The organism is Nonomuraea sp. NPDC049714, assembly GCF_044465295.1.
Classification (GTDB): Bacteria; Actinomycetota; Actinomycetes; order Streptosporangiales; family Streptosporangiaceae; genus Nonomuraea.
Window position 1 is genome coordinate 1 of sequence record NZ_JBITLM010000006.1, and the last position, 110,741, is coordinate 110,741.

General features: G+C 69.9%; 117 protein-coding genes (1 of these 117 running past the window's edge). 81 read left to right on the forward strand and 36 right to left on the reverse strand.

Features of this window, described 5'->3' with window-relative positions:
- The first annotated feature begins 124 nt into the window (after positions 1-124).
- From ACIBQX_RS23490 to truA, 38 genes are all read left to right on the forward strand, one after another.
- On the forward strand, positions 125-4,000 hold the full coding sequence (locus ACIBQX_RS23490; protein ID WP_397007853.1) for a DNA-directed RNA polymerase subunit beta': 3,876 nt from the start codon (positions 125-127) through the stop codon (positions 3,998-4,000).
- Between the two features lie 575 nt (positions 4,001-4,575).
- Positions 4,576-4,950, forward strand: coding sequence for a 30S ribosomal protein S12 (gene rpsL, locus ACIBQX_RS23495; protein ID WP_336212852.1), 375 nt, complete (start codon positions 4,576-4,578; stop codon positions 4,948-4,950).
- Between the two features lie 2 nt (positions 4,951-4,952).
- Positions 4,953-5,423, forward strand: a complete 471-nt coding sequence (gene rpsG / locus ACIBQX_RS23500; RefSeq protein WP_043623423.1) for a 30S ribosomal protein S7 — start codon at positions 4,953-4,955, stop codon at positions 5,421-5,423.
- Between the two features lie 89 nt (positions 5,424-5,512).
- On the forward strand, positions 5,513-7,561 hold the full coding sequence (gene fusA, locus ACIBQX_RS23505; RefSeq protein WP_397008821.1) for an elongation factor G: 2,049 nt from the start codon (positions 5,513-5,515) through the stop codon (positions 7,559-7,561).
- Positions 7,562-7,672: 111 nt separating this feature from the next.
- The gene (tuf, locus tag ACIBQX_RS23510) at positions 7,673-8,866 is read left to right on the forward strand and encodes an elongation factor Tu (protein WP_327108822.1); all 1,194 of its coding nucleotides are present in this window, start codon (positions 7,673-7,675) and stop codon (positions 8,864-8,866) included.
- Between the two features lie 275 nt (positions 8,867-9,141).
- The gene (gene rpsJ, locus ACIBQX_RS23515; protein WP_012887830.1) at positions 9,142-9,450 is read left to right on the forward strand and encodes a 30S ribosomal protein S10; all 309 of its coding nucleotides are present in this window, start codon (positions 9,142-9,144) and stop codon (positions 9,448-9,450) included.
- 14 nt (positions 9,451-9,464) lie between these two features.
- The gene (gene rplC, locus ACIBQX_RS23520) at positions 9,465-10,118 is read left to right on the forward strand and encodes a 50S ribosomal protein L3 (protein ID WP_397007856.1); all 654 of its coding nucleotides are present in this window, start codon (positions 9,465-9,467) and stop codon (positions 10,116-10,118) included.
- On the forward strand, positions 10,115-10,762 hold the full coding sequence (gene rplD / locus ACIBQX_RS23525) for a 50S ribosomal protein L4 (protein ID WP_397007858.1): 648 nt from the start codon (positions 10,115-10,117) through the stop codon (positions 10,760-10,762). Before rplC ends, rplD begins: the two co-directional genes overlap by 4 nt.
- Positions 10,762-11,124, forward strand: coding sequence for a 50S ribosomal protein L23 (gene rplW, locus ACIBQX_RS23530; protein ID WP_397007860.1), 363 nt, complete (start codon positions 10,762-10,764; stop codon positions 11,122-11,124). The genes rplD and rplW overlap by 1 nt, the downstream gene beginning before the upstream one ends.
- A gap of 133 nt (positions 11,125-11,257) precedes the next feature.
- Positions 11,258-12,091, forward strand: coding sequence for a 50S ribosomal protein L2 (gene rplB, locus ACIBQX_RS23535; RefSeq protein ID WP_327108824.1), 834 nt, complete (start codon positions 11,258-11,260; stop codon positions 12,089-12,091).
- Between the two features lie 11 nt (positions 12,092-12,102).
- Positions 12,103-12,381 carry a 30S ribosomal protein S19 gene (gene rpsS, locus ACIBQX_RS23540; RefSeq protein ID WP_397007862.1) on the forward strand — a complete coding sequence of 93 codons (279 nt, stop codon included), beginning with the start codon at positions 12,103-12,105 and terminating at the stop codon, positions 12,379-12,381.
- 28 nt (positions 12,382-12,409) lie between these two features.
- On the forward strand, positions 12,410-12,763 hold the full coding sequence (gene rplV, locus ACIBQX_RS23545; RefSeq protein WP_189141238.1) for a 50S ribosomal protein L22: 354 nt from the start codon (positions 12,410-12,412) through the stop codon (positions 12,761-12,763).
- Positions 12,763-13,614, forward strand: coding sequence for a 30S ribosomal protein S3 (gene rpsC, locus ACIBQX_RS23550; protein WP_397007865.1), 852 nt, complete (start codon positions 12,763-12,765; stop codon positions 13,612-13,614). The genes rplV and rpsC overlap by 1 nt, the downstream gene beginning before the upstream one ends.
- A 2-nt stretch (positions 13,615-13,616) precedes the next feature.
- On the forward strand, positions 13,617-14,036 hold the full coding sequence (gene rplP / locus ACIBQX_RS23555) for a 50S ribosomal protein L16 (protein ID WP_397007867.1): 420 nt from the start codon (positions 13,617-13,619) through the stop codon (positions 14,034-14,036).
- Entirely contained in the window at positions 14,036-14,272 is a 237-nt protein-coding gene (rpmC, locus tag ACIBQX_RS23560; RefSeq protein ID WP_397007869.1) for a 50S ribosomal protein L29, read from the forward strand. Before rplP ends, rpmC begins: the two co-directional genes overlap by 1 nt.
- On the forward strand, positions 14,265-14,558 hold the full coding sequence (gene rpsQ, locus ACIBQX_RS23565) for a 30S ribosomal protein S17 (RefSeq protein WP_397007871.1): 294 nt from the start codon (positions 14,265-14,267) through the stop codon (positions 14,556-14,558). The genes rpmC and rpsQ overlap by 8 nt, the downstream gene beginning before the upstream one ends.
- Before the next feature lie 259 nt (positions 14,559-14,817).
- On the forward strand, positions 14,818-15,189 hold the full coding sequence (rplN, locus tag ACIBQX_RS23570) for a 50S ribosomal protein L14 (protein ID WP_026214151.1): 372 nt from the start codon (positions 14,818-14,820) through the stop codon (positions 15,187-15,189).
- Between the two features lie 8 nt (positions 15,190-15,197).
- The gene (gene rplX / locus ACIBQX_RS23575) at positions 15,198-15,494 is read left to right on the forward strand and encodes a 50S ribosomal protein L24 (protein ID WP_189141446.1); all 297 of its coding nucleotides are present in this window, start codon (positions 15,198-15,200) and stop codon (positions 15,492-15,494) included.
- Positions 15,494-16,069, forward strand: coding sequence for a 50S ribosomal protein L5 (gene rplE / locus ACIBQX_RS23580; RefSeq protein WP_189141233.1), 576 nt, complete (start codon positions 15,494-15,496; stop codon positions 16,067-16,069). The genes rplX and rplE overlap by 1 nt, the downstream gene beginning before the upstream one ends.
- Position 16,070: 1 nt before the next feature.
- Entirely contained in the window at positions 16,071-16,256 is a 186-nt protein-coding gene (locus tag ACIBQX_RS23585; RefSeq protein WP_327108828.1) for a type Z 30S ribosomal protein S14, read from the forward strand.
- Positions 16,257-16,451: 195 nt separating this feature from the next.
- Positions 16,452-16,850, forward strand: coding sequence for a 30S ribosomal protein S8 (rpsH, locus tag ACIBQX_RS23590; RefSeq protein ID WP_397007874.1), 399 nt, complete (start codon positions 16,452-16,454; stop codon positions 16,848-16,850).
- Between the two features lie 16 nt (positions 16,851-16,866).
- Positions 16,867-17,409 carry a 50S ribosomal protein L6 gene (rplF, locus tag ACIBQX_RS23595; RefSeq protein WP_397007876.1) on the forward strand — a complete coding sequence of 181 codons (543 nt, stop codon included), beginning with the start codon at positions 16,867-16,869 and terminating at the stop codon, positions 17,407-17,409.
- A 2-nt stretch (positions 17,410-17,411) separates the two neighbouring features.
- A complete protein-coding gene (gene rplR / locus ACIBQX_RS23600; RefSeq protein ID WP_397007878.1) occupies positions 17,412-17,795 on the forward strand; it encodes a 50S ribosomal protein L18 in 384 nt (127 codons plus the stop codon).
- Between the two features lie 52 nt (positions 17,796-17,847).
- Entirely contained in the window at positions 17,848-18,477 is a 630-nt protein-coding gene (gene rpsE / locus ACIBQX_RS23605; RefSeq protein ID WP_189141228.1) for a 30S ribosomal protein S5, read from the forward strand.
- Between the two features lie 3 nt (positions 18,478-18,480).
- Positions 18,481-18,663 carry a 50S ribosomal protein L30 gene (gene rpmD, locus ACIBQX_RS23610; RefSeq protein ID WP_189141227.1) on the forward strand — a complete coding sequence of 61 codons (183 nt, stop codon included), beginning with the start codon at positions 18,481-18,483 and terminating at the stop codon, positions 18,661-18,663.
- Between the two features lie 2 nt (positions 18,664-18,665).
- Positions 18,666-19,121 (forward strand): 50S ribosomal protein L15, encoded by a 456-nt coding sequence (rplO, locus tag ACIBQX_RS23615; RefSeq protein WP_397007881.1) that lies wholly within the window; start codon positions 18,666-18,668, stop codon positions 19,119-19,121.
- Between the two features lie 168 nt (positions 19,122-19,289).
- The gene (gene secY / locus ACIBQX_RS23620) at positions 19,290-20,600 is read left to right on the forward strand and encodes a preprotein translocase subunit SecY (RefSeq protein WP_397007883.1); all 1,311 of its coding nucleotides are present in this window, start codon (positions 19,290-19,292) and stop codon (positions 20,598-20,600) included.
- Positions 20,600-21,250 carry an adenylate kinase gene (locus ACIBQX_RS23625; protein ID WP_397007885.1) on the forward strand — a complete coding sequence of 217 codons (651 nt, stop codon included), beginning with the start codon at positions 20,600-20,602 and terminating at the stop codon, positions 21,248-21,250. The genes secY and ACIBQX_RS23625 overlap by 1 nt, the downstream gene beginning before the upstream one ends.
- 111 nt (positions 21,251-21,361) lie before the next feature.
- Positions 21,362-22,165 carry a type I methionyl aminopeptidase gene (gene map / locus ACIBQX_RS23630; protein ID WP_397007887.1) on the forward strand — a complete coding sequence of 268 codons (804 nt, stop codon included), beginning with the start codon at positions 21,362-21,364 and terminating at the stop codon, positions 22,163-22,165.
- A 20-nt stretch (positions 22,166-22,185) separates the two neighbouring features.
- Entirely contained in the window at positions 22,186-22,620 is a 435-nt protein-coding gene (locus ACIBQX_RS23635; protein ID WP_397007889.1) for a DUF1707 domain-containing protein, read from the forward strand.
- A gap of 283 nt (positions 22,621-22,903) precedes the next feature.
- The gene (gene infA / locus ACIBQX_RS23640; protein ID WP_012887858.1) at positions 22,904-23,125 is read left to right on the forward strand and encodes a translation initiation factor IF-1; all 222 of its coding nucleotides are present in this window, start codon (positions 22,904-22,906) and stop codon (positions 23,123-23,125) included.
- A 21-nt stretch (positions 23,126-23,146) separates the two neighbouring features.
- Positions 23,147-23,260: a 50S ribosomal protein L36 gene (gene rpmJ, locus ACIBQX_RS23645; RefSeq protein WP_003956441.1), complete on the forward strand. Its 114-nt coding sequence runs from the start codon at positions 23,147-23,149 to the stop codon at positions 23,258-23,260.
- Positions 23,261-23,476: 216 nt separating this feature from the next.
- Positions 23,477-23,857 carry a 30S ribosomal protein S13 gene (rpsM, locus tag ACIBQX_RS23650; RefSeq protein ID WP_189141220.1) on the forward strand — a complete coding sequence of 127 codons (381 nt, stop codon included), beginning with the start codon at positions 23,477-23,479 and terminating at the stop codon, positions 23,855-23,857.
- 42 nt (positions 23,858-23,899) lie between these two features.
- Positions 23,900-24,304, forward strand: a complete 405-nt coding sequence (gene rpsK, locus ACIBQX_RS23655; protein WP_020542285.1) for a 30S ribosomal protein S11 — start codon at positions 23,900-23,902, stop codon at positions 24,302-24,304.
- Between the two features lie 20 nt (positions 24,305-24,324).
- Positions 24,325-24,951: a 30S ribosomal protein S4 gene (gene rpsD, locus ACIBQX_RS23660; RefSeq protein ID WP_397007891.1), complete on the forward strand. Its 627-nt coding sequence runs from the start codon at positions 24,325-24,327 to the stop codon at positions 24,949-24,951.
- Between the two features lie 104 nt (positions 24,952-25,055).
- Complete coding sequence (locus ACIBQX_RS23665) at positions 25,056-26,072, forward strand: DNA-directed RNA polymerase subunit alpha (protein WP_219469300.1); 1,017 nt, start codon at positions 25,056-25,058, stop codon at positions 26,070-26,072.
- A gap of 147 nt (positions 26,073-26,219) precedes the next feature.
- Complete coding sequence (gene rplQ / locus ACIBQX_RS23670) at positions 26,220-26,762, forward strand: 50S ribosomal protein L17 (RefSeq protein ID WP_397007894.1); 543 nt, start codon at positions 26,220-26,222, stop codon at positions 26,760-26,762.
- 112 nt (positions 26,763-26,874) lie between these two features.
- Positions 26,875-27,786, forward strand: coding sequence for a tRNA pseudouridine(38-40) synthase TruA (gene truA / locus ACIBQX_RS23675; protein ID WP_397007896.1), 912 nt, complete (start codon positions 26,875-26,877; stop codon positions 27,784-27,786).
- On the opposite strand, the gene ACIBQX_RS23680 is transcribed toward truA, so the two are convergent.
- The 3 genes from ACIBQX_RS23680 to ACIBQX_RS23690 all read right to left on the reverse strand — a co-directional run bounded on the left by ACIBQX_RS23680 (position 27,751) and on the right by ACIBQX_RS23690 (position 32,333).
- Complete coding sequence (locus ACIBQX_RS23680; protein ID WP_397007898.1) at positions 27,751-30,291, reverse strand: hypothetical protein; 2,541 nt, start codon at positions 30,289-30,291, stop codon at positions 27,751-27,753. The genes truA and ACIBQX_RS23680 overlap by 36 nt on opposite strands.
- 102 nt (positions 30,292-30,393) lie before the next feature.
- Positions 30,394-31,467, reverse strand: a complete 1,074-nt coding sequence (locus tag ACIBQX_RS23685; RefSeq protein WP_397007900.1) for a hypothetical protein — start codon at positions 31,465-31,467, stop codon at positions 30,394-30,396.
- A gap of 119 nt (positions 31,468-31,586) precedes the next feature.
- Positions 31,587-32,333, reverse strand: coding sequence for a CAP domain-containing protein (locus ACIBQX_RS23690; RefSeq protein ID WP_397007902.1), 747 nt, complete (start codon positions 32,331-32,333; stop codon positions 31,587-31,589).
- Between the two features lie 309 nt (positions 32,334-32,642).
- On the opposite strand from ACIBQX_RS23690, the gene rplM reads away from it, so the two are divergent.
- From rplM to glmM, 3 genes are read left to right on the forward strand one after another with little or no spacing between them, the layout of a single operon-like run.
- On the forward strand, positions 32,643-33,086 hold the full coding sequence (rplM, locus tag ACIBQX_RS23695) for a 50S ribosomal protein L13 (protein ID WP_397007904.1): 444 nt from the start codon (positions 32,643-32,645) through the stop codon (positions 33,084-33,086).
- A gap of 28 nt (positions 33,087-33,114) precedes the next feature.
- Positions 33,115-33,636 (forward strand): 30S ribosomal protein S9, encoded by a 522-nt coding sequence (gene rpsI, locus ACIBQX_RS23700; protein WP_189141211.1) that lies wholly within the window; start codon positions 33,115-33,117, stop codon positions 33,634-33,636.
- A 1-nt stretch (position 33,637) separates the two neighbouring features.
- Positions 33,638-34,999, forward strand: coding sequence for a phosphoglucosamine mutase (gene glmM / locus ACIBQX_RS23705; RefSeq protein WP_397007906.1), 1,362 nt, complete (start codon positions 33,638-33,640; stop codon positions 34,997-34,999).
- A gap of 35 nt (positions 35,000-35,034) precedes the next feature.
- Here the strand turns inward: glmM and ACIBQX_RS23710 are convergent, their stop codons facing one another.
- The 6 genes from ACIBQX_RS23710 to ACIBQX_RS23735 are packed head-to-tail and all read right to left on the reverse strand — an operon-like array spanning position 35,035 to position 40,280.
- Positions 35,035-35,487, reverse strand: coding sequence for a hypothetical protein (locus ACIBQX_RS23710; RefSeq protein ID WP_397007908.1), 453 nt, complete (start codon positions 35,485-35,487; stop codon positions 35,035-35,037).
- A gap of 13 nt (positions 35,488-35,500) precedes the next feature.
- Positions 35,501-36,856 (reverse strand): AAA family ATPase, encoded by a 1,356-nt coding sequence (locus ACIBQX_RS23715; RefSeq protein WP_397007910.1) that lies wholly within the window; start codon positions 36,854-36,856, stop codon positions 35,501-35,503.
- A 38-nt stretch (positions 36,857-36,894) separates the two neighbouring features.
- Positions 36,895-37,611 carry an ABC transporter permease subunit gene (locus ACIBQX_RS23720; protein ID WP_397007912.1) on the reverse strand — a complete coding sequence of 239 codons (717 nt, stop codon included), beginning with the start codon at positions 37,609-37,611 and terminating at the stop codon, positions 36,895-36,897.
- Positions 37,611-38,525, reverse strand: a complete 915-nt coding sequence (locus ACIBQX_RS23725; protein ID WP_397007914.1) for an ABC transporter ATP-binding protein — start codon at positions 38,523-38,525, stop codon at positions 37,611-37,613. The genes ACIBQX_RS23720 and ACIBQX_RS23725 overlap by 1 nt, the downstream gene beginning before the upstream one ends.
- Positions 38,522-39,379 (reverse strand): ABC transporter permease, encoded by an 858-nt coding sequence (locus ACIBQX_RS23730; protein WP_397007916.1) that lies wholly within the window; start codon positions 39,377-39,379, stop codon positions 38,522-38,524. The genes ACIBQX_RS23725 and ACIBQX_RS23730 overlap by 4 nt, the downstream gene beginning before the upstream one ends.
- Positions 39,372-40,280, reverse strand: coding sequence for an ABC transporter ATP-binding protein (locus tag ACIBQX_RS23735; protein WP_397007918.1), 909 nt, complete (start codon positions 40,278-40,280; stop codon positions 39,372-39,374). The genes ACIBQX_RS23730 and ACIBQX_RS23735 overlap by 8 nt, the downstream gene beginning before the upstream one ends.
- Before the next feature lie 161 nt (positions 40,281-40,441).
- Between ACIBQX_RS23735 and ACIBQX_RS23740 the strand changes: the two genes are divergently transcribed.
- Positions 40,442-40,576, forward strand: coding sequence for a hypothetical protein (locus tag ACIBQX_RS23740; RefSeq protein WP_397007920.1), 135 nt, complete (start codon positions 40,442-40,444; stop codon positions 40,574-40,576).
- Here the strand turns inward: ACIBQX_RS23740 and coaA are convergent.
- Entirely contained in the window at positions 40,548-41,465 is a 918-nt protein-coding gene (gene coaA / locus ACIBQX_RS23745; RefSeq protein WP_397007922.1) for a type I pantothenate kinase, read from the reverse strand. The genes ACIBQX_RS23740 and coaA overlap by 29 nt on opposite strands.
- Before the next feature lie 187 nt (positions 41,466-41,652).
- On the opposite strand from coaA, the gene ACIBQX_RS23750 reads away from it, so the two are divergent.
- The 12 genes from ACIBQX_RS23750 (at position 41,653) to tsaD (ending at position 52,083) form a co-directional block, all read left to right on the forward strand.
- Positions 41,653-43,068 carry a PhoX family protein gene (locus ACIBQX_RS23750; protein WP_397007924.1) on the forward strand — a complete coding sequence of 472 codons (1,416 nt, stop codon included), beginning with the start codon at positions 41,653-41,655 and terminating at the stop codon, positions 43,066-43,068.
- A 17-nt stretch (positions 43,069-43,085) separates the two neighbouring features.
- Complete coding sequence (locus ACIBQX_RS23755) at positions 43,086-43,436, forward strand: holo-ACP synthase (RefSeq protein ID WP_397007926.1); 351 nt, start codon at positions 43,086-43,088, stop codon at positions 43,434-43,436.
- Between the two features lie 10 nt (positions 43,437-43,446).
- Positions 43,447-44,928, forward strand: coding sequence for an NAD(P)H-hydrate dehydratase (locus tag ACIBQX_RS23760; protein ID WP_397008823.1), 1,482 nt, complete (start codon positions 43,447-43,449; stop codon positions 44,926-44,928).
- 14 nt (positions 44,929-44,942) lie between these two features.
- Positions 44,943-46,073 carry an alanine racemase gene (gene alr / locus ACIBQX_RS23765; protein WP_397008825.1) on the forward strand — a complete coding sequence of 377 codons (1,131 nt, stop codon included), beginning with the start codon at positions 44,943-44,945 and terminating at the stop codon, positions 46,071-46,073.
- Positions 46,070-47,122: an alpha/beta fold hydrolase gene (locus tag ACIBQX_RS23770; protein ID WP_397007928.1), complete on the forward strand. Its 1,053-nt coding sequence runs from the start codon at positions 46,070-46,072 to the stop codon at positions 47,120-47,122. The genes alr and ACIBQX_RS23770 overlap by 4 nt, the downstream gene beginning before the upstream one ends.
- Positions 47,119-47,586, forward strand: a complete 468-nt coding sequence (tsaE, locus tag ACIBQX_RS23775; protein WP_397007930.1) for a tRNA (adenosine(37)-N6)-threonylcarbamoyltransferase complex ATPase subunit type 1 TsaE — start codon at positions 47,119-47,121, stop codon at positions 47,584-47,586. The genes ACIBQX_RS23770 and tsaE overlap by 4 nt, the downstream gene beginning before the upstream one ends.
- Positions 47,587-47,758: 172 nt before the next feature.
- On the forward strand, positions 47,759-48,445 hold the full coding sequence (locus tag ACIBQX_RS23780; RefSeq protein WP_397007932.1) for a hypothetical protein: 687 nt from the start codon (positions 47,759-47,761) through the stop codon (positions 48,443-48,445).
- A 2-nt stretch (positions 48,446-48,447) separates the two neighbouring features.
- Entirely contained in the window at positions 48,448-48,981 is a 534-nt protein-coding gene (locus ACIBQX_RS23785; RefSeq protein WP_397007934.1) for a class F sortase, read from the forward strand.
- Between the two features lie 33 nt (positions 48,982-49,014).
- Positions 49,015-49,944, forward strand: coding sequence for a phosphotransferase (locus tag ACIBQX_RS23790; protein WP_397007936.1), 930 nt, complete (start codon positions 49,015-49,017; stop codon positions 49,942-49,944).
- Positions 49,945-49,971: 27 nt separating this feature from the next.
- The gene (gene tsaB / locus ACIBQX_RS23795; RefSeq protein WP_397007938.1) at positions 49,972-50,616 is read left to right on the forward strand and encodes a tRNA (adenosine(37)-N6)-threonylcarbamoyltransferase complex dimerization subunit type 1 TsaB; all 645 of its coding nucleotides are present in this window, start codon (positions 49,972-49,974) and stop codon (positions 50,614-50,616) included.
- Entirely contained in the window at positions 50,613-51,059 is a 447-nt protein-coding gene (rimI, locus tag ACIBQX_RS23800; RefSeq protein WP_397007940.1) for a ribosomal protein S18-alanine N-acetyltransferase, read from the forward strand. Before tsaB ends, rimI begins: the two co-directional genes overlap by 4 nt.
- Positions 51,052-52,083, forward strand: coding sequence for a tRNA (adenosine(37)-N6)-threonylcarbamoyltransferase complex transferase subunit TsaD (gene tsaD / locus ACIBQX_RS23805; protein ID WP_397007942.1), 1,032 nt, complete (start codon positions 51,052-51,054; stop codon positions 52,081-52,083). Before rimI ends, tsaD begins: the two co-directional genes overlap by 8 nt.
- 47 nt (positions 52,084-52,130) lie before the next feature.
- On the opposite strand, the gene ACIBQX_RS23810 is transcribed toward tsaD, so the two are convergent.
- A complete protein-coding gene (locus ACIBQX_RS23810; protein ID WP_397007944.1) occupies positions 52,131-53,735 on the reverse strand; it encodes a hypothetical protein in 1,605 nt (534 codons plus the stop codon).
- 186 nt (positions 53,736-53,921) lie between these two features.
- A complete protein-coding gene (locus ACIBQX_RS23815; RefSeq protein WP_397007946.1) occupies positions 53,922-55,196 on the reverse strand; it encodes a methyltransferase domain-containing protein in 1,275 nt (424 codons plus the stop codon).
- A 347-nt stretch (positions 55,197-55,543) separates the two neighbouring features.
- On the opposite strand from ACIBQX_RS23815, the gene groES reads away from it, so the two are divergent.
- The 4 genes from groES (at position 55,544) to ACIBQX_RS23835 (ending at position 59,060) form a co-directional block, all read left to right on the forward strand.
- Positions 55,544-55,858, forward strand: coding sequence for a co-chaperone GroES (gene groES, locus ACIBQX_RS23820; RefSeq protein WP_197093639.1), 315 nt, complete (start codon positions 55,544-55,546; stop codon positions 55,856-55,858).
- Positions 55,859-55,930: 72 nt separating this feature from the next.
- Positions 55,931-57,550 carry a chaperonin GroEL gene (gene groL, locus ACIBQX_RS23825; RefSeq protein WP_397007948.1) on the forward strand — a complete coding sequence of 540 codons (1,620 nt, stop codon included), beginning with the start codon at positions 55,931-55,933 and terminating at the stop codon, positions 57,548-57,550.
- Between the two features lie 641 nt (positions 57,551-58,191).
- Positions 58,192-58,827: a sigma-70 family RNA polymerase sigma factor gene (locus ACIBQX_RS23830; RefSeq protein WP_189141441.1), complete on the forward strand. Its 636-nt coding sequence runs from the start codon at positions 58,192-58,194 to the stop codon at positions 58,825-58,827.
- Positions 58,824-59,060: a hypothetical protein gene (locus ACIBQX_RS23835; RefSeq protein ID WP_397007950.1), complete on the forward strand. Its 237-nt coding sequence runs from the start codon at positions 58,824-58,826 to the stop codon at positions 59,058-59,060. Before ACIBQX_RS23830 ends, ACIBQX_RS23835 begins: the two co-directional genes overlap by 4 nt.
- On the opposite strand, the gene ACIBQX_RS23840 is transcribed toward ACIBQX_RS23835, so the two are convergent.
- A complete protein-coding gene (locus ACIBQX_RS23840) occupies positions 59,021-59,398 on the reverse strand; it encodes a DUF5319 family protein (RefSeq protein ID WP_397007952.1) in 378 nt (125 codons plus the stop codon). The two genes, ACIBQX_RS23835 and ACIBQX_RS23840, sit on opposite strands and share 40 nt — an antisense overlap.
- A 36-nt stretch (positions 59,399-59,434) precedes the next feature.
- Positions 59,435-60,457 carry a LuxR C-terminal-related transcriptional regulator gene (locus tag ACIBQX_RS23845; RefSeq protein WP_397007954.1) on the reverse strand — a complete coding sequence of 341 codons (1,023 nt, stop codon included), beginning with the start codon at positions 60,455-60,457 and terminating at the stop codon, positions 59,435-59,437.
- 415 nt (positions 60,458-60,872) lie between these two features.
- On the opposite strand from ACIBQX_RS23845, the gene guaB reads away from it, so the two are divergent.
- The 3 genes from guaB (at position 60,873) to ACIBQX_RS23860 (ending at position 64,301) form a co-directional block, all read left to right on the forward strand.
- Complete coding sequence (guaB, locus tag ACIBQX_RS23850; RefSeq protein ID WP_397007956.1) at positions 60,873-62,354, forward strand: IMP dehydrogenase; 1,482 nt, start codon at positions 60,873-60,875, stop codon at positions 62,352-62,354.
- 3 nt (positions 62,355-62,357) lie between these two features.
- Positions 62,358-63,479, forward strand: coding sequence for a GuaB3 family IMP dehydrogenase-related protein (locus ACIBQX_RS23855; RefSeq protein WP_397007958.1), 1,122 nt, complete (start codon positions 62,358-62,360; stop codon positions 63,477-63,479).
- 156 nt (positions 63,480-63,635) lie between these two features.
- Positions 63,636-64,301 (forward strand): SDR family oxidoreductase, encoded by a 666-nt coding sequence (locus tag ACIBQX_RS23860; RefSeq protein ID WP_397007960.1) that lies wholly within the window; start codon positions 63,636-63,638, stop codon positions 64,299-64,301.
- On the opposite strand, the gene ACIBQX_RS23865 is transcribed toward ACIBQX_RS23860, so the two are convergent.
- On the reverse strand, positions 64,302-64,871 hold the full coding sequence (locus tag ACIBQX_RS23865) for a dihydrofolate reductase family protein (RefSeq protein WP_397008827.1): 570 nt from the start codon (positions 64,869-64,871) through the stop codon (positions 64,302-64,304).
- A 74-nt stretch (positions 64,872-64,945) separates the two neighbouring features.
- On the opposite strand from ACIBQX_RS23865, the gene ACIBQX_RS23870 reads away from it, so the two are divergent.
- Genes ACIBQX_RS23870 through ACIBQX_RS23880 form a run of 3 tightly spaced genes read left to right on the forward strand, consistent with a single transcriptional unit; the run spans position 64,946 to position 66,759 of the window.
- Positions 64,946-65,515, forward strand: a complete 570-nt coding sequence (locus tag ACIBQX_RS23870) for a TetR/AcrR family transcriptional regulator (protein WP_397007962.1) — start codon at positions 64,946-64,948, stop codon at positions 65,513-65,515.
- A 9-nt stretch (positions 65,516-65,524) separates the two neighbouring features.
- Complete coding sequence (locus ACIBQX_RS23875) at positions 65,525-66,316, forward strand: phosphotransferase (RefSeq protein WP_397007964.1); 792 nt, start codon at positions 65,525-65,527, stop codon at positions 66,314-66,316.
- Complete coding sequence (locus ACIBQX_RS23880; RefSeq protein WP_397007966.1) at positions 66,313-66,759, forward strand: GNAT family N-acetyltransferase; 447 nt, start codon at positions 66,313-66,315, stop codon at positions 66,757-66,759. Before ACIBQX_RS23875 ends, ACIBQX_RS23880 begins: the two co-directional genes overlap by 4 nt.
- On the opposite strand, the gene ACIBQX_RS23885 is transcribed toward ACIBQX_RS23880, so the two are convergent.
- The 3 genes from ACIBQX_RS23885 to nagA are packed head-to-tail and all read right to left on the reverse strand — an operon-like array spanning position 66,749 to position 69,637.
- Positions 66,749-67,573: a ketose-bisphosphate aldolase gene (locus ACIBQX_RS23885; protein ID WP_397007968.1), complete on the reverse strand. Its 825-nt coding sequence runs from the start codon at positions 67,571-67,573 to the stop codon at positions 66,749-66,751. The two genes, ACIBQX_RS23880 and ACIBQX_RS23885, sit on opposite strands and share 11 nt — an antisense overlap.
- A 10-nt stretch (positions 67,574-67,583) precedes the next feature.
- Positions 67,584-68,504 (reverse strand): 1-phosphofructokinase family hexose kinase, encoded by a 921-nt coding sequence (locus ACIBQX_RS23890; RefSeq protein ID WP_397007970.1) that lies wholly within the window; start codon positions 68,502-68,504, stop codon positions 67,584-67,586.
- On the reverse strand, positions 68,501-69,637 hold the full coding sequence (nagA, locus tag ACIBQX_RS23895; RefSeq protein ID WP_397007972.1) for an N-acetylglucosamine-6-phosphate deacetylase: 1,137 nt from the start codon (positions 69,635-69,637) through the stop codon (positions 68,501-68,503). Before nagA ends, ACIBQX_RS23890 begins: the two co-directional genes overlap by 4 nt.
- Before the next feature lie 176 nt (positions 69,638-69,813).
- Here nagA and ACIBQX_RS23900 point away from each other — a divergent pair, with 176 nt between their 5' ends.
- Together ACIBQX_RS23900 and ACIBQX_RS23905 are read left to right on the forward strand one after the other, a co-directional pair.
- Entirely contained in the window at positions 69,814-70,584 is a 771-nt protein-coding gene (locus ACIBQX_RS23900) for a DeoR/GlpR family DNA-binding transcription regulator (RefSeq protein ID WP_397007974.1), read from the forward strand.
- Between the two features lie 130 nt (positions 70,585-70,714).
- A complete protein-coding gene (locus tag ACIBQX_RS23905) occupies positions 70,715-72,445 on the forward strand; it encodes a glycerol-3-phosphate dehydrogenase/oxidase (protein ID WP_397007976.1) in 1,731 nt (576 codons plus the stop codon).
- Here the strand turns inward: ACIBQX_RS23905 and ACIBQX_RS23910 are convergent.
- Positions 72,440-74,383: a beta-propeller domain-containing protein gene (locus tag ACIBQX_RS23910; protein ID WP_397007978.1), complete on the reverse strand. Its 1,944-nt coding sequence runs from the start codon at positions 74,381-74,383 to the stop codon at positions 72,440-72,442. The genes ACIBQX_RS23905 and ACIBQX_RS23910 overlap by 6 nt on opposite strands.
- A 32-nt stretch (positions 74,384-74,415) precedes the next feature.
- Entirely contained in the window at positions 74,416-76,425 is a 2,010-nt protein-coding gene (locus ACIBQX_RS23915; protein ID WP_397007980.1) for a protein kinase, read from the reverse strand.
- 147 nt (positions 76,426-76,572) lie between these two features.
- On the opposite strand from ACIBQX_RS23915, the gene ACIBQX_RS23920 reads away from it, so the two are divergent.
- A complete protein-coding gene (locus tag ACIBQX_RS23920; protein ID WP_397007982.1) occupies positions 76,573-77,049 on the forward strand; it encodes a hypothetical protein in 477 nt (158 codons plus the stop codon).
- 129 nt (positions 77,050-77,178) lie between these two features.
- On the forward strand, positions 77,179-77,922 hold the full coding sequence (locus ACIBQX_RS23925) for an N-acetyltransferase (protein WP_397007984.1): 744 nt from the start codon (positions 77,179-77,181) through the stop codon (positions 77,920-77,922).
- Here ACIBQX_RS23925 and ACIBQX_RS23930 read toward each other — a convergent pair.
- A complete protein-coding gene (locus tag ACIBQX_RS23930) occupies positions 77,903-78,958 on the reverse strand; it encodes a PLP-dependent cysteine synthase family protein (protein ID WP_397007986.1) in 1,056 nt (351 codons plus the stop codon). The two genes, ACIBQX_RS23925 and ACIBQX_RS23930, sit on opposite strands and share 20 nt — an antisense overlap.
- Positions 78,959-79,038: 80 nt before the next feature.
- On the opposite strand from ACIBQX_RS23930, the gene ACIBQX_RS23935 reads away from it, so the two are divergent.
- The 3 genes from ACIBQX_RS23935 to ACIBQX_RS23945 all read left to right on the forward strand — a co-directional run bounded on the left by ACIBQX_RS23935 (position 79,039) and on the right by ACIBQX_RS23945 (position 83,048).
- The gene (locus ACIBQX_RS23935; protein WP_397007988.1) at positions 79,039-80,532 is read left to right on the forward strand and encodes a DUF885 family protein; all 1,494 of its coding nucleotides are present in this window, start codon (positions 79,039-79,041) and stop codon (positions 80,530-80,532) included.
- A 54-nt stretch (positions 80,533-80,586) separates the two neighbouring features.
- Entirely contained in the window at positions 80,587-82,134 is a 1,548-nt protein-coding gene (gene guaA, locus ACIBQX_RS23940) for a glutamine-hydrolyzing GMP synthase (protein WP_397007990.1), read from the forward strand.
- 62 nt (positions 82,135-82,196) lie between these two features.
- Positions 82,197-83,048 carry an alpha/beta fold hydrolase gene (locus ACIBQX_RS23945; RefSeq protein WP_397007992.1) on the forward strand — a complete coding sequence of 284 codons (852 nt, stop codon included), beginning with the start codon at positions 82,197-82,199 and terminating at the stop codon, positions 83,046-83,048.
- Between the two features lie 14 nt (positions 83,049-83,062).
- Here ACIBQX_RS23945 and ACIBQX_RS23950 read toward each other — a convergent pair whose 3' ends face one another.
- A complete protein-coding gene (locus tag ACIBQX_RS23950; protein WP_397007994.1) occupies positions 83,063-84,067 on the reverse strand; it encodes a zinc-binding dehydrogenase in 1,005 nt (334 codons plus the stop codon).
- Between the two features lie 133 nt (positions 84,068-84,200).
- Here ACIBQX_RS23950 and ACIBQX_RS23955 point away from each other — a divergent pair, with 133 nt between their 5' ends.
- Together ACIBQX_RS23955 and ACIBQX_RS23960 are read left to right on the forward strand one after the other, a co-directional pair.
- A complete protein-coding gene (locus ACIBQX_RS23955) occupies positions 84,201-85,088 on the forward strand; it encodes a helix-turn-helix domain-containing protein (protein ID WP_397007996.1) in 888 nt (295 codons plus the stop codon).
- 72 nt (positions 85,089-85,160) lie between these two features.
- Positions 85,161-86,165, forward strand: a complete 1,005-nt coding sequence (locus ACIBQX_RS23960) for a hypothetical protein (protein WP_397007998.1) — start codon at positions 85,161-85,163, stop codon at positions 86,163-86,165.
- Positions 86,166-86,222: 57 nt separating this feature from the next.
- Here ACIBQX_RS23960 and ACIBQX_RS23965 read toward each other — a convergent pair whose 3' ends face one another.
- From ACIBQX_RS23965 to ACIBQX_RS24005, 9 genes are all read right to left on the reverse strand, one after another.
- Positions 86,223-86,900 (reverse strand): polysaccharide deacetylase family protein, encoded by a 678-nt coding sequence (locus tag ACIBQX_RS23965; protein ID WP_397008000.1) that lies wholly within the window; start codon positions 86,898-86,900, stop codon positions 86,223-86,225.
- Positions 86,894-87,622, reverse strand: a complete 729-nt coding sequence (locus ACIBQX_RS23970) for a methyltransferase domain-containing protein (protein ID WP_397008002.1) — start codon at positions 87,620-87,622, stop codon at positions 86,894-86,896. The genes ACIBQX_RS23965 and ACIBQX_RS23970 overlap by 7 nt, the downstream gene beginning before the upstream one ends.
- A 7-nt stretch (positions 87,623-87,629) precedes the next feature.
- Entirely contained in the window at positions 87,630-88,859 is a 1,230-nt protein-coding gene (locus ACIBQX_RS23975; RefSeq protein WP_397008004.1) for a glycosyltransferase, read from the reverse strand.
- A 140-nt stretch (positions 88,860-88,999) separates the two neighbouring features.
- Complete coding sequence (locus ACIBQX_RS23980; protein WP_397008006.1) at positions 89,000-91,162, reverse strand: hypothetical protein; 2,163 nt, start codon at positions 91,160-91,162, stop codon at positions 89,000-89,002.
- Positions 91,163-91,946: 784 nt separating this feature from the next.
- Positions 91,947-93,158, reverse strand: a complete 1,212-nt coding sequence (locus ACIBQX_RS23985) for an acyl-CoA reductase (RefSeq protein WP_397008008.1) — start codon at positions 93,156-93,158, stop codon at positions 91,947-91,949.
- Positions 93,158-94,189: an acyl-protein synthetase gene (locus ACIBQX_RS23990; RefSeq protein WP_397008010.1), complete on the reverse strand. Its 1,032-nt coding sequence runs from the start codon at positions 94,187-94,189 to the stop codon at positions 93,158-93,160. The genes ACIBQX_RS23985 and ACIBQX_RS23990 overlap by 1 nt, the downstream gene beginning before the upstream one ends.
- Complete coding sequence (locus ACIBQX_RS23995; RefSeq protein ID WP_397008012.1) at positions 94,186-95,550, reverse strand: AMP-binding protein; 1,365 nt, start codon at positions 95,548-95,550, stop codon at positions 94,186-94,188. Before ACIBQX_RS23995 ends, ACIBQX_RS23990 begins: the two co-directional genes overlap by 4 nt.
- 3 nt (positions 95,551-95,553) lie before the next feature.
- A complete protein-coding gene (locus ACIBQX_RS24000; RefSeq protein WP_397008014.1) occupies positions 95,554-96,312 on the reverse strand; it encodes an SDR family NAD(P)-dependent oxidoreductase in 759 nt (252 codons plus the stop codon).
- Complete coding sequence (locus tag ACIBQX_RS24005) at positions 96,287-96,535, reverse strand: acyl carrier protein (protein ID WP_397008016.1); 249 nt, start codon at positions 96,533-96,535, stop codon at positions 96,287-96,289. The genes ACIBQX_RS24000 and ACIBQX_RS24005 overlap by 26 nt, the downstream gene beginning before the upstream one ends.
- Before the next feature lie 164 nt (positions 96,536-96,699).
- Here ACIBQX_RS24005 and ACIBQX_RS24010 point away from each other — a divergent pair, with 164 nt between their 5' ends.
- The 3 genes from ACIBQX_RS24010 (at position 96,700) to ACIBQX_RS24020 (ending at position 101,172) form a co-directional block, all read left to right on the forward strand.
- A complete protein-coding gene (locus tag ACIBQX_RS24010) occupies positions 96,700-97,533 on the forward strand; it encodes a hypothetical protein (RefSeq protein ID WP_397008018.1) in 834 nt (277 codons plus the stop codon).
- The gene (locus tag ACIBQX_RS24015) at positions 97,530-99,179 is read left to right on the forward strand and encodes a hypothetical protein (protein ID WP_397008020.1); all 1,650 of its coding nucleotides are present in this window, start codon (positions 97,530-97,532) and stop codon (positions 99,177-99,179) included. The genes ACIBQX_RS24010 and ACIBQX_RS24015 overlap by 4 nt, the downstream gene beginning before the upstream one ends.
- 106 nt (positions 99,180-99,285) lie before the next feature.
- Complete coding sequence (locus ACIBQX_RS24020) at positions 99,286-101,172, forward strand: glycosyltransferase family 2 protein (protein WP_397008022.1); 1,887 nt, start codon at positions 99,286-99,288, stop codon at positions 101,170-101,172.
- 1 nt (position 101,173) lies between these two features.
- Here ACIBQX_RS24020 and ACIBQX_RS24025 read toward each other — a convergent pair whose 3' ends face one another.
- Positions 101,174-102,298 carry a DegT/DnrJ/EryC1/StrS family aminotransferase gene (locus ACIBQX_RS24025; RefSeq protein ID WP_397008024.1) on the reverse strand — a complete coding sequence of 375 codons (1,125 nt, stop codon included), beginning with the start codon at positions 102,296-102,298 and terminating at the stop codon, positions 101,174-101,176.
- Positions 102,298-103,281, reverse strand: a complete 984-nt coding sequence (pseB, locus tag ACIBQX_RS24030; RefSeq protein WP_397008026.1) for a UDP-N-acetylglucosamine 4,6-dehydratase (inverting) — start codon at positions 103,279-103,281, stop codon at positions 102,298-102,300. Before pseB ends, ACIBQX_RS24025 begins: the two co-directional genes overlap by 1 nt.
- 97 nt (positions 103,282-103,378) lie before the next feature.
- Here pseB and ACIBQX_RS24035 point away from each other — a divergent pair, with 97 nt between their 5' ends.
- Together ACIBQX_RS24035 and ACIBQX_RS24040 are read left to right on the forward strand one after the other, a co-directional pair.
- A complete protein-coding gene (locus ACIBQX_RS24035) occupies positions 103,379-104,107 on the forward strand; it encodes a cytidylyltransferase domain-containing protein (RefSeq protein WP_397008028.1) in 729 nt (242 codons plus the stop codon).
- Positions 104,104-105,165 carry a PseG/SpsG family protein gene (locus ACIBQX_RS24040; protein WP_397008030.1) on the forward strand — a complete coding sequence of 354 codons (1,062 nt, stop codon included), beginning with the start codon at positions 104,104-104,106 and terminating at the stop codon, positions 105,163-105,165. Before ACIBQX_RS24035 ends, ACIBQX_RS24040 begins: the two co-directional genes overlap by 4 nt.
- Here the strand turns inward: ACIBQX_RS24040 and pseI are convergent.
- Both pseI and ACIBQX_RS24050 read right to left on the reverse strand, forming a co-directional pair.
- Positions 105,146-106,189: a pseudaminic acid synthase gene (gene pseI / locus ACIBQX_RS24045; RefSeq protein ID WP_397008032.1), complete on the reverse strand. Its 1,044-nt coding sequence runs from the start codon at positions 106,187-106,189 to the stop codon at positions 105,146-105,148. The two genes, ACIBQX_RS24040 and pseI, sit on opposite strands and share 20 nt — an antisense overlap.
- Complete coding sequence (locus ACIBQX_RS24050; protein ID WP_397008034.1) at positions 106,186-106,686, reverse strand: GNAT family N-acetyltransferase; 501 nt, start codon at positions 106,684-106,686, stop codon at positions 106,186-106,188. The genes pseI and ACIBQX_RS24050 overlap by 4 nt, the downstream gene beginning before the upstream one ends.
- A gap of 120 nt (positions 106,687-106,806) precedes the next feature.
- Between ACIBQX_RS24050 and ACIBQX_RS24055 the strand changes: the two genes are divergently transcribed.
- Genes ACIBQX_RS24055 through ACIBQX_RS24065 form a run of 3 tightly spaced genes read left to right on the forward strand, consistent with a single transcriptional unit; the run spans position 106,807 to position 110,166 of the window.
- The gene (locus tag ACIBQX_RS24055) at positions 106,807-108,249 is read left to right on the forward strand and encodes a glycosyltransferase family 2 protein (protein ID WP_397008036.1); all 1,443 of its coding nucleotides are present in this window, start codon (positions 106,807-106,809) and stop codon (positions 108,247-108,249) included.
- 48 nt (positions 108,250-108,297) lie between these two features.
- A complete protein-coding gene (locus ACIBQX_RS24060; RefSeq protein WP_397008038.1) occupies positions 108,298-109,098 on the forward strand; it encodes a CDP-alcohol phosphatidyltransferase family protein in 801 nt (266 codons plus the stop codon).
- Positions 109,099-109,116: 18 nt separating this feature from the next.
- Positions 109,117-110,166, forward strand: a complete 1,050-nt coding sequence (locus ACIBQX_RS24065; protein WP_397008040.1) for a sulfotransferase family protein — start codon at positions 109,117-109,119, stop codon at positions 110,164-110,166.
- A 1-nt stretch (position 110,167) separates the two neighbouring features.
- On the opposite strand, the gene ACIBQX_RS24070 is transcribed toward ACIBQX_RS24065, so the two are convergent.
- A protein-coding gene (locus tag ACIBQX_RS24070; RefSeq protein ID WP_397008042.1) for a glycosyltransferase crosses the window boundary here: on the reverse strand, positions 110,168-110,741 show its 3' portion. The gene runs 503 nt beyond the window's last position; only the last 574 of its 1,077 coding nucleotides appear in the window; the start codon falls outside the window, past its right edge; it ends in the stop codon at positions 110,168-110,170.

The window sequence follows — 110,741 nt, forward strand, 5'->3', positions numbered from 1 at the left end:
GGCATGTCCATCGAGATGCGTGACACCGACGAGGACGTCTTCCGCGCCGCGGAGGAGCTCGGTATCGACCTGTCCCGGCGTGAGCCGAGCAGCGTGGAAGAAGTCTGAGGGGGAGATCGCAAGCATGCTGGACGTCAACTTCTTCGACGAGCTTCGGATCGGGCTGGCGACGGCCGACGACATTCGTCAGTGGTCGCACGGCGAGGTCAAGAAGCCCGAGACCATCAACTACCGGACTCTCAAGCCGGAAAAGGACGGACTCTTCTGCGAGAAGATCTTCGGCCCGACCCGCGACTGGGAGTGCTACTGCGGCAAGTACAAGCGCGTCCGCTTCAAGGGCATCATCTGTGAGCGCTGTGGCGTCGAGGTCACTCGCGCCAAGGTGCGTCGTGAGCGGATGGGCCACATCGAGCTGGCCGCGCCGGTCACCCACATCTGGTACTTCAAGGGTGTCCCGTCGCGTCTGGGCTACCTGCTCGACCTCGCCCCGAAGGACCTGGAGAAGGTCATCTACTTCGCGGCGTACATGATCACGCAGGTCGACACCGACATGCGTGAGCGTGACCTGCCCTCGCTCGAGGCGAAGATCTCCGTCGAGCGGCAGCACATCGAGCAGCGCCGTGACGCCGACGTCGAGGCCAGGCAGAAGAAGCTCGAAAGCGACCTGAGCGAGCTCGAGGCCGCCGGCGCCAAGGGCGACCAGCGCCGCAAGGTCCGCGAGGGCGCTGAGCGCGAGATGCGTCAGCTCCGCGACCGGGCCCAGCGCGAGCTGGACCGGCTCGAGGAGGTCTGGAGCCGCTTCAAGAACCTCAAGGTCCAGGACCTCGAGGGCGACGAGCTGCTCTACCGCGAGATGCGTGACCGCTTCGGCCGCTACTTCAAGGGCGGCATGGGCGCGCAGGCGATTCAGGACCGCCTGATCAGTTTCGACCTCGCTCAGGAGGCCGAGAACCTCCGCGAGACCATCCGCAGCGGCAAGGGCCAGAAGAAGGCCCGCGCCCTCAAGCGGCTCAAGGTCGTCTCGGCGTTCCTCAGCACCACCAACTCGCCGCGCGGCATGGTGCTCGACTGCATTCCGGTCATCCCGCCGGACCTGCGGCCGATGGTTCAGCTCGACGGTGGCCGGTTCGCCACCTCCGACCTGAACGACCTCTACCGCCGGGTCATCAACCGCAACAACCGCCTCAAGCGGCTTCTCGACCTCGGCGCGCCCGAGATCATCGTGAACAACGAGAAGCGGATGCTGCAGGAGGCCGTCGACGCGCTGTTCGACAACGGCCGTCGTGGCCGCCCGGTCACCGGTCCCGGCAACCGGCCCCTCAAGTCCCTCAGCGACATGCTCAAGGGCAAGCAGGGCCGCTTCCGCCAGAACCTGCTGGGCAAGCGCGTCGACTACTCCGGCCGTTCGGTCATCGTCGTCGGCCCGCAGCTCAAGCTGCACCAGTGCGGTCTGCCCAAGCAGATGGCGCTGGAGCTGTTCAAGCCGTTCGTGATGAAGAGGCTGGTCGATCTCAACCACGCCCAGAACATCAAGTCGGCCAAGCGGATGGTCGAGCGCGCCAGGCCCGTGGTGTGGGACGTGCTCGAAGAGGTCATCACCGAGCACCCCGTGCTGCTCAACCGCGCGCCCACGCTCCACCGTCTGGGCATCCAGGCGTTCGAGCCGCAGCTCGTCGAGGGCAAGGCCATCCAGATTCACCCGCTCGTCTGCACCGCCTTCAACGCGGACTTCGACGGCGACCAGATGGCCGTGCACCTGCCGCTGTCGGCTGAGGCCCAGGCCGAGGCACGCATCCTGATGCTCTCGACCAACAACATCCTCAAGCCGGCCGACGGCAAGCCCGTGACGATGCCCACCCAGGACATGGTCATCGGCCTCTACTGGCTGACCACGCACAAGGAAGGCGCCATCGGCGAGGGCCGGGTCTTCGGCTCGATCGCCGAGGCTCAGATGGCCTTCGACCGCCGCGAGCTGGAGATTCAGGCGAAGATCCAGATCCGGATGAAGGACGTCCTGCCGCCGCGTGAGTGGGTCGCGCCCGAGGGCTGGGAGCAGGGCGACCCGATCCGCCTGGAGACGACGTTCGGGCGGTGCCTGTTCAACCAGACGCTGCCCATGAGCTACCCGTTCGTCAACTTCCAGGTTGGCAAGAAGCAGCTGTCCACGATCGTCAACGAGCTGGCCGAGACCTATCCCAAGGTCGAAGTGGCCAACGCGCTCGACGCGCTCAAGGACGCCGGCTTCCGCTGGGCGACCCGCTCCGGCGTCACGATCTCGATCGACGACGTCGTCGCGCCGCCCAACAAGGCCGACATCATGGAGAACTACGAGCGCCGCGCCGACAAGGTGCAGCGTGAGTACGAGCGCGGCCTGATCACCGACGAGGAGCGCCGTCAGGAGCTCATCGAGATCTGGACGCACGCCACGGCCGACGTCGAGACCGACATGGTCAACGCCTTCCCGGCGACCAACCCGGTCTGGATGATGGTCAACTCCGGCGCCCGAGGCAACAAGATGCAGGTGCGTCAGATCGCCGGCATCCGTGGCCTGGTGTCCAACACCAAGGGTGAGACGATCCCGCGTCCGATCAAGGCCTCGTTCCGCGAGGGCCTGTCGGTGCTGGAGTACTTCATCTCCACCCACGGACAGCGCAAGGGTCTGGCCGACACCGCGCTGCGTACGGCGGACTCGGGTTACCTCACCCGGCGTCTGGTGGACGTGGCCCAGGACGTCATCGTCCGCGAGATCGACTGTGGCACCGACCGTGGCGTCCCGCTGCACGTCGCCGACCGCGACGCGTCGGGCAACCTGGTCAAGGCCGAGAACGCCGAGTCCAACGTGCACGGCCGCATCCTGGCCGAGGACGTCGAGGTCGACGGCAAGGTCATCGCACCCGCGGGTGTCGACATCAACGACATCCACGTCACCGATCTGGTCGAGGCCGGCATCGAGACCGTCCGCACCCGCAGCGCGCTCGTCTGCGAGGCCAAGATCGGTGTCTGCGCGACCTGCTACGGCCGCTCGCTGGCCACCGGCAAGCTCGTGGACGTCGGCGAGGCGGTCGGCATCATCGCCGCCCAGTCGATCGGCGAGCCCGGCACGCAGCTGACGATGCGTACCTTCCACACCGGTGGTGTGGCGGGCGCCGACATCACCCACGGTCTGCCCCGAGTCCAGGAGCTCTTCGAGGCGCGCATCCCCAAGGGTGTCGCCCCGATCTCCGAGGCCGAGGGCAGGGTCCGGATCGACGAGACCGACAAGTCCCGCAAGCTCGTCGTCACTCCCGACGACGGCTCGGAGGAGATCGCCTACCCGGTCTCCATGCGGTCGCGCCTGCTCATCACCGATGGCCAGCGCGTGACGGTGGGCCAGCAGCTCGTCGCCGGTGCGGTCAACCCCAACGAGGTGCTGCGCATCCTCGGCCCGCGGGCTGTGCAGCTGCACCTGGTGGCCGAGGTGCAGCAGGTCTACCGCTCGCAGGGTGTGTCGATCCACGACAAGCACATCGAGATCATCGTGCGGCAGATGCTCAAGCGCGTGAACGTGCTGGAGTCCGGTGACACCGACCTGCTGCCCGGCGAGCTCGTGGAGCGTCCGCGCTTCGAGCTGATGAACCGCGAGACGGTGGCTGAAGGCGGCTCTCCGGCCGCCGGTCGTCCGGTGCTCATGGGCATCACCAAGGCGTCGCTCGCCACCGAGTCGTGGCTGTCGGCGGCCTCCTTCCAGGAGACCACCAGGGTCCTGACGGACGCGGCGATCCACGCCAAGTCCGACTCGCTCCTGGGCCTGAAGGAGAACGTCATCATCGGCAAGCTCATCCCGGCCGGTACGGGCATGCCCCAGTACCGCAACATCCGGGTCGAGCCGACCGAGGAGGCCAAGGCCGCCATGTACACCGTGGGCGGTTACGACGGCTCCGCGGCGGACTACACCTTCGGCACCGGCAGCGGCGAGGCCGTGCCGCTGGAGGAGTACGACTTCGGTCAGTACAACCGGTGAACATCTCGTAAGTAGCCGTGGCGCGCGCCCGGGTCCCTCTCCGAGGGGTCCGGGCGCGCGCTTTTCGGTCTGTACGGCTTCGGCGCTGTACGGCGCTGTGCGGGGATGAACGGTCGGGTGGTCCCCTGCAGGCGGGTCCGCAGGGTGCCGGGCGCTGCCGACACGCTCGAAGCCGCCCGAGAGGTGTGTGGAACCGATGATTCTTTGGTATGGGGGACGGCATGCGGTCGGTGCCTATATCATTGTCCAGGAGCAGCAGCCGGGCCTTTGATGGATGGGTCCCGCCGGCCGGAGTGGGAAGGCTTCAAGAGCCTGCCCGCGCCGTTTTGACGTGTCGTGCGGGCCTGGGTAGTCTAGAGCTTCGTGCCCGTTGCTAGCGGGCTCTCGATCGTGCGCTCATATCGGAGCGCGGGTCGGCTTCCTGGCTCGTAGTCCTCGTGGATGTGTTTGCGGATAGCGCGACACGCCCGAGCGCGGGGGCGCGGAAGCACAGCGAATGCGCAGGTCATGACACCGGCAGAACCTGCGAATTGCACAACAAGACGTAACACCGGCCAGCACGAAACGGAGTGGCAGTGCCCACTATTCAGCAGTTGGTCCGCAAGGGCCGGCAGGACAAGGTCTCCAAGACCAAGACTCCTGCCCTCAAGGGGAGTCCGCAGCGGCGCGGTGTGTGCCAGCGTGTTTACACCACGACCCCGAAGAAGCCCAACTCGGCACTGCGCAAGGTGGCCCGTGTACGGCTCACCAACGGCATCGAGGTCACGGCCTACATCCCCGGTGTGGGACACAACCTGCAGGAGCACTCGATCGTGCTCGTGCGTGGCGGTCGTGTGAAGGACCTGCCGGGTGTTCGTTACAAGATCATCCGCGGCTCGCTGGACACCCAGGGTGTCCGCAACCGCAAGCAGGGCCGCAGCCACTACGGTGCGAAGAGGGAGAAGAGCTAACTATGCCTCGTAAGGGTTCTCCTGGCCGTCGTCAGCTCATGTCTGACCCGGTTTACAGTTCGCCGCTGGTCACCGCTCTGATCAACAAGGTGCTTCTGGACGGCAAGCGCTCCATCGCGCAGTCGATCGTCTACGGCGCTCTCGAGGGCTGCAGGGAGAAGACCGGCAACGACCCGGTCGTCACCCTCAAGCGCGCGCTTGACAACGTCAAGCCGACCCTCGAGGTTCGCAGCCGTCGCGTCGGTGGCGCGACCTACCAGGTGCCGGTCGAGGTGCGCGCCGCGCGCAGCACCACCCTGGCCCTGCGCTGGCTGGTGCAGTACTCCCGCGCCCGCCGCGAGAAGACCATGACCGAGCGCCTCATGAACGAGCTCCTCGACGCCAGCAACGGCCTCGGGGCGAGCGTCAAGAAGCGCGAGGACACGCACAAGATGGCCGAGTCCAACAAGGCCTTCGCCCACTACCGCTGGTAACCCGGCGGGTTCGACGAGACGACGAGGACGCGAGAGAAGTGGCCACCACGACCGCTCTTGACCTGGCCAAGGTCCGCAACATCGGGATCATGGCCCATATCGACGCGGGCAAGACCACCACGACCGAGCGCATCCTGTTCTACACCGGCATCAACTACAAGATCGGTGAAGTCCACGAGGGCGCAGCCACGATGGACTGGATGGAGCAGGAGCAGGAGCGCGGCATCACGATCACGTCTGCCGCGACGACCTGCGAGTGGAACGGTCACACGATCAACATCATCGACACCCCGGGGCACGTCGACTTCACCATCGAGGTGGAGCGTTCGCTCCGCGTCCTCGACGGTGCCGTCGCCGTGTTCGACGGCGTCGCGGGTGTCGAGCCGCAGTCGGAGACGGTGTGGCGGCAGGCTGACCGCTACGAGGTTCCCCGGATCTGCTTCGTCAACAAGATGGACCGGGTCGGCGCGGAGTTCCACCGCTGCGTCGACATGATGATCAACCGGCTGGGTGCCACTCCGGCGGTCGTTCAGCTGCCGTGGGGCGTCGAGGCCGACTTCAAGGGCGTCATCGACCTCATCACGCTGAAGGGCCTCCTGTGGAGCGCCGAGGCGGCCAAGGGCGAGATGTACGACGTCGTCGACCTCCCGGCCGACCACGCCGAGGTGGCTCGCGAGTGGCGCGACCGGCTCATCGAGACGGTCGCCGAGAACGACGACGAGCTGATGGAGCTCTTCCTCGAGGGCATCGAGCCCACCGAGGAGCAGCTGGTCGCGGCCCTGCGCCGCGCGACGCTGGCCAGCGCCATCAACCCGGTCCTGTGCGGCACCGCGTTCAAGAACAAGGGCGTTCAGCCCCTGCTCGACGCGATCGTCGCCTACCTCCCCGCGCCGACCGACCTCAAGGCCTTCAAGGGCCACGCGGTCGGCAACGAGGAGAAGGTCGTCGAGCGGCACGCGGACCCGGCCGAGCCGTTCTCCGCCCTGGCCTTCAAGATCGCGAGCGACCCGCACCTGGGCAAGCTCACCTACATCCGCATCTACTCGGGCACGCTCGAGACCGGTTCACAGGTCATCAACTCTGTGAAGGGTAAGAAGGAGCGGATCGGCAAGATCTACCAGATGCACGCCAACAAGCGCGAAGAGCGCCCGTCGGCGATCGCTGGTCAGATCGTGGCGGTCATGGGTCTGAAGGACACCACCACCGGTGACACCCTCTCCGACCCGACCCACCAGGTCGTGCTCGAGTCGATGACGTTCCCGGCTCCGGTCATCAACGTCGCCATCGAGCCCAAGACCAAGGGCGACCAGGAGAAGCTGTCGATCGCGATCCAGCGACTGGCCGAGGAGGACCCGTCCTTCCAGGTCCGCCGTGACGAGGAGACCGGTCAGACGGTCATCTGGGGCATGGGCGAGCTTCACCTGGAGATCCTCGTCGACCGCATGCGTCGCGAGTTCAAGGTCGAGGCCAACGTCGGTCGTCCGCAGGTCGCTTACCGTGAGACCATCCGCCGCAAGGTGGAGAAGGTCGACTACACCCACAAGAAGCAGACCGGTGGTTCCGGTCAGTTCGCGCGGGTGATCATCAATCTCGAGCCGCTGGGCGAAGGCAACGACGGCTACGAGTTCGAGAACAAGGTCACGGGTGGCCGTGTCCCGAGGGAGTACATCCCCTCGGTCGACGCGGGCGCTCAGGAGGCCGCCGAGTTCGGTGTGCTGGCGGGCTACCCGATGGTGGGCGTGAAGGTGACGCTGACCGACGGTGCCGCGCACGACGTCGACTCCTCGGAAATGGCCTTCAAGATTGCCGGCTCGATGGCCTTCAAGGAGGCCGCGCGCAAGGCTGACGCTGTGCTCCTCGAGCCGATGATGGCCGTTGAGGTCACCACGCCCGAGGACTACATGGGTGACGTCATCGGTGACCTCAACGGTCGCCGCGGGCAGATCCAGGCGATGGACGAGCGGGCCGGCGCCCGAGTCGTCCAGGCGCTCGTGCCGCTGTCTGAGATGTTCGGCTACGTGGGCGACCTGCGTAGCAAGACGCAGGGACGCGCGAGCTACAGCATGCAGTTCGACTCCTACTCGGAGGTGCCTCCGGGCATCGCCAAGGAGATCGTCGCGAAGGCCCGGGGCGAATAGTTCCGGTCCCTGGCGGGATGGTCGCGAGACCGTCCCGCCGCCTAGGGGTTCGGGATCACCCGGGCCCGAGTGTGCAGACGAAAGTCAGTCAGATTCTCAAGGAGAGAACCAGTGGGCAAGGCCAAGTTCGAGCGGAACAAGCCGCACATGAACATCGGCACCATTGGGCATATCGACCACGGTAAGACCACGCTGACCGCGGCGATCACCAAGGTGCTCCACGACCGTTACCCCGAGCTGAACGCGGCAACGCCTTTCGACAAGATCGACAAGGCGCCCGAGGAGAAGGCCCGGGGCATTACGATCTCCATCGCGCACGTCGAGTACCAGACCGAGAAGCGCCACTACGCTCACGTGGACTGCCCCGGTCACGCCGACTACGTGAAGAACATGATCACCGGTGCCGCTCAGATGGACGGCGCGATCCTCGTGGTCGCCGCCACCGACGGTCCGATGCCCCAGACGAAGGAGCACGTCCTCCTGGCCCGCCAGGTCGGCGTCCCCTACATCGTTGTGGCTCTGAACAAGTCCGACATGGTGGACGACGAGGAGATCCTGGAGCTCGTCGAGCTCGAGGTTCGCGAGCTCCTGTCCGCTCAGGAGTTCCCCGGCGACGACCTGCCGGTCATCCGCGTCTCCGCGCTCAAGGCTCTTGAGGGCGACCAGAAGTGGGCCGACACCATCGTCGAGCTGATGGACGCCGTGGACGAGAACGTCCCCGAGCCGCCGCGTGAGACGGAGAAGCCGTTCCTCATGCCGGTCGAGGACGTCTTCTCGATCACCGGTCGCGGCACGGTCGTCACCGGCCGTATCGAGCGTGGCATCGTCAAGGTCAACGAGCAGGTCGACATCATCGGCATCCAGCCGGAGAAGACGACCACCACCGTCACCAGCATCGAGATGTTCAACAAGATGCTCGACGAGGGTCAGGCCGGCGACAACGCCGCCCTGCTGCTCCGCGGCATCAAGCGCGAGCAGGTCGAGCGCGGCCAGTGCATCATCAAGCCGGGCACGACCACCCCGCACACCGAGTTCGAGGGCCAGGTCTACATCCTGTCCAAGGACGAGGGCGGCCGCCACACGCCGTTCTTCAACAACTACCGCCCGCAGTTCTACTTCCGTACGACTGACGTGACCGGTGTGGTGAACCTCCCCGAGGGCACCGAGATGGTCATGCCGGGCGACAACACCGAAATGCGCGTTGAGCTGATCCAGCCCATCGCCATGGAGGAAGGCCTCAAGTTCGCGATCCGTGAGGGTGGCCGCACCGTCGGCGCCGGCCGGGTTGTGAAGATCATCAAGTAGTTCGACCGCGGGGTGGCGGTCGGCCTCCACATCAGGGGCCGGCCGCCGCGCCACGATCGGGACAGGAGTCCATACGGCTTCCGTTCCGGAAGGCTTCACGGGGAAAGCCGTGATCCAGCAGTCGCTTCGGTCCAGTGACCGAAGTAACTGCCGGATCACGGAAGAAAAGGCAGATCGATTGCGTCTGCTTCGTGGAGTCGTGCGGGCTCGACCCGCACGCGGCAAAAGGCCGCACGATACTTTTTCAGACGACAGCGAAGGACACCGAGGCCATTATGGCGGGACAGAAGATCCGCATCCGGCTTAAGGCCTATGACCACGAGGTCATCGATAGCTCGGCCAAGAAGATCGTCGAGACGGTGACGCGGACTGGCGCGAAGGTCGCGGGCCCGGTGCCGCTGCCGACCGAGAAGAACGTGTACTGCGTCATCCGCTCGCCGCACAAGTACAAGGACAGCCGCGAGCATTTCGAGATGCGCACGCACAAGCGGCTCATTGACATCATCGACCCGACGCCCAAGACGGTTGACTCGCTCATGCGGCTCGACCTCCCGGCGGGCGTCGACATTTCGATCAAGCTCTGAGGGAACGCACTGACATGGCTAAGACGATCAAGGGCGTCCTGGGCAAGAAGCTCGGCATGACCCAGGTCTTCGACGCGGACAACCGGATGGTTCCGGTCACCGTGGTCGAGGCCGGTCCGTGCGTGGTGACCCGCGTCCGCAGCGCCGAGAAGGATGGCTATGCCGCCATTCAGCTCGGCTTCGGACAGGTCGACCCGCGGAAGGTCAACAAGCCGCTCGGCGACTACCTGCGCAAGCACGACATCACCCCGCGCCGTTACTTCGCGGAGATCCGCACTGACGACGCGAGCGACTACAACCTGGGCCAGGAGCTGCTGGCCGACACCTTCGAGGCCGGCCAGTTCGTCGATGTGACGGGCAAGAGCAAGGGCAAGGGCTTCGCCGGTGTCATGAAGCGCCACGGCTTCAAGGGTCTGGGCGCGTCGCACGGTACGCAGCGCAAGCACCGCTCGCCGGGTTCCATCGGTGGCTGCGCCACCCCGGGCCGCGTATTCAAGGGTCTGCGCATGGCTGGCCGGATGGGTAACGTCCGCACCACCGTGCAGAGCCTCAAGGTTCACGCCGTGGACGCCGAGAAGGGTCTCATCCTGATCAAGGGTGCGATTCCCGGCGCCAACGGCAGCCTGGTTCTCGTTCGCACCGCTGCCAAGAAGGGGGCTGCCAAGTGACCAGCATTGACGTCCTCGACGCCAGCGGTGCCAAGACCGGCACGGTTGACCTGCCCGAGGACATCTTCGGCGCGAAGGTCAACGTTCCGCTGATCCACCAGGTGGTCGTGGCCCAGCTCGCCGCTCGCCGACAGGGCACGCACAAGGCCAAGACCCGTGGTGAGGTCAGGGGCGGCGGCAAGAAGCCGTACCGCCAGAAGGGCACCGGCCGCGCCCGTCAGGGCTCGACGCGTGCGCCGCAGTTCGCCGGCGGTGGCGTCGTCCACGGTCCGGTTCCGCGTGACTACTCGCAGCGGACGCCCAAGAAGATGAAGGCCGCCGCCCTGCGTGGCGCCCTGTCCGACAGGGCTCGCGGCGGTCGCGTGCACGTGGTGAGCAGCCTCGTCTCCGGTGAGACGCCGAAGACGAAGACCGCTCTCCAGGCGCTGCGCGCGATCACCCAGGCCAAGTCCGTGCTCGTCGTGGTCGCTGACACCGACGAGCTGACCTGGCTGAGCCTGCGTAACGCTCCCGAGGTCCACCTGCTGGACTCCGGGCAGCTCAACACTTACGACGTGCTCTGCTATGACGACGTGGTCTTCACCCAGGAGGCGTACGACCAGGTCGTGGCTCGGCTGGGCCAGGGCGAGAAGGAAGACGCCTGATGGAGAACAGCACCGACCAGCAGGCCGCCGCCCCTACCGCCGAGAAGCCTGTGGGCCGCCTGGCGAGGGTCGTCGACCCGCGTGACGTCATCATCAAGCCGGTCGTCTCTGAGAAGAGCTACGGCCTGATCGATGAGAACAACAAGTACACGTTCCTGGTGAAGAAGACCGCGAACAAGACCGAGGTCAAGATCGCGGTCGAGAAGATCTTCGGGGTCAAGGTCACCAGCGTGAACACGATCAACCGGCAGGGCAAGCGCAAGCGCACCCGGACCGGTTTCGGCAAGCGTCCCGACACCAAGCGCGCGATCGTGAGCTTGGCCGAGGGCGATCGGATCGACATTTTCGGTCAGATCGGCTGATACGCGGGGGGCGCTGCCCCCCGCGATCCCCATGGTGTCGCCTCTGGCGACGACGGCCTGGGGTCTCGCACGATTGAGACAAGAGATCCAGAGTTCTTGGATTCTGGATATCGACGAAGGATGAACGAAAAAGATGGGCATCCGTAAGTACAAGCCGACGACCCCAGGTCGCCGCGGCTCGAGTGTCTCGGACTTCACCGAGATCACCCGCAGCGAGCCTGAGAAGTCGCTGCTTGCACCCCTTCATGGCAAGGGCGGCCGTAACGTACACGGCCGGGTCACCGCACGCCACCAGGGCGGCGGTCACAAGCGCGCCTACCGGATCATCGACTTCCGTAGGCATGACAAGGACGGCATTCCGGCCAAGGTCGCTCACATCGAGTACGACCCCAACCGCACCGCCAATATTGCTCTGCTGCACTACGCCGACGGCGAGAAGCGCTACATCATCGCGCCGACCGGCCTCAAGCAGGGCGACCGCATCGAGAACGGCCCCGCGGCCGACATCAAGCCGGGCAACTGCCTGCCGCTGCGCAACATCCCGACCGGTACCTTCATCCACGCGGTGGAGCTCCGTCCCGGCGGTGGCGCCAAGCTGGGCCGCTCCGCGGGAGCGCAGATCCAGCTGCTCGCCAAGGAAGGCCAGTACGCCACGCTGCGTATGCCCTCCGGTGAGATGCGCATGGTCGACGTGCGCTGCCGCGCGTCGGTCGGCCAGGTCGGCAACGCCGAGCAGGCCAACATCAACTGGGGCAAGGCCGGCCGCATGAGGTGGAAGGGCAAGCGCCCGACCGTCCGTGGTGTCGCGATGAACCCCGTTGACCACCCGCACGGTGGTGGTGAGGGTAAGACCTCCGGTGGTCGTCACCCGGTCAACCCGAAGGGTAAGCCCGAGGGCCGCACCCGTCAGGCCAGCAAGGCGAGCGACCGGCTGATCATCCGTCGGCGCAGCAAGAAGAAGCGGTAGGAGCAGCCGAAATGCCACGTAGCCTTAAGAAGGGTCCTTTCGTTGACGACCACCTTCAGAAGAAGGTGGATACGCAGAACGAGAAGGGCACCAAGACCGTCATCAAGACGTGGTCGCGGCGCTCCATGATCGTCCCCGACATGCTCGGGCACACGATCGCCGTGCACGACGGCCGCAAGCACGTCCCGGTGTTCGTCACCGAGTCGATGATCGGCCACAAGCTCGGAGAGTTCGCCCCGACGCGGACGTTCCGGAGCCATGTCAAGGATGACCGCCGCAGCCGGCGATAAGCGCCTTCAGAAGTAAGAGGAGTAAGCGATGGAAGCCAGGGCTCAGGCGCGGTTCGTCCGCGTCACGCCCCTCAAGGCCCGCCGTGTGGTGGACCTTATTCGCGGGCTGCCCGCTTCGGAGGCGCAGGCCGTGCTGCAGTTCGCTCCCCAGTCGGCGAGCGAGCCGATCTACAAGGTGCTCTCCAGCGCCATGGCGAACGCAGAGCACAATTTCGATCTCGACCCCCAGACGCTCGTCGTGAGCCGCGCGTGGGTCGACGAGGGCCCGACCCTGAAGCGGTTCCGGCCGCGCGCACAGGGTCGCGCCTATCGGATCAACAAGCGGACGAGCCACATCACCGTGATCGTGGAGTCCCGCGAGCCGAAGGGAAGGACCCGATAGTGGGCCAGAAGGTTAACCCGCACGGGTTTCGCCTCGGCATCACGACCGACTTCAAGAGCCGGTGGTACGCCGACAAGCTGTACAAGGCGTACGTCGCCGAGGACGTGGCGATCCGTCGCATGCTGCAGAAGGGCATGGAGCGGGCCGGCATCTCCAAGGTCGAGATCGAGCGTACGACCGACCGCGTTCAGGTCGACATCCACACCGCGCGTCCGGGCATCGTCATCGGCCGCCGCGGCGCGGAGGCCGACCGTATCCGCGGCGACCTGGAGAAGCTGACCAAGAAGCAGGTTCAGCTCAACATCCTCGAGGTGAAGAACCCCGAGATCGACTCCCAGCTCGTCGCGCAGGGTGTCGCCGAGCAGCTGTCCAGCCGTGTCTCGTTCCGTCGTGCCATGCGCAAGGCGATGCAGTCGGCCATGAAGAGCGGCGCCAAGGGCATCCGTGTCCAGTGCTCCGGTCGTCTGGGCGGCGCCGAGATGTCGAGGTCGGAGTTCTACCGCGAGGGCCGGGTGCCGCTGCACACGCTCCGCGCGGACATCGACTACGGCTTCTACGAGGCCCGTACCACCTTCGGCCGGATCGGCGTGAAGGTGTGGATCTACAAGGGTGAGGCTCCGACGAGCCGCGCCGAGCGCGAGGCGGCTGCCGCCGGTGCTCGGGCCGGCCAGCGTCGTGAGCGTGACGACCGTCGGGGTGGCGGCGGCGACCGTCCCCGCCGTGGTGGTGGCGCCGGTGGCGGCGCTCGCCGTGGTGGTGGCCGTGGCGACCGTGCCCCCAGGACTGAGGCGGCCGCTCAGGCCGCCCCCGAGACCGGCCCGGCTGCGCAGCCGGGTGCTGAAGGGAGCTGACCATGCTGATCCCGCGCAGGGTCAAGCACCGCAAGCAGCACCGGCCTGACCGCAGCGGAGCCGCCAAGGGCGGCACCAGGGTCGTCTTCGGCGAGTTCGGTATCCAGGCGCTTGAGCACTCCTACGTGACCAACCGCCAGATCGAGTCCGCTCGTATCGCGATGACCCGGCACATCCGCCGTGGCGGCAAGGTGTGGATCAACATCTACCCCGACCGTCCCCTGACGAAGAAGCCCGCCGAGACCCGCATGGGTTCCGGTAAGGGTTCTCCGGAGTGGTGGATCGCCAACGTCAAGCCCGGACGCGTGATGTTCGAGCTGTCCGGCGTGACGGAGACTGTGGCGCGTGAGGCGCTGCAGCGCGCGATTCACAAGCTCCCGATGAAGTGCAAGATCGTTAAGCGTGAAGTGGGTGAGGCGTGATGGCTAAGGGCCTGACCGCCGGCGAGCTGCGAGTGGAGGACCAGGACACCCTGGTCCAGAAGCTCAAGGAAGCCAAGGAGGAGCTGTTCAACCTCCGCTTCCAGTCAGCGACCGGTCAGTTGGAGAGCCACGGGCGGCTGCGGGCCGTCCGCCGCGAGATCGCCCGTATCTACACCGTGATGCGCGAGCGCGAGCTTCGCATCGTCACGGTCGAGAAGGAGTCGAGCGATGGCTGAGACCGAGACCACCGAGACGGGCGCCGAAGTCGACGCCCGTAAGTTCCGCAAGGTCCGCGAGGGCCTGGTCGTCAGCGACAAGATGGACAAGACCGTCGTCGTCGTCGTCGAGGACCGCGTCAAGCACCGTCTGTACGGCAAGGTCATCCGCCGTACGACCAAGTACAAGGCACACGACGAGTCCAACGCCTGTGGCGTGGGCGACCGCGTGCTTCTGATGGAGACCCGCCCTCTCTCCGCCACCAAGCGGTGGAGGATCGTGGAGATCCTCGAGAAGGCGAAGTAACACTCACTTCTCGGATATACCGCGCCTCGTGGGGATGGCGACATCCCCATGACGGCGTCCAAGGACGCGGGGCCGTGTTCAAGAACGTGTTCACGAACAAGGCCTCGCGTCGCCTGCGGTGCGGCGCCGCGTGTCCCGCCCGTCCGGATCGAGAGGTACGGACGAGCGTGCGCGTGGCGCTGTGGCCGGAGGAACAAGACAACATCGGGTTCCGCCAGGCTCAGCGATGAGAACCGGCGCGACTAACAGGAGTTAAAACGTGATCCAGCAGGAGTCGCGGCTCAAGGTCGCCGACAACACGGGTGCCAAGGAGATTCTTTGCATCCGCGTTCTCGGTGGCTCGGGCCGACGCTACGCCGGTATCGGTGACGTCATCGTCGCCACTGTCAAGGACGCCCTGCCCGGCAGCACGGGCGTCAAGAAGGGCGATGTGGTCAAGGCCGTCATCGTCCGCACGGTCAAGGAGCGCCGCCGGCCCGACGGCTCCTACATCCGCTTCGACGAGAACGCCGCCGTCATCATCAAGGACAGCGGTGACCCTCGCGGCACTCGTATCTTCGGCCCGGTGGGCCGTGAGCTGCGCGACAAGAAGTTCATGCGCATCATCTCGCTCGCGCCGGAGGTGCTGTAATGCCGAAGCTGCATGTGAAGAAGGGCGACCTGGTCCAGGTCATCGCCGGCAAGAACAAGGGTGCCAAGGGGCATGTGATCGCCACCTTCCCGCGCGAGGACCGCGTGGTCGTCGAGGGCGTCAACATGATCAAGAAGCACCAGAAGGAGCAGCAGGGTCCGCGCGGCACCCAGGCGGGTGGCGTGCAGACCATGGAGGCTCCCATTCACGTGAGCAACGTGAAGAAGCTCAAGGAAGACAAGCCCGCCGAAAAGCCCGCCGACAAGAAGGCCGACAAGGCCGACGAGACGGGTGAGGACAGCTGATGACTGCCACGACCACTGAGACCGAGCGCCCGACGCCGCGCCTCAAGACGAAGTACCGCGAGGAGATCGCGGCTCAGCTTCGCGAGGACTTCGGCATCGAGAACGTCATGCAGATCCCCGGCCTGGTGAAGATCAAGGTCAACATGGGTGTCGGCGAGGCGGCTCGCGACTCGAAGCTCATCGAGGGCGCTGTCCGCGACCTCACCGTGATCACCGGCCAGAAGCCGGCCGTCGTCCGGGCCCGCAAGTCCATCGCGCAGTTCAAGCTGCGTGAGGGCATGCCGATCGGCGCGCACGTCACTCTCCGCGGTGACCGCATGTGGGAGTTCCTTGACCGGCTGCTGTCGCTGGCGCTGCCGCGCATCAGGGACTTCCGCGGCCTGTCGCCGAAGCAGTTCGACGGCAACGGCAACTACACCTTCGGGCTGACCGAGCAGGTCATGTTCCACGAGGTCGACCAGGACAAGGTCGACCGGCCGCGGGGCATGGACATCACGGTCGTGACCACCGCGAAGACCGACGACCAGGGCCGGGCGCTGCTCAAGCTTCTCGGCTTCCCGTTCAAGGAGGCCTGATATGGCGAAGAAGTCGCTGATCGCCAAGGCGGCGCGCAAGCCGAAGTTCGACGTCCGGGCTTACACCCGCTGCACCCGCTGCGGGCGTCCCAGGGCCGTCTACAGGAAGTTCGGCCTGTGCCGTGTGTGCTTCCGCGAGATGGCGCACCGGGGCGAGCTGCCTGGTATCACCAAGTCCAGCTGGTAGTTACCCTTGGGGGCGGCGTGTGTCGCCCCCGAAGGCGGCTGCTGGCCGTACATATCCGTAAATGTCAATTCCAGGGGCTCTCGCAGAGAGCACCCATGACCGCGCCGAAGGTCCACCGGCAGAGCAGTGCCCGGCAGCAGTGCCGGACGCTGAAACTTGGCCGACTGGAAACCGCGGCGAGGAAGGCCACTGGCCATGACGATGACCGACCCGATCGCAGACATGCTCACACGTCTGCGCAATGCGAATTCGGCGTATCACGAAAGCGTGACGATGCCGTACTCGAAGATCAAGGCGCACATCGCCGAGATCCTCCAGCAGGAGGGTTACATCCAGGCTTGGACCGTCGAAGACGCCAAGGTTGGCAAGAACCTCGTGGTGGAGCTCAAGTTCGGTCCGACCCGTGAGCGGTCGCTCGCAGGCCTGCGCCGGGTGTCGAAGCCCGGACTGCGGGTCTATGCGAAGAAGGACAACCTGCCCCGAGTCCTGGGAGGGCTGGGCGTCGCGATCATCTCGACGTCCGCCGGTCTCATGACTGACAAGCAGGCCGGCAAGCGTGGTGTAGGCGGGGAAGTCCTCGCCTACGTCTGGTAGAGGGGAGGAATACAGCATGTCGAGAATCGGACGGCTGCCCATCCCTGTGCCCGGCGGCGTAGACATCACGATCGACGGCCGGGATGTCCAGGTCAAGGGCCCGAAGGGCACGCTTTCTCACAGGGTCGCCGAGCCCATCGCGGTAGGCCGCGATGACGACGGCGCCATCGCAGTGACTCGTCCCAACGACGAGAACAAGGTCCGTGCGCTGCACGGGCTCTCCAGGACGCTGATCGCCAACATGGTGCAGGGCGTCACCCAGGGCTACTCCAAGACCCTGGAGATCGTCGGAGTCGGTTACCGCGTTCAGGCCAAGGGCCCGACGCAGCTGGAGTTCGCGCTGGGCTTCAGTCACCCGGTCATCGTCAACGCCCCCGAGGGCGTCACCTTCCGCGTCGAGAAGCCGACCCTGTTCCATGTGGACGGCATCGACAAGCAGAAGGTCGGCGAGGTCGCCGCCAACATCCGCAAGTTGCGCAAGCCCGACCCGTACAAGGGCAAGGGCGTGCGTTACCAGGGCGAACAGATCCGCCGCAAGGTCGGAAAGGCTGGTAAGTAGGCATGGCTCCGAAGACTGCGTTCGGCAAGCACACGGCTGCCCGCACCGTCTCGCGGGCCCGCCGTCACCGCCGCGTCCGCAAGAACGTCGTCGGTACGGCCCAGCGTCCGCGCCTGGTCGTCAACCGTTCGACCCGTCACCTCTTCGTGCAGATCGTGGACGACACCGTCGGCCACACTCTGGTGAGCGCGTCCACCATGGACTCCTCGCTGCGCACGATCGAGGCGGACAAGACCGAGAAGGCCAAGAAGGTCGGCGAGCTCCTCGCTCAGCGGGCCAAGGAAGCCGGGATCACGGCGGTCGTGTTCGACCGTGGTGGCAACCGCTACGCAGGGCGCATCGCGGCCCTGGCGGACAGCGCTCGCGAAGGCGGGCTCGAGTTCTGATGCGGGCCCGGCAATCGCAACTGATACTGGCAACTGAGATGAGGAACCACTGATGGCTGCAGCTCCGCGTCGCGGTGGCGGCACCGGTGGCGAGCGGCGTGACCGTCGTGACGATCGCCGCGGCGGCGCCGCCGACAAGGGCGTCTCGTACATCGAGCGCGTAGTGAAGATCAACCGAGTGGCCAAGGTCGTGAAGGGTGGTCGTCGCTTCAGCTTCACCGCCCTGGTCGTCGTCGGTGACGGCAACGGCATGGTCGGCGTCGGCTACGGCAAGGCCAAGGAAGTTCCCGCGGCCATCGCCAAGGGCGTCGAAGAGGCGAAGAAGCACTTCTTCAAGGTGCCTCGGATCCAGGGCACCATCCCGCACATCGTGCAGGGTGAGGAGGCGGCCGGTGTCGTCTTCCTGCGCCCCGCCTCGGCCGGTACCGGCGTCATCGCCGGTGGCCCGGTGCGTGCGGTGCTGGAGTGCGCCGGCATCCACGACGTGCTGTCCAAGTCGCTCGGCTCGGACAACCCGATCAACATCGTGCACGCCACCGTGGCGGCTCTGAAGGGCCTTTCCCGGCCCGAGGAGATCGCCGCCCGTCGTGGCCTGCCGATCGAGGACGTGGCTCCGGCCCGGATGCTCAGGGCTCAGCGTGAGGGCATCGCGGAGGCCGCAGCGGCGAAGGCGGTGAGCTAGTCGATGGCACGCCTGAAGATCACTCAGGTTCGCTCGAAGATCGGTGGCAAGCAGAACCAGCGTGACTCGCTGCGTTCGCTTGGCCTGAAGCGAATCGGCGACGTCGTCGTCAAGGAGGACCGGCCCGAGATTCGTGGCATGGTCTCCGTGGTGACGCACCTCGTCGCCGTGGAAGAGGTCGACTAGTCATGACTGACAAGGCTCCGCTGAAGATTCACGACCTGCGTCCTGCTCCCGGCGCCAACAAGTCCAAGGTCCGCAAGGGCCGTGGCGAGGCGTCCAAGGGCAAGACCGCCGGTCGCGGCACCAAGGGCAGTCGCGCCCGTACGACGGTCCCCCTCGGTTTCGAGGGTGGCCAGGTGCCGCTGCAGAGGCGTCTGCCGAAGCTCAAGGGCTTCTCCAACGCCATGTTCAAGACGACCTACCAGGTCGTCAACCTGGACAAGCTCGGCGAGCTGTTCCCCGACGGTGGCGAAGTCACCGTCGAGACGCTGGTCGCCAAGGGCGCTGTCCGCAAGAACCAGCCGGTCAAGGTGCTCGGCACCGGTGACATCTCGGTCGCGGTGAACGTGACGGCTCACGCCTTCTCGTCCACGGCGAAGGAGAAGATCGCCGCTGCTGGGGGTTCCGTTACCGAGCTGTAAGAGCCATTACGAGGCGTGGGGGTTCTGACAATGGGCCCCCACGCCCGTAGTGCGTTAGAGTTCGCGAGACAGCAGGATCCTGTCCTGCTCGACTGACCTGAGACTTCAGATGGCAGATCCCCGCACCATCGCATACTCACACCGCCTTATAGGCGCGCAGGAGGGACCGTGCTGACCGCGTTTACCCGGGCGTTCCGGACACCGGACCTGCGCAAGAAGTTGCTCTTCACTCTGGGCATCATCGCGCTGTTCCGTCTCGGCTCGGTTCTTCCGACTCCGGGCGTTCACGTCCAGAACCTCGCGGCCTGTTTCGATCAGGCCCGTACCGGCGACACCGGCAACATCTACGGAATGGTGCAGCTGTTCAGCGGCGGCGCGCTTCTGAAGCTGTCGGTGTTCGCGCTGGGCATCATGCCCTACATCACCGCGAGCATTATTCTGCAGCTGCTCGTCGTCGTGATTCCACGCCTGGAAGCGCTCAAGAAAGAGGGCCAGTCCGGGCAAGCCAAGATCACACAGTACACCCGTTATCTGACGGTCGCTCTCGGTGTCCTGCAGTCGACGGCGTTCATCGCGCTGGCGCGCTCGGGGCAGCTCTTCCCCAACTGTCAGCAGGACGTGCTGCTCGATCCCGACAACGTGTTCCAGATCGTCACGATGGTCCTCATCATGACCGCGGGCACGTCCGTGATCATGTGGCTGGGTGAGCTGATCACAGACCGGGGCGTCGGCAACGGCATGTCGATCCTGATCTTCACCTCCATCGTCTCCATCTTCCCCTCCGAGCTCGCCAACATCTTCCAGGCCAACAAGTTCTCCTTCGCGGTGGTCCTGGTTGTCGGCGTCTTCCTGGTGGCCGCGGTCGTCTTCGTCGAGCAGGCGCAGCGCCGCATCCCGGTGCAGTACGCCAAGCGCATGGTGGGCCGCCGGATGTACGGCGGGACCTCGACCTACATCCCGCTGAAGGTCAACCAGGCCGGCATCATCCCGGTCATCTTCGCCTCTTCGCTGCTCTACCTTCCGCAGCTCGTGACCTCGCTGTTCGCCAACGCCGAGAACCCCAACCCGGTCGTGCAGTGGATCTCCCAGAACCTGGCCACCGGCGACACGCCGATCTACATGGCCACCTACTTCTTGCTGATCGTGTTCTTCACGTACTTCTACGTGTCCATCACTTTCAACCCCGCTGAAGTAGCGGACAACATGAAGAAGTACGGTGGGTTCATTCCGGGCATCCGCCCGGGCCGGCCGACGGCTGAGTATCTGGGTTTCGTGCTCAACCGGCTGACCGCGCCTGGCTCGCTCTATCTGGGTCTGCTCTCCATGATCCCGATCGTCGCGCTGACGGTGGCCGGTGCGAGCCAGAACTTCCCGTTCGGAGGGACGAGCATTCTGATCATGGTTGGTGTCGGCCTTGACACGGTCAAGCAGATTGAGGCTCAGCTGCAGCAGCGTAACTACGAAGGTTTCCTCCGGTAGTGCGTCTCGTTCTGGTCGGGCCCCCTGGAGCGGGTAAAGGGACTCAGGCCCAGTACATCGCATCGAACCTGTCCATCCCGAAGATTTCGACAGGTGACATCTTCCGTGCCAACGTTTCCGGCGGCACGGAGCTCGGCAAGCTGGCCAAGACATACATGGATCGTGGCGATCTGGTGCCCGACGAGGTCACCATCGCCATGGTCCGTGATCGCCTCTCCGAGGACGACGCGCAGGACGGTTTCCTGCTCGACGGCTTCCCGCGCAACGTGCCGCAGGCGGAGATTCTCAAGAAGATGCTGGCCGACTGGGGACAGGCACTCGACCTGGTCCTGGAGCTGGTGGTCGACGACGACGAGGTCGTCAGGCGACTGGCGGGCCGGCGCACGTGCAGCCAGTGCGGCCGCATCTGGCATGTGGAGTTCGACGACAAGCAGGACGACAAGTGCGACGCCTGTGGCGGCGCGCTGTTCCAGCGTGACGATGACAAAGAAGACACCGTCAGGCACCGCCTTGAGGTCTATCAGGAGCAGACGTCGCCGCTGATCGCCTACTACGCCGACGAGGGCATCCTCGTCGGGGTCGATGCGACTGGCCCGGTCGAAGAGGTAACCCAACGGGCCATGGATGCCATTCGGCCCTACATAGGTTAGATGTGACGACCGACTGCGGAGGTGGCACGGATATCCGTGCCACCTCGCGGCTATTGTGGGGGGAATTGGGCTCCCGCCTCAGCCCGTTGAAAGCGCCTGGGGGTGCCGTACGTGTTCAAGAGAAACAAGCATGGGATTCAGATCAAGACGCCCGAGCAGCTGGAGAAGATGCGCGGGGCGGGACTGGTGGTGGGGCGCACGCTCGACCTGCTGAAGCGTTCGGTGGAGCCGGGCATGACGCCGCTCGACCTCGACGTCATCGCCGAGAAGGCGATCAGGGGCGAGGGCGCCATCCCGTCGTTCAAGGGCTATCAGGGCTTTCCCGCCACCATCTGCGCCTCGGTGAACAACGAGGTGGTGCACGGCATCCCGACGAACGCCCGCAAGCTTCGCGAGGGCGATGTCATCTCGATCGACTGCGGCGCCATCCTCGACGGCTGGCACGGCGACTCCGCGGTCACCGTCCCGGTGGGCGAGGTCGACCCCAAGCTGACCGAGCTGATGCGGATCACCGAAGAGGCCATGTGGAGCGGCATCAGGGCTCTCACCGTCGGCCGGCACCTGTCGGACATCGGCTACGAGATCGAGCGTTACGTGAGATCTCAGGGCCGCTACGGCATCCCTCAGGAGTACGGCGGCCACGGCATCGGCACCGAGATGCACATGGACCCGTGGATCGCCAACCATGGCAAGCCCGGCAGAGGCCCCGTGCTGGAGCCCGGCATGTGCCTGGCCATCGAGCCCATGGTCAACCTCGGTTCGGACCGCACCCGGGTGCTGGCCGACGACTGGACCGTCGTGACGGTCGACGGTAAGGCGTCCGCGCACTTCGAGCACAGCGTCGCCGTGACACATAATGGTCCTTGGGTGCTGACCGCCCTGGATGGGGGCAAAGAGCGCCTGGCGCAGCCGTAAACGAGGCCAGGAGTGGTGGTATGGCGCAGAGCCCCGAGATGCGTGCCTCCGACGTCGACCGGGACAAGGTGGCGGCAGTGCTGCGTGAACACACCGCAGAGGGCCGCATCACCATGGACGAGTTCAACGAGCGGCTCGAACAGCTCTACAAGAGCAAGACCTACGGTGAGCTCGCCCGGCTGACGGCCGACCTCCCGGACGTGGACCTGCGCAACAAGCGCCTGGCGAAGATCACGCCGCAGCCGGTGGCCAAGCAGACGGGGATGCACCCCGGCATGCGGGCCGCCTGGAGCGCGTGGGCCGGGGCGAGCGCCATCAACTGGGTGATCTGGCTGATCATCAGCCTCACGGCCGGCGACTTCATCTATCCCTGGCCGCTGTGGGTGATGGGACCATGGGGAGCGATCCTGCTGGTCAGCACCGTCTTCGGCGGTGGGTCGCAGGAGAAGAAGTAGCGGACCCCAGGCCGTGTCCGGCCGTCCGTGAGGAAACGCCCACCGCGCAGGGGAAGATGGCGTGAGGTGGGAGATTGTTCGGGTAGACTGGCCTCTGGTTGTGTCAGGACACCTGGCACGCGTTTCGCGTTCTACTCTCAGGTGTCGTACACTCCTTAGTCGGCTCACTATGACTACCACGCGTCGGCGACCCTTGGCGGTCGCCGCTCTCTTCGAAGCGTGAGGTCGCGGCTGCTTAGTGAACCGGAGCCTCAGACGACCGATCAGTGAAACGCGAGGGATTTTGGCCAAGAAAGACGGCGCCATCGAGATCGAGGGCACTGTGGTTGAGTCGCTCCCGAACGCTATGTTCCGGGTGCAGCTCGATAACGGCCATAAGGTCCTGGCCCACATCAGCGGACGGATGCGGATGCACTACATCCGGATCCTTCCTGACGACCGGGTAGTCGTTGAACTGAGCCCCTACGACCTTAGTCGCGGGCGGATCGTCTACCGATACAAGTAAGACGTCTGAGGAACAAGGACAATGAAGGTAAAGCCGAGCGTTAAGAAGATCTGCGACAAGTGCAAGGTGATTCGCCGGCACGGTCGCGTCATGGTGATCTGCGACAACCTGCGCCACAAGCAGCGCCAGGGCTAGTCGCCGCAAGGCTTCTCCGAGTCCGCCCCAGCAGGGAGCGGACTCGACGCATGAGGAGCCTGAGCCAGTAATCGCGTGCTACACCCGAGCAGGCGTGCCCTCACCGGCACGGACCACTCGGGAGACCCCCGGTCGGAGGCCGGGGCCCTCACCCCGGGCATGGGGAGGGGAAGTGGCGCGCAAGACCTCCGCCACAACGAAGGAGAATGCCCGACCATGGCTCGCCTGGTTGGCGTCGACCTCCCCCGCGACAAGCGGCTGGAGATCGCTCTCACCTACATCTACGGCATCGGCCGCACCCGCGCCCAGGAGATCCTCCAGGCCACCGGGATCAGCGGCGACCTCCGTGTGCACCAGCTCTCCGACACCGAGCTCGTCCCGATGCGTGACTACATCGAGTCGACGTTCAAGATCGAGGGTGACCTGCGCCGCGAGGTTCAGGCCGACATCCGTCGCAAGATCGAGATCGGTTGTTACCAGGGCATCAGGCACCGCAAGGGCCTGCCCGTCCACGGTCAGCGCACGCAGACCAACGCGCGCACCCGTAAGGGCAAGAAGAAGACCGTGGCCGGCAAGAAGAAGCCCGGTAAGAAGTAATCCTCGCAGCCGCGACCGAACCACCTGGAGTGAAGGCAACCAATGCCTCCTAAGAGCCGTCAGGGTGCGCCCAAGAAGGTGCGCCGCAAGGAAAAGAAGAACGTCGCTCATGGGCACGCCCACATCAAGAGCACGTTCAACAACACGATCGTCTCGATCACCGACCCGAACGGGAACGTGATCTCCTGGGCCAGCGCCGGCCACGTGGGTTTCAAGGGCTCCCGTAAGTCCACCCCGTTCGCCGCCCAGATGGCCGCCGAGAACGCCGCTCGCCGCGCCATGGAGCACGGCATGCGCAAGGTCGACGTGTTCGTCAAGGGTCCCGGCTCCGGTCGTGAGACCGCGATCCGCTCCCTCCAGGCCACCGGTCTTGAGGTGGGTTCGATCCAGGACGTCACGCCCGTCCCGCACAACGGCTGCCGTCCGCCGAAGCGCCGCCGCGTCTGATTCCCAGGAGATATTGAGAAATGGCTCGTTACACGGGCGCGGACTGCAAGCTCTGCCGTCGCGAGAAGACCAAGCTCTTCCTCAAGGGCAGCAAGTGCGAGTCCGCCAAGTGCCCCATCGAAATCCGTCCTTACCCCCCGGGTGAGCACGGTCGCGGACGCCCCAAGGAGTCCGAGTACCAGCTTCAGCTTCGCGAGAAGCAGAAGACCCGTCGCATCTACGGCGTCCTCGAGAAGCAGTTCCGCAACTACTACGAGGAAGCCGCTGGCAAGAGCGGCAAGTCGGGTGAGGTTCTCCTCCAGATCCTGGAGAGCCGCCTCGACAACGTCGTCTACCGCGCCGGGTTCGCCCAGTCGCGTGACGCCGCTCGCCAGCAGGTCCGCCACGGTCACATCATGGTGAACGGCAAGAAGGTCGACATTCCTTCTTACCGCGTGCGCGAGCACGACATCATCGAGGTCCGCGAGACCAAGCGCAACCTCCTGCCCTACGAGGTGGCCCGCGCTACCGCCGGTGACCGCACGGTCCCCGCCTGGCTGGGCGTCGTGCCCGACAAGCTGCGCGTCCTGATCCACCAGCTGCCGGTCCGCCAGCAGATCGACACCCAGGTGCAGGAGCAGCTGATCGTCGAGTACTACTCCAAGTAGTAGCTCGTCTTCTGGTTCGCGTACGGATTCCGTACGCGAACTAGGCTGTTTATCGGAGTGGCGTCATATAGCGGGCGCCACACGAAAAAGGGGAGAACCCACTCATGCTGATCGCTCAGCGTCCGACTCTTCTCGAAGAGTCGATCGACGACACGCGCTCCCGGTTCGTCATCGAGCCGCTGGAGCCGGGTTTCGGCTACACCATCGGCAACTCGCTCCGCCGCACGCTGCTGTCGTCCATTCCGGGCGCGGCCGTGACGAGCATCCGGATCGAGGGCGTGCTGCACGAGTTCTCGACCGTTCCCGGGGTCAAGGAAGACGTCACCGACATCATCCTCAACCTCAAGGAGCTGGTCGTCTCGTCCGAGCACGACGAGCCGGTCGTGATGTACCTGCGCAAGCAGGGCCCGGGTGAGGTCACCGCCGCCGACATCGCGCCCCCGGCCGGTGTCGAGGTGCACAACCCCGAGCTGCGCATCGCCACGCTCAACGGCAAGGCGAAGCTGGAGATGGAGCTGACCGTCGAGCGCGGTCGCGGTTACGTCTCCGCCGCGCAGAACAAGCAGCCGGGCCAGGAGATCGGTCGCATCCCGATCGACTCCATCTACTCCCCGGTGCTCAAGGTCACCTACAAGGTCGAGGCGACCCGAGTCGAGCAGCGCACCGACTTCGACCGCCTGATCCTGGACGTCGAGACCAAGCCGGCGATGAAGCCCCGCGACGCGGTGGCCTCCGCCGGTAAGACCCTCGTCGAGCTCTTCGGCCTGGCCCGTGAGCTCAACGTCGAGGCCGAGGGCATCGACATCGGCCCGTCGCCGACCGACGCCGCCCTGGCCGCCGACCTGGCGCTGCCGATCGAGGAGCTCAACCTCACGGTCAGGTCGTACAACTGCCTCAAGCGCGAGGGCATCCACACCGTGGGTGAGCTCGTCGCCCGCAGCGAGCAGGACCTGCTCGACATAAGGAACTTCGGCGCCAAGTCCATCGAGGAGGTCAAGCAGAAGCTCCACGAGATGACGCTGGCCCTCAAGGACTCCCCGCCCGGGTTCGACCCGAGCGCGGTCGCCGGTGCCGGTTACGACGACGACGACAGCGCGTACGTCGAGACCGAGCAGTACTGACCTGAGAGGGCTCCGGCCCTCACGACCCCGCGCCGGACGGCCCGTCCGGCCGGCGCGGGGGACACTGACGGCCGCGTCGCCCGACGCGGCCGGCCCGACTCCGGTACCTGGTACGGCCGGGGCGGGTGAACTCACAAGGAGAGAGCAATGCCCAAGCCCACCAAGGGCGCGCGTCTTGGCGGCAGCCCGGCGCACGAGCGGCTGATCCTGGCCAACCTCGCCACCGACCTGTTCCGGCATGGCAAGATCCGCACCACGGTGACGAAGGCCAAGCGCCTGCGGCCGCTGGCGGAGCGCCTGATCACCAAGGCGAAGAAGGGCGACATCCACAACCGTCGCCAGGTGCTGACCGTCGTCAAGGACAAGGGCGTCGTGCACCACCTGTTCACGGAGATCGCGCCGACGTTCGCCGAGCGTCCGGGCGGCTACACCCGGATCACCAAGATCGGTGCGCGTAAGGGCGACAACGCCCCCATGGCGGTCATCGAGCTGGTGGCCGAGCCGCTGAACCCGGTCACCGTCTCGCGCACCACCGAGGCTCCGGCCGCCGCGGACACCACCCCGGCCGCCGCCGAGACCGAGGAGACGGCCCCGGCCGCCGAGGCCACGGAGGCTCCCGCCGAGGAGACCGCCGCCGCCGAGGCTCCCGCCGCCGAGGCCAAGGACGAGGCGAAGAAGGACGAGGCCTGATCCATCCAAGCCGACAGAATCGGGCCCGGACCCCTTCGCGGGGGCCGGGCCCTTTTCATGTGCGGGCACGCGCCTGAGTGCGCGGTAGCGTCTGTTGGGACTGTCTGGAGGAATGATCGTGGTACGGCTCCGACTCGACCTCGGCTACGACGGGAGCGACTTCTCCGGGTGGGCCAGGCAGCCAGGCCTGCGTACCGTCCAGGGGGAGATCGAGCAGGCGCTCGGCCGGATCCTGCGGCTCGGCGAGCCGCCGATGCTGACGGTGGCGGGGCGTACGGACGCGGGCGTGCACGCCCGCGGTCAGGTCGCGCACGTCGACGTGGCCGACGAGGCGCTCGCCGAGCTCGACGGCAACCGGGCCGGCCCGCTGGGAACGGATGAGCGGCTCTCTGCGCTCGTGCGACGGCTCGGGGGTGTCCTTCCTCCAGATGTACGGGTTTTTCGGGTCACAGGGGCTCCTGAGGGCTTTGACGCCCGGTTCTCGGCCCTGTCCCGCCGGTACGCGTACCGGGTGAGTGACGCCGTGGGGGGCGTCGACCCGTTGCGGCGGCAGGAGGTCGTCTGGCACAACCGGCCGCTCGATGTGGACGCGCTCAACGCGGCGGCCGCCCGGCTGCTGGGCGAGCACGACTTCGCGGCGTTCTGCAAGAAGCGCGAGGGCGCCACCACGATCAGGGAGCTGCAGCGGCTCGACTGGGTGCGTGGCGGCGACGGGGTGCTGGTCGCCACCGTCGTGGCCGACGCGTTCTGCCACTCGATGGTGCGGGCGCTGGTCGGCTCCCTGCTGGCCGCGGGTGACGGGCGGCGGCCGGTCGAGTGGCCGGCGCGGGTGCTGGCGAAGGCCGTACGCGACTCCGGGGTGCATGTGGCGCCCGCGCACGGCCTGTGCCTGGAAGAGGTGAGCTACCCGCCGGAGGCGGAGCTCGCGGCTCGGGCGAAGGCCACCCGGCGGGTCAGGACCCGGGTCGGGACTCAGGTCGGATCATCGTCAGCCGTCGGTGACGCGGCGCTCGAGGACGAGTGACGTCTGGTCGCGGAAGGCGCTGCTGACCTTGATCAGCGTCTTCTCCTTCGCCTCCGGGGTGTGGCCGTCGGCGTGGGTGGCGTAGCTGAAGACGATGTAGCGGCCCCACACCAGCCCCGCCGCGTAGCCGCCCGCGATGTGCACGCGGTCGCCGCCCGAGCCCGGCGAGCCGGGCAGGGCGCGGAACCAGAGGTTGCGGCTCAGGTTCTTGGCCTTGTCGACGCGCAGGGCGGCATCCTTGCTGGGCAGCACCGCGATGCCGGTCGTCACCGCCCATCGGCGCTTGGCGTCGACGTACGTCGCGCGCAGGACGCGGCTGCACTTCTGCTCACGCAGCGCCTCGGCGAACGCGCCCGCGGCCGCCTCCTGGCAGCTCGCGGCCACGTCGGACTTGACCCTGGTGAAAGTGGCGCCCGCCGCGCTCACCTTCTTCTTCGGGAACGCCTCCGACAGCGACAGCTTCTTGGGATCGGTGATCTCGGAGTTGAGCATGGCGGTGCCGGCGGCCTCGGCCGGCGTCGGGACGGCGGGGGCCGCCGTGGGGGTCGCCGACGGCGCGGCGGAGGTGGTCGGGGCCGCCGCCTCCGGAGTCGGCGCGCCGACCGATCTGACGGCGAAGAAGCCGCCGGTCGCGACGCCCGCCAGCACCAGCACGCCCAGGGTGGCGAACAACGCCCGCTTGCTCTTGCCCGGCTGCTCGACCACCTGCAGCGGAGCGAACGGCGGCTGCCTGAACGCGGCGCCGCCCTGCGGTACGAGGTCGGCGGACGGGGCGCCGCCCGGGGGAAGGGCCAGGGCGGGGCGCTGGCCCCAGGTCTCCTGGTCGAACGGGAGATCGGGCAGCTTGCCCTGCTGCTCCGCGCCGTGCGGGGCCGGCGGCCAAACCGGGACGTCGCCGGGACCGGCGGGCTGATCCGCCTGCTCCATGCCCTGGTTGGGGTTGAACAGCGGCGACGGAGGCAGCTTGGGACCTGGGGTGGGGGTGGTCCTGCCCGGGATGGCCTTCCTGGCGGCGGACGGCGAGGCGGCCTCGTCCGTGTCGGCCGGCACCGGCGCGCTGAACGGCGCGGCCGCTCCGTGCGCGGCGACCGCACCGGTGCTGAACGGCGCGTTGCCCTGCCGTGGGATGGGGGGCGGCGCGCTCTGGCCGGTGCCGTACGGGGCGTTGCCCGGCTGTGCGGTGGGCGGCGGCGTGCTCTGGCCGGTCCCGTGCGGTGGGGCGGGCGGCGGCGTGCTCTGGCCGGTGCTGAAGGGTGACGCCGGTTGGGGGTGTTGGGTTGTGGCATTCGGGTCGAAGTGGGGAGCCGGGGCGGTGGGAGCGTCGGCCTCGCGTCGCGTGGGGCCGCCGCTCTGGGGCGTGTCGTGCGGGCCCTCCTCGCCGCCGGGGTCGAGCTCGCCGGTCGCGGCGGGCCAGGGCGGCATGGCGGGCGTGTCGGTGACGGGCGTGGGCCACACCTGCATGCCCGCCGCCGCGGCGGTGAACGCCGGCGGCGGCTCCCACCGGGGCGCGCCCGGAACCACGGGCTCCGGGGCCCACGGCTCCCTCGCGGGCTGGGGCATGGCCTCGTGACCTGGGTGCGCGGGCGCGTCGACCCCCGCACCTGACACGGGCGGCTCCTCCGAGCCGTCCGGTCCGGCGAACCAGTCGTACGGCGCGGCGTCGCCCTCCCGCACCTCCCACGGCTGCGCGCCGGGGAAGTCGGGCAGCGCGGGAAGCCGTTCGCCCTGAGCGGCCCGTACGTCGTCCACACCCGGAGGCGGCGTGGAGGAGGCCTCACCTTGCGACCGCGCGGCGGCAGCCTGTGCACCGCTCCAAGCCCCGGCAGGGCGGATCTCGGGCTCGCCGGTGTTCGTCGCAGACGACAAGGCCGGGGCGGGACGGGCGGCGGCCTGCGCTCCGCTCTCAGCGGGGTGCCAGGCGGCGGGTCGGGTTTCGCCTTCGGAGGCGGGACCGGCGGCGGCCTGTGCGCCGCTGTCGGCGGGGTGCCAGGCGGGGTGGGGCTCGGTCCCGCCGGTGTCGGTCGCGGGCCGCAGGGCTGGGGCGGGGTGGGTTTCGGCTTCGGCGGCGGCGTGGGCGCCGCCCTTGGCGGGGAGCCAGGTGGTGGGGCCGTCGGCGGCCACCGGTGGCCAGGCGTCGGCGGGGCGCGTCCGGTCGCCCTTGCCGGGCCAGGCGATCGCGGGACGGGTCTCGCCGGGGACGGGGGGCCGGGGGAGGGACGGGCTGGTCTCGCTGCCCGGGGCGGCGGGCTCGTCCTCGACGGAGAGCCACGCCTCGGCGGGGGGCCCGCCGTCCCGTGGCTGCCATCCGTCGGCGGCGCCCGTCTCGCCCTCTACAGAAAGCCAGCCCTCCGACTCCTCGACGGACGGCGGCTCGGGGTACGACCGCGGGACGCGCTGCTCGCCCGACGGCCGCCCGCCGAAGCTGGGCGGCGGCGTCGACGGTGCGGCCGAGCCGTCGTTTTCCCTGCGACGCTCGTGCTCAGACCCGGGTCCGTGGCCACGCATAAGGTGAGCCTAGCGAGAGTCGCTAGATCGTTCCCTAGGTATGGACCTTCCCGGCGGATTGATCGTCCTGTTTGCGACCTTAACTCGGTGAAAGGGCGATTTTCAGGTGGCCCGGGCGCCGGTCAAGGTGCGGGAGTCGAGCGCTTTGAAGACCGTCGCCTTGGTGATGTCGTCGGCCGCCTGGAAAAGCGTCTTCGACGACTTTTTGTCGGGCTTGATGCCGTCCTTGCTCTGGAACCAGACCATGACCGCGTAGTGGCCGTGCGCCCACACCTTCGCCCCGCCGCTGCCCGAGCCGAGGAACTTGGTGACCTCGTCCTTGCCCGCCAGGGGCTTGACGTAGTCGGCCGTGCCCGCCGCGCGGGCCACCTTGGAGGCGTTCTTGCTCGTGTTGAGGTTGGCGACGCCGACGGTGCCGATCACCTTGCCGGACTTGTCGCGGAAGCTGGCCCGCATCATCTGCGTACACTTGCCCGCTTTCAGGGCCTTGGCGATCTTGTCACCCAGGACGCCGTCGCCACACTTCTTGTCCTTGCTGGTGATGGTCATCTGGTACGAGCGGCCGGCGACGGTGAACTTCTTGGCCGTGAACAGCTCCTTGACCGTGAGCGGGTCCGGGTCCGTACGACGCTCACCGGCGTAGCCGAACTTGCCAGGGGGCGCCGACGGGATCGGCGCGGACGTGCGGCGGCCCGCGTCGGTGGCGGCGGCTCCCGGATCGTCGGCGTTCCACATCACCGCGAGGCCCGCGCCGAGGAGCGCCATCACCGCCACGCCGCCCAGCACCGCCCAGAGCGGGCCGCGCGAGCGGTTCTCGTCGTCGTAGGGGCTCCACGTCCGGTGGGTCGGCCCGGTCTCGACGCGCTCGTCGGGCTTGGGCTGGGAGCCGGCGGCGGGGCCGGGCGCGAGGCCGTAAGGAGGGGCGCCCGACGGGGGCGCCGCTGCGGTGTCGGCAGGAGTGAAGGCGCCGGCGAAGGTGCCTGCGTCGGCCTCGGCCGCTTCGGCTGCCTTGCGCTCCTTGCGCGACATACGCGGGGCGCTCTCGGTGTCGGCGGCCTTGCGCTCCTTACGTGACAGGCGCGGGGCGCTCTCGGGTTCGGCGGCGCGGCGCGAGCGGCGCGGCGTGCCCTCCGGATCGCCGTCGCCGCGAGCCCGGCGCGGGGTGCTCTCCGGCATGCCTTCACCGCCGGGAGCGCTCTCCGGGGCCTTTGCACGGCGCGAACGGCGGGGGGTGCTCTCCGTGCCACTTTCACGTTCATTGGGAAAACCCATGCGGAGACATTACCGTGCGTGGGTCACGAGCGTCCGAAATCCTGGGTCCACCACGGGCCGTCGGGGCCGGACACGACGCCGACGCCGATCGCCCTGAACTCGCAATTGAGGATGTTCTTACGGTGGTCGGGGCTGTCGAGCCAGCCGCTCAGGGCCTCCTCGGCGGAGACGTAACCACGGCCGATGTTCTCGGCGGCGCCCGCGTAGTAGCGGGCGCGCTCCATCCGGTCCCACGGCGTCGAGCCGTTGGGGGACTCGTGCGTGAACTGGCCGGAGCGGGCCATCTCCAGCGAGTGGGCGCGGGCGGCCCTGGTCAGCCGTACGTCGCTCCTGAGCGGGCCGCACCCGTGCCTGGCCCTGACGGCGTTGGTGAGGCGGACGACCTCGGCGGCCGCGCCGGGCACGCTCCTGGGCGCCTGCTCGTCGCCGTGCATGCGGATGAGGTCATCGGTGGTGTATCCGGGGATCTGGTCGTCGGCGCTCCTGGTCGGCCGGACCCTGTTCCTGCTGCGCGGGGCGATCGTGGTCGTCTGCCTGGGCAACGCCTCGACCAGCGGCTGCGGCTTCTTGCGGGCGGGCACGGAGGCTTTCGCCGTGGGGGAGGGGGTGGCCTCGTTGAGGTAGATGTGGCCGGCCGGCACCGGGTCGCCGGCCATGCGGCCGAGCAGAACTCCGGTGAACAGCGCCGCCAGGAGGCAGGCCAGCGCGCCCAGGTGGTTCCGGCGCCGTGCGCTCCGCTGGGTGTGCCGGGTGTGAAAACTCTGCCACATACCGCCACCAACGATAGGCAAGTCGGGTCGTGGTGAAGAAGGGATAGCAGGGAAACGAAATAGAACTGTTCTGTGGTCGGGTAGACTCAGCGAAGTTACCGGTCTTTTGACCAGCGTCCATCAGGGCGGGTAACCTAATCGTTCGTTGTGTGCATAGGTCCAGCGTGACCGATGCGCGGCGCGTCCGGCGTCATCTCCCATCACTTGAGGAGACGGAAGGTCCGGGCCGTCGTGTGCCCGCACCGACCGACCCCAGCGCTGTCGCATCCGGCAGCGCGCCGAAGACGCGAGCATAAGAAGGCTACGACCGTGCGCACGTACTCACCGAAGCCCGCCGACGTCCAGCGTCAGTGGTACGTCATCGACGCGACCGATGTCGTGCTGGGCCGGCTGGCCAGTCACGTCGCGATCCTGCTCCGAGGCAAGCACAAGCCGATCTTCGCCAACCACGTCGACACCGGTGACTTCGTCATCGTCATCAACGCGGACAAGATCGCGCTCACGGGTAACAAGCTCGAGCAGAAGAAGGCTTACCGCCACTCCGGCTACCCAGGTGGTCTGCGTTCCGTGAGCTACGGCGAGCTCATGGAGAAGCGGCCGGACAAGGCTGTTGAGAAGGCCGTCAAGGGCATGCTGCCCAAGAACTCCCTCGGCCGGAAGATGGCCAAGAAGCTCAAGGTCTACGCGGGTGCCGAGCACCCGCACAAGGCTCAGCAGCCGGTGCCGTTCGAGATCACCCAGATCGCCCAGTAGTAGTCCGAGAAAGAGTTAGAGGAGAACCGTGGCTGAGCCCACCGGTGTCGAGACGGCCGTCGAGCCCCAGGTGGAGGAGTTCCCCACCGAGGAGTTCCCTTCCGAGTACACCACCGAGTCCACCGCAAGTGCTGACGCTCCCGTGCGCAAGCCCATCACCACGGGCAACTCGTACGGCACCGGTCGCCGGAAGGAGGCGATCGCCCGCGTGCGCATCGTCCCCGGCACCGGCAAGTGGACGATCAACGGTCGTTCGCTTGACGTCTACTTCCCCAACAAGGTCCACCAGCAGATCGTCAACGAGCCCTTCGTGGTGCTCGGTGCCGAAGAGGCGTTCGACGTCATCGCGCGCATCGACGGCGGCGGCGTGACCGGCCAGGCCGGCGCGCTGCGCATGGGCCTGTCCCGCGCGCTGACGGCGCTGGACGTCGAGACCAACCGTGCGCCGCTCAAGAAGGCCGGCTTCCTCACCCGTGACGCGCGCGCCACGGAGCGGAAGAAGTACGGCCTCAAGAAGGCCCGTAAGGCTCCGCAGTACAGCAAGCGCTAAATTGGCGCGTCTGTTCGGCACCGACGGGGTGCGTGGGGTCGCGGGTCGCGACCTCACGGCCGAGACCGCCATGGCCCTTTCGGTCGCGGCGGCTCACGTCCTCGGCGATGCAGGCGTGTTCACCGCTACTGGCTCTGCCGCTCGTCGGCAGCGGCCAGTAGCGGTCGTAGGCCGGGACCCACGAGCTTCAGGAGAGTTTCTCGAAGCCGCTGTGGTCGCCGGCCTCGCGTCGTCCGGAGTGGATGTGCTGCGCCTCGGCGTGCTGCCCACTCCCGCCGTCGCCCATCTCACGGCCGCGCTCGGCGCCGATTTCGGCGTCATGCTGTCGGCCTCGCACAACCCGGCGCCCGACAACGGCATCAAGTTCCTCGGCCGTGGCGGCTTCAAGCTGTCCGACGCGGTCGAAGACGAGATCGAGCGGCGGCTCGGCGAGGACTGGGACCGGCCGGTCGGCTCGGCGGTCGGCCGGGTCCGCGACGCCTACGGCGAGGCGGACCGCTACATCTCCCATGTCCTGACGACGGTCAACGGGCAGCTCGACGGGCTGGACATCGTGGTCGACTGCGCTCACGGCGCCGCCCACATGGTCGCCCCGGAGGCGCTGCTGCGGGCCGGGGCCAGGGTGGAGGCGATCGGCGCCAGGCCCGACGGCCTCAACATCAACGCCGGTCACGGCTCCACCCACCTGGACAAGCTGCAGCAGGTGGTCGTCTCACGCGGCGCCGACGTGGGCATCGCCTACGACGGTGACGCCGACCGTTGCCTGGCCGTCGACCACACCGGCGCCATCATCGACGGCGACCAGATCATGGCCGTCCTCGCGGCCGACATGCACGCCAAGGGCAGCCTGGCCAAGGACACCGTGGTCGCGACCGTGATGTCCAACCTGGGCTTCAAGCTGGCGATGCGTGATGCGGGCATCAACGTGATCGAGACCGCCGTGGGCGACCGCTACGTGCTCGAGCGCATGAAGTCCGAGGGCTTCAACCTGGGCGGCGAGCAGTCGGGTCACGTCATCATGCTCGACCACGCCACCACGGGCGACGGGCTGCTCACCTCGCTCCACCTGCTCTCGGTGGTGGCGCGCTCGGGCAGGTCGCTCCGGGAGCTGGCGTCGATCATGACGCCGCTGCCGCAGATCCTGATCAACGTCAAGGACGTGGACCGGGGCAAGTCCGCCGCCGACGAGCTCACGGCCGCGGTCGCGGTGGCCGAGGAGGAGCTCGGGGAGACGGGCCGGGTCCTCATCAGGCCGAGCGGCACCGAGCCGATGATCCGCGTCATGGTGGAGGCCTCCTCGAAGGACCAGGCCACCAAGGTCGCCGAGCGCCTCGCGGACGTCGTCCGCGTCGCCTGCGTCTGACACACCCTCCGGGTGCGGCACGCCGCACCCGGAGGTCACGCATGTGATCTGAGCTGATCGTCGAGGGTCCAGATGCCGGTCTCCACGCCGCTCACCCGCCTGGTGTAGAGCTCACGTTCGGCGAGTATGCAGAGGTCGCCCAGCCCCAGCTTGCGCATCACCTGATCGGACAGCGGGATTCCGGTCCCCGCGCCGTCAATGAGCGTTCGCAGAAAATCCGGGCCCCATTCCACGGTGTGCAGAACCCAAGGCGCATCGCCGTCGATGACGAGTTTCAGCAGGGTAGCGAGCTTGTCCGCGTACTGGCGGCGAAGTCTCCCGTCGGAGAGTTGCGCGATATGGTTGCCGGTCTCGATCACGGCGGTCACCGGGAGGATCAGGCGGCACTGGCGCTTGTCCGCGAGTTGGCGCGCCACCATGGCGCGGTCCTGGTTCTTCCCCGGAATGTCGAGAAGATCGCACAGGACGGAGGTGTCGACGAACTCCACGCGGCGGCCCACGTCAGCCGAGTCCCATGAGGCGATCGAACTCCGTGAAATCGCGGTCGTCATCGGACTTCTGTTCCAGCAGGCCGGATGTGACCACCGTGCCCAGATCACCTTGTGCCATGAGACTCGGATAGCCGGATAGCTCGGGGAGTTTCGTGAGCTTGGAGAATCCGGTGCTCCGGTCCCTGGAACTGACCACGACGGCCTGATGATCCTCCGGAGACAGCGCTGACAGCAGCGCCGGACTGTGTGTGGTGAACACGACCTGCGCGCTGCTTTTCGTGGTGGCGTTCTTCACCAACTGCAGGAGCTGAGAGGCTTGGGACGGGTGTAGTCCGTTCTCCAGTTCCTCGATGACGAGCAGCGGCGTCGCCGTGTGATCCGAGGAGTCCCGTCGGCTCAGATCCAGGTCCATGCCCTGGCGTAGCAAGGTCGTGGCGATGGCGATGAAGCGCAGCAGACCGTCGCTCATCTCGCGCGCCGGTGTGAGCGCGCCGTCTTCCTGTAGTGCCAGCATGAGATCGTCGAGTTGCGAGCGGATCACCTCGATATCGGAGATCTCATGGTCCACCAGAGCTTGCGTGTGCTGGAGAAGCCGCGCATAGCTGGCGGGGTCGGTGTTTTTCAGGTGGCCGACGACAGCTGAGATGTTCTCCGCGGTCCTGCGGAGGCGGATGTCCCGGCCCTGCACGTACAGCCGCATGAGATGCGGAACGGGATCCAGGTGAAAGACGCCGCGCAGGGTGTCGAGGACGAGTTGCGCGGCGACCGCCACGTGGCGCTCGGCTTCGGTCGCCTGCTCCAGCCGGAGAGGCAGCTGCGCGGTCACCAGCCGGGAGGAACGGAAAGAGGCCTTGGGGTCGCGGCCGGGGCGCCCGTTGTACCAGCGGGCCTCGATGCTCCCGCCTCCTGCGGCGGAGCTGTCTGCCTGCAGCAGTGTGTGAAAGACGCGCTCGCGCGGATCGCGGGTGTGGCGGAGTCTGGTGGAGATACCTCGTAGCGTTTCCCGGACGATTTCAGGCTCGGGACGCATGCGGATCGTCACGTCGAAGTCGATGAGGAAGTAGCCCCCCGACTCAGCCTGATCGAGGTCTGTCACTTGGCAGCCCAGGCTGAAGGTGTCAGTGGTGTGTGGAGGGCAGCCTGCGATGCCTCCGCGCACGGGGCCCTCGTCCACGCGCCTGCTGTCGAGGGAATCGACGATGTCGCCCCCCTCGGCGAGGCGTGACAGCACCTCCAGCCCGTCGAGGGCATTGGACTTACCACTGCTGTTACGCCCGATCAGCACCGTCATGTCCCCCAGCGGCAGCACTGCGTCACGGAAGGTCTTGAACTCAGTGAGACGCAGTTGGGCCAGGCGCACGAACATGCCACAACGGTACAGCGCCACGATCGTGCGCCTGGTGGTTACTCGTCGCCGGTGAGGGAGAACTTGCGCAGGCGGAGGCCTGCCCAGAAGACCGCGCCGGCCGTGACGATGATCAGTGCGGGGATGGCGAAGCCGAGGGTGACCTTCGCGTCGAGGAACGGCGAGTCGGAGATCTGGGCGGCGATGGCCTGGCCCCACTGCTGGATGGAGAACTTCTGGGCGCCGGTGATGAAGCTGCCGACGAGGGTCTCCCAGACGAGGGCGTAGATGACGCCGATGGCGACGGCGTGCCGGGTGATGACGCCGAGCAGCAGGAAGACGGCGGCGTAGGCGATGCCCGCCACCAGCACCCCGATGGCGAAGCCGGAGGCGATGCCGTCCTCGTTGCGGACCAGGAGCCAGGCCGCGAAGTAGGTGGGCACGGCGGCGAACAGCGCCAGGACCGAGGCCGCCACCAGGAACTTCGTGCCGGCGATGACCGGGCGGGAGATCGGCTTGGACAGCAGGTGGATAATGGTGCCGTCGTCGATCTCGGGGGCGATGACGCCGGTGCCCGCGATGAGCCCGAGCAGCGGCAGCATGGTGGCGATGGCGAACTTGTCCATCAGCAGCAGGGCCGAGCGCTGGTCGGCGCTGCCCACGAAGAGCAGCAGGATGGCCAGGCCGATCAGGGCGAGCGGCAGCAGCAGGAGCAGGAGGATCCTGCGCCTGCCCAGCAGCGCCCGGTAGGTGATGCCTGCGACCACGGTATTCATCAGGTGCTCCTGTTGATCAGGTAGGAGAAGACGCTCTCCAGGTCCTCGTCGGCGGGGGACACCTGGTGCAGTCGTACGCCCTCGGCTCGGGCGACCCGGGGGAGCAGTTGGGCGAAGCGCCGGAACTCGGCGGCCTGAACCTCCAGGCCGTCGGGGCCGAGCGTGACGCCGCCCGCCGAGCTGTCGATGATGAGGGCGGCGGCCAGCTTGCGGTCGTCGCTGGACCGGATCTTGAACAGGTGTGGCCGGTCCGTCATGAGGCGGCGGATCTCGCGGAAGTTGCCGGTGGCCGCGTGTCTGCCCGCGACCAGGACCTCGATCTGCTGGGCGACCCGCTCGACCTCTTCGAGGATGTGCGAGCTGAACAGGATCGTCTTGCCCGCGGCGCCCATGGACCGGATCAGGTCCATCAGGTGCATCCGCTGGCGGGGGTCCATGCCGTTGAAGGGCTCGTCCAGCAGGAGGACCGGCGGGTCGTGGACGAGCGCGGCGGCGACCTTGACCCGCTGGCGCATGCCCTTGGAGTAGGTCTCGACGCGGCGGTCCTTGGGCTCTTCCATCTCCACCGTGGCCAGGGCCTTGCCGGCGGCTCCGGCAGGGTCGGACAGGCCGTGGAGCTTGGCCGCGGACAGGACGAACTGCCAGCCGGTCAGGAAGCCGTAAACGCCCTCCCGTTCCGGGACTAAGCCGATATTTCGGTAGATGTGATGGTTCTTCCACACCTGGGCGCCGTCCAGCGTGACCGTGCCGCCGGACGGGGCCAGGAAGCCGGCCATCATGTGCAGCAGCGTCGACTTGCCGGCGCCGTTGGGGCCGAGCAGGCCGGTGACGCCGGGCCCGATCGTCATCGTGACGTCGTTGACCGCGACGACGTTGCCGTACCAGCGCGAGACCTGCGAGAGCTCGATCTTCATCGCGAGGCCGCCTTCCGGTAGCGCAGTGCCAGGACCGCCAGGGCGGCGGCGATGAGGGCCGCCACCAGGAGAGCGGGGACAGGGCCCCCGGGATAGGGGCCTTCGGCGTGGGACGGGGTGCCGAACAGCCAGGACTGCACGGCGTCGACCAGCCAGAACGGGTTGGCCAGCCAGGCCCAGCGGGCCTCGGAGCTGTAGCCCGACATCTCCAGCGTGCCGAAGATGACCGGGACGGCCGCCGAGGACAGCAGGTAGGCGGCCATGACGGAGGCGACGCCGAGGCCGCGCCTGGGCGTGAGCGAGGAGATCGCCAGGCCGAAGGTGGACAGCAGCAGCGCCAGGACCAGGGCCATGGCCACGGCGCCGAGGTACTCCCCGGTCCCCGGCGGCCCCGGGAGGTCGATCAGCAGCTCGCCCACGTAGATCAGCGTCAGCGGCACCGCGACCAGCAGGAACAGCGCCGCGGTCATCGCCGCGACCTTGGCGCCGACGTACTCGCCGATGGTGACGGGCCGGGACAGGTAGAGCGGCAGGACGCGGAAGCGCAGGTCGGGGGCGACGACCGTGGGCGCCTGAGCGGCCAGGAAGATCGCCACGACCGCCTGCATGAGAACGGCGAAACCGCTGTAGGCCACCAGGCCGCGCTGCTGGACCAGCGCCATCATCGCGATGGACACGACGGAGGGCAGCAGCATGATGGTGACCAGCGAGAACGGCATGATCTTGCTGCGTGCCGTGCGGCCGAGGCCGAAGATGCCGCGCAGGCTGTGCACGGTCAGGGCTCGCACCGTGTGGCCGCGGCCCAGGCGCGGGCCGTCGTAGTGGCGGTAGCCGATGTCGTAGATCTCAGACATGGGCCGCCTCCTCCCTGAAGACGTCCTCGATGCGGTGCCGGCCCTGCTCCAGGCGGATCAGGCAGAGGTCCAGGTCGGCGGCGGCGTCGCGGACGGCGTCGAACGTCTCGGGGCCGAGCACCTGGACCGCCAGCAGGCGGCCGTGCGGGGTGACGGTCTGGCCGAGCTCGGCCAGGCGGGCCGCGAGCAGGTCGGCGCCGTCCTCGACCTCGACGGTGATGGACTCGGTGGCATGGGTGAACTCGGCGATCGCGGAGGAGCGCAGCAGCCGCCCGGCGTCGATGACGATGACGTGGTCGCAGACGCGCTCCAGCTCGCCGAGCAGGTGGGAGGTGACGAGCACGCTGATGCCGAACTCGGTGCCGATGCGCCTGATCAGCGCCAGCATCTCGTCGCGGCCGCGTGGGTCGAGCCCGTTGGTGGGCTCGTCGAGGAAGATCAGCTTGGGGTCGTGGACCAGTGACTGGGCCAGCTTGACGCGCTGCTTCATGCCGGTGGAGTAACCGCCGATCGCCCGGTAGCGCTCTTCGGCCAGGCCGACGTGGCGCAGCACGTCGGCGGCGCGCTCGCGGGCCGCCGTGCGCGGCAGCCCGGACATCCGGGCCAGATGGACGACGAATTCGGTGGCGGACACGTCGGGCGGCAGGCAGTCGTGTTCGGGCATGTAACCGACGAACCTGCGGATCTCCGCGCCGCGCGTCGCCACGTCCAGGTCAAGCACCTTGGCGGTGCCCGCGGACGCCGGCAGCAGGCCGAGCAGGATCTTGATGAGCGTCGACTTGCCCGCGCCGTTCGCCCCGACGAGGCCGGTGACGCCGGGTCCGACGGTCACCGACAACCCGTCGAGCGCCGTGACGGTGGGGAAGCGTTTGGTCAGCCCCTCGGTAGCGAGGATGTGCATGTCCGGGACCCTACCGGCAGCGATATGGACGCGGCGTCGGTCAAAAGGATGAACGACGTCCTCCCTGGGGCTGGAATTCGCGCTGCGCCCACGGGTGGAGTCCCGGACCTGTCGATCAAACGTTGAATTCTCATTGACTCTGGTCGGGGAAGCTGCCGACCATGCAGATCTACAGGTGCCACGATCACGGCGAGGAGTGCTGGTTCGCCGACATCGACGATCAGGAGTGTGCGGGCAGGTTCGCGACCTACCTGTTCGAGGAGGCTTTCAGGTGCGGCGAAGCCGTACCCGCGTGACGGCGTGGTCGGCGCCCTTGTGCATGACCAGGTCGGCGCGGCCCCGGGTGGGGGCGATGTTCTCGATCAGGTTGCGTTCGTTGATGTCGCGCCAGACGTTGACCGCGAAGGCGGTGGCCTCCTCATAGGACAACTCGGCGATGTGGCGGAAGTAGGACTTGGGGTCCTCGAAGGCGGTGCGGCGGAGCTTGTGGAAGCGGTCGACGTACCAGTTGCGGATGTTCTCGACCTTGGCGTCCACGTAGATGGAGAAGTCGAAGTAGTCGTTGACCGCCAATGAGGTGGGCGGGGCCGGCTGGAGGACATTGAGTCCCTCAATGATCAAGATGTCGGGACATTTCACGATCTGCGCCTCGCCGGGGACGATGTCGTACTCAAGGTGACTGTAGACCGGAGCGCGCACCTCGCGCGCGCCCGCCTTCACCTCGGCCACGAACCGCACCAGCCCTCTGCGGTCATAGCTCTCCGGGAAGCCCTTGCGGTGCATGATGCCCTTGGACTCCAGCACCGCGTTGGGGTAGAGGAAGCTGTCGGTCGTGATCAATTCCACGTGTGGGTGCTCGGGCCACCTGGCCAGCAGCGTGTGCAGCAGTCGCGCCGTGGTCGACTTGCCGACCGCGACACTGCCCGCGATGCCCAGGATGTACGGAACTCGCTGTTCGGCGTGGCCCAGGAACGCGCTCAGCACGCTGCTGCGCTCCTTGGAGCCGGTGAAATGGAGGTTCAGCAGCCGCGTCAGCGGCAGGTAGATGTCGGTGACCTCGGTGAGGTCGATGGGGTCGTCGACGCCTCGTAGCTCTTCGAGCTCTTCCGCCGTGAGAGTCAAGGGCGTGTTCTTGCGGAGTTCGCTCCACTGCTCCCTGCTCAGTTCAACGTAGCCGTTGTTCACCTTGGCAGCGTAGCGACGGCGTCAGAGCCGGGCTCCGGCCGGGGGTGGAGGGGGATATCCACAGGCTGTGGATGAAAACGGGGGATTACCGATAGTCAGTTCGGGGAAAGGAGGCCGCCCGGTCGAATCGTCGGCATGTCGACGGGCCTGCGGCTAATGTGCCATAGCAAACTCACCTGGAGGCCATGTGGACCGTCGTCGTTTCCTCACCCGCACGGCCACGATCGCCGCCGGGATCGCCGGGCCGTTCGCGGGCGTCGCCTGCGCGGGAGCCCAGGGAGGCGCCAGGCCGGCGCCCGGATACGGGCGGCTGCGGCCGGTGCGGGACCAGCGTGACGGCGTGGTCAGGCTCCACCTGCCGGACGGCTTCAAGTACAGGTCGTTCAACGCGGCGGGGGAGAAGTTCTCCGACGGCAGCGCCGTGCCGGGCCGGCACGACGGGATGGCCGCGTTCGCCGGGCCGCGCGGCAGCGCGATCCTGGTCCGCAACCACGAGGTCAACGGACCCGTGGGGGCCTTCGGCGACCGGGCCAGGGCCTACGACCCGATGGCCGGGGGCGGCACCGCCACCCTGCGGGTGAGCCGCTACGGCGAGGTGCTCAAGAGCCTGCCGTCGCTGAACGGCACCATGATGAACTGCTCGGGCGGCCCCATGCCGTGGGGCGCCTGGGTGAGCTGCGAGGAGACCGTCAACGGCCCCGACGTGGGCGACGACCACACCGGCGGCGACAACTCCAAGCTCACCGAGAAGCACGGCTACATCTTCGAGGTGCCGCTCAAGGGCCGGGCGACCGCCAGGCCGATCAGGTCCGCGGGCCGGTTCGCGCACGAGTCGGTGGCGTTCGACCCCCAGACCGGCACCCTCTACCTGACCGAGGACAACTTCGGCTTTCCCTCGGGTTTCTACCGGTACATCCCGCCGAGGCATCCGGCGCAGGCGGGCCGCCTGCTCGACGGCGGCAGGCTCCAGATGCTCGCCGTCAAGGGCAGGAAGAGCGCCGACCTCTCGGTGGGCCACCCGCCGGGCGCCGCCTTCGGCACCGAATGGGTGGACATCGACGAGCCCGACCCGTCCTTCACCGGCAGACCGTCGAACGACCACGCCGTGCAGGCGGTCGGCAAGCAGGGCCGGGCCGCGGGCGGGGCGATCTTCTCCAGGCTCGAAGGCGCCGTCTACCACCAGGGGACCGTCTACTTCGTCTCCACCCAGGGCGGGGACACGGCGCAGGGCGACACCCCGCCGGACGGATTCGGCAAGGGCAGGGGACAGGTGTGGGCGTACGAGACGTGGAGCGGCAGGCTCAAGCTCGCCTACCAGTCGCCGCGCGCGGCGACGCTGGACCTGCCGGACAACGTGACCGTCAGCGGTCGCGGGACGCTGGTGCTGTCCGAGGACGGTGAGGGCGACAACTACCTGCGCGGGCTCACCCGCGCGGGCGGCGTCTTCGACTTCTGCCGCCTCGCCCCGGTCGCGGGTGACGCGGGGGCGGAGTTCGCGGGCTCCACGTTCGGGCCCGGCGGCCACACCCTGTACGTGAACGTGCAGTCCAAGCAGGGCCGGTCCTTCGCCATCTGGGGTCCTTGGCAACGAGGCGCTTTCTAGCTGGTTAGCCTGGTGGGATGATCCTGGGCATCGGCGTGGACGTCGTGGACATCGCGCGCTTCGAGGCCGCGCTGGAGCGGACGCCGGCGCTGCGCGAGAGGCTGTTCACCGAGATCGAGCGGCCGCTGGCGACACACTCGCTGGCCGCCAGGTTCGCGGCCAAGGAGGCCGTCGCCAAGGCCCTGGGCGCCCCGAAGGGCCTCGGGCACCTGGAGGCCGAGGTGCGCTGCGACGAGAGCGGCAAGCCCGAGCTGCACGTGAGCGGCAAGGTCGCCGAGGCCGCCTACGGGCTCGGGGTGAAACGCTGGCACGTCTCACTCAGCCATGACGGCGGGGTGGCGATGGCTTACGTGATCGCCGAAGGATAGCTTGGTGCAGGTGATCGCCGCCTACTCCGCCGACCAGATCAGGGCCGCCGAACAGGCGCTGATGGCACGACTGCCCGAGGGCACGCTGATGCTGCGCGCCGCGACGGGCCTCGCCGCCGTCTGCGCCGGCCTGCTCGGCAAGGTGTACGGCAGCCGCGTCGTGCTCCTCGTGGGCAGCGGCGACAACGGCGGCGACGCCCTCTACGCCGGCGCCGTGCTGGCCCGGCGCGGAGCCAGGGTCGAGGCCGTGCTCGCCGGCTCAAGGACGCACCAGGCTGGGCTGCGCGCCCTCCAGGAGGCCGGCGGGGTGGTCGCGGGCGAGGACGTCGTCGGCGCGGCCGACCTCATCGTCGACGGACTGGTCGGGATCGGCGCGTCCGGCGCGCTGCGCGAGCCCTACGCCCGCCTCGCCGAGGCCGCCAACGCCGCCCCGGGCCCGGTCGTCGCCGTGGACGTGCCCAGCGGCGTGGACGCGAGCAGCGGGCGGGTGGCGGGCACGGCCGTGCGGGCGCTGCTCACGGTGACGATGGGGGCCCGCAAGACCGGTCTGCTCGTCGATCCGGGAGCCGCCTTCGCGGGCCGGATCGAGCTGGTCGACATCGGGCTCGACGCCTACCTGCCCGGCCCGGACGCCACCGCGCTGACCCGCGCCGAGGTCGCCGGGCGGCTGCCGCGACCCGGCAACGAATCCGACAAGTACCGCAGGGGCGTGGTCGGCATCGCCGCCGGCAGCGACCAGTACACCGGCGCCGCCGTGCTCGCCGTGGGCGGCGCGCTGCGGGCCGGCGCGGGCATGGTGCGTTACGCCGGTCCGAGCCGCCCCGCGGCGCAGGTGCGCGCCCGCTGGCCGGAGGCGGTCATCACCGAGCTGGACGAGCCGTCGATCGACGGCGTCGGCCGCGTGCAGGCGTGGGTGCTCGGCCCCGGGCTCGGCACCGGTCGCTGGGCACGCGAACTGGTCGCCAGGGTGCTCGCCTCGGACGTGCCCGTGCTGGTCGACGCCGACGGCCTCAACCTGGTGGCCAAGGATGTCGCATCGCTGCGCCGTACCAGCCCGGTCCTGATCACCCCGCACGCGGGCGAGCTGGCGCGGCTGACCGGAGCCGGCCGCGCCGAGATCGAGGCGGGCAGGCTGGAGCACGCCCGTGCGGCGGCGGCCGGGCTCGGCGTCACGGTGCTGCTCAAGGGGTCCACCACGGTCGTGGCCGAGGAGGGCTCGCCGGTGCGGGTCAACGGCACCGGCACGCCCTGGCTGGCGGCGGGCGGCACCGGAGACGTGCTGTCCGGCGTCGCGGGCTCGCTGCTCGCCCAGGGGCTGAGCTGCTACGACGCCGGGTCGTGCGGCGCCTATCTGCACGGGCTGGCGGCCCGGATCGCGGCCCGTGGCGCGCCGCTCACCGCGGCCGAGGTGGCCGAGGCGGTGCCGGCCGCCATCCGGGCGCTGAGCGGCGAAACCCCGCTCGACCACGCGCACGAACTGACAGACTGGTAGGTATGGACAACCCGATGGCGACGCCCGCGCAGGCGCGGGTCGACCTGGCCGCGATCAGGCACAACGTGGCGCTGCTCAAGGAGCGCGCCGGGGGCGCCGAGCTGATGGCCGCCGTCAAGGCCGACGCCTACGGGCACGGGCTCGTGCCCTCCTCCCGGGCCATGCTGGCGGGCGGGGCGGCCATGCTCGGCACCGCGTTCATCGCCGAGGCCCTGGAGCTGCGCGCGGGCGGGATCACCGCGCCGGTGCTGTCGTGGCTCATCACGCCGGAGGAGCCGCTCGACGAGGCGCTCCAGGCCGGCATCGAGCTGTCCGCCTCCGACGAGCGGCTGCTCGACGAGATCGCCGCCGCCGCCCGGCGCACCGGGCGTACCGCCCGCACCCACCTGGAGGCCGACACCGGCATGAGCCGGGGTGGCGCGCCGCTCGCCGCCTGGCCCGGCCTGCTGCGCCGGGCGCTGGAGCTGCAGGCCGAGGGCGCCGTCGAGATCGCCGGGCTCTGGTCGCACTTCGCCTGCGCCGACATCCCCGGGCACCCGGCGATCGACGCGCAGCTGGAGGCGTTCGAGACGGCACTGAAGCTGGCGGAGCAGGCGGGGGCCGCCGGATCCCACGTGATCAGGCACCTGGCCAACTCCGCCGCCACCATGACCCTGCCCAGATCCCACTACGACCTCGTCAGATGCGGCATCGCCGCCTACGGCCTCAGCCCGATCCCCGAGCAGGGCGACTTCGGGCTCAGACAGGCGATGACCCTCGTGGCGCGGATCGCGATGGCCAAGCGGGTCCCGGAGGGCTCCGGCGTCTCCTACGGGCACCTTTACGTCACCGATCGCGAGACCACGCTCGCCCTGGTGCCGCTCGGCTACGCCGACGGGATACTCCGGCACGCGACGGGGAAGGCCGAGGTGCTGGCCGGCGGCCGCCGGAGGCTCGTGACGGGCCGGGTCTGCATGGACCAGTTCGTGCTCGACATGGGCGACGACCCCATGGTCGCGGGCGACGAGGTCATCCTGTTCGGGCCGGGCACCCAGGGCGAGCCGACCGCTCAGGAGTGGGCCGATAACCTCGGCACCATCACGCATGAGATCGTGACCAGGATCGGATCGCGGGTGCCGCGGGTGTACGAAGGATGGGGTCCATGACGACCACAACACGCCGAAAGGTCGGAATCGCCGGCGCGATCGTCGGCGCCGCCTCCGCCGGGGTGGCCGCGGCGGCGCTGGCCAAGCGCTACGCCGTGGGCCGGATCAGGCTGCGGCCGGACCTTGAGGCGAACGAGCCGTTCGGCGAGCTCGGCGGCACCGAGCACACCCTGACAACCTCCGACGGCAAGGCGCTGCACGTCGAGGTCGACGGCCCGCAGGACGCCCCGCTGACGATCGTGTTCTGTCACGGCTACTGCCTCAACCTGGAGTCCTGGCACTACCAGCGCAAGGACCTGCGCGACACCCACCGCATGGTGCTCTGGGACCAGCGCTCCCACGGCCGCTCCCAGCGCGGCGCGGCCGACGACAGCACGATCGACCGGCTCGGCGAGGACCTGGCCGAGGTGATCGAGCGGTTCGTGCCGGGGCCGTGTGTGCTCGTCGGCCACTCCATGGGCGGCATGACCGTCATGGCGCTCGCCGACCGCCGGCCCGAGCTGTTCGGCGACCGGATCCGGGGCGTCGCGCTGATCGCCACCTCGGCCGGCAAGCTGGCCGAGCTGACCCTCGGGCTGCCCGCCCTGGTGTCGAAGGTCGTCCACAAGGTGGCGCCCACGACGGTGTCCCTCCTGGGCCGCAGGGGCGCGCTGGTCGACCGCACCCGCGACGTGGGCAGCGACATCGCCTTCCTGATGACCCGCTACATGGGCTTCGGCGACTCACGCAACATCAGCCCCACCCTGGTCGACTTCGCCGAGTCCATGATCAGGGGGACGCCGACCGAGGTCGTCGCCGATTTCTACCCCGCGCTGATGAACCACGACAAGCTGTCGGCGCTGCACGTGCTCGACCCGATCCCGACGGCGATCGTGGTGGGCGACAAGGACTGGCTGACACCGCCCGACCACAGCAGGGCGATGGCCGAGGCGCTGCCCAAGGCGCAGCTCACCGAGGTGCCCGACACCTCCCACCTGATCCAGCTGGAGCGCCCCGGGGTGGTCAACGACGCGCTGCGCGACCTGATCAAGCAGGTGGAGATCCAGTGAGACTGCCCACAGCGGAGGAGATGCGCGCGTACGGCACCCGCCTGGCCGCCCTGCTCAGGCCGGGTGATCTGCTGGTCCTGTCCGGCCCGCTCGGCGCCGGCAAGACCACGCTGGTGCAGGGCGTGGGCGAAGGGCTCAAGGTGCGCGGGCCGATCACCTCGCCCACCTTCGTGATCGCCAGGGTGCACCCGTCGCTGTGCGGCGGCCCGCCGCTCGTGCACGCCGACGCCTACCGGCTCGGCGGCGACCTCGAAGTGGACGACCTCGACCTCGACGCCTCCCTGGAGGAGTCGGTGACGGTCGTCGAGTGGGGCGAGGGTCTGGTCGAAGGACTGTCCGAGGAGCGGCTGGAGATCCACATCGACCGCGAGGCCGGCGACGAGGCGCGGATGGTCACGCTGCGCGGCGTCGGACCCAGATGGGCGGGCGTGAAGGTGGACGACACGCCGTCTGAAACGGACTAAGAGTAAAACCGCCACCAAGCCCCGATCATCCTGTCACCCTTGACGCGACTCGCCGATGCCAGGAAACATGATCATTGGTAAGGGTTGGCCCAGAAATTCTGGGTATTCAGGAGGGGCGGCATCCATAGTTTGATGGATGCTTGGTGAAAGACGGCGGAGTGGGGTGCGACGGGTGCTCAGGGTCAGGCGAGTCGCGTACGCGGGAGCCATCGTCATGATCGGCCTCGTGGGATGCGCAGCGGAGGCGCAAACACCACCGGCGAGCTCACAGACTCCGACCGGGACCGCGTCTCCCACGGGCAGCCCCACAGGCAGCCCCGCGGCCACCACGTCGGCCAGCCCCACGGCGACCGCCACCCGGCAGGCCATCTCGGTCCAGCTCAACCCCGACAGCGTCACCGCCGGCGAGACCTCGACCGTGTGGATCCTGGCCAACTGCCCCGAGCCCTCGGGCGGCCCCGCCCACACCGGCACCGCCACCTCCAGAGCCTTCCTGTCCGGGGTCTCGTTATCCCCCGCCACGTCCGCGACCGCCACCCCGGCCGCCACCGGCTCGCCCTCCGGCGCGTGGGTGCGCGGCCAGGCCCAGGTCTCCGGCACCGTCAAGCGTGGCTCCTACCCCGTGGACGTCAAGTGCGACGGCACCAACCACGTCGGCCGGGCCACCCTGAGAGTCACCCGAGCCGACCCGCTGCCCAGTGACGTGCCCACCAGGGCGCCCAGGGCGGGCGGCGGCGGCACCTTCGGCCAGGAGGTCGACGAAGGCTCCTCCATCCCGCTCGGCGGCGTCGGCCTGGCGCTCGGCCTGGCCATGGCCGTCGGGATAGGGGTGGCGGTCAAGCGCCGCAGCCGGTCCTAGCGATGGCGCGTCCCGGGCGGGTGGTGCTCGCCGGCGCCGTGACCGGGCTGGTGCTGGTCGCCTTCGGCAAGAGCATGCAGTCCACCCCCGAGACGGCTGCCGCGATCGTGCCGAAGAGCATCGAGATCGCCTCGATCGACATCGAGGCCCCGCTGATGAAGCTCGGGCTCAAGGACGGCGAGGTCGAGCTGCCGCCCTACGAGAAGCCCGAGATGGCCGGCTGGTACACCGGCAGCGCCGTGCCGGGCGACAAGGGCGCCTCGGTGATCGTCGGCCATGTCGACACCAAGACCGCGCCGGCCGTGTTCTACAAGCTCAGGAACGTGCGCAAGGGCGAGATCGTCAAGGTGGAGCGCAGCGACGGCAAGGTCGTCACGTACAAGGTCGACGACGTCGAGCAGGTCCACAAGGACGACTTCCCGCTCAGGCGGGTGTACGTCGACGACGGGCTCAAGCTGGTGACCTGCGGCGGCAAGTTCGACCGCGCCGCGGGCGAGTATCTCGACAACATCATCGTGTACGCCTCCCGCGCCTGAAATTCGGTTGCGCGCTCCGGGAGCATGGGGTGCATGAGCGTCGACACCAGCCCGCCCGCGGCGGGAGCCCGAGTCCCGTGGGCCGAGGTGCACCCGGGCGTGCGCGCCGCGGTCGAGAAGCTGCTCGGCGGGCCCGTGGCCGAGGCGGTCACGCAGCAGGGCGGGTTCTCCCCGGCGGCGGCGGTGCGGCTGCGCGGGGCCGACGGACGCCGGCTCTTCGTCAAGGCCGTCGGCCCCGAGCCGAACCCCGAGGCCGTCCGCATCTACCGCGCCGAGGCCCGGATCGCCGCCGCGCTCCCCGCCTCGGTCCCGGCTCCCCGCCTGCTCACCACCTTCGAGGTCGACGGCTGGGTGGTGCTGGCGTTCGAGGACGTCGAGGGCCGCCACCCGGCGCTGCCGTGGCGCCGCGACGAGCTCGACCGGGTCAGGTCGGCGGTCGAGCGGATGTCCGCCGAGCTGACGCCGTCCCCGATCGACGCGCCGCCGATCGCCGAGGCGTTCGGCGCCTCCTTCCACGGCTGGCGCTGGATGTGCGCCGGGGACGCCACCGGGCTGGACCCGTGGGCGCTGCGCCACCTCGACGCGCTGGCCGGGCTGGAGTCCGGCTGGGCCGAGGCGGCGGCGGGCGACACACTCCTGCACGGTGATGTGCGCGCCGACAACGTCCTGCTCACCCCCGAGCGCGTCTACGTCGTGGACTGGCCGTGGGCCTGCGTGGGCGCGCCCTGGTTCGACGTGGTGGCCATGCTGCCGTCGGTCGGCATGCAGGGCGGGCCGCCGCCGCACGAGCTCTTCTCCGACCCGAACCCCGGCGTCACCAAGGTGATCGCCGCGCTCGCCGGCTATTTCGTCAGCCAGGGCCGGCAGCCGCCTCCGCCCGGCCTGCATACGCTCAGGGCGTTCCAGCGGGCGCAGGGCGTCGTCGCGCTGGAGTGGCTCAGGCGACGAACCGGCTGGGTCTGACCTGCACTGCGGGTAGGCTAGTCAGTCGTGCTGGTCCTGGCTTTCGATACCGCTACCCCCGCCGTCACCGCCGCGCTTCACGACGGGGAGCGAGTGCTCTCCGAATCCACCACGATCGACGCCCGGCGTCACGGCGAGCTGCTGGCGCCGACCGTCGAGCGGGTGCTGGCGGAAGCGGGCGTGTCGCTGCGTGACGTCACCGCCGTGGTCGCGGGCAGCGGCCCCGGCCCCTACACCGGCCTGCGGGTCGGGCTGATGACCGCGCAGGGCCTCGCCACCACGCTAGGCGTGCCGGCCTACGGCATCTGCACCCTCGACGCCGTCGCCTTCGGCAGCGGCCTGGACGAGCCGTTCCTGGTCGCCACCGACGCGCGGCGCAAGGAGGTGTTCTGGGCCCGCTACGCCGACCGGCGCACCAGGCTCGACGGCCCGTCCGTCGTCCGGCCCGCCGACGTCCCCGTCGACGGACTGCCGGTGGTGGGCGCCGGCGCCGGGCTCTACCCCGAGACACTCGGCCAGGCGCACGACCCCGCCTATCCGTACGCCGGCTTCCTGGCCGCGCTCGCGGCCGAGCGCATCGCGGCGGGGACGCCGCTCGACCAGCCGCACCCTGTCTACCTGCGCCGGCCCGACGCGGTCGTGCCCGGCACGCCCAAGAGGGTGACGGCGTGAAGCTGCGGCCGATGACCGTGGCCGATCTGCCGGTCGTGATGGCGATCGAGCAGGCGACGTTCCCGTACGACGCGTGGAGCGAGGGCATGATGCGCGGCGAGCTCGCCGACCAGCCGCGCACCAGGCACTACGTGGTGGCCGAGGCCGACGGCCAGATCGTCGCCTACGCGGGGCTTGCCGTCGCCGCCGACCAGGCCGACGTGCAGACCATCGCGGTGCTGGAGTCCCACCGCGGCACCGGCATCGGCGGCGCGATGCTGGCCGAGCTGCTGCGGGAGGCGCGGGAGCGGGGCGCACGGGAGGTCTTCCTGGAGGTCCGGGAGGACAATCCGGTCGCTCGTGGCGTCTACCAGCATTTCGGGTTCGAGGAGATCGGCGTCCGGCGCCGCTACTACGACGACGGCACCGATGCGATCATGATGAGGAGAAAGCTGGATGGCTGACGCACCGCTGGTCCTGGGCATCGAGACGTCCTGCGACGAGACCGGCATCGGGATCGTCACCGGTCACACCCTGCTGGCCAACACGATCGCCTCCAGCATGGACGAGCACGCCCGCTTCGGCGGCGTGGTGCCCGAGGTGGCCTCGCGAGCCCACCTGGAGGCGATGACGCCCACCGTGGAGGCGGCGCTGGCCCAGGCCGGGCTGAAGTTCTCCGACATCGACGCCATCGCGGTCACCGCCGGGCCGGGGCTGGCCGGCGCGCTGCTGGTCGGCGTGGCCGCGGCCAAGGCCTACGCGCTCGGCCTCGGCATCCCCCTCTACGGCGTCAACCACCTGGCCGCGCACGTCGCGGTGGACCAGCTGGAGCACGGGCCGCTGCCCAAGCCGTGCATCGCCCTGCTGGTCTCGGGTGGCCACTCCTCGCTGCTGCTGGTGCCCGACGTGGCCCAGGACGTCATCTCGCTCGGCTCCACCGTGGACGACGCGGCGGGGGAGGCGTTCGACAAGGTGGCACGGGTGCTCGGGCTGCCGTTCCCGGGCGGCCCCTACATCGACAAGGCCGCCACCTCGGGCTCCGGCACCGCCGTCGCCTTCCCCCGGGGCAAGATGGACGACGGCACGCTTGACTTCTCCTTCTCAGGGCTGAAGACCGCCGTCGCCCGCTGGGTGGAGGCGCGCGAGTCGGCGGGGGAGCGCATCCACGTGCCGGACGTGGCGGCCTCGTTCCAGGAGGCGGTGGTCGACGTGCTGACCCGCAAGGCGCTGCAGGCCTGCCGTAAGTACGACGTGGGCGACCTGCTGATCGGTGGCGGTGTGGCGGCGAACTCGCGGCTGCGCGCCCTGGCCCAGGAGCGGTGCGACGCGGCCGGCGTACGGCTGCGCGTCCCCCGCCCCGGGCTGTGCACCGACAACGGCGCCATGGTCGCCGCGCTGGGCTCCGACCTGGTGGCGGCCGGTGTCACCCCGTCGTCGCTGGAGATCCCCGCCGACTCCTCGATGCCCATCACGACGGTCCACGTCTGAGCCTGCCCAGCACGACGGCCCACGTCTGAGCCTGCCCGTCGCGGCTCTCAGTCCTTGGCGCGGGTGGGCCGCAGGAGGGCCTCGGCGAGGGCCAGCATGGTCTCCTCCAGGGCGCCGAGGCGCTTGTTGAGGTCGGCGGTGGCGGGCTCGACGATGCCGGTCACCGTCTCGGACACCGTCTCGGCCAGCGCCTCGCGGTCCGGGCGGGAGCTGACCGCCTCGGTGAGCGCGGCGGCCGCCTCGGCCAGGCGCTCGGCGTGGTCGGCCCGGTGGGAGTCGAGCAGCTCGCCGAGGCGCTCGTCGATGGCCAGCGCTTCGGGGAGCTGGCCGATGCGGCGGCCCACGGACTCCAGCGTCTCGCCGACCTGCTCGGAGTGGGTGGTGAGGCCGGTCAGGTGGGCGTCGAGGCCGTCGACCCGGGTGGTCAGGTGTTCCTCGGCCGCCTCCAGCCGCTCGTCCAGGGACTTCAGATGCGTGTCCAGGCCGTTGAAGCGGTCCTCGCCGCGGGCGGCGGTCTCGGTCAGGTGCTCGTCGAGGGCGTCGAAGCGCCCGTCGTGACCGGCCAGGCGGGCGTCCAGCTCGTCGTTCATGGAGACGAGCCGGGTGTCCACGGACGTCAGCCGTGAGTCCACACCTTGCAGGCGGGCGCTGAGGTCGGTCAGGGACCTGTCGGCGCTTTCGAAGCGGTGGTCGACGCCGGCCAGGCGGGTGCCGAGGTCGGTCAGGGACTCGTCGGCGCTTTCGAAGCGGTTGTCGACGCTGGTCAGGCGGGAGTCGATGGCGACCAGCCGGCCGTCGACCTTGTCGACCCTGCTGTCCACGCGCCCCGAGAGGTCGTGCACGCGGCCGGCGAGGCGCTGCTCGGTGTCGTCGAGCCGGACGCCGAGGGACTGCTCGGTGTCGTCCAGGCGGCCGGTCAGGCGCTGCTCGACGGCGTCCACCTTGACGCTGACCCGGTCTGTCGAGGCGGTGAGCTGCTCGGCGGTCGCGGCCAGCCGCTCGTCGAAGCTGTCGGACAGGTCCAGCACCACCCCCTCGACCCGGTCGGTGCGGGCGTTGAGCTCGGCCAGTGACTTGTCGATCCGGTTGAACCGGCCGGCGGCGACCTCCATGCCGGCGCTCACCTGGGCGAGCCTGGTGGTGAAGTCGCCCATCCGCCGGGTCATGCCGTCGGTCACCTCGAGCACCGACTGCAGCCGGCTGAGCGTCTCCTCGACCCCCTCGCTCACGACGCTGAGATCGGCGCGCAGCTTCGGCAGCTCCAGGACCGGGTGCACGCGCTCGTGCACCGACTCCACCCGGGAGTCGACGCCGTCGACCTGTTCGCCGACGGCGTCGACGTGGTCGCGCACCGCCTCGACGTGCTGCGCCAGCCCTTCGGCCCACATCGGCGGCTTGGCGGCGATGTCGTCGAGGCGTCCGCTCACCGTCTCAAGGGTGCCGCTCAGACCTCCCAGCTCGCGCTCGCGCACCTCGCGAAGAAGCCACTCCATCCCCTCAAGCCGCTGGCGGATCTCGTCGAGGACGGCTCCCTGCGTGCGCTGCTCGTACACGTGATCCTGCGCGGCACGCGCCAGCAACTCCCGCATCCTGTCGGAGATGGCGGTCTGGCCGCCTGCTTGCAGAAGGGTGGTGTGGTTCGAATGATCCACCGAAAGGCTCCTTCGCTCGTCGACGGTCTGCCGCGTAGCGAGTCCGGTTTGCAAAATGGAAGAAGGAGAACACGGCTCACCGCGATAGGGGGAGAACTCCCGCCCGCCACCATAGCCTTTCGATCAAGGTCCGTCAGGGGCGAGAGAGAACGTCGTGCTTATCGATGAATCGCCCTGCTTTGTCATTTATGCAGGTGGGGTGGGGTCACAGATGATGACTGACGGCCTGTCCATAATCCTGGTCAGGATGATTACGGTGGATTTATCGCCGGAAAGTCGGAGGTCGCGGCGCAGGCGCTCGATATCTACCGCCGAGCCGCGCTTTTTGATGGTGACATTTCCGATTTGGCGGTCGCGGAGTGCGGTGCGGAGGCGTTTGAGAGAGAAGGGCAGCACCTCGTCGACTGCGTACCTCGCGGCCCAGGGAGTGTCGATCGGCTCGTCGCCGGAGATGTAGGCGATCATCGGGTCGGGGAGCCGGCCGTGCACCAGCTCGGCCACCTCGCCGACGAGATGCGCGCGGATGGCGGCTCCGTCGGGCTCGTACACATAACGCCCGACCGGTCCCGTGGACGCCCGCACGCCGGTGGCGGCCAGGGTGTGCGGGCCGGGCAGCAACGTGGCCCGCCTGCCGATCCGCTCCTCACCCGCCCCGCCCTCACCCGCCCCGCCCGCGCCCGCCCCGCTCGAACCCGCCCCGCTCGCGTCCGTCCTGCCCGCGCCCGTCCGCTCGGCCGCGTCGGCAGAACGGCTGACCCAGAGGGTGGCCTCCTTGACCTCGCCCCGGTACGACACCCACTCGGCCTCGGCGTCATCGGGGATGAACTCGTACGGGATCCCCGGGGCCGCCTTGAGGCAGGCGCGCCGCGACCTGGACACCAGATCCAGCACCACCGGCCAGGGCGGCGAGTAGGCCAGGGGGTCGAACGTCCTGCCTCTGGAGGTGCGGCGCGCGGGGTCGGCGAACAGCACGTCGTACGCCTCTGGCGTAACCGACGCGGCGTCGGCCAGGGTGACCGTGACCCGGTCGGCGAGGCCGAGCGCCTCGGCGTTCGCCGTGGCGACGGCGACGGTCAGCGGGTCGGTGTCCACCGCGTCCACGGTGCAGCCCGCGCGGGCCAGCGCCACCAGGTCGCCGCCGATGCCGCAGCACGCGTCCACCACCCGCAGGCCGGTCCCGGAGGCCAGGCGGCGGGCGCGGTGCTCGGCCACCTCGGCGCGGGTCGCCTGCTCCAGGCCGTGCGGCGTGAAGTACATCCGCGCCGCGTTCGCGCCGAACTTCGCCCTCGCCCGGTCCCTGAGCCCGGCCTGGGTGAGCGCGGCCGAGGTGAGGGCGGCGTCGTAGGTCCTGCGCAGCTTCGTGGCGGCCACGACCGGGTCGGCGCCCACGAGCTCCTCGGCCTCGCCGAGCGCCCGCAGGCCGCGCGGCGTCAGCAGCTCACGAAAGGCCTCAAGGTCCACGACATACGACGTTAGCGCCCTCACCGGACCCGCCGGTCCGCCGTACTTCCCGGAGGTCGCGAGCCGGTGCGGCGCGCCGACGTGACGTGCGGGGGGATCGTCCCGAATGCCCCTAGGCTGGGACTCCAGGCAGTGTGCCAACCTGGGGTCACCTCGGAGAAGACTTGGGCCCCTGATCGCTCTCAGCAGACGAGTTCGTGTTGACTGTCAAGCCCCTCTTGCATATGTTTCCTGTTGGCACTCTCCCCTTGAGAGTGCCAATGTGCGACGAGGCAGGTCTGGCACCCGCGACGGCAGGCCCCGCTGGTCGCCTCTTCTAGATCATTCAAATCTGAAGGGGAGGTCCGATCGTGACGACCGCCACCAAGGTTCCCGTTAAGCCGCTCGGCGACCGCATTGTGGTTCAGCCGCTTGAGGCAGAGCAGACCACCGCTTCCGGTCTGGTCATCCCGGACACCGCCAAGGAGAAGCCGCAAGAGGGCAAGGTCCTCGCGGTGGGTCCCGGCAACTGGGATGAGGACGGCGACAAGCGGATTCCGCTCGACGTCAGTGAGGGCGACATCGTCCTCTACAGCAAGTACGGCGGCACCGAGGTCAAGTACGGCGGCGAGGAGTACCTCGTGCTCTCCGCCCGCGACGTTCTCGCGATCATCGAGAAGTAAGCCGGTTGTGTCGGGGCCCCGGGCGCATACCGCGTTCGGGGCCTTCGACGCCAGGAGAGGACTCTCAGCAAAATGGCGAAGATCCTGGAATTCGACGAGAACGCCCGCCGCGCGCTTGAGCGCGGCGTCAACGCCCTCGCGGACGCCGTAAAGGTTACCCTCGGCCCCCGTGGCCGCAACGTCGTCATCGACAAGAAGTTCGGTGCACCGACGATCACGAACGACGGCGTGACCATCGCTCGTGAGATCGAGCTGGAGGAGCGTTACGAGAACCTCGGCGCCCAGCTCGCCAAGGAAGTTGCCACCAAGACCAACGACGTCGCGGGTGACGGCACCACCACCGCGACCGTCCTGGCCCAGGCGATGGTCCGCGAGGGCCTGCGCAACGTGGCCGCCGGCGCCTCGCCGCTGTCGCTCAAGCGCGGCATCGACCAGGCCGCCAAGGCCGTCAGCGACAAGCTGCTCGCCAGCGCCCGTCCGGTCGAGGACAAGAAGGAGATCGCCAATGTCGCGACGATCTCCGCGCAGGACGCCCAGATCGGCGAGCTGATCGCCGAGGCGTTCGACAAGGTGGGCAAGGACGGTGTGCTCACCGTCGAAGAGTCCAACGCCATGGGCATGGAGCTCGAGTTCACCGAGGGCCTGCAGTTCGACAAGGGCTACCTGTCGGCCTACATGGTCACGGACTCCGAGCGCATGGAGGCCGTCCTGGAGGACGCCTACATCCTGCTCACCCAGGGCAAGGTCTCCTCCATCGCGGACTTCCTGCCGCTGCTGGAGCAGATCGCGCAGAGCAAGAAGCCGCTGCTGGTGGTCGCCGAGGACGTCGAGGGCGAGGCCCTGGCCGTTCTGGTCACCAACAAGATCCGCGGCACCTTCACCTCTGTCGCCGTCAAGGCCCCCGGCTTCGGCGACCGCCGCAAGGCGATGCTGCAGGACATCGCCATCCTCACGGGTGGCCAGGTCGTCAGCGAGGAGATCGGCCTCAAGCTGGAGAACGTCGGTCTGGAGGTGCTCGGCACCGCCCGTCGCATCGTCGTCACCAAGGACGCCACGACCATCGTCGACGGCGCCGGTGACGCCAAGGCCATCGAGGACCGGGTCAAGGAGATCAAGCTCGCGATCGAGCAGTCGGACTCCGACTGGGACCGCGAGAAGCTCCAGGAGCGCCTGGCCAAGCTCGCCGGCGGTGTGTGCGTGCTGCGTGTCGGCGCGGCCACCGAGGTGGAGCTCAAGGAGAAGAAGCACCGCCTCGAGGACGCGATCTCCGCGACGCGCGCCGCGATCGAGGAGGGCATCGTCTCCGGCGGTGGCTCCGCGCTGATCCACGTCTCCAAGGAGCTCGACGACCTCGGCCTCACGGGCGACGAGGCCACCGGTGTCGCCATCGTGCGCCGCTCGCTGGTCGAGCCGTCCCGTTGGATCGCCGAGAACGCCGGCCTTGAGGGTTACGTCGTCACGCACAAGATCGCCGAGCTCAAGCCCGGTCACGGCCTCAACGCCGCCACCGGCGAGTACGGCGACCTGCTCTCGCAGGGCGTCATCGACCCGGTCAAGGTCACCCGCTCGGCCGTCCAGAACGCCGCCTCCATCGCGGGCATGCTGCTCACCACCGAGGTTCTCGTGGTGGACAAGCCCGAGGAGGAGGAGGCCTCCGCCGGCCAGGGTCACGGCCACGGCCACGGCCACTAGCCCCACCCGCACCACCGTACGGCCCGCACCGATACGTCGGCGCGGGCCGTACGCGTTTCCGCGGTGACCGGCCCTGCCCGCACCGCCGTACGGCCCGCTCCGATCCCTCGGTGCGGGCCGTACGTGTTTCTGCAGTCACTGGCCTCACCGCATGGCCGTACGTGTTCCTGCGGTGAGTGAGTCGTCGGCGGCGCGCTCGTCCCGCGCCTGGGCTGCCCGGCCTGGTTCGGTGGTCCGCGACAGGCACTCGTGTGGTCTCTGCCGGGAGAGCAGGTCTGTGGACCGCGAGGCCACGCCCTGACGGGCTGGAGCCGGAGTCAGTACTGGAGTCGGAGTCAGTACTGGAGCCGGACGTCACGGGAGCCGGACGCCGGCCGGCCGGAGGGCGGTATGTCATGTAGCGCAGGTTGTTGTGTTGTGGGGGAACTTGGGGAAAGAATGCGGGTTTATTGGAGTAAACCTGAAGTAGGTGTTAAGCGTCTGCATCTGACGAATGTCGTGCATTTCGGGTTATGAGGTGAAATATCTTGCCAGGTAGAAAGGCTTAGTGTTGTCGTGCGATTACTGACGGTTATCGTCTCTTCAATGTGACCAATCCGTAGCCGTTCGCGATGACGACAGGCCGGATCAGTGCGGGCATCATGCCTAACGTGAGCGAGGGAAGCGTCGCCGACGCCAAAATTGGGGTAAGGCTCGCGTCGAGACTTCCGGCACGGACGGATGACTCCGACCTTAGGGAACTAACGAGCCTCGCTGTGCAGGGGGATCGCAGTGCGATCGAATCCTTGCTCGGCGAGTTGCGTCCGATGGTGGTGCGGTATTGCCGCGCCAGGCTGGGCCGCGTTACCGGGCAATATCACATTGCCGATGACGTCGCCCAGGAGGTGTGCATCGCGGTCCTGTCCGCGCTGCCGCGCTACAGGGACATGGGGAGGCCCTTCGCGTCCTTCGTGTTCGGGATCGCCTCGCACAAGGTGGCCGACGCGTTGCGCAGTTCCGTGCGCTCGGCCGTACCCACTCAGGATCTTCCGGACGGGCCCGACGACGGGCCGGGGCCGGAGGAGACGGTGGTCCGCTACATCGAGGTGGAACACGCGCGCCGGCTGCTCGCCCGGCTGCCGCCGAATCAGCGGGAGTTGCTGCTCCTGCGGGTGGTGTCGGGCCTGTCGGCGGAGGAGACGGGTAATGTACTCGGCATGTCACCAGGTGCCGTCCGGGTCGCCCAGCATCGGGCGCTGGCCAGGCTGAGGCAGATGGCCGAGCTGGAGTCGGCTTGACGCCAGAGGAAGAGAGCGACGCGCTGCTCGACGCGCTCGCCGCGGGGGAGCCGCCCGACTGCCGGGATCCCGCGGCTCGGGTGCTCGCCGTCCTGCGCGGCGACGTGGTCGATCAGCGGTGCTCCGGTGACCGGGTCCATCAGGGGCGCTCCGGCGACGTGGCCGGTCAGGAGTGCGCTGAGGACGTGGTCGGTCAGCGGCGCTCTTCGGTGTCGATGACGCCGTCGACGTAGCCCCGGGCGTACTCCCAGCTGACGTATTCGTCCGGGTCCGGGAAGTACGCCGGCTCGTGCACCTGGGGCCGGCCGAGCTCGATCATCTGGCGCAGGTTGCCGCGCAGCAGGTCCCAGTCGAAGAAGTGCTGCTCGCCGCATTCGGGGCAGTCGAGCACGAGGCCGAGGACCCCCTGCGGTTCCAGCACTGAGCGAAAGACCTCGACGTCCGCCAGGTCGGTGACCGCCTCGTCCCGCTCGGCGGCGGTGAGAGGCTCGGTGTCGTCGAGCTCGCCCATCGCCGAGGACGGGTCGTCAGGGTCGTCCGCGAACGGGTCGCGGGGGACGTCTTCCAGCACCTTCCCACCATATGACCGAAGCGGTGCCGGCGGCGGTCATTGACGCAGCCAGCCGCGCCTGGCGGCCTCCACGCCTGCGTGAAAGCGTGACTGAGCGCCCAGTTCGGACATGGCGTCGGCGAACCGCGCGCGCACCGTACGGACCGACACGCCGAGGTGGCGTGCGATGGACTCGTCGCACATGCCCTGTGCGGCCAGTCGCAGCACCTGCACCATGCCGCCGCCCTCACGGCCCGACGGCAGCCACGGCAAGGGTACGGCGCGCCCCCACAGCTCGTCGAACAGGGAGTGCAGCATGCCCACCACGATGGGGGTGCGCATCAGATAGAAGTTGTAGGCGTGGTCGGGCAGGTTGCCGCCCCATAGGGCGGGCAGGCCGGCCGCGTCGGGGCCCGCCGCGACGAACCAGCTCGGCACCTGGTCGAGCGTGCGCACTTGGCCGCCCGCCTCGATCATGCGGGTGAGCTGGTCGCGTACGCCGGGGAGCACCAGCGTGCCGACCGGGATGACCGCCCGCACGAGCAGCAACCCCTGCCGCTGAGCGTTGATCCACGTGTCGGCGTACTTGCGGGCGAAGTCGATCATGGTTCGCTCGTCGGGGATGGCGCTCAGCAGCGTCATCGGCGGCGCCTGCACCGCCATGCCCACGACGCTCTCGTACAGCACGTCGGCCCCGCTGACCAGCTCCACGGGAAAGGGGCCGCTCTGGTAGTCGCGACCGGCGTCGTAGTCGCGGATCAGGCCCCGGATCGAGCCGAGCGCGGAGTCGATCCGGCGGCTCTCCTCGGCGAGGCGGTCGAGCCGCTCGGCGATCAGCCGGCCGAGCGCCGCCGCCGGATGCCTGGCGAGGTACTCGCCCGACTCCTCGTCCACCACGCCGAGCCTGACGAGATCGTCGAGCTCCCTGCCGACCTTCTCCACCGGATCGTCCATGGCCGCGGCGAGCTCGCTGCTGGTGGCCCGGTGCAGGCGCAGCACGGCTGCGTAGAGGGCCGTCTGAGTGGGGCCCAGGCCCAGCGTCTCAAGCGGCTCGGGCATGGTCTGATGCTCGCTGCGCATGGTGTCGGGCTCCGTTGGGGGGACAGGCGTGCCGCGAGAATAACCCGGCATTTCCCACTTGTCCGCTCCTTGCGGAGGGACTCATCGGTACGGCGTGCAGCTTAGTGCAATTGCACGTTTTCACGTTGCGCTGTGCCGTTGCGTAACTCAGGCTTAACTCTGCGTCGGCACCCCGAGGGGCCGGGCAGCGTCGGCCATCAGGACGCGGAGGGGGGTTCGGTGGCGTGAGGCGCGTGCTCGGTCCGGTGCCGGTGGCCGGAGGTGGGACGGTGACACCGACCGTCCCACCTTTCGGCGCTTGACGATGCCGGGAGTACGACGGGCCGTGGGGGTCATCGTCCTCCCGGCATCACATGCGTTTGGACGCAGGCCCTAGACTTGGCTCATTCAGCGCATCGGCGGGAGGGGCCGCAGCATGTCCAAGTTCACCGCGACAGGTCTGACCTTCGACGACGTGCTGCTCGTGCCGGCGTATTCAGACCTGCAGCCAGGTGACGCCGACACCCGCACCCGTCTGTCACGCGGCATCACCCTGTCCATCCCGTTGGTCTCGGCGGCCATGGACACCGTGACCGAGGCCCGGATGGCGGTCTCCATGGCCAGGCAGGGCGGCATCGGCATCCTGCACCGCAATCTGTCGGTCGAGGAGCAGGCCCAGCAGGTCGACCTGGTCAAGCGGTCCGAGGCGGGCATGGTGACCAACCCGGTGACCTGCAGCCCCGACGACACGCTGGCCGACGTCGAGCGGCTCTGCGCGACGTACCGGATCTCGGGTGTGCCGGTCACCGACGCGTCCGGCATCCTCGTCGGCATCGTCACCAATCGCGACATGCGCTTCGAGACCGACCAGGCGCGGCCGGTGCGCGAGGTCATGACGAAGATGCCGCTCGTCACCGCCCCCGTGGGGGTCTCGCGTGACGACGCCTACTCCCTCCTCCGGCAGAACAAGATCGAGAAGCTGCCCCTGGTCGACCCCGACGGCAGGCTGCGCGGCCTCATCACGGTCAAAGACTTCACCAAGAGCGAGCAATATCCGCTGGCCACCAAGGACGCCGACGGCCGCCTGGTGGTCGGCGCCGCGGTCGGCGTCGGAGGCGACGCCGAGGTGCGCGCCAAGGCGCTCATCGAGGCCGGTGTGGACGTGATCGTCGTCGACGTCGCGCACGGCCACTCCAAGGGGCTCGCCGACATGATCGGCCAGGTCAAGGCCAACAGCAAGGTCGACGTCATCGGCGGCAACATCGCCACCAGGGCCGGCGCGCAGATGCTCGTCGACGCGGGCGCCGACGCGGTCAAGGTCGGCGTCGGACCCGGCTCCATCTGCACCACCCGCGTGGTGGCCGGGGTGGGCGCGCCGCAGGTCACCGCCATCTACGAGGCCTCGCGCGCCTGCGCGCCCGCCGGGGTCCCGGTGATCGGCGACGGCGGCCTGCAGTATTCCGGCGACATCGTCAAGGCCATCGCCGCAGGCGCCGACACGGTCATGCTCGGCTCGCTGCTGGCCGGCTGCGAGGAGTCGCCCGGTGAGCTGATCTTCATCAACGGCAAGCAGTTCAAGTCCTACCGGGGCATGGGGTCGCTCGGCGCGGTGCGCAACCGCGAGCGCGGCGGCACCTCCTTCAGCAAGGACCGTTACGCCCAGGCCGAGGTCGGCGGCGAGGACAAGTTCATCCCGGAGGGCATCGAGGGCCAGGTCCCCTACCGCGGCCCGGTCTCGGCCGTCTCCCACCAGCTCGTCGGCGGCCTGCGTCAGGGCATGTGGTACGCCGGGTGTCGCACCATCGCCCAGATGCACACCGACTGCGAGCTCATGCCCATCACGATGGCGGGCCTCAAGGAGAGCCACCCCCACGACATCCAGATGACCGTGGAAGCTCCGAACTATCACAGAAGGTAATCCATGACTCAGCAGGTGGAGATCGGCCGGGGCAAGTCCGGCCGCCGCGCCTACTCGCTCGACGAGATCGGCCTCGTGCCCTCGCGGCGTACCCGCGATCCGGAAGAGGTCTCGATCGCCTGGCAGATCGACGCCTACCGGTTCGAGCTGCCCGTGATCGTCGCGCCCATGGACAGCGTCGTCTCGCCCGCCACCGCGATCGAGATCGGCCGGCTCGGCGGTCTCGCGCCGCTCGACCTCGAAGGTCTCTGGACCCGGTACGACGACCCGTCGTCGCTGCTGGAGGAGTGCGCGTCGCTCGACACCGAGGCGGCGACCAGGAGACTCCAGGAGATCTACGCCGCGCCGATCAAGGAAGAGCTGATCGGGCGTCGCATCGAGGAGATCCGCGCGTCCGGCGTGACCACCGCCGTGCGGCTGTCACCGCAGCGCACCGTCCAATACCACAAGGCGGTCATCGACGCGGGCGTGGACATCTTCGTCATCCGCGGCACCACCGTCTCGGCCGAGCACGTCTCCGGCCGGGCCGAGCCGCTCAACCTCAAGCAGTTCATCTACGAGCTGGACGTGCCGGTGATCGTCGGCGGCTGCGCCACGCACACCGCGGCGCTCCACCTAATGCGCACCGGCGCGGCGGGCGTGCTGGTCGGCTTCGGCGGCGGCGCCTCCCACACCACCCGCAACGTCCTGGGCGTCGCCGTGCCGATGGCCACGGCCATCTCCGACGTGGCCGCGGCCCGCCGCGACTACATGGACGAGTCCGGTGGCCGCTACGTGCACGTGATCGCCGACGGCGGCATGGGCACCTCCGGCGACATCGCCAAGGCCATCGCCTGCGGCGCGGACGCCGTCATGGTCGGCTCCCCGCTGGCCAGGGCCGCCGAGGCGCCGGGCCGCGGCTTCCACTGGGGCTCCGAGGCCCACCACCCCGACCTGCCGCGCGGGCGCCGGGTGGAGTTCGGCACGGTCGGCCCGCTGGAGCAGATCCTGCACGGCCCGTCCAGCGTCGCCGACGGCTCGATGAACCTCATGGGCGCGCTCAAGCGCACCATGGCGTCCACGGGCTACTCCGACATCAAGGAGTTCCAGCGCGTCGAGGTCGTCGTCGCGCCGACCCAGCGCTGACCCCCTCCCGGAAAGGCGCGCCACCGCCGTGGCGCGCCTTTCGCACGCCTGTACGGCCCCACCCCCACCCCCACCCCGTCCCGAGGCTTCCGTCAGGTTTGGGTACGTAGGGGGTGTGCGAGGGAAAGGGGGCCTGGGGTGGATCGAGTCTGCCTGGTGACAGGCGCCAATCGGGGGATCGGGCACGAGCTGGTGAGGCAGCTCTGCCAAGCGGGCGACACGGTCGTGCTGACCGCCAGGGACATGGGCAAGGCGGAGCGGGCGGTGGCAGGCCTGCCGGGGGCCGTGCCGATGCGCCTGGACGTCACCGACCAGGCGTCGGTGGACGCGCTCGCCCGGGAGGTGGGCAAGCGGCTGGGGCGGCTGGACGTGCTGGTGAACAACGCCGCCGTCCACTACGACACCTGGCAGTGGGCCGGGAGCGCGGATCTGGACGTGGTCCGGGAGGCGCTGGAGACCAACCTGCTGGGAGCCTGGCGGGTGACGCTGGCGCTGCTCCCGCTGCTGCGCGAGAGCGGCCACGGGCGGGTGGTGAACGTCTCCAGCGAGCTGGGATCCCTGGCGGGCATGGGCGGCGGGACCCCGGCCTACGCGGTCTCCAAGACGGCGCTGAACGCGCTGACCAGGATGCTGGCCGCCGAGCTGCGCCCGGATGGCGTCCTGGTCAACGCCGTCTGCCCCGGGTGGGTGGCCACGGACATGGGCGGGCCGGGCGGCCGGCCGGTGGCCGAGGGGGCGCGGAGTGTGCTGTGGGCGGTCGAGCTGCCGGACGGCGGTCCCACGGGCGGGTTCTTCCGTGACGGGAGGGCGCTGCCGTGGTGATCAGCCGCGCACGTACTCCAGGAGGACCGTGCCGTTGCTGAAGGTGCGGGTGCCGGTGATGGCGAAGGGCGTGGGGCGGAAGTCGCCGTCGAAGACGGGAATGCCCGAGCCCGCCACCACCGGGTAGCACTTGACGATCAGCTCGTCGATCTCCGGCAGGAGGGAGTTGGCCAGCTTGCCGCCGCCGCAGAGCCAGATGTCCATGCCGTCCTCCTTCTTCAGGCGCTGGACCAGGCCGATCGGGTCGCCGGGGACGAGCTCGACCGCCGGATCGGTGACCTCGGGCATGGTGCTGGAGATCACGTACTGGCGCAGGTGGGCGTACGGGCTGGTGACTCCGATGTCGTGGGCGGGCTGGTAGGTGCCGCGGCCCATGAGGACGGTGTCGAAGCGCTTGTTGGGCACGTCCAGGCCGATCTCGGCCCGCATCTGGGTGGGGATGGTCTCGGGGTGCCGGTCGTTCAGGTAGGCGGCCAGGTCGTCGGCCACCGGGTAGAAGTCGAACTCGCCGCCGGGGCCGGCGATGTAACCGTCGATGGAGACGGCGACGTAGTAGACGAGCTTTCGCAACCTGATCACTCCTGATGAAGTACTATAGGTGAAGTGGTTAGAACGTAGTACTACATCTGGAGTGGTGTCAAGTGGTGCGACAGAACGTGGCCAGGCGGGCGGCACTGATCGACGCCGCCATCGAGGTGCTGGCCGAGCAGGGGGCGCGCGGGCTGACGTTCAGGGCCGTGGACGCGGCGGCGAAGGTGCCCGTCGGCACCGCCACCAACTACTTCGCCAACCGTGACGAGCTTTTCACCCAGGTGGGAAGCAGAATCTACGAACGGCTACAACCCGACGCGCGCACGTTCGCGCTGAGCATGGAGGGGCCGCGCGACCGGGACCGGTTGCTGGCGCTCATGCGGGAGATCGTCGACCGGGTCTCCGCCTTCCGCTCCGGCTATCTGGCCCTGCTGGAGCTGCGGCTGGAGGCGACCAGACGGCCGGAGCTGCGGGCCGTGCTCACCCAGCGGATCCGCGCGGACATCGACGCGAACGTCAGCCACCACCTGGAGTCCGGCCTGCCCGGCGACACCACGACCGTCCTGCTGCTCTACGCGGCGCTCAACTGGCTGATCGTCGAGCGCCTCACCCTGCCCGACATCTTCACGGAGGAGGAGATCCACGGCCTGGTCGCGAGCGCCGTGGACCGCCTGCTCGCCTAACATGCGGAGGTGGCCGATCTGCAAGGGACGCACACGATCGAGGTGCGAGGTGACGTCGTCACCAAGCACTACAGAGCGGACAGGCCCCACGCGGCCGAACGCGAGTGGCGCGCGCTGACGTTGCTGGCCCGCTACGCTCCGGGGCTCGCGCCGAGGCCGATCTCCTTCCACGGCTGCGTGATCATGTCCCGGATCGAGGGCCGGCCGGTGCGCGGACTGCCCGAGCCCGCGGCGTACGCCCGCCAGATGGCCGCGGCCATCGCGGAGCTGCACGCCGCGGTGCCGCCCGAGGTGCTGGCCGAGGTGCCGCTGCGCAACTGGCACGCTCAGGCGCTCGCCGAGCAGGCGCGCGAGTGGTGCGAGCGCTGGCCGGGCAAGGACCCGCTGGCCGACCGGGCGGTCAGGGAGGGCTGCCAGTGGTTGGAGCAGTGGCTGGAGCGGTGGCGGCCGGACGACGGCGGGGCGCGGCCGGTGTTCGGCGGCGGCGACGGCAACCTGGCGAACTTCCTGTGGGACGGCGAGCGGGTGCGGATCGTGGACTTCGAGGACTCCGGCCGCAGCGACCGGGCCTTCGAGCTGGCGGAGCTGTCGCAGCACGTGTCGATGTGGGTGGACGGCGAGATCGACGTCCTGCGCCACTTCGACCTGCCGGCGGCCGAGCGCGCGCGGCTGCGCGAGTGCCGCAGGCTGCACGCCCTGACCTGGCTGTTCCTGCTGTCGGGTGAGGGGCCGCGCAACCCGCCGGGCACCTTCCGCAGACAGGCCGAACGGGTCCTCGCCGAGTTGGGAGCAGGAGGATGACCCGCGTGCGCCAGGCCGGAGCGGCTGACAGGGCCGCCGTCGAGAAGCTCGTGCACGACGCCTACGAGCCGTGGGTGCCGATCATCGGCATGCGGCCGATGCCGATGGAGGCGGATTACGGCGCGCTCATCGAGGCGGGGTGTGTGTACGTGACCGAGCCCGAGCTCGACGGCCTGATCGTGCTCATCCCCGAAGACGGCGTGCTGCTCGTCGACAACGTGGCGGTCCGGCCCGAACGGCACGGCAGGGGCCTCGGGCGGATGCTGCTGGCCTACGCCGAGCAGCGGGCACGGCGGCTCGCCCTGCCCGCGCTCCGGCTCTACACCAACGTCAAGATGACCACCAACATCGCGCTGTACGAGTCGCTCGGCTACGTCGAGACCGGGCGGGTCGGTGTCGAGGGGCGCTCGGCCGTGGCCATGCGCAAGGAGCTCACCCCGTGAGGACGCCGAGCAGGTGCGTCACCTCGCGGGTGACCGCGTCCCGGCCCGCGTTGACGTACTTGCGCGGGTCGACCACCTTCTCGTCGTGCGCCAGATAGTCGCGGATCGCGCCGGTGAAAGCCTTGTTCAGGTGGGTCGCGACGTTGATCTTCTTCATGCCCTGGCTCACGGCCTGGCGCAGGGTCTCGTCGGGCACGCCCGAGGAGCCGTGCAGGACCAGGGGGACCGCCAGGGTGGCCCGCAGCTCGGCGATCAGCGCCAGGTCGAGCACCGCGTCCTTGGTCGTCATCGCGTGTGAGGTGCCCACGGCGACGGCCAGCGCGTCGACGCCGGTCCTGGCCACGTAGGAGGCCGCCTCGTCCGGCTTGGTGCGGGCGCCGGGAGCGTGCACGCCGTCCTTGCCGCCGACCTCGCCGAGCTCGGCCTCCACCCACACACCGCGCTCGTGGCACCAGGCGGTCACATCGGCGGTGACGGCGACGTTCTCCTCGTCGGGGAGGGCGGACGCGTCGAACATGACCGAGCCCAGCCCCAGCCGCACGGCCTGCTCGACGAGCGCGCGGTCGGTGGCGTGGTCGAGGTGCACCGCGACGGGGACCTCGGCCCGCCGGGCGATCGCGAGCGAGGCGAGCGCGATGGGCTCCAGCTCGCCGTGGTAGCGGACGCAGTTCTCGCTGATCTGCAGCACCACCGGCAGGTCGAGCGCCTCCGCGCCCGCCACGATGGCGGTGGCGTGCTCAAGCTGGATCACGTTGAACGCGCCCACCCCGGCGGGTGAGTCGCGAATGATGTCGCCGACTGCGACGAGGGGCATGACGGTCTCCTTATGCGATCTCGATCAGGGGGTGTACGTCGCTGAAGACGTCGCGGTCGAAGTCGCCGGCCACCGGCGACGCGACCGCCGCGGCGCCGAGCGCCGCCGCCGTCCTCAGCATGTCGTGCCACGATGACGGCTCGACCAGGCCCAGCGCCAGCCCCGCCACCAGCGAGTCGCCGGCCCCCGTCGGGTTGCCTTCGACCTTGTACGGCATCCGCGCGCGCAGCGTGCCCTCGGCGGTGACCGCCAGCAGCCCGGCCGAGCCCATGGACACGACCACGGCTTCGGCGCCCTGGTCGCGCAGTGCCTGGGCGCCTTCCTCGACGGTGCCGTCCGGCACGGCGCGGGCCAGCTCCTCGGCGTTGGGCTTGACGATGGCGGGCCTGCCCTGCGGCGCGTGGCGCAGCGGCTCGCCGTCGGCGTCCACGATGGCGGGCACGCCCTTGGCCGAGGCCAGGGCCGCCAGCCTCGCGTAGGTGTCGGCGGGGACACCGCGTGGCAGGCTGCCGGAGAGGACCACCGCCTGCGCGTCTACCAACATCGCCTCATACGTTGTCACGAAATTTCGTAGCTCGTCGTCGGTCACCTGCGGCCCGGGTTCGTTGAACAGCGCGGTCCGCGTACCGTCAGAAGGGTTTTGCGTGTCCGAGACCACGAGCGTGGTGCGGGAGTCGGCGGCGATGGGCACCATCGCCGAGGGCAGCCCGGCGGCCCGCAGGTCGGCCTCCACCGCCAGGCCGGTCGGCCCGCCCGCCAGGCCGGTGACCAGCACCTCCTGGCCGAGCGCCGCCAGCACGCGGGCCACGTTGACGCCCTTGCCGCCGGCCCGCCGATGCACGGTGGCCACCCGGTTGACGCCGTCCCAGTCGACCCGGGGCACCTCGTAGGTGACGTCGAGCGCGGCGTTGAGGGTCACGGTCAGGATCATCGGGGCTCCGTGATCCAGGCGCCGCGCTGCATCACTCCGGCCACCTCCAGCTTGTCGGAGAGCACTACGAGGTCCGCCGACTTGCCGACGGCGATCGAGCCGACCTGGTCGGCCAGGCCCAGCACGCGGGCCGGGGTCAGGGAGGCCACCTGCGCCGCGTCGGGGAGCGACAGGCCCAGCTCCTGGACGGTGCGGCGGAAGGCGACGTCCATGGTGAGCGTGGAGCCCGCGATCGAGCCGCCCTCCACCAGGCGGGCGACGCCGTCCACGACGCCGACCCGCATCGGGCCGAGGAGATACTCGCCGTCGCTCAGGCCGGTGGCCGAGATCGAGTCGGTGATCAGCGCCGTCCGGCCGGGGCCCGCCACCTCGCAGGCCAGGGTGAGCATGGCCGGGTGTACGTGCACGCCGTCGTTGATCAGCTCGACCGTGACGCGCTCGTCCTGCAGCAGCGCGGCGATCGGGCCGGGGTCGCGATGGCCGAGCTGCGGCATCGCGTTGTAGAGGTGGGTGGCGACGGTCGCGCCCGCCTCGATGCCCGCCAGGGTCTGGTCGTAGTCGGCGTCGCTGTGGCCGAGCGCGGCGATCACGCCTTCGGCGGCGGCCATCCGGATCGTGTCGAGGGCGCCGGGCAGCTCGCCGGCGATCGTCAGCATCCGCACATGCCCGCGCCCGGCCTCGACCAGCCCGGCCACCTCCTGCGGCGACGGCTCCCGCAGCAGCGCGGGGTCGTGGGCGCCGCAGCGCGCCTTGGAGATGTACGGACCCTCGAAGTGGATGCCGGCCAGCAGGCCGTCGTCACAGAGCTCGGCCAGCGACGCGGCCGCCCTGGACAGCCGGTCGAGGGAGTCGGTGACCAGGCTGGCCACCAGGGTGGTGGTGCCGTGCCGCTGGTGCAGCGCCACGGCCTCGCGCGCGCCGTCCTGCTCGCCGGCCGGGAAGGAGCCGCCCGCCCCGCCGTGGTTGTGCATGTCGACGAAGCCCGGCACCACGTGCCGCCCGCCGAGGCCGTGCCCGGCTCGGGGGGCGGATCCGTGGCCGACGTGTGTGATGCGGCCGTCTTCTATGGTCAGCCACCCCTCGTGAACTCCCTCGGGGGTCACGATGCGGGCGTCGGCGAGAGTGAGGCTCATGAGGAAAGTATCGGTGAGGCGATCTCGGCTTCGGTGTGGCTGGTCACCGCTACCTCCAGATTTGCTTGTTTCTGCACTTTTTATACCAGAAGCAAGCTTAAATGGGCATCAGTGGCTCCGGTCCAGCCCGTGTGCCACGCTTGCCACCTGACGATTCCGGCGAAGGGAAGAAGATCGTGTCCCGTTATGACCGCTGGAACGCGATCCTCGAACTGCTCGCCCAGGAAGGCCGGCTCTCCGTCGAGGAGGCGGCCCAGGCGCTCGACGTCTCCACCGCCACCATCCGCCGCGACTTCGACCAGCTCGCCCAGCAGCAGATGCTGATGCGCACGCGAGGCGGCGCGGTGGCCCAGAGCGTCAGCTACGACCTGCCGCTGCGCTACAAGACGGCCAGGCGCGGGGGCGAGAAGCAGCGCATCGCCGAGGCCGCCGCCGAGCTGGTCAAGCCCGGCGCGGTGCTCGGCCTGAACGGCGGCACCACCACCTCCGAGCTGGCCCGCGTCCTGGCCACCCGGTCCACGCTGGAGTCCGGCTTCACCATCGTCACCAACGCGCTGAACATCGCCGCCGAGCTCACGGTCCGGCAGCACGTCAAGATCGTGGTCACCGGCGGGGTGGCCAGGCAGCAGTCCTACGAGCTCATCGGCCCGCTCTCCTCCGGTGTGCTGGAGCAGGTCACGCTCGACGTGGCCTTCCTCGGCGTGGACGGCCTGGACGTGGAGCTCGGCGCCTCGGCGCACCACGAGGGCGAGGCGAGCGTGAATCATCTGCTCATCACCCGGGCCGCGCGGGTCGTGGTGGTGGCAGACTCCTCGAAGATTGGCAAGAAGGCATTTTCCCGTATCTGCCCCATCGAGCAGATCGACACCCTCGTCACCGACGCACAGCTTCCGGACCTGGTCGCGGCCCGGCTCACCGACGCCGGAGTGACGGTGATCCGTGCCTGATCCGTGCCTGATCCGTGCTTGATCCGCGCGTGATCGGGGTCCGTACGTAGCCCGCGGCGTTACATGCGGCTCGATGAACGGGTAAGTATGGGGGCGCAAGGAGACAAGGCCCCGTATCTCAAGGAGAGTCATGGCGGCGGGTAAACGCGTGGCCCGGCTGGGTCCCGTCGAGCGTAGTGCGGCACTGGAGACCATGGCCGCGCGCGAGCTGGACGTGGTCGTGGTCGGCGGCGGGGTGGTGGGCGCGGGGATCGCGCTCGACGCCGCCACGCGCGGCCTGGACGTGGGTCTGGTCGAGGCGCGGGACTTCGCCTCCGGCACCTCCTCGCGCTCGTCCAAGCTGATCCACGGCGGGCTGCGCTATCTCGAACAGCTCAACTTCGAGCTCGTCAGGGAGGCGCTGCAGGAGCGGGCCCTGCTGCTGCAGCGGATCGCACCCCACCTGGTGCGGCCGGTGCCGTTCCTGTTCCCGATGACCCACATCGGGTGGGAGCGCCCCTACGTGGGGGCGGGGGTGGCCCTGTACGACACGCTGGGGATCGCCACCGGGGTGTCCAGGGGTGTGCCGGGGCACCGTCACCTGTCCAGGAGCCGGGCCCTGCGGCTGGCGCCCGCGCTGAAGCGCTCGTCCTTCACCGGCGCCGTGCAGTACTGGGACGCGCAGGTCGACGACGCCCGCTACGTGATGACCATGCTCAGGACCGCCGCCACCTACGGCGCCCACGTGGCGCCCCGGGCGCAGGTGGTGGGCTTCCTGCGGGAGGGGGAGCGCGTCACCGGGGTGCGGGTGCAGGACATGGAGTCCGGCCACGAGATGGAGGTGCGGGCGCAGCAGGTGGTCAACGCCACCGGAGTGTGGACCGACGACATCCAGGAGCTGGTGGGCGGGCGCGGGCAGATCCACGTGCGGGCGTCCAAGGGCATCCACCTGGTGGTGCCGCGCGACCGCATCCACTCCGTCACGGGACTCATCCTTCGTACGGAGAAATCCGTACTTTTCGTGATCCCGTGGGGCAGGCACTGGATCATCGGCACCACCGACACCGAGTGGACGCTGGACAAGGCGCACCCGGCCGCGTCCCGGGCGGACATCGACTATCTGCTCGACCACGTCAACGCCGTGCTGTCGGTGCCGCTGAGCAGGGATGACGTCGAAGGCGTCTACGCCGGGCTGCGGCCGCTGCTGTCGGGCGAGTCGGACGAGACGTCCAAGCTGTCGCGCGAGCACGTGGTGGCCCACCCGGTGCCGGGGCTCGTCATGATCGCCGGCGGCAAGTACACGACCTACCGGGTCATGGCCAAGGACGCCGTCGACGCCGTCGCGCACGGCCTGGACCAGCGCGTCCCGCGCTCCTGCACCGACCGGATCCCGCTGGCGGGCGCCGAGGGCTATCAGGCGCTGTGGAACTCCCGCCACCGGCTCGCCCACACCTCCGGCCTGCACGTGGCCCGGATCGAGCACCTCCTGCAGCGCTACGGCTCGCTCATCGACGAGGTGCTGGAGCTGGTCGAGCATGACCCGTCACTGGGCAGGCCGCTGCACGGGGCCGACGACTACCTGCGCGCCGAGATCGTCTACGCCGCCACCCACGAGGGCGCCAGGCATCTCAACGACGTGCTGACGCGCCGTACCCACGTCTCGATCGAGACCTTCCACCGCGGCGTGGCCGTCGCGCAGGAGGCCGCCGAGCTGCTCGCCGGCCCGCTCGGCTGGGACGCCGAGCAGGTCAAACGCGAGGTCGAGTACTTCACCAAGCGGGTCGAGGCGGAGCGTCTGTCGCAGGAGCAGGACACCGACCACGCGGCCGACGCCATCAGGCTCGGCGCCCCCGAGATCGAGCCGGTCGCCGAGGGGTCATGAGCCGAGCGGGATCCATGCCTGCCGGTCCAGCGTGGCGGCGTCGTTGACCTGCGCGCCCGCGTAGGAGAACGTCCAGATGGAGTCGCCGATCATCATCGAGCGCTGGATGCCGGGCGGGTACTCGCCGGCGCGCCCCGCCGGATGCTCGATCATGCCGACCCGGCTCACCTCCGAGTCGGTGATCTTCAACACCGCCGCGCCGCTGCGCTGCTCGCCGTCGCCGTAGGAGCTCAGCGGGATGACCGCGGTGCCGGTCTGGGGCCAGTAGAGGAAGGCGTGCGGGTCCCACTCGGCCTCCGAGCCGGAGTCCTTCTGGAACAACTGCGACAGCCTGCGCGGCGCGGCCGGGTCCCGCACGTCGAACAGCGAGACCTGCGTGCCGAGCGTCCGGCCCTGGTCGCTGGCCTCCTGGCCGATGCCGATCAGCCGGCCGTCGCCGCTGGGATGCAGGTAGGCGGAGTAGCCGGTGATCTTCAGCTCGCCGGTCACCGCGGGCTTGGCCGGGTCGCGCAGGTCCAGCGTGTAGAGCGGGTCCACCTGGCGGAAGGTGACGACGTAGCCGACCGGGCCGATGAACCGGACCGAGTAGATGCGCTCGCCCTCGCCCAGCCCGCCGACCCGGCCGACCTCGGCCAGCGTGTCCGCGGCGAGCACGTGCACGCCGCTGGCGCTGGACCTGCCGTCCCCAGAGGTGAGCGTGGTGGCCACGCGGAGGTGGCCGTCGTGCTCGGACATCGAGTACTGGTTCAGCAGCCGGCCCGGCACCTTGCCGGAGGCCACGTAGGCGGGGGCGCCCGGCTTGCTCACGTCGAACCGGTGCACCTCCGTCTCCTCCGGCGGCGGGCCCGAGGACGTGGGCGTGGGTGTGGGCTCGACCGGTACCGGCTCGGTGGCGGGGGGCACCTCGCCAGTGGGTTCGCTCTCCGCGATGGCAGGCTGGATCGGGAACCACCAGCGCGGATTGCTCGCCACGTACAGGCTCTGCCCGGTGCCGTAGACGATGTCGCCGTCGGCGGCCAGCCCGATCGGGGTGGTGCCCGCGGCGGTGAGGCCCTGCGACAGGTCGAGGGTGTGCAAGGTCAGCAGGGAGGTGCCGGTGTAGTCGGCCGGGTGGCTGACCCGCTCGCAGGGGACCGGCTCCTTCCTGACCGTGCCCGAGGCGTCGGTGATCTCGATCTCCGGCAGCCAGGCCGCCAGCGGCGCGCGCCGTACGACCTGCTGGTTGATCCGGGTGCGCTCGGCCTCGGGCAGTTGGTCCCTGGTCTGGGGGAAGGTGATGTCCGGCTGGCTCCGGGTGACGAAACGCACGGTGGAGCCGACCATCCGGGCGTCCACGTGCGTGCCCTCGGGCTTGACCGAGCCGAGCACCCTGGGTTTGCCGGCGAGGTCGACGAGCACGTACCTGGTCTCGCCGGCGGGGGCGAAGCCCCTCTTCATGGTGGCGCCGCCGCCCTGGAACAGGACCAGCGCCCGCTCGCCCGAGACGAGGAGGTCGGCGGGCGCGTAGCCGGGCGCGTCCTCGGTGGACAGGTCGAGGGAGGCGGTGACCTTCCTGGTGGCGGTGTCGATGATCCGCAGGGTGCCGCCGCTGACGGTGTAGACGCGGTCGCCGTCCGTCTTGACCAGGTCCGGCTCGTCCACGCCAGCCTCGTGCGTGTTGGTCATGGAGTGGTCGGGGGTCTGGGCGACCTTCTGCCTGGCGGCGCTCGCGTCCTCCATGTACATGACCTGGGGGCCGCCGAAGCCCCACGGGCCGACGTTCTCGGCTGCCTTGGCGCGCAGCCCGCCGAGCAGGTCGTCGCAGCCGTTGTAGGCCACCAGGCGGACGGCGCCGAGGCTCTGCCGTGGTCTGTCGTCCGGGGTGGCGGGAGCGGTGCAGGCGGCCAGTGCCGTCGCGAGGGCCGCGGCGGCCAGCACCGGGCGCGTCAGCGTCTTCATGCCCTCATTGACGGATTCCGGCGGCGACCGGTTCAGGAGCCGCCGGGGACGTCGATCGTGTAGATGGGGCTGTAGTCCACGTCCTCGCCGATGTCGATCAGTTTGCGGACGAGCTTGCCCTTGAAGTCGACCACCTGGACGTTGTCCCTGGCCGCGTTGTCCTGCTCCCAGCAGTAGAGGTGGGTCTCGTCGTACCAGCCGAGCACCTTGTCGCATTCGGAGGTGAAGGTGCGCAGCCGCTTGCCCGTCGCGGAGTCCCAGAGGCAGTGGTCGCCGTCGCCCCCGTCGGGGCAGTCGGTGACGAAGGTCCGGCCCGAGGGGGAGAAGATGTCCATGGTGCCGGACGCGAGCGTGCCGATGCCGGGCGCCTCGCGGGTGACCTTGCCGGCGGTGTCGTAGAAGCGCAGGCCCTTGTCCTGGTCGCCGTAGACGTTGACGACGCCCTTCTCCTCGTTGTCCCAGCCGAAGGCGGTCTCCTGGACCTGTTTGTCCCGGGCCATGACGATCTCACGCTCGTGCGTGGCCACGTCCACGACGGCGAAGCCGACGTAGTACCACTCGTCGCCGGTCTTCTCCTCGACGTTGAGCAGGATCTTGGAGCCGTCCTTGGACCATGACCGGATCGTGCTCTGCAGGGGCGAGCGGACGGTCTTGACCGTGACCTCGCCGCCCGACCGGCGGTCGATGATCTCGATGAAGTCGAAGTCGTCGGAGGAGTAGTCCTTGCCCCGCGTGGCCAGGTAGCGGCCGTCGGGCGAGACCATCGACTCCTTGTTGTTCGGGTATTTGACGAAGGTGCCGTTCAGCGACTGCCGGGCGTAGTCGACCCACTCCTTGCCCTTTTCGTCGTAGACCTCGTAGGACGTCAGCGTGATGGGGTCGGATTCGTTCTCGTAGATGGTGATCGAGCCGCCGGGGACCTTCAGGGGGGTGCCTGTGGCGGGCACGGCGGGCGCCGGGGCGGTGGGGGTGGGGGCCTGACTCGTCAGGGACGCACTGGCCGTGGTCCGGTTCAGCTGGTTGACCGTCACCACGCCGGCGAGCAGCAGCAGCGCGCACCCCACGGCCGCGCCCATGACGAGCACCGTCCGGGGCTTGACCTTCGGCGCGCGGGCCGGCCGGGGCTGTCCGGCGGGCGCGGTGGGCGGCTGCGTGGGATAGGCCGCGGGTGCGGGCCACGCCCCGGCGGGGATCGCGGCGGCGGAGCCCTGTGCGAGGATGCCCGACTGGGGGACCGGCCGCTGCAGCAGCCGGATGATGACCTGCTCGGCGGTGGGCCGCCGCGCCGGGTCCTTGTCCAGGCACGCCATGACCACATCGAGCAGCGGGCCGTCGAGCCCGCTCAGATCGGGCGGCTTGTTGAGCACCCGGTTGAGCACCGCGGGCATGGTGTCGCTGCCGAACGGGGCCTTGCCGGAGGCGGCGTAGACCATCGTGCCGCCCCACGAGAACAGGTCGGCCGCCGGGCCGACCTGATGGCCCATGATCTGCTCGGGCGGCATGTAGGACGGGGTGCCGACCGGCATGCTGCTGAGCGTGGAGGTGGCGTCGAGGGCGCGGGCGATGCCGAAGTCGATCACCCGGGGGCCGTCGGCGCCGATGATCACGTTGGCCGGTTTGAAGTCGCGGTGCACGATCCCCGCCTGGTGGATCGCGGCCAGGGCGGTGGCGGTGCCGATGGCCAGGCGGTGCAGGGTCGTGCCGCCGCGGGGGCCCTCCTGCTGGACGACCTGCTGCAGGGAAGGGCCGTCGATGAACTCGCTGACGATGAAGGGCCGGTCGAGCTCGACGCCGGTGCCCAGGACCGCCGCCGTGCAGAACGGCGCGACCTGCTGGGCGACCTCCACCTCGCGCAGGAAGCGCCCGATGCTCACCTGGTCGGCGGCCTGATCGGAGCGCAGCCACTTGATCGCCACCTGCGCTCCCAAGGGGTCGGTGGCCAGGTAGACGACGCCCTGCCCGCCCTCGCCCAGCCGGCCGAGCAGGTCCATGCCGCCGAGGCTGCGTGGATCTTCCGGTCTCAGCGGTGCGATGTCAGGCATGCGTCAATACTGGCCCATCGACAAAACCTACTGATCAGTAGTCATGGAGGTCGCAAAACGGTAACGAACGACACGCTGGTGGTTAGCGGCCCCCGGGGAGGTGGTTAGGGGACTTTGCGGAAATTTGTCTCTTTCGGGGGTTTTACCATGCTCAAGAGGACACTGACCGTCGCCCTGGCCGGGGTCGCCGCCATGGCGTTGCACCTGATCACCTCCCCGGCGGCGGGCGCCGCTGCGTACGGCTGCAGCGGCACGCAGGTCGGCAGCTGGAAGGTGCCGATGAAGGACGCGCTCGACGGCGGCACGTACTACATCAGCGACGTCAAGCTCTTCTACAACGCGCGGACCGGGTGGAACTGCGCCGCCCTGGTCAAGCGCTCCGACCACCAGAGGTACGGCGAGAAGACCCCGATGTACCTGGAGATGTACAACTCCAGGTGGGCGGAGGACAACTGGAAGAACAACTACGACAAGGACGTCGGCCGCTTCAAGTACCACGCCGGACCGGTCAAGGTGTACGGCAGGAACATCTGCGTGAGCATCCACGCCAAGCACGGCGACCATACCGGGCCGGGCGACGACTACAACGGCAGGCTCTCCCTGAGCGGCGTGGCCTGCGACTGATCTACGGCGATCCCGGCCACCATCACCCGAAATTTCGGCGTACGGCCGGGATCGCCGAATTTAGCGATGAGTTGGATGCATAACGCCGTGGCATGCCGGGTGGCCCGGCGAAGTGTGAGGATAGTTCGCATGACTCTCCGGATCACGACCCTGGCGGAGCGCCCCGAGTTCGCCTCCACACTGTGGGACATGGAGAACTCCTGGCAGGAGTTCATGCTCAACGACCCGCTCGCCGACTTCTTCTACGACGTCGCCGCCCGCATGTACCCCGAATACGTGCTGGTGGCCGATGACGACGGCGAACCCGGCAGGCTCGTGGCGCGAGGGTGCACCATGCCCTTCACCTTCGACGGCGCCGAGCCGCCCGACGACGGCTGGGACGGCGTGATCCGCCGAGGCCGGCTGGCCAGGGACAGGGGCACCCGCCCCGACCGGATCTCGGCCCTGGAGATCACCGTCCGCCGTGACCTGCTCGGCCACGGCATCTCCTCGCGGATGGTCCTCGCCATGCGCGACAACGCGGTCAGGCTCGGCTTCGACGAGCTCCTCGCGCCGGTCAGACCCAACCAGAAACACCTCGAACCGCACACCCCGATGAGCGAGTACGCCTTCCGCACCCGTGCCGACGGCCTGCCCCACGACGCCTGGCTGCGGGTGCACGCCCGCGTGGGCGGGAAGATCGTCAAGGTGGCGCCGCGCTCCATGGTCGTGCCGGGCACGCTGGAGGAGTGGCGGAGCTGGACGGGACTGCCGTTCGACCGGTCCGGCGAGATCGAGGTGCCGGGGGCGCTCAGCCCCGTGCACTGCGAGGTCGAGCGCGACTACGCCGTCTACGTCGAGCCCAACGTCTGGGTCAGCCATCCGCTGGGCTGAGCCGCCGCAGCCGCTCCTGGTGCGCCCGTACGTCCAGCCCTTTCGCGGCGGCCCATCCGTCGTCGTGGTAGGTCGCCAGATGCCGCTCGTGCGCGTCGCCCAGTACGGACACCACGGTGCCGCCCCCGGGCATCCGCTCGGCCAGCTCCAGCGCCGCCCAGAGCGCGGTGCCGGACGAGCCGCCCACGGGCAGCCCGGTCACCTCCCTGATATGCCGGGCCGCCGCCACACTCGCCGCGTCGGGCACCGGGACGACCAGGTCGACGAGGTCGGCCCGGAACCCCGGCTCCATCCGGGGCCGGCCGACCCCCTCGATCCGGGACGGCATCCCGGTCGCGTAGTCGGGCACGTCGAGCGTCCAGCCGGGGAAGTACGCCGAGTTCTCGGGATCCGCCACGGCGACCCGGGGCCCGCCCGCGTGCCTGTCCGCGTCCGCGTGCCCGCCTGCGGGCTCGTCCGTAAGCCCGACCGTGGGGTCGGTCGACGGCCCGTCCGCCTGGTGCTCCCGCCGCCATCGGCCGAGTGCCGCCGACGTGGCCCCGGTGCTCGCCCCCACCACCACCCAGTCCGGTCGCACCTGCGCGAACAGCTCGCCGGCGAGGTCGTGCTCGGCGGCCCGCCCGAACTGGTCGAGGAAGTGCCCCTCGACCTTCCGCGCCGCGTCGTAGATGGCCACCGGCGGCGTCACGAACCGGCACTCGCCGCCCAGCTCCTCCACCGGCCGCGCCCGCTCCTCGCTCCGCGCCCCCGGCATGACCACGATGTACGGCAGGCCGAGCCGCCTGGCGTACCAGGCCTGCGCCACGGCGGCGTTGCCCCCCGTGGCCTCCACCACGGTCGTCCCCTCGCCGAGCAGCCCGTCGAGCACCGCCTGCCGGAACAGCGCGCGGGCATGCCGGTGCCGCAGGCTGCCCGTGGGCTGCGCCGACTCGTCCTTCAGCAGCAGCCGCACCCCGGGCACGGCGACGGGAAACTCGATCAACGGCGTGGGCGGCCCGGCCTGCAGCAGGTCGAGCGCCCGGACATCCCAGCTCACCTCACCGACTCTTTCACGATCAGAGCGGCGGCGCCCGTACCCGATTCCAAGATCGCGCTGCTTGCGCTAGCGTCGCGGGCATGACGGAACTCCAGCCCCGACTGCGGGCCATCACCGACCTGGCCGTGGCGGAGGCGCGTGAGACGGGCGGCAGGCACGAGTACGACGGGATGATCCAGGACCTCTCGCCCGACGGGGTGCGGGCCGGGCTGGCACGGCTGGGTGAGGGCGCCGCGCCGGAGGATCCGTACGACGCCCGGCACATGCGCGTGTTCGAGGAGAGCCTGCGCGCCCAGTACGGCGAGCTGGAGCTGCACCGGCGCAACCCCCTGTGCCATCTGTCCAACCTGGACCTGGCCTGCTACGACCGCGACTACGGCCCGGAGCCGGACCGCGCCGCGGCCAAGGCGGCCCACCTCGCGCGCTGGCCCGAGGCCGTACGACACGCGGTCACCGCGCTCGACCGGCTCAGCGCCCCGGTCGCGAGCTCCCTGCTCGGCGCCGTCAGGGGCCTGGCCGCGGGGATCACCGACGAGACCGCGCTGAAGGCCCACGGCGAGCTCGTCACGCACATCGAGCGGGCCGCCGCCGAGGGCGACCCGGACGCCTCGCTCGGCGCGCCGGCGCTGGCCCGGCTGATGGGCGCCGGCGAAGGGCTGGAGGTCGACCTCGGCAGGCTGGCCGAGCGCGCCGACGCCGAGCGCGGCAGGCTGCTGGAGCGGCTGGCCGACGGCTGCGCCAAACTCGGCGAACGGGACCGGGCGCCCCTCGACGTGGTCCGCGAGCTGGTCAAGCGCCACCCCGACGCCGACGGCGTGATCGAGGCGGCCCGCGTCGGCACCCGTAAGGCCATCGCGTTCACGGCCGAGAAGGAGCTGGTGCCTTACCACGACGGCGAGTGCCTGGTCGGCCTCGCGCCGGAGTCACGCCGGTGGGCGATGGCGATGATGTCGTGGAACGCGCCGGGTGAGCCCGAGGGCCCGTCGTGGTACTACATCACCCCGCCCGACCCCTCCTGGCCCGAGCAGGACGCCGAGGAGTGGCTGGAGATCTTCAGCGACACCACCCTGCCCGCGATCAACGTGCACGAAGTGGCGCCCGGCCACTTCTCGCACGGCCTGGCCCTGCGCCGGGCCGGGTCGGACGTGCGGCGGCTGCTGCAGTCCATGTCGTTCGCCGAAGGCTGGGCGCACTACGCCGAGGAGCTCTGCGTGGAGGAGGGCTTCGAGGCGCAGGACCCGCGCTTCGAGATCGGCGTCTGGGTGGAGGCGCTGATCCGCGTCACCCGGCTCGCCTGCGCCATCGGCGTGCACACCGGGGCCATGACCGTCGAGGACGCCGCCAGGCGCTTCGAGACCGACACCCACCTGGTGGGCCCGGGGGCGCTGGCCGAAGCCAGGCGGGCCTCGTTCGACCCGACGTACGGCCGCTACACCTGGGGCAAGCTGGTCATCATGGACCTGCGCGAGCAGGCGCGGCGCGAGTGGGGCGCGGGTTTCACGCTCCAGCGCTTCCACAAGGCGATGCTCGATCTGGGCTCTCCGCCGCTGGGGCTCCTCGGCGCGATTGTCTGAGCGTGCGGCCGATAGACTGAGAGCACCGCATTCGCCTTTTGGGGGGTTCTCTCGGTGTCTGAGTTCGACACAGTGCTCGTCGTCGACTTCGGTGCGCAGTACGCACAGTTGATCGCCAGGCGGGTGCGCGAGTGCCACGTCTACTCCGAGATCGTTCCCTCGACGATGCCGGTCGAGGAGATGCTGGCCAAGAAGCCGAAGGCCATCATCCTGTCCGGCGGGCCCTCCTCGGTCTACGCCGACAACGCCCCGGACGTCCCGCACGGCCTGTTCGAGACCGGGGTGCCCACGTTCGGCATCTGCTACGGCTTCCAGGCGATGGCCCAGGCGCTGGGCGGCGAGGTGGCCCGCACGGGCGTCGCCGAGTACGGCGGCACCGCCCTGGAGGTGCTGACCGAGGGCGTGATCTTCGCCGGGCTGCCCGCCACGCAGAAGGTCTGGATGTCCCACGGCGACAGCGTCGCCGCCGCTCCCGAGGGCTTCGCGGTGACGGCCTCGACCAGCGAGACCCCGGTCGCCGCCTTCGAGCACCCCGAGCGCGGCCTTTACGGCGTGCAGTTCCACCCCGAGGTGCTCCACTCCGAGCACGGCCAGCAGGTGCTCAGGCACTTCCTCGACGCGGCCGGCTGCCGCCCGACGTGGACCATGCTCAACATCGTCGAGGAGTCCATCGACGCGGTCCGCCGGCAGGTCGGCGAGGGGCGCGCGATCTGCGCGCTGTCCGGCGGCGTCGACTCCGCGGTGGCCGGAGCCATCGTCCAGCGCGCCATCGGCGACCGGCTGACCTGTGTCTTCGTCGACCACGGCCTGCTGCGCAAGGGCGAGGCCGAGCAGGTCGAGCGCGACTTCGTCGCCGCCACCGGCGTCAACCTGCGCGTCGTGGACGCCGCCGACCGGTTCCTGAAGGCCCTCGAAGGCGTCACCGACCCCGAGGAGAAGCGCAAGATCATCGGCCGCGAGTTCATCCGCGTCTTCGAGGACGAGCAGCGGGCCATCATGGCCGACGGCCCGGTCGACTTCCTCGTCCAGGGCACTCTTTACCCCGACGTGGTCGAGTCCGGCGGCGGCACCGGCACCGCCAACATCAAGTCGCACCACAACGTCGGCGGGCTCCCCGAGGACCTGCAGTTCAAGCTGGTGGAGCCGCTGCGGACGCTGTTCAAGGACGAGGTACGACGCGCGGGCGAGGAGCTCGGCCTGCCGTCGGCCATGGTCTGGCGGCAGCCGTTCCCAGGGCCCGGCCTCGGCATCCGGATCATCGGCGAGGTGACGCGCGAGCGGCTCGACCTGCTGCGCGAGGCCGACGCGATCGCCCGCGAGGAGCTGTCACGGGCCGGCCTGGACCGGGAGATCTGGCAGTGCCCGGTGGTGCTGCTGGCCGACGTCCGCTCGGTGGGCGTGCAGGGCGACGGCCGCACCTACGGCCACCCCGTCGTTCTGCGGCCCGTAACCTCCGAGGACGCGATGACGGCCGACTGGGCGCGGGTGCCCTACGACGTGCTGTCGCGCATCTCCACCCGCATCACCAACGAGGTCAGGGACGTCAACCGGGTGGTGGTCGACGTGACCAGCAAGCCTCCGGGCACCATCGAGTGGGAGTAGCCGTTCAGGGGTAGAATTTGGGCGATCGCCCTGGGGGGTCGCCCAAATCTCCGGAGCTGCACATGGTGCGACTGGATGACGGACGAGAGCTCGCCTACGCCGAGTTCGGGGATCCTCGGGGCTACCCCGCCTTCTACTTCCACGGCACCCCCGGCAGCCGCCTCGAAGGGGCGTTCGCCGACCAGGCGGCGAAACGGCATGGATTCCGGCTCATCGCCCCCGACCGGCCAGGATACGGACGGTCCACGTACCAACGGCACCGCACCTTCCGTGACTGGCCCCACGACGTAAGTGCGCTCGCCGACGCGCTGGGCTTCGAGCGGTTCGGCGTGGTGGGCCACTCCGGCGCGGGCCCGCACCTGTTCGCCTGCGGCTCCCTCCTTCCCGGCCGCCTGACCTTCATCGGCGCTCTTGGCCCGTGGGGCCCGGTGGCCACCCCCGAGATCCGGGCCGGCATGCACACCCTCGACCTCTGCTACGCGGCCCTGGCCCGCCGGGCGGGCTGGACCATGCGGGTGGCCTTCGCCCCCCTGGGCTGGTGCGCGAAGCACTGGCCGGCCCTGTTCTCAGCGATCATGCGCTCCTCGGTCCCGCCCGCCGACCGCGCGGCCCTGCGAGACGCCCACCTGGCGGACCACCTGCGGAGGTCAGAGATCGAGGCCTTCCGCCAGGGCAGCCGAGGAGGCGCCCACGAGGCTCTCATCGCCTTCCGCGACTGGGACCTCGACCTGACGGCCGTCACCGTGCCCACCCACATCTGGCTGGGCGACCAGGACATCTTCGTCTCCCAGGAGATGGGCCGCCACCTCGAACGCACGATCCCCGGCGTCGACTTCCACTGGATCGAGGGCAAGGGCCACTTCGACCTCGCCAGCTGGGACGACATCCTCGCCGCCTGCGCCACCCACGTGTGACGTGAGCGGCGGAATCAGCACGTCAGCAGCGTCTTGCCGATGGCCGTGCGGGCGGCTATCGCGGCATGCGCGTCGGCCGCCCGCTCCAGCGGGAACGTCTGCCCGACGTACGGGCTGAGCCGCCCGGCCGCGGCGTCGGCGAGGGCCCGCTCGGTGAGCCGCTTCACCTCCGCCGCGTCGGACCGCTGATCCATGATCCCGATCAGGCGCACGCCCCGGCCGGCGGCCTCGTCGGGAGTGACTTCGGCGAAGTCGCCGCTGGCGGCACCGTAGGCGAAGAACCGGCCGCCGCTCGCCGTCACCTCCAGCGCACCCCTGCCGAGAGGGCCACCGGCGCCGTCGAACACCACGTCCACGCCCCGCCCACCGGTCACCTCACGCACCCGCTCGGGCCAGCCGTCCTCGGTGTAATCCACCGCCGCCTCGGCGCCGAGCTCCCGCACCAGGTCCAGTTTCCGCGCGCCGCGCGCGGCTCCGATCACCCGGGCGCCCGCCGCCAGGGCGAGCTGTGCGAGGACGACGCCCAGGCTGCCGCCCGCGGCGTTGATCAGCACCCACTCGCCCGGCCGGATCGCGGCGCCGCCGATGAGCTCCATGGCGGTCGGGCCGTCGTGCAGGAGCGCCACCGCCTGGCTCAGGTCGAGCCCATCGGGCACCGGGATCAGCGCCTCGGCCGAGGCGACGGCCCGAGAGGCGTAGCCGCCGGTCGGGGCCACGATGGGGTCGCTGCCACCGTTCGGCGCGCCGGTCCTGGCCACGACCCGGCGGCCGACCCAGCCGGGATCCACCCCCTCCCCGGCCGAGAGGACCTGCCCGGCCACCCCGTCACCCGGCACGTAAGGCGGCGTCACAGGGAAGAAGCCCTCGCCCCAGCCCGCCCGCAACTGTGCATCGAGGAACAGGACGTCCGCGACGGCCACCTCGATCACTACCTGTCCCGCGCCGGCCACCGGGTCGGGCGCCTCCCGCGCCACCAGCACCTGCGGTCCACCGAACTCGGTCGCCTCTACAACCCGCATGTCGCCCCCACTTGTCGCTCGATGTCACCCGACAGGATGCAACCTCGACCGAACTTGAGGTCAACCGCTGTTCGACCCTGGGTATCCCTGGGAGGGAGTGGTTGGTTATCGGACCGGCCGCCACTATGGGGGCATGACCTCGAAGCGACACCTCGGCGAGTTCCTGCGCACCCGCCGCTCGCAGCTCCGGCCCGAAGACGTCGGGCTGATGAGTTACGGCGACCAGCGCAGGGTGTCGGGGCTGCGCCGCGAGGAGCTGGCTCTGCTGGCCGGGGTGAGCGCGTCGTACTACACGCGGTTGGAGCAGGGCCAGTCGTTCAACGCCTCGGCCGAGGTGCTGGACGCGATCGCCGGGGCGTTGCGGCTCGACGACGCCGAGCGGGCGCACCTGCACGAGCTGGCCGCCTCTACGCGGCGCCGGCCCGGCGGGCGGCGACCCGCTCCTGAGCGGGTCACGGCGGCGGTGCGGCAGTTGGTCGCCGCACTGGGGGATGTGCCCGCGGTGGTGCTCGGCCGGCGTAGCGACGTGCTCGCCTGGAACGTCACCGGACACGCCCTGTTCGCCGGGCATGTGACCGTGGCCGGGCCCGATCGTCCGGCGCAGCGTCCGAACATGGCGCGGCTGATGTTCCTGGACGCGCACACCCGGGCGCTGTACACCGACTGGCCGGCCAAGGCCCGCGCCGTGGTGGCGACGCTGCGGATGGTGTCCGGGCAGCATCCGGACGACCCCCTGCTGGCGGCACTGGTCGGCGAGTTGCTGGTGAAGAGTCCGGAGTTCGCGGCGATGTGGGCGGATCACCGGGTCAAGGCCGGAAGCGGGGCGGAGGTCTACGAGATGCGCCATCCGCTGGTGGGGGCCATGAAGGTCACCCAGCAGAGCCTGCGCTCCGAGGGAGATCAGCGGATCGTGGTCGCGACCACCGAGGTCGGATCGCCGTCGCATGCCGCGATGACGCTCCTGGTGCACAGCGTCGCCACCGGGTCGGCCGCCAGGCAGGACAGCCCGACCCGGCAGTAGGAAGTCACCTTTGTTAGCAGAAATCCCGGGCGCTCGGCACGAGTGCCGTATTCAGCGTGCCCAAGAAGACCTATGGAGAACGAGGACAGCATGCGCAAGAACATGACCACAGCCGCAGTCGTCACCGCGGCCCTCATGGCGGCCCTGGCCGGGGGAACGGCATCGGCCACCACCACGGGGAGCTTGCGGCCCGCGGCGGCACAGCAAGAGGCGGTGCCGTCCCGGATCGCGGTGCACTTCGACCTGGCGAAGGGCCAGACGCCGGAGAACATCGCCCTTTCACCCGACGGCACCGCGTACGTCACCTTCGCGGCCGCCCGGCAGGTCGCCATGGTCACCAGGAAGGGTACGACGCGGATCCTGGCCACCATGCCGGCCCCGATGGACGGCGGCGTGGACACCCCGGTGCTGAAGTTCGCGCTGACCACCGGCATCGTCCGCACCGATGACGGCACGCTGTACTTCCTGTACGCCAGCGGTGCGGCCGAGACCACCGGCCTGTACAGGCTGCGGGAGGGCGGCACGCCGACCCGCGTCGCCGCGCTGCCGGCCACCGGGCTGCCCAACGGCCTCGCCCTGGACGAGCGGTCGAAGACCTTCTACATCACCGACTCCGCGCTCGGCACCATCTCCACCGTCCGGCTCGGCGATCACCGGGCGAGCGTGTGGTCGTCCGCGCCGCAGCTCGCCTCGACCGGCTTCATCGGCGTCAACGGCGTGAAGGTACGTGACGGCGCGGTCTGGGCGAGCAACCTCGACAAGGGCACCCTGCTGCGGATCCCGCTACGGCACGGGCGCCCCGGGCCGATCAAGGTCATGGCCGAAGGGCTGGCCGGTATCGATGACTTCGCCTTCGCCGGGTCGGGCGACGACCGGGTCATCGCCACGCTCCACGGCATCAGCTCCGTGGTCCGCGTCGGTCCCAAGGGGAAGGTCACCACGCTGCTGACCGCCTCCGACGGCCTGCAGAACCCCACCTCGGTCGCCGTACGGGGGCGTACCCTCCATGTACTCAGCGCGGCCTTCACCACCGCCACCGATCCCAACCTGCTGCTCGCCACCCTGCCACGCCACTGACGCGGCGTCGGGTCCGAGGCACAGGCGGTACGTGGCGCCACCGGAGGGCTCACCCCGCTACGGGTAGCTGGTCCCCGCCTTCAGCCGCTTGACGCCCAGCAGTGTCGGCACGGTGACCAGGTGATAGCCGCGCTTCTTCAGTTCCTTGACGATCCCCGGCATGGCCTTGACCGTCTGCGGGACCGTGTCGTGCATGAGCAGCACGCCGTCGCGCTTGGCCAGGCGCAGGACCGCGGCCTTGATCTTCTTGGCGTCCTTCAGGTCCCAGTCCAGCGTGGTGCCCGTCCACATCACCTGCGCGAGACCGAACTGCTCCGCCAGATAGAGCACGCGGTCGTTGGTGCGCCCGTACGGCGGCCTGAACATCGTCGGGGTATGACCGGTGGCGTCCTTGATGACCTGCTGGGCGGCCTTGAGCTCCTGGATGATGTCGTCTTCGAGCCTGCTCGGCAGCCAGGGGTGCGAGTAGGTGTGGTTGCCGATCGCGTGCCCTTCGGCGAGGGTGCGTCTGGCGACCGAGGGCCGCTCGTCGACCCGCTTGCCCACGAGGAAGAACGTGGCTTTGACGCGTTCCTTCTTGAGCACGTCGAGCAGGGCCGGGGTGGTCTTGCCAGGCCCGTCGTCGAAGGTGAGCGCGAGGCATTTGACCTTGGCGCAGTCGACCTTCGCCTGTACGGCGGCGGCGGGGGACCCGGAGAGCACTAACGAGGTAGCGAGTAAGCCCTGAATCAACACAGCGACACTTTATGACCAAACGGGCTTTCGTCTCGACGGGCACGCAGGAAAAGGGTCACGCCTCTGCGGGACTGGACGGGCAGATATCGCTCGGCGATGACCACGGCGGAAAGGCCCGCGTTGATGACGGCCGGCATCCGCCGCAGGTCACTACCGGTGGAGCCGCGCCGATGCCTGGCGATGAGCGGGCGCAGCAGAACGTTCCAGCTCCAGACCCGCTCCACCTGAAGCCCCGCCTTCTCCACCACCCTGACCAGCGAGTCGCGGGAGTAACGGCGTACGTGCCCGACCGCGTCGTCGTGCGGCGACCACAGCTCCATGTCGCACGGCACCGCGATCAGCGTGTGCCCGCCGGGCCGCAGCACCCGTGCGATCTCCTCGGTGACCAGATGGTCCTGCTCGACGTGCTCCAGCACGTCGAAGGCGGTCACCAGATCGACGCTGGCCGACTCGAACGGCAGGCCGCGCGCGTCGGCCGGCACCGCCCTCAGCCCCCGCTCACGCGCGATCTCCACCGCCACCGGCGAGCTGTCCGTGGCGGTGGCGTCCCAGCCCTGCTCCACCAGCACTTCGGTGTTGCCGCCGCCCGCCGCCCCCACGTCGAGCGCGCGTCCGGGCCGGCCCAGCGCGCGCAGTTCCCGGCGCAGGATGGCGCGCCGCTCCCGATACCACCAGTGGGTACGCTCAAGCGCGACCAGTTGCCGGATTTCCGTGGCGTCCAAGAGTGAATCAGCTCCGTGAGCGGGCGAAGACCCAGTGGTCGAGTGCGAGGAAACGGGTGAGGGTGAGCGCGCCGTAGGTGGCGACGACCGCGCTCACTTCGAGCAGCCGCCCGGCCGCCGGGACGAGCGCGTGCAGGCCCAGCACCGCCATGGTGGTGAGCGCGTAGTTGGCGAGGAACACCACCCCCGCCCTGGCATGCAGTCCGGTACGTTTGCCGCCCCGGCGATCGAAGGTCCACCGGCGATTGGCCTCGGTGTTGACCACCCCGGTGAGGATCAGCGCGGCGAGGTTCGCCGTCACCGGTGACAGGAACCCCCTCAGCGGAAGATAGAGCAGCGCGTACAGCAGCGTGGTGAACGCGCCGACGGCGGCGAACGAGACGAACTTCGCCAGCGTCGCCGCCCGGGGCGCGGCCACCACCGCGTCCGGATGCGTGGGCGCGGGCTCGGCCGGCCGGGGCACCTCGACCACCGCCCGGCCGCGCGACATCGACCAGGAGAGCCTGGCCAGCCCCCTGAGGTCGTCGATGGCCGTCTTCACCACCCGGACCCGTGAGTCCAGGTCCTCGACCCAGTCCACCGGCACCTCGTGCACGCGCAGCCCGTTGTGCTCGGCCAGCAGGAGCAGCTCGGTGTCGAAGAACCAGGCGTCGTCCTCCACCCGTTCCAGCAGCGGCCTGACCACGTCCGTCCTGGCCGCCTTGAAACCGCACTGGGCGTCGCTGAACCCGACACCGAATCCGAACCGCAGCAGCGCGTTGTAGCCGCGCGAGACCACCTCCCGCTTCAGCGAGCGCCGGATGCGGGCGCCGTGCGACAGGCGAGTGCCCACGGCGATCTCGGAATGCCCGCTGGCCAGCGACGCCACCATCGGGAACAGCGCGCCGAGCCCGGTGGACAGGTCGACGTCCATGTAGGTGACGATGTCGGCCGGGCTGTCGCGCCAGGCCGCCTTCAACGCCGCCCCCCGCCCCGCCTTCGCCAGCCTCCTGGCGTGCACCTGGTCGAACTCGGCGACCAGCGCCTCGGCGATCGCCCAGGTACCGTCGGTGCTGCCGTTGTCCATGATCGTGACGCGCCACGGCAGCGGGAAGGACTCGTACAGGAAGGCGGTCAGCGTACGGACGCAGCCGGGCAGCGCCCGCTCCTCGTTGAGCACGGGAATGACGATGTCGACGGTCGCGAGTCTGGCCGGACCACCGACGACGCCGAGGTCTGGGCGCACGCGCGTTTCCATGGGTTCCCCTGATCGCTTGTGGCCGGGACTACGGAAATGGTGCTCAGCCGGACCACGCGCGGACGGGTGATTTCCGCTCGACATTCTCGGAGCAGGCGAGGTTTTTACTCCGTGCTGGCGATGGGGGTTTCAGGGCAGGATCACAGCTGGTAGATCGCGCACGCGCCACTACGGAACCGCAACCGGGCGAATTGCCCGAGAGGTGGGGCATTCCCTTCGACAAAAAGCCATTCAACATCGTATGTACGTACGAGTCGCGAGATATTGGTGGCAGACGGCGCGAGGAAGACGGAGTCGTTCGCCGCGAGCCGGCCCGGATCCGCGAACCCGAGGCTCAGATACGACTCGTCGGTCAGCGGCGCCCGCGACAGCGTGCTCTCCGCGTAGGCCCACCCCTCCACCAGCACCCGCCGCTCGCTGTAGGCCGACACCCAGTAGTGGCGGCTGTCGCAGTAGGGGGTGCGCAGCGGGCGGCAGTGGCCGTTGGTCGCCACCACGTCGTCCGGCGCGGAGTGATCCCGTAGCCACCTGGCCGCCTCCATGCCCCCCTCGGGCATCGTGGGCGCGAACTGTCCCGGCGGCCCGAGCTGTTCGACCATCTTGGTGGCCGTGTCCGGCATCACGTAACCCGTGGCCAGCGCCACCAGCACCAGCGCCAGCGGCCGGCGCCACCACACGAGCGCCAGCCAGACCACCCAGGCCGCGCACCCGAGCGCCAGATAGGGCAGGGCGATGGCCGCCAGATCGTCCGGCTGAACGGGGACGGGCGGGCCCATGACCGCCTTGACGGTCACCGCCAGCACCGTGCCCAGGACCAGCGCGCACCCCGCCACCGGCCAGAGCCGCCGGCACGTCCGGACGAGCGCGAGCCCGCCGGCGACCGCCGCGATCGACAGGTACGGCCGGGCTCCCTCCAGGAAGTAGAGCTGCGAGGCGGCCGGATGCCCGAGCACCAGCATGGCGCCCACCCCCGCAGCCCCGATGCCGAGCAGCAACAGCACCGCCGGATCGAGCAGCATCCCCCACCGCCCGCCCCCGTGGAACGGCACGGCCCGGTGCGCGACCAGGCCGGCCAGCCCCGCCCATACGCAGATCAGGCAGGCCAGATGCAGGGTCCCCAGCCCGAGCAGGTCGCCGAGCGGCGCGCCGGCCATCTCCGAGTTCGTCAGGCCCGCGGCCGTCGCCCAGGCCCGGCGCATGGTGTCCAGCGGCGCGATCGTCATGCCCTGCGACCCGCCGCCGAACAGCACGAACTGCGCCGTCGCCAGGCAGGCCAGCGCGATGCCCCCCGCGATCAGCGCCGTACGGTCCAGCCGCCGGCGCACCACCCACGACATCGCCGCCACCAGCGCCAGCCCGCCCAGAACCAGCGGCAGGAACGTTGCCTTGGCGCCCGTCAACGCGAGCAGCAAGATCGACACGGCCACCCATCGCCCCCGCCCGGAACGCAGGAAGCCGATCAACAGCAGGACCACCGGGGCGAACAGCAACGCGCCGAAGTTCTGGGTCGGGCTCAGCCACGCGGTGAACAGCGACCGGGTGGTGAACAGGTCGAGGCCGCCCTGGTGCAGCTCCGGGGAGCAGACGAAGCAGGTGACCAGGATCGCGGCCACCCCCGCCCAGGGCCGTCCGGTCAACCGCCAGGCGACGGCCGCGACCAGCACGGCCACCCCGGCCAGCATGGGCAGGGCGGTCAGGCGGTAGAGCAGCGTCTGCGGCTCGATCCCGGTGACCCAGCTCGTCGCGGCCATCTCCGCGTACACGAACCAGTGGTACGACAGCCGCTCACCCAGCACCGTCGGGAAGGTCGGCGGCACATGGTGCTTGATCTCTCCCAAAAGCGCCAGATGGTACGACATATCCACGTACGGGCCTGCGTTGCCCGGCCACGCCAGACCGTGCACGCGGTAGAACTGCTGCGTGGTCCATGCGAGCAGATATCCGACGATGCCCGACATCGCCCACGCCCACCCGATCGGCACCCGCACCCCGCGCCCGCGCCAATGCCGCCGCAGCCGAGGCACGGCGACGAACGCCCCGATCGTGACCACCGGCCATACCACCACCGCCAGCGGCACCCCCGCCGCCCGCGCCACGATATAGACCAGCACCTCCACCGCGTACCCCAGCGCCAGCCCTGCCGCCATGTCCGCGGGCAGCGACCCACCCCCGGGCCCCAGCGCCCGCCAGAGCAACATGCCCGGCAGCATCACCCCGATCCCGACATGACCAGCAAACGCCCCCACCTCCTCCACCGGCACCCCGAACCGGCACAGCACCACCACCGCCGCAACCAGCACCAACCCCGCCGGCACCCACCCCGCGCCAGGCCTCCGCCCCTTCCTCCGCCCCACAGAAGCAACCGCCCGACCGGACACCACAACCGTCATACATCCCCCCCGAAAATCCACCCAGCCCACCAAGGCAACCCGCCCCGAGCCCACCACCGCAGAACCACCCACCCAGGCACGTCAGCACCGCACCCTCAGCCCACCCACCCCCTTTTTCCCACCTCAACCCCGTCCTGAGGCCGTGTCTTGAGGCCGTGTCCCGAGGCGCCGTCCTGAGGCCGCGTCCCAAAGCCCTAAAGGTCCCGCCCCTAAACCCCGCCCTCAAACCCCTCCCAATCGCCGACCCAATCCCCTCAGCCCCTCAGCCCCCTCGGCCACTCAGCTCTCTCAGTTCCGCTCCCTACTGCCGGGAGGACGTCGCGGCGGTCCGAGAGAGCGGCTGTCCGGGAGGTGGGAAGGCGGTTCCAGACAGCCCGGCTGTCCGGGAGGTGGAGGGCGGTCGGGCGGACAGACGGCGAGACCTCGGGGCGAAGGGAGGCAAGGCTTGCCGGTCGGGAGGGCCCGGGAGGCGGCGGGGGACAGGCCGGCCAGCCTGGAAGATCTGGAAGGTACCCGGCGGAGCCTCGGGGCGAGAGGGCGGTGCGCCAATGACGTGGCAAGTCCGCCGGGGCACTGAGCCGATGACGTGCCAAGTAGGAGGAGGCGGTGCGCCGATGGGATGGCAAGTGGGAGGGGCGGTGTGCTGATGGGGTGGCAGGTGGGAGGGGGCGGGGTGTGGCGGGTGGCATGGTGGAGGTCAGGCGGAGACGGTGACCAGACGGGTGAACTCGGCCGCAAGGTCCACGCCGTCCCAGACGCGGTGGAAGCTCAGCGCGTCGCCGAAGGGCACCATGCGGTCGACGCCGCGCCCGGCGAGCGCCTGCGCCAGCTCCAGCAGCTCGGCCCGGGGGAAGCCGAAGTGCGTCAGCGTCTGGTCCCGGCGGCCCACCAGGGGCACCAGCTCGGTCAGGGAGTCGAGCCGGGCGTGGGCGAAGGTGCCGGTGCCGAGCCAGCGCCGGGGTGCCGCCACGGCCGTCGCGAGTGTGACGTTGGCCAGGGCGTTGCCGTGGAAGTCGATGGCGCCGGCAGAGCCGTCGGCCGCCAGGCCGTAGGTGGACACGCGTTTCTCCACCGCCATGGCGGCGTCGACCGCCCAGCCCCGTTCGGTCACCGTGTGCGACAGGTGGGTGGTGAAGTCGGCGCGGGCCGCGTCGCAGTCGGCGCGCGACCCCACCCAGAAGACGGTGCGCGGAGAGGAGCACGCGGCCTGGTCGAACCAGTAGGAGTCGTTGACGAACCCCTCGGTGACCGTCTGCCGGGTGGCACGGGGCGCGCACAGCCAGGCCGTCGCCCGGACGGCGGCGAACGACGACCGGTCCGGGAAGGCGAGGTCGCGCGCGTAGGGCGGCAGCGGATGCTTGCGCACCTCGTCGACGGTGCGGTCACCGCCCCAGATGACCCGCAGGTCGCAGGCGGTCGAGAGGGTGGCCGTGATCGATTCGGAGCGGTCGTAGCAGACGATGCGCTGGGTCGCGGCGACGATGGGATCGGCGTCGTCGAGCGTCTCCTGCAGCGTCTCGACGATGGTGGCGGCGACGGTGCCGGCACGGGGTGACAGGCGCACCACGTTGCGGTTGCCCATCAGCGCCGACAGCGCCCAGGAGTAGACGAAGATGGTGTCGACGTTCGCCGGCGGGATGTGGAAGACCAGGCCGCGCGGCACCCGTACATGCTCGCCGCGCAGCCCCTCGACGGTGCGCAGCAGCTCGCTGCGGCGCAGGAAGAAGCCGAGCGATCCGAGCTCGGGGTGCCGGCGCGACAGGGTGGGGCGCAGCAGCCGCCTGCCGAAGGCGGTGAGGAAGTCACGGATCCGCTCGTCGCCGACCGAGAGGCGGCCGCCGGCCGTCACCTGGTCGAGCAGGTCGTCCACGGGCACGGGCGGACCGGCGGGGAACCTGACGTCGAGCATTACGCGGCCGCCAGCCCGTGGGTGTCGCTGCAGCCGCGTGCCTCGGCGCGGGGGAGCCGCCCGAGCACGGAGAAGCGCTTGCCGGGCCAGATCCCGTCGTCCACGCCGTGCACGACGCCTAGGTCCTCGGTCAGCAGGACGTGTCCCGGATAGGAGGTCGGCAGCGTGCTGACGACCTCGATGAGCCCCGGCACGCCTGGCGGCGCCTCCTGCCACGTGTCGGGGTCGCGGATCACCACGTCGGCGAAGTCGGGGCAGTAGAGGCCGCCGCCGTCGGGCCCTTCGAGGAAGACGGTGCCGATCTGCTCGACCATGCCGTAGAAGTTGTGGATGTGGCGCAGGCCGCACTCCTCGCCCAGCCGCCGGCGGTATTCGGCGGTGTCGACCGACTGCTCGGCGAGCTTCTTCCAGCCGCCGGAGTGGATCAGCACGCCCTGCGACAGGTCCAGGCCGAGCTCGCGCAGGTGGAGCCAGGCCATGAAGGTGAAGGCGAAGATGAGGTACGGCTTGCCGCCGTGACGTGCGAGGAAGCCCTTCACCGCCCCGTGGTTGAGCACGCCCCGCTCGTCGAGGGCGAAGGTGTGGTCCCGGCCGAGGTTCATCATGCCGAGCACGCCGGCGCCGCGAGCGCTCAGCGTCGGGTCGCGCACCACCGAGCGGCTGTCGACGATCAGCATGGGCAGTCGCCGCTCGCCCAGCACCGCGCGCAACGTCGCCGCCAGCATGCGCGGCTGCGTGGCCGCGGCCTGCCGGTCGAGGTAGATGCGGCTGGGCACCTGGCCGGTGGTGCCGCTGGAGGTGAGCACCTTGAACACCTGCTCCTCCGGCACGCTGCGCAGCTCGTGCGTCTTGAACAGGCGTACGGGCAGCCACGGCAGATCGGCCACCCGCGAGTAGGGTGCGGCGGAGCCGATCGCGTCCAGGATCCGCCTGTAGGGCTCGCAGGCGCGGCGATGCCGCTCGGTGAGCGCGGCCAGCTCGGGCAGCAGGGCCGCCTCTCTCTCGGCTGCGGACAGCGTGAATACGGTCACGTCCTGGCCTCCAGAGCGATGTAGTCGATCTTGCCGGTGGTGAGCAGGGGCAGCCGGTCGACGCCTCGGACGTCGAAGCCGCTCCAGTGCAGCCGCAGCTCGGTGCCCAGCCGCCTGGCGAGGGCGGCGCAGCCCTTGGTGTCGAGCCCCTCGGCCCACACGGTGACCCGGTCGTCGCCGCTGGTCGCCGCGACGGGCCCGCAGTCACGCAGGAGCCGCTCCACGTCGTCGAGGTTGACCCGGACGCCGAAGATCTTGGCGATGCGCTTGACCCTGCCGGTGAGGTAGAGGAACCCGTCGTCGTCCAGCCGGCCGAGATCGCCGGTGCGCAGCACGCCGCCCAGCTCCTCGCCCCTGGTCAGGTCGGCGGCCGTCTCGGCGTAGCCCATCATCACGTTGGGCCCGTGGTAGACGACCTCGCCCTCCTGGACGGTGAGCCGTCCGCCGGGAACGGCCTGCCCCACCGAGCCGGGCCGATCGGCCAGCCGCTTCGGCGGCAGCACGGCGATGCGCGCCGTCGCCTCGGTCTGGCCGTACATCACGTAGAGGTCGGCCTTGGCGGCGAACTCGTCGATCAGATCGGGCCGCAGGCGCCCGCCCGCCTGGGTGAGGGTGATGAGCGCGGGATGCTCGGCGGGGTCGAAGCGCAGCCGGCGCAGCATCTCGTACTGGTAGGGGACGGCGGCCAGCGAGGTGCACCGGTGATCGTCGAGTGAGCTCCAGAAGGACCGTTCGAGCAGTCCGGCGTCGGTCAGCACCACGCTCGCCCCCGCCACCAGATGGCTGTTGAGCACCGAGAGGCCGTAGCTGTAGTGGAGCGGCAGGCTGGTGGGCGCGACCTCGTCGGGCCCGATGGCCAGCGCCTCGGCGATGGCGTGCGCGTTGGCCAGCACGGCGGTCCGGGACAGCCGCACCAGCTTGGGGTTGCCGGTGGATCCGGAGGTGGCGAGCAGGACGGCCAGCTCGGGATGCGGCTCGCCCACCTCATCGCCGGCGCCCGAGCGCGGGGTGCGGCGGACCGCCGTCGTGCCGTGCGGGATGTTGCGGCCGTGAGGGGCCTGGGCGAAGCCGAGCAGCGCGGCGGGCCTGAACCGGGTGACGAGCGCGGCCAGCGAGGCGGCGGACAGGTCCGGGTCGAGCAGGGCCACCGGCCTGCGGGCCTGCCAGGCGCCGAGGTAACGCAGCACCGAGGGCAGGTCGTTGCGCATGCCGCAGAACAGCGGGCCCGGCGGCAGCTCCGCCAGGGCCTGGGCGGTGCGGCTCACCCGGGCGGCGAGCCGGCCACCGCCGAGATCGCCCGGCTCGCCGGCCACGATGAGGCGGGCGTGCGGGTGCGGCAGGTAATCCATCGGGGCGCCCATCGGTCACAGCACCAGCCCGCCGTCCACCCCGATGACCTGACCGGTGATGAAACAGGCGTCGCTGGAGAGCAGGAAGGCGGTGACGGCGGCCACGTCGTCGGCGGTGCCGAGCCGGCCGAGCGGTGTGGCGGCGACGGTGGCGGCACGGGCGTCGTCGTCGAGCGTGGACAGCATGCCGGTCTGGATGTAGCCGGGCGCCACGGCGTTGACCCGGATGCCCGCCGGGCCGAGCTCCTTGGCGGCGGCCTTGGCCAGGCCCAGGACCGCGGCCTTGGTGGCGGAGTAGACGGCCTGACCGGCGGCCCCCTCGCGGCCGGTGATCGAGGAGACCAGGACGGCGGACGGGCTGGTGCCCCTGCGCAGCAGCCGCACCATGGCCTGCAGGGTGTGTGTGGCGCCCATCGCGTTGACCTCGAAGAGGCCGCGGATCGTCTCGCCGCGCATCATGCCGAGCAGACCGGCCGCGTGGATGCCGGCGTTGACCACCAGGCCGTCGAGGCGGCCGTGACGCTGGTGGATCTCGCGCGCCATCGCGGAGACCGCCGTGGGGTCGGAGACGTCGCCATGGACGGCCTCGACGTGGCCGCCGGTGAGCGCGGCCATCTCGGCCGCGGCCTTGGCCGTCCGGTCGAGGTCGCGGCCGTGGGCGATGACGGTGCGCCCGGTCGTGGCGAGCCGCATGGCGACGGCCCGGCCGATGCCCGTGGTCGAGCCGGTGACCAGGACGACGCGGGGGTCACAGGGCCGCTGCGCCGATGCCATGCTTCTCCAGCAGCCGCGCTGCCTTGGTGAACGAGCTCATGTCGATCATCTCGTCGGTGTCGATCATGACGGAGAACTCGTCCTCCATCGCGGCGATCAGCGACATGTGGGCGAGGGAGTCCCACTGGGGGATGGCGCGGTATTCGAGGCCGTCGACCTCGGCGTCGGACGGAAGGTTAAGCGAGCTGCGGAAGACGGCACGCAGGCGGTCGAGATGGCTCATGTGCACTCACTCTCTGTCGTCAAGACGAGACGTAGTGTAGCCGTGATCCCGGGTCAACTGAAACCAAGCCCCCGTCGCGAGTAATGGAACCGTATAACGGCGCGTGGCGTCCCTGAGGGGCTGGGAACGTCGGATGGGGCGCGCCAACCGCTAAAGGGGAAACAATGGACGAATCCAATCACTGGTACGGTCACTCCCGCATACTCGCGCGATACTGCGGTTTGGCGGACGAAACACCTAAGCGCATCCATGGATTCCTTCAGCACGGCTGGAACTATCTGCATGGATTTCCGCCGAATGATCACTGGTGTAGTCCCGGATATCCTCGTTTTGTCTGGTCAGATGTGCTCCGGCGCAGGGGATGGTCGATGGGCCGCCGTGGCCACTATCTCATCGGCGCGCCCTGGATCTATCTGCTCGACCTGGAGCCGGATCTCGGAGCCAAGGCCAAACGCGAGGGCACGATCTGGTATCCCTTTCATGGCTGGGAGAAACACACCGTCAGCGGCGACCACGCGCGCCTCGCCGCCGAAATAAAGGATGTGGAGTCCGGCCGCGTGACAATCTGCCTATATTGGCTGGAATTCGCGAATCCCCACATTCGACAGGCCTACGAGTCGCGGGGGTTCCGCGTCATCTGCCACGGGGATCGGGGGTCGCGCTGGGACGGCGGCGGGCGTGACTTCCTGCGCAAGCAGCTCACCCAGCTCAGACGCCATCGCAGGGTGGCCTCCAACAGGCTCGGCAGCGCCCTCTTCTACGGCGCCTCGGTGGGCTGCGAGGTGGCCGTCTACGGGGATCCGATGCAGCTGGAGGACGAACGGCCGGAATACGGCGGTACGGCGCGTCGGCTGCGGCTCTGGCCCGAGCTGCACGGCGTCCGCGTCGACCCCGAGCTGGCCGGGGAGGCCGCGCGGCGGGAGCTGGGATTCGACTATCAGGCGACACCTGAGGAGCTACGGCGAATGTTCGGCTGGAAGCGGGTGCGATGCGCATGACCGAGGCATCCGAGAACGTCCGCTTGATCGGCGGCGAGATGCTGCTGTGGTCCGACCTGTCCAACCCGTCGGGCTTCACCGACTGGCAAGGCGTGGCCCTGGAGCTGATCGCCAGACTGATCCCGGAGCCAGGGCCAGGGCCAGGGCCGGGGCGGGTGCTGATGGTCGGCCCGCATCCGCAGGCGCTCGTCGACGAGGTGGTCGCCCGCGCCCCGGCCGCCGCCCTGCTGCTGCGCTCCTACCCCGACGCCCGCGCGCTCGGCCAACGCCACCCCGGTCTGGCCGTGTACTGCGGCAGGCTGGAGGTGTTCACCGGCGACGAGCCGTACGACCTGGTGCTGGCCTTCGACGGGCTGCGGCGCACGCACTCGGCGGAGGCGCCGGCCGGGTCCTGGCGGGAGTCGCTGGCCGCGCTGGCCGCGCTCGTCGCACCGGGCGGGCGGCTGGTGCTCGGCGTCCGCAACGACCTGGGCGTCGACAGGTTCATCGAGGCACGGCCTCCCGACCGGGACAGCGGCGACGACCAGTGGGAGCCGCACGGCTTCGACCCGACCTACCCCGACGGGCCGGCCGCCCTCGACGCCGGCCTGGAGTCGGCCGGGCTTGAGGTGGGGCGGTGCTATTCGGCCTACCCGGACAGCCGGGCGCCGCGCGCGCTGCTGTCCCGGGAGGCGCTCGGCCATGACCTGCCGGAGGCGCTGGCGTTCCCGCTGAGCGCGCGTGCCGAGGACCGCATGCTGGTCGCCGACCCGCTGCGGCTGACCCGGCTGGTGTTCAGGCACCGCCTGGGCGAACAGCTCGCGCCCCTCTGGCTCACCGTGGCCACCAGGCCGCCGGCCACGCCCGAGCCGACGAACCTGCCGCTCGGCCTGATGGAGGAAGGCCATGCCGTACACGAGGTGATCCCCGCGCAGGCCACGCACGAGAGATCGCGGCCGGTCGCCGTGCGGCGGTTGCCCGAAGGGGAGGAGCGGGCGATCCCGCCCGGGCGGGTCGTGGAGGAGATCCTCGTCGAGGCGTGCGCCCGCGAGGACGTCCGGGCCGTGCGGGAGCTGCTCGCCGCGCTGGCCCGGTGGGTGGAGGAGGAAGGGGACGCCGCTGCCACGACCGACAGCCTGGTGTGGGACGGCGAGCGGTTCGCCGTCATCGGCGACGGCCCGGCCCCGCAGGCGTCACCCGCCCCCGACGTGGTGCTCTGCCGCATCCTGTGGCGCTTCGCGGTCCGTCTGCTGGCCGCCGGGCATCACCACCCGTGGCCGTGGCCGCTGCAGGCCGACCAGCTCACGCTGACGCTCTGCGGGATGGCCGGACGCTCGTTCGACCAGGACGAGCTCGATCTGGCCCGCAAGCTGGACGCCGAGCTCGGCCGGCCCGCCGAGCCGGGCGGGACGGCTCCCGCCTACCGTGACCTGCTCCGGACCCGGGACCGCCTGGCCGACCAGCTCACCGCGGCCCTGGCCAGGATCGGCCGGTTGGAGACCAAGCTCACCTACCGTGAGCGGGAGCTGGTCAGGGCGCGCGCCAAGCTGCGCAGGACCCAGCGCAAGGCCTCGGCGTACCGCAGGACGCTCGGCTACCGCCTGTCACGACGGCTGTCCCGGCCGCGCAAGGTGGCCCGCAGGGTCATGCGCCTGCTGTCCGGCTGAAGCCGAACCGTCCGGTCGAAGCCGAACTGTCCGGCTGAAGCAGAATCGTCCGGCGAAGTTGAAGCGTCCGGCTGAAGAACCGTCCGGCTGAAGAACAGGAGCTCACGTGCCGGTCCTTTCCGTGATCGTGCCCTTTCACAACGTCGGCAAGTACCTCGGCCCCTGCCTGGACTCGCTGGCGGCGCAGCGGTTCCGGGACTTCGAGGTGATCTGCGTGGACGACGGCAGCCGCGACGACGGCGCCGCCGTGGTGGCGGCCAGGGCGGCGGCGGACGGGCGCATCCGCCTCATCCAGCAGGCCAACCTCGGCGTCGGGCGCGCACGCAACGCGGGTGTGCGGGAGGCGAGCGGCCGCTACCTGGCCTTCGTCGACGGCGACGACATGGTGCCGCGGGCGGCGTTCCAGCGCCTGGTGACCTCGCTCGAGTCGACCGGCTCCGACCTCGCCTGCGGGAACGTCATGCGCCTGCACCGCAACCTGCTCGTCCCGTCGTGGGCGCACAGGGAGGCGTTCGCCGAGCCGGCCGCCCGCACTCACATCACCCGCCACCGGCTGCTGATCCGCGACCGCATGCTGTGGAACAAGGTCTACCGGCGCTCCTTCTGGGACGCGCTCGGGCTGAGCTTCCCCGACCGGATGTACGAGGACCAGCCGGTCGCCATCGCCGCCCATGTGGGCGCGGGCGCGGTGGACGTGCTGCACAAGGTCGTCTACCACTGGCGTCAGCGCGACGAGCCGGGCGCCTCGATCACCCAGCGCCGCCTGGAGCCGGACAACCTGCGCGATCGCCTGCTGTCGGTGCTGGAGACGGCCGCGCTGCTGGACGCGCGGGCGCGCAGGCTCAGGCCGGAGTTCGACCGGGACACGCTGGAGATCGACATGGCGGTCGCGGTCGAGGCCATCGCCGGGCTCGGCGCCGACGCCGACGACGCCCTCGTGGACCTGGTCGTCCGGTATCTCGACAGTGTGCGGCCGGACGTGCTGCCGCGCGTGCCGTACGCTCTCCGCCTCCTGGTGCACCTGCTGCACCAGCGCCGCCTGGACGAGGTGGCGCACGTCTTCGCGCAGGCGCGCGACGGTCTCCTCCACCCGCCGGTCGGCTCCGCGGGGCTGCTGCGCAAGCGCTGGTACGGCCGGCATCCGGCCTTGCCGGGGCACCTGTCGGAGGTGTCGGAGGAGCTGAGCCCGACGGCCAGGCTGGTGGAGCTGGAGTGGCGCGGCGGCGTGCTGCGCGGTGCCGGCCGGGTGGGCGTCGGCCGGTTCGACGTGAGCGAGCTGGACCGGGTACGGGTGAGCGTGTGGCTGGAGGAGCGCAGGACCGGCGACCGGATGCCGCTCTCGGTGGAGAGCGCGTCCCCGACCTGGGAGAACGTCGAGCTGCCCGATGGCGGGTGCGTGCCGGAGCACGCGTTCCCGTTCCGGTTCGCCTTCGACCCGGCCGCCCTGACGCCTGAGCGGATCGCCCGGCTCGGCCACTGGGACCTGCGCGTCGGGCTCAAGGGGCCGGGCCTGCGGCTGGAGGGCAAGGTGCGCGGCGACCGCCGGCTGCCGCCCGCAGCTCCGCCGCCGCGCCGCCGCGCGGGTGTGTGGCTGGTCCCGGCGCTCGCCTTCAGGGGCGCGTGGGGGCTGCGGCTGCGCCGGGCCGGCGCGCTGGTACGGCACTGCGAGGTGGACGGCGGTGACCTGGTCTTCTCCGGCGAGCTGGCGGATCCGGGCGACGGCGAGCCGGTGGTCAGGCTGGTGCGCAGGAGCGACGGCGAGGAGATGTACTTCCCCGCGACGCTGGCGGGGCGCGAGTTCCACGCCCGGGTGCCGCTGGCGGGCATCGACGAGTCCGTCGGCGAGGAGTCGTGGTGGGAGGTCGTCGTCGACCAGGGGCGGGCGATCCGGACCCTTGTCCGCACCCAGGAGCGTCAGCCCGTGCGGGTCGAGGGCCGCAGCTTCCTCGTCGACAGGAGCGACGACGGCTGCCTGCTGCTGCTGGAGCGCTGAGTCAGGCCAGGACGGCGGTCAGGCGCTCGACGACCCGGTCCTGCTCGGCGTCGGTGAGGTCGGGGAAGAGCGGCAGCGAGAGCTGCTCGGCGTAGTAGGCCTCGGCCGCCGGGCACAGGCCGCGCCGGTAGCCGAGGTCCTCGAAGACCGGATGCCAGTAGGCCGGCAGGTAGTTGACCTGCACCCCGATGCCGGCCGCCCGCATGCGCTCGTAGACCTCGCGCCTGCGGCCGTCGCCGATCCGTACGGGATAGAGGTGCCAGCTGGGAGAGGTGTAGGGCCGCTGGGCGGGCAGGGTGAGGCCGGGCAGCCCGGCGAGCAGCGTGTTGTAGCGGGCGACCAGCTCGGCACGCCTGGCACGGAAGCGGTCCAGCCGCCTCAGCTGGCTGACGCCCAGGGCGCAGAGCACGTCGGGCAGCCGGTAGTTGAGGCCGAAGTCGTGCACCTCCTGGTGCCAGCCGCCGTGGTCGGGGTCGCGCTGCTCGACCGGGTCCCTGACCAGGCCGTGGTTTCTGAACCTGGCCGCCCTGGCGAGCCTGCCGGGGTCGGCCGCCGCGACCGCGCCGCCTTCGGCCGTGGTCACGGTCTTGGTCGGGAAGAAGGAGAACGTGGTCAGGTCGGCGAGCGCGCCCACCGGCCGGTCCTTGTAGACCGAGCCGATGGAGTGGGCGGCGTCGCCGATCAGCACCGCGCCGCAGCGGTCGGTGAGCGCGCGCAGCTCGTCGTAGTCGGCGGGATGACCGGCGTAGTCCACGGCGGTGATCGCGCGGGTCCGGCCGGTGACCAGGGCGGCGGCGGAGTCCGGGTCGAGGTTGCCGGTGTCGGGCTGCACGTCGGCGAAGACCACCCGGGCGCCGCGCAGCGCGGCGGTGGCGGCCGTGGCGACGAACGTCAGCGGTGAGGTGATCACCTCGTCGCCCGGCCCGGCCCCGGCGGCCACATAGGCGACGTGCAGGGCCGCCGTGCCCGAGGTGACCGCCACGCACGGCACGCCGCCCGTCCACCGGGCCAGCTCCGACTCGAACAGGCCGACCGCCGGGCCGGTGGTCAGCCAGTCGCCGCGCAGCACCTCGGTCACCGCCCGGACGTCGTCCTCGGCGATGGACTGCCGGCCATAAGGAAGCATCAGGCGCCGGCCGGGACCAGGGCGCGCAGGTCGTCGACCGACAGCCAGCGGTCGTTGGCGTCGGAGCGGTAGGCGAACCCCTCGGGCAGCGACTCGCCGCCGGCCGGCGGCACGTAGCCCCAGTCCGCGATCGTGGGCTGCACGACGTAGCGGTCGGCCAGGCGCAGGGCCCTGCGGCCGTCGTCGGGACTGATCATCTCCTCGTGCAGCTTCTCGCCCGGCCTGATGCCGATCTCGTCGATCGGGCAGCCCGGCGCCAGCGCGTCGGCCAGGTCGAGGATGCGCATGCTCGGGATGCGCGGCACGTAGAGCTCGCCGCCCTGCATCAGCTCGAAGGAGTCGACCACGAACCTGACGGCCTGGTCGAGGGTGATCCAGAAGCGGGTCATCCGCTTGTCGGTGATCGGCAGGGTGCCGCCCTGCGCGGCCAGGCGCTGGAAGAACGGCACCACCGAGCCGCGGCTGCCGAGCACGTTGCCGTAGCGCACCACGGAGAAACGGGTCTCGTGGCTGGCGGCGTAGTGGTTGGCCGACACGAACAGCTTGTCGGCGACCAGCTTCGTCGCGCCGTACAGGTTGATCGGGCTGGAGGCCTTGTCGGTGGACAGCGCCACGACCTTGCGCACGCCGCAGTCGATGGCGGCCTCCACCACGTTCTGCGAGCCGCCGACGTTGGTCCGGACGTACTCGAACGGGTTGTACTCGGCGGTGTCGACCTGCTTGAGCGCGGCGGCGTGGACGACGTACTCGACGCCGTGCATGGCGCGGGTCAGGCGCTCCCTGTCGCGGATGTCGCCGATGAAGTAGCGCAGCCGCTCGTCCTCGCCGAGAAGCTGGCGGAGCTCGTACTGCTTGAGCTCGTCGCGCGAGAACACCACCATCCTGCGCACGCCGAGCGAGTCGAGCGCGTGGCGGATGAACGTCCTGCCGAAGGACCCCGTGCCTCCGGTGACCAACACTGACGATCCACTGAGAATGCTCAAGGGGTCCCCCGAACTAGCGGCTACGGCCCAGAAGCCTGGCCGGTAGCATAACGCAGCCAATCAATGACGCACAGTCACACGGGGAAATGGGGCATCGGTGCGTATTGTCGGAATCATTCAGGCTCGCATGGGGTCCACGCGGCTGCCCGGCAAGGTCCTGCGCGACCTCGGCGGCCGCACGGTGCTGGGGTGGGTGGTCCGTGCCGTACGCGAGTCGCAGGCGGTCGACGAGCTGGTGGTGGCCACCACGGTGCGGGCGGAGGACGACGCGGTGGCGGCCGAGTGCCGGGCCCTGGGCGTGCCCTGCCACCGGGGGCCGGTGGACGACGTCCTCACCAGGTTCGTGCAGGTGATGGCGGGGCGTCCGGGTGACGCGGTCATGCGCTTCACCGCCGACTGCCCGCTGCTCGACCCCGCGATCATCCGCGAGGCGGCCCAGGTCTACCGGGCGCTGCCGGGGCTCGACTACCTGAGCACCGGCCTGGCGGGAACGCTGCCGCGCGGGCTCGACGTGGAGATCGTCGGCCTGCCCGCCCTGCGCCGCGCCGACCAGCGCGCCGACGGCTACCACCGGACCCACGTGACCTCCTACGTCTACTCCCACCCCGGCGACGCCCGCCTGCTCGGCCTGGCCTACCCGCCCGGCGCCGCCGACCTCCGGGTGACCCTGGACACCGAGGACGACTGGCGGCTCATCTCGCGCGTGGTTGGGGAGCTGGGCGATGGGTGCGTCCCGATGCGGGCCCTGGTGGCCTGGCTGCGGGCCAGACCGGAGGTATGCCGCCTCAACGCGCACATCACCCAGAAGGAGCTGCAGGACGCGTGACCGCGAGTGAGCCCCCATCGATGCGGCGGGTCGGTATTCGCTGCGACGCCGGGGCCGCGATCGGCGTCGGCCACCTGGTGCGGTGTGTCGCGCTCGCCGAGGAACTGACCGCGCGCGGGGTCGAGGTGGTCTTCCTCGGTGCGGTGTCCGGCTCGCCGTGGGCCGCCGAGCAGCTACGGGCCCGAGGATTGCCGCTGGTCCCGGCCCCGCGCGAGCCCGCGCTCCTGGCCTCCCTGGTGGACGAGCTGTGCCTTGACGCCGTGGTGCTCGACTCCTACACGCTCGCCCCAGGTACGGGGGCGGCCCTTCGAGCGGGCCGCGATTCGTGGGCGGGCCTCTCGGGGCGTGGGCCGGTGGTGCTGGCGATCATCGACGGGGATCCGCTCGGGCAGGAGGCCGACCTCTACCTCGATCAGAATCTCGGCGCCGAACACCGCCCCTTCCCCGCGCTGCCGGGGTCCCGAGCGTCGCGGCCGGGTGGGGCGAGGCGGCTGGCGGGGGCGTCGTACGTGCTGCTGCGTGACAGTGTGCGGCGCTGCCGCCGGTCGGCGTGGGCGCGGAGCGTGCCGCGGGTGCTCTGCTTCTTCGGCGGCACCGACAGCGCCGGAGTCGCGCCCGCCTGGGCGGCGGCCCTGCGCCGGACGGGACTGCCGTACGAGGCCGCGGTGGTCAGTCCGGTGCCCTTCGGGGCGGAGGGGCGGGTGCGGGTGATCCCGCCGACGGACAGGTTGCCCGAGCTGATGGCCGAGGCGGACCTGGTGCTCACCGCCGCCGGATCCGCGAGCTGGGAACTGCTCCACCTGGGCGTCCCCACCGCGCTGACCTGGGTGGCCGACAACCAGTCGGCCGGGTACGAGGCGCTGGTGCGCGGCGGCCTGGCGGCCGGCCTCGGCCCTGAGCCCGGCCCGGAGGCCGTCGCCACGCTGGCCCGCCTGCTCGCCACGCCGGCGCTACGGGAGGAGTACGGCAGGCGCGGCAGGAGCCTGATCGACGGCCGGGGCCGCGAACGCGTCGCCGACGCCCTCCTGGACCCCAGCGTCAGAGGAGGTCCCAGGTGAGCGGGGTGCCGAGGGGGGTGTCGCGGGTGAAGGCGCGGCCCATCACGTCGGCCGCGGCGTCCGGGGGCAGGCCGCCGGCGGGCCGGATGGAGCGCACGTTGAGCTCGGTCACCGGCTCACCGGCTCGCACGTCCCGCACCACGTACAGGGACCGGCGGAACCGCAGCCCCTCGCGCTCGCTGGGGCGGGGGCCGATGACGGGGGAGCCCAGCGACTGCCAGGCGCGCTCGCTCTCCACGACCAGCGCGGCGAGCTCGTGCGGCTCCAGGGAGAACGCCGCGTCCACCCCGCCGGCGTCCCGTGACAGCGTGACGTGCTTCTCGATCAGGCAGGCGCCGAAGGCGACGGCCGCGAGGGCGGCACCGAGGCCGGGGGTGTGGTCGGACAGGCCGGTGACCGCGCCGGTGATCGCGGCGAGCAGCGGGAGGGAGCGCAGGTTGCTCTCGGCGGGAGAGGCGGGGTAGGAGGCGGTGCACGACAGGACGGCGAGCTGGTCGCAGCCGGCGGACCTGGCGGCGGCGACGGCCGTGTGGATCTCCGCGATGGAGGCCATCCCGGTGGAGATGATCAGCGGCTTGCCGGTGGCCGCGGCCAGCCTGATCAGAGGGAGGTCGACGATCTCCGAGGAGGCGATCTTGTAGGCGGGGGCGTCGAGCTTCTCCAGCAGCTCGACGGCCGTGGGGTCGAAGGGCGAGGAGAAGGGGATGAGCCCGTGCTGCCGGGCCCGGGCGAAGATCGGCTGGTGCCAGTCCCAGGGGGTGTGGGCGCGCTCGAAGAGCTGGTAGAGGCGCTCGCCGCCCCACAGGTCGTGCCATGCGCCGATGCGGAAGGCGGGGCCGTCGGAATCGACGGTGATCGTGTCGGGGCGGTAGGTCTGCAGCTTCAGCGCGTGCGCGCCGCTGGCGGCCACCGCGTCGACGATCGACAGCGCGCGCTCCAGGCTGCCGTTGTGGTTGCCGGACATCTCGGCGATGACGAACGGCGGCTCGCCGGGCCCAACGGCCCGGCCCGCGATCTCGATCATGGGTCCTTCTCCCTGGTCAGCTCGACGGCGACGACCTCACGGCACAGCCCGGCCAGCTCCAGCTCGTAACCGGCGACCTCGGCGAACCCGAACCGGCGGTGCAGCCGCCGGACCGGCTCGTTGCAGGCGAGCACCTCGCCGCGCAGCGTGGTCAGGCCGAGCGGCCCGAAGGCGTGCTCGATGGCCGCGCGCTCCAGCCCGATCCAGGCGGCCAGCAGCTCGCCCGACCGCTCCAGCCCGGCCAGGTCGAGGTAGAAGGCCCAGTCGGCGCTCCTGCCCCCGGCGGTCAGGCCGGAGAAGGACACCACGCCGGCGGCGGCCCCCCGGTGCTCGTAGATCAGCACCCGCCTGGCCGGGTCGTTCCTGACCATGGCCCACCAGCGGGCGTGCTCGGCCTTGGTGATCGTGTGGGTGGTGAAGCTGGACGCCCGCACCCGCGGGTGGTTGCGCCAGCGGCGCATCGCGGGGAGTTCGTGCTCTTCGACGTCTCTGAGCACCGCCCCTCCTTACGTGCTGCGTTCGATCCATTGCACAACGTAGCGTAAAGAATCGCTTCCCCGGGGGAACGCCGAGGCATCCTGCCCTCATCTGACCCAGTGACCGAAGGAGCGTGCGGCATGATCCCCCTGCTCAGCATCGTCGTCCCCATCTACAACGTGGAGCCGTACCTGGCCGAATGCCTGAAGTCGCTGGCCGCCCAGACGCTTGAGGACTTCGAGGTCATCATGGTCGACGACGGCTCGGCCGACGGCAGCAGGCGGCTGGCGGAGGACTTCGCCGCCCGCGACTCCCGCTTCGCCCTGCTGGACCAGCCGCACCAGGGCCCGGGGCCGGCCCGCAACCTGGGCCTGCGGCACGCCCGCGCCCCCTTCCTGGCCTTCGCCGACGGTGACGACGTCGTGCCGCCGTCGGCGTACGAGCTGCTCGTCTCCTCGCTGCGGGAGACCGGCTCGGACCTGGCGTGCGGCGGGGTGCTGCGGATCGAGGACGGCGAGCCGGGGCCGTCGTCGCTGCACGAGAAGGTGTTCAGGCGAAAGGTGTTGTGCACGCACATCATGGACAGGCGCTCGCTGGTCAGGGACCGCACGGTGTGGAACAAGGTCTACCGGGCGGACTTCTGGCGCCGGCGCGGGCTGACGTTCGCCGCCGGGATCTACGAGGACGTGCCGGTGGCGATGCGCGCCCATGTCCTGGCGACGAGCGTGGACGTGCTCGACGACGTCGTCTACCACTGGCGCAGGCGCGACAGCGGCGAGGTGTCGATCACCCAGCGGCGCACCGAGCTGTCCAACCTGGCCGAGCGCCTGGCCGCCATCCGGTCCGTGCGCGCCTTCCTCGACGACACGGCCCCGGAGCTGACGGACGCCTTCGACAGCCTGGTGCTGGAGAAGGACATCCTGTTCCTCTTCCAGGCGCTGGAGGGCGGCCTGGACGCCGGGCCGGTGCTCGACCTGGCCAGGCAGTGGCTGGCCGAGCTGAGTCCCTCCGCCCTCGCCGCCGCGCCGTCGCTGCGGCGGCTGGAACTCCACCTGGTACGGCGCGGCCTGATCAAGGAACTGCGCCGGGTGCGCAACTTCCGGCGGGCCGCGACCGAGGGCACCCGCATCGTGCCGCGCGGCTGGCGGGAGACGAAGTGGTACGGCGACTACCCGTACTTCCGCAACCGCAGGCTCGCGATCCCGCGCGAGGTGTACGACGCGCAGGCGGAGATCAAGCTGCTGGCCACCGTCGAGACGTGCGAGTGGACCGGCAGGGAGTTCGTGCTGCGCGGGCAGGTGGCGCTCCACCGGGTCAAACGGGGGCCGGACCGGCTGAACCTGTGGCTCACCGACGGCAGGCGCAAGGTGCCGCTGGAGCTGAAACGGGCCGGCAGTCACGGCTTCGTGGCCACGGTCGATCCACGGCGGCTCGAAGGCGGCGGCCCGACCTGGCGGCTGCACGCGCGCACCGAGACGCGGGGGCTCGTGCTCAAGGCGGTGTTCCGGGATGCCGAGAAGAAGCGGACTTGGCGGCTTTCGGTGGCGGGATGGTCAAGAAGAGGCATGGACATCCCCCAGTAGTTCCAGAGAGTAATAGTTCAAACGCGACTCGTGGCCATGCTGTAGTCCATGAGGACCTATTCGCTCGATGACGTCCACGAGACACGCAAGCGGAGAGACTCCTGGTGGACCGTGTACTTCGTGGACCCGGTCGCCTGCCGGGTCGCGCTCGTGGTCGCCAACCGCACGCGGATCACGCCGAACGAGCTCACGGTTTTCTCGCTGGCCCTCGGCCTGGTCTCGGCCGTGTTCCTGGCGACGGACCGGCTGGCCGCCGGGGCGGTGATGTTCTACCTGAGCTTCATGATCGACTGTGTTGACGGCAAGGTGGCCAGGCTCAAGGGCACGGGGACGCCCTTCGGCCTCTGGCTGGACTACGTCGGCGACCGGGTCAGGGTGGTGCTGTGCGCGGCGGGGCTCGCCTACGGGCAGTACACGCTGACGGGGGACGCCGGCTACATCGTGCTCGGCGCGGCGCTGGCCGTGCTGGACCTGTTCAGGTACGTGAACGCGCCGCAGATGAAGCGGGTTCGCGAGGCGATCAGGGAAGGGCGGGCCGAGGCGGAGCTGGAGGGCCTGGTGCCGGCGCCGAGGCTGGGCCGGCCGGTCCGGCGGATGCCGTCCTTCCTGCGGCGGCTCAACAGGTTCCTGGCCCGTCGCCGGGTTCGCTCGCATCTCATCAGCGGCATCGAGTTTCACGCCGCGGTGTTCGTGATCGCGCCGCTCATCGGGGCGGCGGCGCTGATCCCGATCTCGGTGGTAGCCAGCGTCCTGCTGCTTGCCAACGAAATCTTCCTTGTCTACCGGATGTGGCTCTTCACGCGCAGGCACGAGGTGCCCCAGAGGAGCCGAGAGCACGTTCTCGTCTAAGTTTTCGGGGGGTTCGACATGTCCGATCGGCCAGTATTCGTCATAGGTTGCCCGCGCTCCGGCACCACGATGCTGCAGCTCATGCTGCACTCGCACCCGCGGCTCGCGGTGCCGCCGGAGACCCGGTTCCTGATGCCCGCCTACTACCGGCGCCGCTCGTTCGGCGACCTGCGCGACGCCTCGCGCCGCCGCTCGCTGGCCGAGTGGATCGCGACCGACCGCAGCACCAAGTTCCGCGAGCTGAAGATCGACAAGAACGACTTCATCGAGCAGGCCGTGGCCGGCCCCGGCTCGCTCGGCTCGGTGATCGGGACCGCGTTCCGGATGTACGCCGAGCGGTTCGGCAAGCCGCGCTGGGGCGACAAGCGGCCCAGCTACGTCAAGCACACCGACCTGCTCCTCAGGCTCTTCCCCGACGCCCAGTTCATCCACCTGATCAGGGACGGCCGCGACTGCGTGGCCTCGCTGAAGGAGATGCCCTGGTACACGCACGACTCCTTCCACGCCGTCTCCACCTGGGCCGAGGCCATCGACGCGGGTGACCGGCTGAGGCGGGCGATGCCCGAGGACAGCTACTTCGAGCTGCGCTACGAGCACCTCACCGACGATCCCTCGACCGAGCTGAAGAAGCTCTGCGAGTTCCTCGGCGAGGACTTCGCGCCGTCCATGGTCTCGCCGCGCGAGGCGGCCAGCATCGCCGTGCCCGTGCACAAGGTGTGGCACAGCAACACGCACGGCGAGGTCACCCGCAGCCGGGTGGGCAGCTGGGCCAAGCGCCTGGACGCGTGGGAGATCGCGCTCTGCGAGCACGTGCTGGGCGAGCGGCTGGAGGCCCACGGCTACGAGCTCACCGGGGCGGCGCCGGCGGCCAAGGAGCACCTGGCGGCCTGCCAGAAGACGATGGCCAAGCGCCGGGCCAGCCGGATGCGCAAGGCCATGCGCGACCGGTTCAACCGGCTGCGCGAGCCGAGCCCGGTGGCGGCCATGCTCACCTCCGGCCAGCGGGCGATCGCCGGGGTTCCGCAGCAGCGCCACGAGTCGCCGGAGCTGGCCGAGCGAGCCGGGTGACTCAGCGCTCGATGTGCTGAAACAGCGACTCCCAGCGATCCAGGACGGGGTCGAGCCGGAAGGCCGCCGTCCTGGCCCGAGCGGCGGCGCCCACCTGCCGCCGCTCCCGCTCCGACCCCATGAGCCGGGCCAGCTCGGCGCCGAACGCGTCCACGTCCCCCGGCGGGACCAGCACCGGGCCCGCCGACCTGACGCCGCCCGACACGTCGAACGCCACCGCCGGCACCCCGTACGCGGCCGACTCCAGCAGCACCACGGGCAGGCCCTCGTGCTCGCTGGTCACCGCCAGGATCGAGGCGTCCAGGTACTCCTCGGGCATCAGCGCGGCGGGCACCCGGCCTCTGAAGACCACCCGGTCCACGATGCCCTCGCGGGCGGCGTGGGCCCGTAGCCGTTCGAGCTCGCCGCCGTCGCCGACGAGGTGCAGCTGCCACGGCCGCGGCGCGCCGGACCTGGCGAAGGCGCTGATCAGCCGGTCGAACCGCTTGACCCCTTCCAGCCGGCCCACGCCCAGCACGCGGGGCGTCGTCAGGGGTGACGTGCTCTCCGGCCAGGCGGCCAGCGGGTTCGGCAGC

Excerpts from the sequence above, each read along its gene's own strand:
- ACIBQX_RS23905 (WP_397007976.1), top strand. The coding sequence starts at position 70,715 with ATGGCGGCGGGTAAACGCGTGGCCCGGCTGGGTCCCGTCGAGCGTAGT.
- rpmJ (WP_003956441.1), top strand. The coding sequence starts at position 23,147 with ATGAAGGTAAAGCCGAGCGTTAAGAAGATCTGCGACAAGTGCAAGGTG.
- ACIBQX_RS23950 (WP_397007994.1), bottom strand. The coding sequence starts at position 84,067 with ATGCGGGTTGTAGAGGCGACCGAGTTCGGTGGACCGCAGGTGCTGGTG.
- ACIBQX_RS23785 (WP_397007934.1), top strand. The coding sequence starts at position 48,448 with ATGGCGCGTCCCGGGCGGGTGGTGCTCGCCGGCGCCGTGACCGGGCTG.
- rplE (WP_189141233.1), top strand. The coding sequence starts at position 15,494 with ATGACTGCCACGACCACTGAGACCGAGCGCCCGACGCCGCGCCTCAAG.
- ACIBQX_RS23755 (WP_397007926.1), top strand. The coding sequence starts at position 43,086 with ATGATCCTGGGCATCGGCGTGGACGTCGTGGACATCGCGCGCTTCGAG.
- tsaD (WP_397007942.1), top strand. The coding sequence starts at position 51,052 with ATGGCTGACGCACCGCTGGTCCTGGGCATCGAGACGTCCTGCGACGAG.
- ACIBQX_RS23885 (WP_397007968.1), bottom strand. The coding sequence starts at position 67,573 with ATGCCCCTCGTCGCAGTCGGCGACATCATTCGCGACTCACCCGCCGGG.
- rpsG (WP_043623423.1), top strand. The coding sequence starts at position 4,953 with ATGCCTCGTAAGGGTTCTCCTGGCCGTCGTCAGCTCATGTCTGACCCG.
- rplC (WP_397007856.1), top strand. The coding sequence starts at position 9,465 with ATGGCTAAGACGATCAAGGGCGTCCTGGGCAAGAAGCTCGGCATGACC.
- ACIBQX_RS24005 (WP_397008016.1), bottom strand. The coding sequence starts at position 96,535 with ATGAGCCATCTCGACCGCCTGCGTGCCGTCTTCCGCAGCTCGCTTAAC.
- ACIBQX_RS23725 (WP_397007914.1), bottom strand. The coding sequence starts at position 38,525 with ATGAAGATCGAGCTCTCGCAGGTCTCGCGCTGGTACGGCAACGTCGTC.
- ACIBQX_RS24010 (WP_397008018.1), top strand. The coding sequence starts at position 96,700 with ATGGACGAATCCAATCACTGGTACGGTCACTCCCGCATACTCGCGCGA.
- ACIBQX_RS24000 (WP_397008014.1), bottom strand. The coding sequence starts at position 96,312 with ATGGCATCGGCGCAGCGGCCCTGTGACCCCCGCGTCGTCCTGGTCACC.
- ACIBQX_RS23935 (WP_397007988.1), top strand. The coding sequence starts at position 79,039 with ATGACGGAACTCCAGCCCCGACTGCGGGCCATCACCGACCTGGCCGTG.
- ACIBQX_RS23880 (WP_397007966.1), top strand. The coding sequence starts at position 66,313 with ATGACCCGCGTGCGCCAGGCCGGAGCGGCTGACAGGGCCGCCGTCGAG.
- ACIBQX_RS24015 (WP_397008020.1), top strand. The coding sequence starts at position 97,530 with ATGACCGAGGCATCCGAGAACGTCCGCTTGATCGGCGGCGAGATGCTG.
- ACIBQX_RS23635 (WP_397007889.1), top strand. The coding sequence starts at position 22,186 with ATGGCGCAGAGCCCCGAGATGCGTGCCTCCGACGTCGACCGGGACAAG.
- rpsS (WP_397007862.1), top strand. The coding sequence starts at position 12,103 with ATGCCACGTAGCCTTAAGAAGGGTCCTTTCGTTGACGACCACCTTCAG.
- rpsM (WP_189141220.1), top strand. The coding sequence starts at position 23,477 with ATGGCTCGCCTGGTTGGCGTCGACCTCCCCCGCGACAAGCGGCTGGAG.
- rpsE (WP_189141228.1), top strand. The coding sequence starts at position 17,848 with ATGGCTGCAGCTCCGCGTCGCGGTGGCGGCACCGGTGGCGAGCGGCGT.
- rplO (WP_397007881.1), top strand. The coding sequence starts at position 18,666 with ATGACTGACAAGGCTCCGCTGAAGATTCACGACCTGCGTCCTGCTCCC.
- ACIBQX_RS24025 (WP_397008024.1), bottom strand. The coding sequence starts at position 102,298 with ATGCTTCCTTATGGCCGGCAGTCCATCGCCGAGGACGACGTCCGGGCG.
- ACIBQX_RS23685 (WP_397007900.1), bottom strand. The coding sequence starts at position 31,467 with ATGCCGGAGAGCACCCCGCGCCGGGCTCGCGGCGACGGCGATCCGGAG.
- ACIBQX_RS23910 (WP_397007978.1), bottom strand. The coding sequence starts at position 74,383 with ATGAAGACGCTGACGCGCCCGGTGCTGGCCGCCGCGGCCCTCGCGACG.
- ACIBQX_RS23680 (WP_397007898.1), bottom strand. The coding sequence starts at position 30,291 with ATGCGTGGCCACGGACCCGGGTCTGAGCACGAGCGTCGCAGGGAAAAC.
- ACIBQX_RS23730 (WP_397007916.1), bottom strand. The coding sequence starts at position 39,379 with ATGTCTGAGATCTACGACATCGGCTACCGCCACTACGACGGCCCGCGC.
- ACIBQX_RS23690 (WP_397007902.1), bottom strand. The coding sequence starts at position 32,333 with ATGTGGCAGAGTTTTCACACCCGGCACACCCAGCGGAGCGCACGGCGC.
- ACIBQX_RS23920 (WP_397007982.1), top strand. The coding sequence starts at position 76,573 with ATGCTCAAGAGGACACTGACCGTCGCCCTGGCCGGGGTCGCCGCCATG.
- ACIBQX_RS23830 (WP_189141441.1), top strand. The coding sequence starts at position 58,192 with ATGCCTAACGTGAGCGAGGGAAGCGTCGCCGACGCCAAAATTGGGGTA.
- rplP (WP_397007867.1), top strand. The coding sequence starts at position 13,617 with ATGCTGATCCCGCGCAGGGTCAAGCACCGCAAGCAGCACCGGCCTGAC.
- ACIBQX_RS23995 (WP_397008012.1), bottom strand. The coding sequence starts at position 95,550 with ATGGGCGCCCCGATGGATTACCTGCCGCACCCGCACGCCCGCCTCATC.
- ACIBQX_RS23665 (WP_219469300.1), top strand. The coding sequence starts at position 25,056 with ATGCTGATCGCTCAGCGTCCGACTCTTCTCGAAGAGTCGATCGACGAC.
- rplR (WP_397007878.1), top strand. The coding sequence starts at position 17,412 with ATGGCTCCGAAGACTGCGTTCGGCAAGCACACGGCTGCCCGCACCGTC.
- ACIBQX_RS23715 (WP_397007910.1), bottom strand. The coding sequence starts at position 36,856 with ATGTTCGTGCGCCTGGCCCAACTGCGTCTCACTGAGTTCAAGACCTTC.
- ACIBQX_RS23770 (WP_397007928.1), top strand. The coding sequence starts at position 46,070 with ATGACGACCACAACACGCCGAAAGGTCGGAATCGCCGGCGCGATCGTC.
- rpsK (WP_020542285.1), top strand. The coding sequence starts at position 23,900 with ATGCCTCCTAAGAGCCGTCAGGGTGCGCCCAAGAAGGTGCGCCGCAAG.
- ACIBQX_RS24065 (WP_397008040.1), top strand. The coding sequence starts at position 109,117 with ATGTCCGATCGGCCAGTATTCGTCATAGGTTGCCCGCGCTCCGGCACC.
- ACIBQX_RS23890 (WP_397007970.1), bottom strand. The coding sequence starts at position 68,504 with ATGATCCTGACCGTGACCCTCAACGCCGCGCTCGACGTCACCTACGAG.
- truA (WP_397007896.1), top strand. The coding sequence starts at position 26,875 with ATGATCGTGGTACGGCTCCGACTCGACCTCGGCTACGACGGGAGCGAC.
- rplF (WP_397007876.1), top strand. The coding sequence starts at position 16,867 with ATGTCGAGAATCGGACGGCTGCCCATCCCTGTGCCCGGCGGCGTAGAC.
- ACIBQX_RS23955 (WP_397007996.1), top strand. The coding sequence starts at position 84,201 with ATGACCTCGAAGCGACACCTCGGCGAGTTCCTGCGCACCCGCCGCTCG.
- fusA (WP_397008821.1), top strand. The coding sequence starts at position 5,513 with ATGGCCCATATCGACGCGGGCAAGACCACCACGACCGAGCGCATCCTG.
- ACIBQX_RS23740 (WP_397007920.1), top strand. The coding sequence starts at position 40,442 with ATGCAGATCTACAGGTGCCACGATCACGGCGAGGAGTGCTGGTTCGCC.
- rpsH (WP_397007874.1), top strand. The coding sequence starts at position 16,452 with ATGACGATGACCGACCCGATCGCAGACATGCTCACACGTCTGCGCAAT.
- ACIBQX_RS23790 (WP_397007936.1), top strand. The coding sequence starts at position 49,015 with ATGAGCGTCGACACCAGCCCGCCCGCGGCGGGAGCCCGAGTCCCGTGG.
- ACIBQX_RS23960 (WP_397007998.1), top strand. The coding sequence starts at position 85,161 with ATGGAGAACGAGGACAGCATGCGCAAGAACATGACCACAGCCGCAGTC.
- ACIBQX_RS24060 (WP_397008038.1), top strand. The coding sequence starts at position 108,298 with ATGAGGACCTATTCGCTCGATGACGTCCACGAGACACGCAAGCGGAGA.
- ACIBQX_RS23915 (WP_397007980.1), bottom strand. The coding sequence starts at position 76,425 with ATGCCTGACATCGCACCGCTGAGACCGGAAGATCCACGCAGCCTCGGC.
- ACIBQX_RS23855 (WP_397007958.1), top strand. The coding sequence starts at position 62,358 with ATGACTCAGCAGGTGGAGATCGGCCGGGGCAAGTCCGGCCGCCGCGCC.
- ACIBQX_RS24055 (WP_397008036.1), top strand. The coding sequence starts at position 106,807 with ATGATCCCCCTGCTCAGCATCGTCGTCCCCATCTACAACGTGGAGCCG.
- ACIBQX_RS23720 (WP_397007912.1), bottom strand. The coding sequence starts at position 37,611 with ATGAATACCGTGGTCGCAGGCATCACCTACCGGGCGCTGCTGGGCAGG.
- rpsQ (WP_397007871.1), top strand. The coding sequence starts at position 14,265 with ATGGCTGAGACCGAGACCACCGAGACGGGCGCCGAAGTCGACGCCCGT.
- ACIBQX_RS23925 (WP_397007984.1), top strand. The coding sequence starts at position 77,179 with ATGACTCTCCGGATCACGACCCTGGCGGAGCGCCCCGAGTTCGCCTCC.
- rplV (WP_189141238.1), top strand. The coding sequence starts at position 12,410 with ATGGAAGCCAGGGCTCAGGCGCGGTTCGTCCGCGTCACGCCCCTCAAG.
- ACIBQX_RS23735 (WP_397007918.1), bottom strand. The coding sequence starts at position 40,280 with ATGCACATCCTCGCTACCGAGGGGCTGACCAAACGCTTCCCCACCGTC.
- groL (WP_397007948.1), top strand. The coding sequence starts at position 55,931 with ATGGCGAAGATCCTGGAATTCGACGAGAACGCCCGCCGCGCGCTTGAG.
- rpmC (WP_397007869.1), top strand. The coding sequence starts at position 14,036 with ATGGCTAAGGGCCTGACCGCCGGCGAGCTGCGAGTGGAGGACCAGGAC.
- ACIBQX_RS23490 (WP_397007853.1), top strand. The coding sequence starts at position 125 with ATGCTGGACGTCAACTTCTTCGACGAGCTTCGGATCGGGCTGGCGACG.
- rpsD (WP_397007891.1), top strand. The coding sequence starts at position 24,325 with ATGGCTCGTTACACGGGCGCGGACTGCAAGCTCTGCCGTCGCGAGAAG.
- rpsJ (WP_012887830.1), top strand. The coding sequence starts at position 9,142 with ATGGCGGGACAGAAGATCCGCATCCGGCTTAAGGCCTATGACCACGAG.
- rplW (WP_397007860.1), top strand. The coding sequence starts at position 10,762 with ATGGAGAACAGCACCGACCAGCAGGCCGCCGCCCCTACCGCCGAGAAG.
- guaB (WP_397007956.1), top strand. The coding sequence starts at position 60,873 with ATGTCCAAGTTCACCGCGACAGGTCTGACCTTCGACGACGTGCTGCTC.
- ACIBQX_RS23985 (WP_397008008.1), bottom strand. The coding sequence starts at position 93,158 with ATGCTCGACGTCAGGTTCCCCGCCGGTCCGCCCGTGCCCGTGGACGAC.
- rplQ (WP_397007894.1), top strand. The coding sequence starts at position 26,220 with ATGCCCAAGCCCACCAAGGGCGCGCGTCTTGGCGGCAGCCCGGCGCAC.
- nagA (WP_397007972.1), bottom strand. The coding sequence starts at position 69,637 with ATGAGCCTCACTCTCGCCGACGCCCGCATCGTGACCCCCGAGGGAGTT.
- rpmD (WP_189141227.1), top strand. The coding sequence starts at position 18,481 with ATGGCACGCCTGAAGATCACTCAGGTTCGCTCGAAGATCGGTGGCAAG.
- ACIBQX_RS23845 (WP_397007954.1), bottom strand. The coding sequence starts at position 60,457 with ATGCGCAGCGAGCATCAGACCATGCCCGAGCCGCTTGAGACGCTGGGC.
- ACIBQX_RS23945 (WP_397007992.1), top strand. The coding sequence starts at position 82,197 with ATGGTGCGACTGGATGACGGACGAGAGCTCGCCTACGCCGAGTTCGGG.
- alr (WP_397008825.1), top strand. The coding sequence starts at position 44,943 with ATGGCGACGCCCGCGCAGGCGCGGGTCGACCTGGCCGCGATCAGGCAC.
- rplB (WP_327108824.1), top strand. The coding sequence starts at position 11,258 with ATGGGCATCCGTAAGTACAAGCCGACGACCCCAGGTCGCCGCGGCTCG.
- pseI (WP_397008032.1), bottom strand. The coding sequence starts at position 106,189 with ATGATCGAGATCGCGGGCCGGGCCGTTGGGCCCGGCGAGCCGCCGTTC.
- ACIBQX_RS23585 (WP_327108828.1), top strand. The coding sequence starts at position 16,071 with ATGGCGAAGAAGTCGCTGATCGCCAAGGCGGCGCGCAAGCCGAAGTTC.
- ACIBQX_RS23975 (WP_397008004.1), bottom strand. The coding sequence starts at position 88,859 with ATGGAAACGCGCGTGCGCCCAGACCTCGGCGTCGTCGGTGGTCCGGCC.